Source organism: Pseudomonas sp. A34-9, from assembly GCF_029543085.1.
Taxonomy (GTDB): Bacteria; Pseudomonadota; Gammaproteobacteria; order Pseudomonadales; family Pseudomonadaceae; genus Aquipseudomonas.
In genome coordinates, this window is sequence record NZ_CP119967.1 from 1,743,860 (window position 1) to 1,859,202 (window position 115,343).

The window sequence follows — 115,343 nt, forward strand, 5'->3', positions numbered from 1 at the left end:
CGGCGTGGCAGCCATCAGGTTGGCGGCGAACAGCACAGTACCAGCGGCGAGGGCGAGTTTTTTCAACATGGGTCAGTGATCCTGAGATTGAATATCGGCTGCGGCGAGGAACTCCAGCAGCGTTTGGTTGAAGCGTTCGGGTTGATCCAGCGGGGTGGCGTGGCGCGAGTCGGCGATCACCACCAGCCGCGCATTCGGCAGCAGTTTTACATAGGTTTCTTTCAGTGCCACCGGTGTGTAGTCACGGTCGGCGCTGATGACGAGCGTTGGACAGGACACTCGGGAAAGTCGTTCCTGAACCCCCCAGCCAACAATCGCATCGAAGCTGGCGAGATAAGCACGTTTGTCGTTTTTTGCCCAGCGTTCGGCCATTTTCTGCCGCAGATCGGCCTGTTCCGGCTTGGGAAAAAGTTTGCCGCCAAGGGCTTTGCCGATGGTCGCGAGGCTGAGCACGCGCATCAGGCTCCAGCGTTTGAACCACTGCCAGTAGTCGTCGCGGCTGCGTATTTTAACCTCGGGCGCGCTGTTGACGATGGTCAGGCTCTTGAGCTGGTCAGGATGATCGACGCCAAACTGGAAGCCGATCATGCCGCCCATCGACAGCCCGACGTAGTGCACCGGGCCAAGCTTCAGGTGTTCGATCAACGCCAGCAGATCGGCGCTGAACCCGGCGATGCTGTAGCGCTCGCGGGGTTTGTCCGAACGGCCGTGGCCGCGAATGTCCGGGACGATCACCCGGTAATGCGCGGCCAGTGCCGGGATCTGCATTTCCCAGTCCAGAGTGCTCGAACCGAGCCCGTGAACCAGTAGCAACGGCGTGCCGTGGCCATATTCCTCGTAGTGCAGGTTGCAACCTTCGTGCTCGAAATATGCCATCGGTGAACTCCGTGTCAGGCTTGTTCAGGGGCGGCGAACGGTGCGTCCAGCGGCAAGGTGTCGAAGGTACGCAGCAGTTCGATCAGGATTTGCGTGGCCGGGCCCAGGGGTTTGTCCTTGTTCGAATAAAGATAGAAGCTGGAGTTGCGGTTGCCGCCCCTGTCCAACGGTAGCAGCTTGAGCGAGCCATCTTTCAGTTCGCGCTCGATCATATGCCGGGGCAGCCAGGCAAAACCGAGTCCGCTGCTGACGAACGTAGCCGCCGTGGCAAGGCTGCCAACCGTCCAGCGCTGCTCGGCGCCGAGCCAGCCGACGTCCCGGGGTTGCTGGCGGCCGGAGTCGCGAATCACCACCTGCATCTGGGTTTCCAGATCCTGAAAGCTCAGCTCGCGATTGAGCCGATGCAGCGGGTGATCGGGATGGGCGACGGCGACGAACTCGACATCGCTCAATTCCGCACCGAGGTAACCGGGAATGCTCAGGCCAGTGATGGCCAGATCGGCCACGCCTTCAAGCAGCACTTCCTCGACACCCGACAACACTTCCTCCCGCAGACGCACGCGACAGCCGCGACTCTGCGGCATGAACGCGGTCAGTGCGCGGACGATGCGTGCGCTCGGGTAGGCCGCATCGACCACCAGCCGCACTTCGGCTTCCCACCCTTGCTCCATGTGATGAGCCAGGTCTTCCAGCTGACTGGCCTGTTTCACCAGTTGCCGCGAGCGGCGCAGCAATACGCCGCCGGCTTCGGTGAGCACCGCTTTACGCCCGTCGATGCGCAGCAACGGCACGCCGAGCTGGTCCTGCATACGGGCGACAGTGTAACTGACCGACGATTGCGAACGGTGCAGGGCCTCCGCCGCCTGGGCGAATCCGCCGTGGTCGACCACCGCCTGCAATGTTCGCCATTGATCCAGGGTCACGCGGGGCGCTTTCATCAATAGCTCCTCTTGTCCTAAGCTGGCCGTCCCTCATGGAGACTGCCGAATGAAAAAATTCTGTTGTGTGGTGCTGGCGCTGCTGCCGCTGACTGCTTTTGCGTACCCGATCGATGTGCAGAAAGATCTCAACGGCATGAAGATCGATTACGAGACCTTCGACACCGATAACGACATCGGCTCGATTCGGGTGGCGAACTACGGTGATGTCGATGCATCCTGCAAAGCGGTGTTCAGCAATGGCCCGGAAGCACCGCGCACCCGCACGATCGATGTACCGGCCGGCAAACATAAAAACGCCACAGCCAAGTTCACCCGCGAGATCATCAAGCTGCGGATCAAACTGACTTGCACCCCGAAATAAAACCGTATTTACCTGTGGGAGCGAGCCTGCTCGCGAAGGCGGTGTGTCAGTAAACACATTCCTTGACTGACACACCGCCTTCGCGAGCAGGCTCGCTCCCACAGGGTATGAGGTGCATCTAAACGAATTATTCGATGCTTTGCAGCAATTATTTGCGCTTTTTCATCGATTCAACTCTGTTTAACCTTCACTCCATCGACCTACAACATTCTCGGATGGAGGCTACACACCATGTCCCGCGTTCTGATCATCGAAAGCAGCGCCCGCCAGCAAGACTCGGTTTCCCGTCAACTGACCCAGACCTTTATCAGTCAGTGGAAAGCGGCGCACCCGGCCGATCAGATCACCGTGCGTGACCTCGCCGTGAATCCGGTGCCACACCTGGACAGCAATCTGCTGGGTGGCTGGATGAAGCCTGCCGAGCAGCGCAACGCCAACGAGCAATCGTCGCTGGACCGCTCCAACGAATTGACCGATGAACTGCTCGCCGCCGACGTGCTGGTCATGGCCGCGCCGATGTACAACTTCGCCATTCCGAGCACCCTCAAGGCCTGGCTCGACCACGTGCTGCGTGCCGGCGTGACCTTCAAGTACACCGAAACCGGCCCGCAAGGCCTGCTCAGCGGCAAACGGGCTTACGTACTGACCGCTCGCGGCGGCATCTACGCCGGCGGCCCGGCGGATCATCAGGAACCCTACCTGCGTCAGGTCATGGGCTTCATCGGCATCAACGACGTGACGTTCATTCACGCCGAAGGCATGAACCTCGGTGGCGACTTCCAGGAGAAGGGCCTGAATCAGGCCAACGCCAAGCTGTCCCAGGTCGCTTGATATGTTAATCGCCAGATAATCGCCGATTGTTTAAGTGACCTGGCGCAACCCCTTCAAGGCTCTACGCGCATCGAACCTCCCTTTGCACTTGTTGCTCCTGAGTGCTGTAGCCCGATTGAACGCATTAGCGAGATCGGGCTTTTTTTTGCCCGGAAATTCTGTAGCTCACACATAACCCTTTGTAGGAGCTGCCGCAGGCTGCGATCTTTTGATTGTAAAAAACAAGATCAAAAGATCGCAGCCTGCGGCAGCTCCTACAGGGGATTTGTGTTGGTTGCAGGATGTAAAACCCGCTATCGTCGCCGCCATTCGATTTCGAGGCGAGCATGGGCTATCTACTTTTTGTCACGCTGATCCAGGCGTTTTCCTTCAGTCTGATCGGCGAATACCTGGCCGGTCACGTCGACAGTTACTTCGCGGTGCTGGTGCGTGTGGTGCTGGCCGGGCTGGTGTTCATTCCACTGACCCGCTGGCGCTCGGTGGAACCTTCGTTCATGCGCGGCATGCTGCTGATCGGCGCGTTGCAGTTCGGGGTGACCTACGTCTGCCTGTACCTGAGTTTCCGCGTGCTGACGGTGCCGGAAGTGTTGCTGTTCACCATCCTCACACCGCTGCATGTGACCCTGATCGAAGACGCACTGAACCGGCGCTTCAACCCCTGGGCGCTGATCGCCGCGCTGGTGGCGGTGGGCGGGGCGGCGGTGATTCGTTTCGACAGCATCAACCCGGACTTCTTCATGGGCTTCCTGCTGCTGCAACTGGCCAACTTCACCTACGCCGCCGGCCAGGTGATGTACAAGCATCTGGTGGCGAAACATCCGAGCGATCTGCCGCATTACCGGCGTTTCGGCTTCTTCTATCTCGGCGCGCTGGCGGTGGTGCTGCCAGCATTCCTGATGTTCGGCAAAGCCAACTTCCTTCCGGAAGCGCCGCTGCAGTGGGGCGTGTTGCTGTTCCTTGGCCTGGTCTCGACCGCGCTGGGCATGTATTGGTGGAACAAGGGCGCGTGCATGGTCAACGGCGGCACGCTGGCGGTGATGAACAATCTGCATGTGCCGGTGGGTTTGCTGCTGAATTTGCTGATCTGGAATCAGCATGAGGAACTGGGGCGGTTGTTCCTTGGCGGGAGTGTGATTTTGATGGCGGTGTGGATCAGCCGACTGGGTATCAGACGCACCGTATAACCCTTGTAGGAGCTGCCGCAGGCTGCGATGTTTTGATCTTTAAAGTCAAAAAGATCGCAGCCTGCGGCAGCTCCTGCACGGGATTGTGGGTTACAGGAGATGTTTCTGCGGCTCCGGAATGCTGGCCGCGCCGAGCACCGCCGGCAATAACCCCGAACGCAAATCCCCACCACTCGGCTGCTGATAAAGACTCAGCCCAAACTCCGGCAACACCGCCAGCAGATAATCAAAAATATCCCCCTGAATCCGCTCGTAATCGGCCCACGCCGTAGTGCGGGTGAAGCAGTAAATCTCCAGCGGAATGCCCTGCGCCGTGGTCTGCATCTGGCGGACCATGCAGGTCATGTTCGGCTGAATCTCCGGATGACTCTTCAGATACGCCAGCGCATAGGCGCGGAAGGTGCCGATATTGGTCATGCGCCGGCGGTTGGCTGACATTGCCGCAACATTGCCCTGGGCTTCGTTCCACGCCTTGAGTTCGGCTTTCTTGCGGCTCATGTAGTCGGTCAGCAGGTGCACCTGGGAGAGCTTTTCTTCTTCGTCGTCACGGATGAAGCGCACGCCGCTGGCGTCGATGAACAGGCTGCGCTTGATCCGGCGCCCGCCCGATTGCTGCATGCCGCGCCAGTTCTTGAACGACTCGGACATCAGTCGCCAGGTCGGGATCGAGACGATGGTCTTGTCGAAATTCTGCACCTTGACCGTGTGCAGGGTGATGTCGACCACGTCGCCATCGGCGCCGACTTGCGGCATCTCGATCCAGTCGCCGACCCGCAACATGTCGTTGCTGGTCAACTGCACGCTGGCAACGAATGACAGCAGGGTGTCCTTGTAGACCAACAGAATCACCGCCGACATCGCACCCAGACCGGACAGCAACAACAGCGGCGAGCGGTCGATCAGTGTGGCGACGATGATGATCGCGCCGAACACGTACAAAACCATTTTCGCCAGCTGCACGTAGCCTTTGATCGAACGCGTACGGGCGTGTTCGGTACGTGCATAGATGTCGAGCAGGGCGTTGAGCAGGGCGCTGACCGCCAGCAGCAGGAACAGAATGGTGAACGACAGCGCCACATTGCCAAGGAAGGTCATGGCGGTCTTGCTCAGTTCCGGTACCAGGTGCAGGCCGAACTGAATGACCAGCGACGGCGTCATCTGCGCCAGGCGCTGAAACACCTTGTTGTGGCGAAAGTCATTGATCCAGTGCAGCGCCGGCTGGCGGCCGAGCATGCGGCTGGCGTGCAGGATCAGATAACGTGCCACTCGTCCGAGTATCAGCGCGAACACCAGCAACACCGTCAGGGCGAGGCCGGCTTGCAAAAACGGATGCTGTTCGAGGGTGCCCCAGAGGTCCTGGGCGTTGAGCCAGAGCTGTTTGAAATCCATATGAGCAACGATTCTTCTGTAAGACGCGATGGGCGATTAGAGCATTTAAGCCGCTGTGTATTACCGTAAGAGACAAATCGAGCAACAAAAAAGCCACTGATTACGTCCGTTTGCACAAAGAAACTCGGCCTGAGCGCTCGAAACCGGTAACCTATGCAGCTGTTTTTTTGCATATCTTCGAGGTAGCACCCGTGTTTTCCCAATTCGCCCTGCACGAACGCCTGCTTAAAGCTGTGGCCGAGCTGAAATTTGTCGAGCCAACGCCTGTGCAAGCCGCGGCCATCCCGCTGGCGCTCCAAGGGCGTGATCTGCGGGTGACGGCGCAAACCGGTAGCGGCAAAACCGCCGCTTTCGTTCTGCCAATCCTCAATCGCCTGATCGGCCCGGCCAAGGTTCGCGTCAGCATCAAGACGCTGATTCTGCTGCCGACCCGCGAGCTGGCCCAGCAGACGTTGAAGGAAGTCGAGCGCTTTTCGCAGTTCACTTTCATCAAGTCCGGCCTGATCACCGGCGGTGAAGACTTCAAGGTCCAGGCCGCGATGCTGCGCAAAGTGCCGGACATCCTCATCGGCACCCCGGGCCGGATGATCGAGCAACTCAACGCCGGCAACCTCGACCTCAAAGAAGTCGAAGTACTGGTACTCGACGAAGCCGACCGCATGCTCGACATGGGTTTTGCCGAAGACGTCCAGCGTCTGGTCGACGAATGCCCGAACCGTCAGCAGACCATGCTGTTCTCGGCCACCACCGGTGGTTCCGGCCTGCGCGACATGATCGGCAAGGTGCTGAACAACCCTGAGCACTTGCAGCTCAACGCCGTCAGCCAGCTGAACTCGACCACCCGTCAGCAAATCATCACTGCCGACCACAATCAGCACAAAGAGCAGATTGTGAACTGGCTGCTGGCCAACGAGACCTACCAGAAGGCCATCGTCTTCACCAACACCCGCGCCATGGCCGACCGTATCTACGGCCGCCTTGTGGCTCAGGAATACAAAGCGTTCGTGCTGCACGGTGAGAAAGACCAAAAGGATCGCAAACTGGCGATCGACCGTCTGAAGCAGGGCGGCGTGAAGATTCTGGTCGCGACCGACGTCGCGGCTCGTGGTCTGGACGTAGATGGTCTGGATCTGGTGATCAACTTCGACATGCCACGCAGCGGCGACGAATACGTGCACCGCATCGGTCGTACCGGCCGTGCCGGTAACGACGGTCTGGCGATCTCGCTGATCTGCCACGGCGACTGGAACCTGATGTCGAGCATCGAGCGCTACCTGAAGCAGAGCTTCGAGCGCCGCACCATCAAGGAAGTCAAAGGCACCTACGGCGGACCGAAAAAGGTCAAGGCTTCGGGCAAAGCTGTTGGCGTGAAGAAGAAAAAGACTGACGCCAAAGGCGACAAGAAGAAAACCGCTGCCAAGACGCCGACCAAGCGCAAGAGCGCCAACCGTCCGAAGCCGGACTCGTTGGTCAGCAGCGATGGCATGGCCCCGCTCAAGCGCCGCAAGCCGGCAGAGCCTGCGGCTGAGTAAGCTTTTCAGGCGTGCATAAAAAACCCGGACAGTGTCCGGGTTTTTTTTCGTCCATCAGTTGCCGAGCTGGCCACTGGTGTCGGCGTCAAAGCGCCGCTTGGCCTGATCCGCCGCCGGTTTCAATGCGGCGAGCAGGGCTGCTTCGCTGTACAACCCGGTAACCGCCAATGCCTTGGGCGTCGGCTTGATCGGGATCAGCACATCTTCACCGCCGGCATGCAGCCAGATCGCCACAACGTGCAGTGCCGAGACAAACAGCACGCGCAACTCAAGGGATTTGCCCTGTAGTGACGGTGCTTGCTCTGCCAGCTTCAGCGCAGCGATTGTCGCGGCGGCGTGATCGCCGTGGTTCAACGAGGCGAACTCGACGTGACCGCGTACCTCAGCCAATTGCGCATCGGCAATTGTCACGCCGTCGGCAAACACCAGGTAATGCCAGTCGCCGAGGCGGGCCTCTTTCAGGCCTTTGCCGTGGCTCAGGTCATCCAGACTGAGCGAGTAGCCACGGTAGGCCTCACTGAGGCTGATCTTCGCAGGTGCTGCGTTGGCGAATTGGCTATTAGCGCCAAAGCCTTGGGTTTGCAAAGCGGCTTGCAGCGCCGGACGCAGAGTCTGTACGCCGTTGGAAGGCGCCTTTGGATAAGTCAGTTGCATGATGTCGCCCTCCTAGTTTTTGACGGTGAAGTAGGTATGAGTCCAGTTGCCGCCGCCGTTGTAGGCGCGGGGAAAGGCATTCAGCGCACGGGTCGAATAGCCGTAGATCGAGTCTGCGACCAGCACGTAATCGCCGTTGGTGCCGTAGATCGTCAGGAAGTGCGCACCGCCGCCGTACCAGGCGCAACGCAAGCCGACCGGGCGGCCCATGCTGATCTGGTTCTGAATGGCCGACATCTGTAGCGAACCCTGATTCATGCCGTTGTAGCTGCGGGTGGTTTGCAGCGCCGAATCCAGATAGCCGTAAACGTTGCACGGCCCCGGCTGATTGCAGCAGTTGCGATCGAGTTGGGTGCTGGCCACGCCGCACTGAGTCCAGTTGCCGGTGCCGTAATAATTGCCGACCGAGGCGGAAACGGCCGCCCAGCACCAGTTGGTCTGGGTCTGTTTCTGCATGTTGAAGTTGAGGCTGCCAGCGGCGAAGGCGCTGATCTGTTCAGCGGTTTCGACTTCGGCGAGTTGCGGGTCAAGCAGATGGCCGGCCAGGCACCTTGGCAGTGATTCGCCGGTGAATCGTGTTGCTTCTGTGGTTAACATTTTTTCAATCCTCCATGAATGAAAACAAGCGTCCCGCTTGTGGGGGTGTTGCCGAGCGATCGGCGCTTGAGGGTTGCCATCTCCGATGGCGGTTGCCGATCTCCTTGCTCGATGTAACCGTAGTCACGAATATGCATTTGTGCAAATAAATAAATGCATTTGTGCATTTTTGAGGTCAAAAGATCGCAGCCTGCGGCAGCTCCTACAGGGTTTGGTGTAGGAGCTGCCGCAGGCTGCGATCTTTTGCTTTCAGCTTTCGGTTTTTTTCTCGGCGGTATCCAGTTCTTTCAAGCGCTGATCAATCAACTGGCACTTGTCCGGCAAATCCTTGCTGGCCGTACCCAGATCCATTTTCTGCAACTCGGCATTGATCTCTTTGGCCTTGGCCGGATTCTGCTCGGTGAGCTTGGCGACTTCCTTGGCCAGTTGTTCACGTTTGGCAGTGGCTTCTTCTGGCGTGCAGGCCCAGACGGGCAGGGCGCAGACCAGGGTGGCAGCGAGGGTGAGCTTGATCAGGGTTTTCATCGGGGCAGGCCTCAGTTCCGGTTAAGGCGGGTTAACCGGTTGAGGCCTTGAGCACGGGAAAAGTTCAGTGCTTATCGTTGTTCGTGGCAGCAGCTCGATTTGGCACCCTGCTCATACCGATCATGATGCCGCACCCACTCCATGATTTCGTCTTCATTGCGGCCCTTGGGCGTGAGGTCGAGGTAGTTGTAGGCGCCGACCAGCATGTCGAGACCGCGGGCATAGGTTGAGTACGTGTGGAAAATGTCGCCATTCGCGTTGCGGTAAAACACGCTCAGGCCCGGCATTTCCTCCTCGGCGCTGTCAGTTTTTTCGTAGTTGTAAGTAGCCTTTCCTGCTGCGACATCGTCGGCACGGGCGCATACATCGAAGTCATAGTTGAAGTCGCAGCCTTCTGAAGACACCCAGTCGAACTTCCAGCCCATGCGCTGTTTGAAGGCCTGAAACTCGTTGAATGGCGCGTGAGAAACAGCAACCACAGCGATGTCGTGATGGGCCAGATGCTGGTTGGCGCCATCAATGTGGTCGCTGAGAAACGAGCAACCCTGGCAGCCTTCCTCCCAGCCTTTGGCAAACATGAAGTGGTAAACGATCAACTGGCTGTGTTTGCCGAACAGATCGGCGAGTTTCAGTTCGCCGTTCGGGCCTTGAAAACGGTAATCCTTGTCGACTTTTACCCATGGCAACGCGCGACGTTCGGCGCTGAGGCGGTCGCGTTCCCGGGTGAAGGCTTTTTCGTGGGCGAGGTGCTGTTTGCGGGCGGTGAGCCATTCTTCGCGCGATACCACGGGATGATTCTCAACGTTCATGATGATTTCTCCTGCGGGTTGAAACCGGCTGCCTCAGACTAGTCGTTTAACGCTGGGGCAAATCGACAGACCGCCGGTCGGTCGCCGCGCGAGATGCGGCTGAACGGCTGCGCGCCACTCCGGTCACAACCTATGAACGCGCCATTCATCACGCGCACCGGAGGTTGTATCAGGATGACGACTTATAACTGGGATTTGATTGAACGCTTGCTGCACGAAGTGCAGAACAGCGCCGGCCACAGTTTCGCTCCACGGGCTTATGCCGAAGACTACGCGGCGGCGAAAGCCAGTGCGGGCGAGCCGATCGAGAACCTCGATCACTTGAAGACGCTGGCCTGTGATTATGAGCGTTTGCTGCTCCTGCGCGGCTACATCGCACCGCGTCCGGATGAGGAGGGCAGCACGGGAAACAATTTTGTACTGACGCCGCGCGGGTCCAGCCTGCTGAGCCTGATCGACAGCAGCATTCCCGGTAATGATCATCCGCGCCAGGTGCTGGATGAGCAGGACGATGCGCTAGCCGAGGCGACGTTTGATGAGGTGGCGTCTAAAGCCCAGATCGCCTAAGCCCACGCCCCCCTGTAGGAGTGAGCCTGCTCGCGATAGCGGTTTCCCAGTCAACATTGATATCACTGGAAGTCCGCTATCGCGAGCAGGCTCACTCCTACAATGGGATTCGGGCATGTTCAGGTTTTTTGCGCGGCCTTGAGGCACTTGAGGTCGTTGAAGTCTTTACGCACCCCCTCGATTTTCTTCAACAACCGCTGCCGCTGTTGCGGCGTGCTTTCGGCCATCAGGTCCACCGCCAGAGATCGTGCCTGCGCCTCGGTGTTGGCGTAGGCCTTGCGGTAATCCGCTGTCCATAAGCTCTCGCGATTGACCAGAAGGGTCTCGACTCTCTGTGGGAATTCGGGACTTTTGCGTTGCGCTACAGCCGCACTGAACTGCTTCTGCCAATGGGCGCGGTTGGCGATCCATTGCGTGTACTGATCGCCCAGGGCGGTCGACCACGCCATGACCCGCTGCTCTTGCGTGGCGCTCAAGGGGCCGAGCCAGTCGTTCAGGCGTTTGATCATGCGCGCGCCACGCTCGGCAATCTGTTGATCAAGCGGGGGTTTCAGGTATTCCTGCTGATGCTTGCGCAAATCCTTGGCAAACGCGTCATTCATTTCCGCCACCTGTTTGTCGTCCAGACCTTGCAACAGCTCGACGGCGGACGGGGTGATCTCCCGCGCCGTTTCGGCGATGGCCTGCTTGGCTTCCACCGTGCGGGCCTGCAGCGCGGCATCGGTGACCTGATTGGTTTCGACCATTGTCTGCAGGCGATCAAGCCAGTCCAGGTAGCCCGGCAATTGCGTGGTGCAATGCCAGCTCAGATGGTCCTTGAGGCGTTCGTTGAACCAGTCTTTCTGCTCGCCGTTCATGTCCAGGTAATCGCCGAGCGTCCATGGAATGATCACGTCGAGATTGCGATAGGCCAGGCCGACGCGGCTGCAAGCGCCGAGGGCGAGGGTGAAGATCAGTAGTGCAGCGATGTGCTTGAACCAGCGAGACATGGGCGAATCCTTGCGTGAGCCTGGCTTCGAGGGGCTGATTCCTATGTGAACGCAGAATGAACCCGGCAGTTCAGCCGATCAATAGAACGCGCGCGCAGCCTTGAGGGTGACGAGGCCGTCGCACTGGCTGTTGTGCCCGGAATAGGCTGAACAATCGCTGCCGCTAAGGCTGGAGTTGCTGTAGATCAGGTCGAGATCGACGCCCATGAATGGCCGGGACAGTTTCACCGACCAATCGGTAAAGCTGCCGACATAACCACCGTCCACGGCCACCGGCGTGTTCAGTTGGTGGGTGGTGTATTTCATGCTGACGCCGATGCCGAATGGCTGGTTGCCGCCAAGATCGGCAAACAAGGTGTTGTTCTGTTTATCCGGGTCGTTGCTGAAGGCCACGCCGAAACGGCTGCCGAGCAGGGTCAAACCGCCGAACAGCTCCTGGCTGTCGAGGGTATCTACTTTGGGATAGCTGTAGTGGATCATCCCGACTTCGTAGCCGAGGGTCTGATCGAAAGGCTGTTTAAAGCCGACGTAGGAATCGATCTCGAGGTTCTTGCCCGGCGTGATACCCATGCTCGGTGCGTATTGACCGACATAGAGGCCGCTGTCGTGGCTCAGGTCGAGGCCGCCATGGAACGAGCCGACTGCCGCCGGTTTGACCAGACCCTGGGCCATGCTGCGGGTGGGGGTGGTGCCAAGCTTGAGATCGAAATCGCCCAGTTCACGCTGGAAAATTTGCGCGTGCGCGGTCGTGCAAGCCAGCAGGCCTACAAGTGATAAACAGGAAGATTTGCGCATGCGTCACTCCATGAACAGCGAGGGCAGGGCAGCGGGCCTGCTGAAACGCTTGATCTAGACGCGTGCAAGGATACCGGCGAATACTCGGCATTGATGGCCGTTCGTCGATTTACCAGGATTTTTGTTTAAAGCGGAGGGGGTGTTGCGCGGTGCCAGTCCAGGCGCTTCGAAGCTCAAAGCGCCTCTGGACGGGTGTAAAACCGGGTGTTACTTCTTGCCCAGGCTGATCTGCTTGGATGGACCGAATGTCTGGCCACTGACGCCTTTGGCAATTTGCTGAATCTCGCCGCCAGACTTGAGGAACGCTGCGATCTGATCGTTGATCGATTCGCTGGTTTCAACGGCTGGAGCTGGCTTTGCTTTGCTGGTGGATGCTTTTACACGCATGGCGGCCATTAACCTGTAGAAAAGTAACTCGGCCAGGCATCGTACAGGAATAACTTGACAATTGCTTGTTAAATATCCCCCGGAATAACCCAGCACTGTGCTGCATTAATCTCGATTGAATATTCGAAATATCCGGCTAACCTGCTGTTTTAAATAAGAAGATTAATGTGCGGGCGCATTGAAATGTTCACCCGTCAGCGGTCGAGCCTGCCTGACGAGCGGCACCTCAGCCCAGCCGCAAACAAGGAAAATCAAGGCGTTGCGCCGATTTTCCAGCTGAGCCCATCTGCCCCCCGACGGCCAGGCCAAAAACGGGTAGAATGCCGCCCACGCAATGAGGGTTCTGGAAATGGCTTTAGTCGGGCGTTACAACAGTTTGCAAGTGGTTAAACACACTAACTTCGGTTTATATCTGGACGGCGGTGCTGACGGCGAGATTCTTTTGCCTAATCGTTATATCCCGAAAGATATTCCTACCGAAGATGAAGATTGGCTCAACGTATTTGTTTATCTGGACAGCGAAGACAAACTTCTCGCCACTACGGAAAAACCAAAAGTTCAGGTCGGCGAATTTGCCAGTCTGAAAGTCGTTGAAGTCAACAGCATCGGTGTGTTCCTCGATTGGGGGCTGCCGAAGGATCTGTTGCTGCCGTATTCCGAAGAAAAGCGCCAGATGACCGCCGGCGAATACTGCGTGGTGCACGTCTACCTCGACAAGCACACCCGCCGCATCACCGCCACTGCGCGTCTGGATCGCTACCTCGACAAGACCCCGGCGAACTACAGCCAGGGTCAGGAAGTTGATCTGCTGGTTGCCGAAGCCACCGACATGGGCTTCAAGGCGATCATCAACAACAAACATTGGGGTTTGATTCACAAGAACGAAATCTTCAAGTTCATGCGCGCCGGCATGAGCGAGAAGGGTTACATCAAGGAAGTCCGTGCCGACGGCAAGATCGCCCTGAGCCTGCAACCGGTTGGCCAGGAAGCGGCCAGCAGCCTGAACTCGAAGATCCTCGCAAAGTTGCGCGACAACAGCGGCACATTGCCGGTCAGCGACAAGAGCGATCCGGCGGCGATCAGCAGCCTGTTCGGTGTCAGCAAAGGCAACTTCAAGAAGGCTATCGGTGCGCTGTACAAGGAAGGCAAGATCGTCATCCATGCCGATCGCATTGAACTAACCTGAGACACCGCTGGCCCCATGTAGGAGCTGCCGCAGGCTGCGATCTGTTGATTTTAAAGGTCAACAGATCGCAGCCTGCGGCAGCTCCTACATTGAGGACGGTGTGATGAAAAGAACGCTGATGGCTTATGTTGCCACGCTGGTCACGTTTCTGCTGCTCGACGGCATCTGGCTCGGCCTGTTGATGGCGCCGACCTATCGCGAACTGCTCGGTTCGCTGATGCTGGAAAAACCGCTGCTGATTCCGGCAGCGGTTTTTTATTGCCTGTATGTTTTGGGTTGTGTGGTGCTTGTGGTGATTCCGGCAGCGACCTGGCAGTGGGCGGCGAAGCGGGGCGCGCTGTTGGGGCTGGTGGCGTATGGCACTTACGACCTGACTAACTGGGCGACGTTGCGCGGGTGGTCGGCGCAGGTGTCGTTGATGGATTGGGCGTGGGGGACGTTTGCCACGGCGGTGGCGTGTACTGTTGGTTTCTTGCTGGCGAGTCGGTTTGCCAAGGTCTGATCCGAAATGTGGGTTGGCGGTGCGGACTTCTTCGCGAGCAAGCTCGCTCCCACAGGGAGATGCATACCAATTGTGGGCGCGCGCCTGCTCGCGAATGGCGGCGCAGCCGACAGCCATTCAGCGCTGACGCCACTGAAGAACTAAATGTCTTTTCCAGACGGCTTTTTCCGCCTGACTGATTGATAATCCCCGGCACTGTTTTTTGTCCATTGGATGGCCTGCCATGTTGTGTGTGTTCGAGGTGTTGCGGTGAGTGTCGAGCGGCGCAATGCCGACAGTTTTGCCCTGCAAGTGATGATCGGTTTGTGCCTGATCTGGGGCGTGCAGCAGGTGATGATCAAATGGGCGGCGCCGGACATCGCGCCTGTCATGCAAGCGGCCGCGCGCTCGGGGATCTCTGCGTTGCTGGTGGGGTTGCTGATCTGCTGGAAGGGCGGCTGGAATCAGGTTGGCGTGACCTGGCGTGGCGGGCTGCTGGCCGGTGCGTTGTTCGGTCTGGAGTTCTTCTTCATCGCCGAAGGTTTGCAACTGACTACCGCCGCGCACATGTCGGTGTTCCTCTACACGGCGCCGATTTTTACTGCGCTGGGTGTGCATTTCCTGTTGGCCAGCGAGCGTCTGCGGCCATTGCAATGGTTGGGGATTCTGCTCGCGTTTATCGGCATCGCGATTGCTTTCGCTGGCGGCGTGTCCTGGGACAACCTCGACCGACGCATGTTGCTGGGTGATGCCTTTGGTGTATTGGCCGGTGCCTGCTGGGGCGCGACCACGGTGGTGGTGCGCGCCTCGCGGCTGTCGGAAGCACCGGTGACACTGACGCTGTTCTATCAGCTGATCGTCGGTTTTATCGGCCTGCTGCTGATCGCGCTGTTCAGCGGCCAGATCACCCATGTCAGCCTGACCCCCGTGGCGGTGGCCAGCGTGTTGTTCCAGGGCCTGGTGGTGTCGTTCTTCAGCTACTTGATCTGGTTCTGGCTGTTGCGCCGTTATCTGGCGGCCAACCTGGCGGTGTTCTCGTTCATGACACCGCTGTTTGGCGTGACCTTCGGGGTGATTTTGCTCGGCGAACAGCTCAGCCTGAACTTCATCATCGGCGCGGTGCTGGTGTTGCTCGGTATCACCTTTGTCAGCGCCGAGCAGTGGTTGCGCCGGCGTTTGCGCAAAGCGCTCGGCCAACGTTAGTCGATTGCATCGCCAGACCGCCGGCCATTAGCAAACCGCTGCCGGCGATCACCAATGCGGGCTGCAAACCGCCGCTGAAATGGCTACTCAACGCGGCCAGCAACGGGCCGCTGAGCTGGCCGACCGCAAAGCAGGCAGTGAGCATCCCGGCGTTGCGCTGGGTGGCGTGCGGCGCCAGCTCCCGCGAGCGCTGCATGACCAGTTGCATGCAGGCCAGAAAGGGCATGCCGCACAGGATCACACCCAGCGCCAGGCCAAGTCCGCTGCCCAGCAGACAGGCAAACACCCCGGCCGCTTGCAGCCACAGTGTCGCCATCAACCAGTGACGGGTCGTTGCGGGATCGTGACGACGCAGGCTCACCAGCAACACGCCAATCGCAGCGCCAAGACCGAAGCAGGGCCAGAACAGATCCGCTTGCCATTGCCCATGAAACTGCGCGTTAGCCATTTGCGAGAGAAAAGTCGCCGGGATGATGTAGCCGATGCCGTACAGGGCGTAAATCAGCGCCAGACGGCCAATGCCGCGATTCGATGAACTGGCGGCCTCCACAGCAACCGTTTTCGCCGCGACAGGCTGCGGCAGCAGTCGCCACACGCCCAGCATCATCACCAATGCAGCCGCGGCATAAATCAGCCACAACGTCGCGGACGTCTGCTGCAGCAGATGTGAGACCAGCGCCAACAACCCCGTCAGAAAAATCCCCAGACCCGGTCCGGCAAACACCAGGGCGCCCAATCTCGGACGACCTGCTGCCGCCGCCAACGGTTGACTCAACGAAGTGATCATCACCAAGACCCAGGCGCTCGCCACCCCGGTGCCAAAACGCAGCAGCAAGTGCGACCAGAAACCATTGGCCCAGAACGACGCCAGGGTCAGCAGCACGCACAACCACAAGCCGCCGTGCAGGCGTCGCTGAACCTGTTGCGGACGATGGGCGAACATCGCATCCACCGCGCCGAGCAGATAACCGAGGTAGTTGGCCGCCGCAATCAGACCGGCGGCCGTCAGGTCGATCTGCCCTTCACTGAGCAGGTGTGGCATTTGCGGGGTGAGGGCGAAACGCCCGATGCCCATGGCCATCATCAGGGCCACGAAGCAGGCGGATAAGCGAATCAATGGCGACATGGTCGGGATTCCGTTGCAGGATCAATGACCGTCAGGCTAGGACTGATTGACTTTCTTTAAAATTGAATAATAGTGAGTAACTTGTTCTGTTCTGGAGAAAGGTTGTGGAATTCAGCCAACTGCGGATCTTTCAGGCCGTGGCCGAGGAGGGATCAATTACCCGCGCCGCCGAACGCCTGCACCGGGTGCCGTCGAACCTGTCGACGCGGCTCAAACAGCTCGAAGAGCAACTGGGTGTAGAGCTTTTCGTCCGTGAGCGTCAGCGTCTGCAGCTGTCGCCTGCGGGAAAAGTCCTGCTGGACTACACCGCCAGACTCTTCGCCCTGCGCGATCAGGCCAGTGCGGCCGTCATGGGTGGCAAGCCGGCCGGTGATTTTGCTCTGGGCACCATGTACAGCACGGCGGCGATTCACCTGCCGGCGTTGCTGGCGCGTTATCACAAGCAATATCCAGCGGTGAATCTGCAGGTGCAGTCGGCCCCGAGCGGTGAGTTGTTGGAGGGGTTGCTGACCGGACGCCTTGATGCCGCATTGGTCGATGGCCCGCTGGAGTTGGCTGGCCTGGATGGTGTGCCGTTGTGCGAGGAACGACTGGTGTTGATCACGGAAATGGATCATCCGCCGGTGCGTGACGCCCGGGATGTCGAAGGGCGGTCAGTATTCACCTTTCGTCGCGGGTGTTCATATCGCATGCGTCTGGAGGCGTGGTTTTCGCACTACCACGCGACGATGGGCCGGGCGATGGAGATCGAGTCCTATCAGGGCATGCTCGCCTGTGTGATCGCCGGCAGTGGTGTGGCGCTGATGTCGGAATCGATGCTCGCCAGTCTGCCGGGGCGCGAGAGCGTCGCCGCGCACCCGTTGGCCGAGCCATTTGTGGGTGCGACAACATGGCTCATGTGGCGCAGAGGCATGGTCGGCGCCAACCTCAATGCCTGGATCGAGGTGCAGCAGGCTGTCTATCCCGCGGCTCAGATCGAAACCCGCGAAACCGCCTGAACCAATGCCGGCGAATTCTGTTCAATTCAGTAACAGATCATTGCGGATTTGGCCGAGCATTGCGTAGGACTTCGGACTATTATCAGTGCGAAGCGGCCTCAGAATTCCGGCCGCTCAGCACCACCCTGAAGGGGGCATGACGATGAAAGAGAAAATTCAAAACTGGCTGCATGATTTGGGTGTTGCCCTCGGGTTGATCGAACCGCCTCTGCAACCTGTACCGATTCGCACGGACGACGAACAGCGTCGGCGCCAGCCTCGTCGGCGGTAGTGCATAAATAAAGATCAAAAGATCGCAGCCTGCGGCAGCTCCTACACGGGTCAATGTAGGAGCTGCCGCAGGCTGCGATCTTTTGCTTTCAGTGCCGACCAATCTCAAGCAAGAACCGGCTCAAGTCATTCGCCGTTTTCGCGGTCTTGAGCATGCGGTCTTCCTCGGCGGTGAACGCCGTCAGTCCGAATTCATCTTCCAGGTGGAAGATCAGATCCTCGATATCGGCTTTCTCCAGGCCCAATTGCACCAGGCTGGTGTGGTCGTTGAACTCGCGGGTTTCCAGCAGACGCCGGATATATCGATGCACGGCGGCACGCACGGCAGCTCTTCTCATGGCAGATATTTCTGATTGTTGTTGTGCTTGAGTGAAGCAGGCCTCAGGCGTGCCCGCGCAACCACTCGTCAATCATCGAGCGCAAATGCTCCCCGGAAAAACTGCCGAAATGCCCGCCATGTACCGTGCGGATCGGCAATGCCTGCAAACGTCGCAGGCTGCTGGCGTAATCCTCAAGATTGGAGTGGTAGGCGTCTTCGATCAGCGGCCCGTCGTAAATGATGTCGCCGCTGAACAGGGTTTGCGTCGCCGCCTCATACAGGCTGATCCCGCCCGGCGAATGCCCCGGTGTGTGCAGCACCTGCAGCGTACGATTGCCCAGATCGAGCACATCGCCGTCCTCGACAAACCCGGTGGCCGGCGCGGCTTTGACCCGGTATTCGGCGTAGCACAACGGGCAATCCGGATGCGCCTCGAACATGTCATCGCCGACGAACGCGTGGCTCAGATCATTCTCGCCATCGGGTGCGGCGAGGATGTCGGCTTCGGCGCGATGCACCAGCCGTTCGGCAAATTCATGATGGCCGGCGATATGGTCGAAATGACAATGACTGGCCACCGCCACCAGCGGCCGTTCGGTAATCCACGGCAATTGCTCGCGCAGGCTGACCAGTCCTGAACCGCTATCCAGCAACAGGTCTTTGTCGCGGCCCTGAACGTGCCACAGGTTGCAGCGGTAGAACGGCCGAATGTACGGCTCGTGAATGAGCCGAATGCCATCGCTCAAGCTCTGCACCTCAAACCACTGATCGCGCGAAACGATCTTCATAAGCCATTTTCTCCAGACGAAAAAAAACGAGTGTGGCAACCGACGCCACACCCGTCGAAGAAAGCATCAAGTCGTTACTTAGAGCTTACACCGCACTCGCTACGGTCGCCGGGCGAGGGGAGACCAGGCTCACCACCACAAAGCTCACCAGACCCACCGCCAGGCTGTAGTAGATCGGCGTGTTCGCATCCAGACCGTCCTTGAACATGAACAGCAGTGCGGTAGCGAAACCCAGGCCCATGCTGGCGATGGCGCCGGCGGTGGTCGCGCGTTTCCAGAAGATCGCACCGATCAGCGGGACCAGCATGCCGCCGACCAACAGGTTGTACGCCAGCGTCAGGGCGCTGATCACGTCATTCACCACTAGCGCGATACCCAGCACCACGACACCGGTCAGCAGGGTGAACAGGCGGTTGATGCCCAGGCTCGACGGTTTGCCGCCACGCAGCTTCGGCAGCAGGTCTTCCGTCAGAGTGGTGGCGGCGGCGAGCAGGCCGGCACTGGCGGTGGACATCATGGCCGCGAGTGCCGCAGCGATCACCAGACCACGGATGCCGTCCGGCAGCGACAGTTTGACGATGGCGGCGAAGGCGTTGTTGACGTTGTCCAGATCCGGGATCAGCACGTGCGCAGCCATGCCGATCAGCGCGCAGGCCAGACCGTAGACGATGCAATAGATGCCGGCGATGCTGCCGGCGTACTGTGCGACTTTGGCGGTCTTGACGGTGAACACCCGTTGCCAGATGTCCTGACCGATCAGGATGCCGAAGAAGTAGATCATGAAGTAGGTGATGATCGTGTCCCAGCCAATGGTGGTGAAGCTGAAGGCGGTGGCCGGCAGTTTCAGAACCAGTTCGTCCCAACCGCCGACGCGGTACAGGCAGATCGGCAACAGGATGAACATCAGGCCCACAGTCTTGATGATGAACTGGACGATGTCGGTGAGGGTCAGCGACCACATGCCGCCGATCGCCGAATAAACCACCACCACGCCACCGCCAAGCAGCACCGAGATCCAGAACGGCAGGCCGAACAGCACTTGCAGCACGGTGCCGATGGCGAGGATCGAGGTCACGCCGATCATCAATGCGTAGGCCAACATGATCGCCGCGCTCGCCGAGCGGGCCATCGGGTTGTAGCGTTTTTCCAAAACCTGGGTAACGGTGTAGATCTTCAGTTTCAGCAGCGGCTTGGCGAGGAACAGGTTCAGCGCGACGATGCCGCAACCGAGGGCCGCGCACAGCCAGAAACCGGAGATGCCGTGCACATAGCCCAGACGCACGGTGCCGACGGTGGACGCGCCACCCAAAACGGTCGCGGCCATGGTGCCCATGTACAGGCTTGGGCCGAGGTTACGACCGGCAACGAGAAAGTCCTCGTTGGTCTTGGCCTTGCGCATGCCGAAGTAGCCGAGCAAGAGCATGCCGGCGGCGTAGATGAGGACGACGAATAAATCCAAAGCCATGATGGCGTGTCTCCGATTGTCTTTTTTATGGTGAAACAAATTTGGTTCAGTGGTGCTGCCCTTTGTAGGCCTTCGCCTGCTCGCGATAGCGGTCTGTCAGTCACATCTTTATTGGATGTGCTGCAGTTATCGCGAGCAGGCTCACTCCTACAGGGGATCTGCGTCAGGCGGCCTGGCGCAGTTCAGGTTTTTCCACGATTTGGCTACGCGCATCCGTCGGGCCGAACACTTCGCGCGGTTCCGGAAACAGGCTCAGCAGCGTCAGGTACACCACCGACGCCAGACCGAGGGTCACCGGCAGACTGATGTCGATGCCACCGGCCATTTCGCCCAGCGGGCCAACGAATTGCCCCGGCAAATTGACGAAGCACAAGCCCACCGCCGCGCTCGGAATCCACGCACCCAGACCGCGCCAGTTCCAGCCATGGCTGAACCAGTAGCGGCCGCCCTGTTCGCCGCGAGTGAACACTTGCAGGTCGTCCGGGCAGTAGAAGCCGCGACGCACCAGCAGGCCGATGATCATGATCACCATCCATGGCGTGGTGCAGGTGATGATCAGCACGGCGAAAGTCGACACGCTCTGCACCAGGTTCGCCGCGAAGCGCCCGATGAAGATGAAGGCAATCGACAGCACGCCGATCAGCAGCGTCGCTTTCACGCGCGACAGCACCCGTGGGAACACGCTGGACATGTCCAGCCCGGTGCCATACAGCGACGTGGTGCCGGTGGACATGCCGCCGATCACCGCAATCAGACACACCGGCAGGAAGAACCAGCTCGGCGACACCGCCAGCAGGCCGCCGACATAGTTGTTCGCCGCGATGTAGTCCGGTGCCTTGATCGCGACGATGGTCGCAGTGGTCAGGCCGAACAGGAACGGGATGAACGTGGCGATCTGCGACAGCACAACCGCCGCCATGATCCGCTGCTTGGAGGTGTCACGCGGGATGTAGCGCGACCAGTCACCGAGGAACGCGCCGAAGGAAATCGGGTTGCTCATCGCCACCAGTGCAGCGCCGATGAACGCCGCCCAGAAACCCGGCTGACCGAGGCTCACCGTGCCGGCGTAGTTCACATCGAAAGGACCGGCGAAGGCGAAGATGCCCAGCAGGAACAACAGGCTGGCGCTCCACACCGCGATCTTGTTCACCCACAGCAAAAAGCGGAAGCCGTAGATGCACACGGTCAGCACCAGAATCGCGAACAGACCGTAGGCCAGGCCCAGAGTCAGGTCGGTTTCCGGCAGACCGATCAGGCGTTTCGCACCGCCGATCAACGCATCGCCCGAACTCCACACCGAGAGCGAGAAAAACGCGATAGCGGTCAACAGCGACAGGAACGAACCGACGATGCGCCCGTGCACGCCGAAATGCGCACCGGACGACACGGCGTTGTTGGTGCCGTTGAGCGGGCCGAACAGGCCCATCGGTGCGAGGATCAGCGAGCCGAGCAGCACGCCCAGCACAATCGCCCAGACGCCAGCCTGGAAAGACAGGCCGAACAGCACCGGGAAACTGCCGAGCACGGCGGTGGCGAAGGTATTCGAACCGCCGAAGATCATCCGGAACAAGTCCGTCGGGCCTGCGGTGCGTTCGTGGTCCGGGATCTGTTCGACCCCGTGGGTTTCAATCTGCGTAAGGCTTTGGTCGTTGTTGTTATTCATGATCTGCTCCGATCATAAAGGCGCGCTCATCGTGCGTGAGCGTCACCTGTCTTGGCTAAGGGGATGGCAGCCCTTCCGGCATTGCGGACAAATGTTCGTGGCAGGCCAGCCAATGGCCTTGTTGTTCTAGGCTCGACGCTTGTTTCTTGAAAACAATCGTCTCGCGCTCCTGCTGAAGTGTTGCTCCCCTTGCATGCGCAGCTCGGTGGCCACGTCATGGATGAAAATCGCCACGTCACCTTGCAGGCTGACGAAGGCGTTGCTCGAAGTGCACGACAGCACTTCAAAGCCATCCTCGGCGCGCCAGCTGTCCCACAAGGCCTGATAGGCATCGCGCGACAGCAAAGGCTGTTCGAGGGTGTAAAACACGAAACTCGCATCGGCGCTGAACGCGCCGAAGTAAGTTTCGCGATCATTGCGGGCAAAGGCGGCTACCAGTTCGGCGGCCGCTTGCAGAACCTGATCACGTTCGTTCATGACCCGACCCTCAGCGATGGACCACGCCAGGCAGTACGCAGAGCATTTCGTACAGCAGGTTGGCGGCCAGCAGCGAGGTGTTGCCGGTGGTGTCATAAGCGGGCGAGACTTCTACCAGATCGCAACCGATCAGGTCGAGGCCTTGGCAGCCGCGAACGATTTCAATTGCCTGAATGGTCGTCAGACCACCGATTTCCGGGGTGCCGGTGCCCGGTGCCCAGGCCGGATCGATGCCGTCGATGTCGAAGCTCAGGTACACCGGACCGCCGCCGACTTTCTCGCGAACTTCGGCCATCAGTGGCGCCAGCGACTTGTGCCAGCACTCTTCGGCCTGAACCACGCGGAAACCCTGATCGCGGCTCCAGTTGAAGTCATCAGCGGTGTAGCCCTGCGCGCGCAAACCAATTTGCACCACGCGGTCGCAGTCCAGAAGACCTTCTTCGACGGCGCGACGGAAGGTCGTACCGTGGGCGATCTTCTCGCCGAACATGTGATCGTTGACGTCAGCGTGGGCATCGATGTGCACCAGACCGACCTTGCCGTGCTTTTTATGGATCGCCCGCAGGATCGGCAGGGTGATGGTGTGGTCGCCACCCAGGGTCATCGGGATCACATTGTGCTCGAGGATGTTGTCGTAGGCTTCTTCGATGATGCGCACGGCGTCGAGCAGGTTGAAGGTATTGATTGCCACGTCACCGATGTCGGCGACCGACAGCGAGTCGAACGGGGCGGCGCCGGTGGCCATGTTGTACGGGCGGATCATCACTGATTCGGTGCGGATGTCACGTGGCCCGAAGCGGGTGCCGGGGCGCAGCGAAGTACCGATGTCCAGGGGCACGCCAACAAAGGCAGCGTCCAGGCCGGCAGCGGTCGGTACATGGGGGAGTCGGAGCATGGTGGCGATGCCGCCGAAGCGCGGCATTTCGTTGCCGCCCAGTGGTTGGTGAAGAATCTTGTCCACGGGTAAGGCCTCATCGTCTTTGTTTTATTTATGTCGGCGCACCGTTCAGTACAGGTTCGGACGCCGCTGTGGGGCCGATGATGCGAAATGTAGTGCGGCGGAAGAATCGCTACGGGCAAAAACTTAGTTCAGATTTTTCTAAACTAAAGGCGAGGCTGGGATTAGACTTTGGCGGGTTCAAGATTGTGATCGGCTCAAGATTGTTGCCCTCATCGGAACGCCGCCCGCCCAGCCCTCTCCCCCAGGAGAGGGAGCTGATCTTCATTGCTTTTAAATCCTGAGTTCGACTCGATATCGCAGGTCGGCGTGGATCCTCATAACAACTCGGTAGGCTCCCTCTCCCTCGGGGAGTGTATGTACCGGAGACATGGTGGACAGGTGTTCGGAGACATGGTGGACACTTTTTAATAGACACATTGCTCATCACCAAGGAGATGACCTGTGTCCTGGGAAGAGGTGTCCACCGTGCAGCTTCGTTCAGAGTTCGTGCATTTGGCTCGGCAAGAAGGAGCCAATGTCCGGCAGCTTTGCCGCCGATTCAATATCAGCCCAAGCACTGCCTACAAATGGCTCAACAGGTTTGAAACTTCAGGTGCAGAGGGCTTGATCGATCAGTCTCGACGACCGAAGACGTCACCCAAACGCTGCGCTGAAGAGGTTGAGCAGCAGATTCTGACCGTGAGTGAGGAATACGCGGCTTGGGGCGCTCGCAAGCTCAAACGTGTGCTGGAAGACAGCGGCGTAGTAATGCCTTCGGTCAGTACCGTGCATGCGGTTTTACAGCGTCATTCACGCGTTGATTCAAAGGCCGCTGAGATTAAACCGTTTATCCGCTTCGAGCATGAAGCGCCCAACGATCTTTGGCAGATGGACTTCAAGGGCCATATCAGCCTGGCTCAGGGACGTTGCCATCCGTTGACGATACTGGACGATCATTCGCGGTTTTCGCTGTGTATCGCGGCCTGCCTCGATGAGCGACGTGAAACCGTTCAGGAGCATCTAATCCGGGTCTTTCGGCGTCATGGTCTGCCTTTGCGCATGACGATGGACAACGGTTCACCCTGGGGTGACCAGACTGGCGTTTATACCGCGCTGGAGGTCTGGCTGATGAGTCAGGGCATCAAGGTCGGGCACTCTCGACCTTATCATCCGCAAACCCAAGGAAAGCTGGAACGCTTCCACCGCAGCCTGAAAAATGAAGTCCTGCGAGACCGACATTTTATTGATCTCAACGGTGCACAACGGGCGTTTGATATCTGGCGTGATATCTACAACCAGAAGCGTCCACATCAAGCGTTGGACATGCAGGTGCCTGCTACTCGCTACAGCAGCAGCCCACGGGAATATCAGGAGCAACCCGCGGCGCCGGAGTACGACGATGGGGATGTGGTCAGGAAGGTTCAGGTGAAGGGCGAGATCTACTGGCGGAACCGTGAATACACAGTCGGAAAAGCTTTTTACGGGAGGTCAGTAGCTATCCGGGAAACGACGGAAGATGGCATCCACGATGTCTACTGGAGTAGACATCGTATTGCCCGAATCGACTTGAACTTGCAGATCGTTACGGCAGGTAAGAAGATCTAAAACCGTCCACCATGTCTCCGAACATGTGTCCACCATGTCTCCGGTACATACAGGGAGAGGGCTGGGGTGAGGGGCTTTTCCCACAGACACACCGTTGCAAAGCCCGGAGTAGACATGGCTAACGCTTTACCCGATCTGAAACTGTTGCGCATCTTCGTCAGCGTCGTGCGTCATCAAGGTTTTGCCAACGCGCAGCAGGAACTCAACCTGTCGACCTCGGCGATCAGCACCTACATGAGCCAGCTCGAAGCCGCGCTCGGCCTGGTGCTGTGCCATCGCGGGCGCGGCGGGTTCAGCCTGACCAGCAAAGGTGAGCTGTTCCACCAGGAAACCTTGCGTCTGCTCGCCGAACTCGAAGGTTTCGAGCAATACGCCGCCGCGCTCAAGGGCGAACTGCGCGGCACGCTCAACCTCGGCGTGATCGACTCCACCGTCAGCGACAAGGCCTTGCCGTTCGCCGAAGCCATCGGCGCCTACAGCCAGGAACACCCGGCGGTGCATTTGCACCTGTCGGTGATGAGCCCCTACGAATTGCAACTCGGCGTGCAGGACAACCGTCTCGATCTGGCCATCGGTGCGTTTTCCACACGCATGAGCGGTCTGATCTACATGCCGCTGTACCGCGAACAACACTGGTTGTATTGCAGTAGCCGGCATCCGTTGTTCAACGAGCGGCGCATTCCCGAGCAAGTCATCACCCAGCAACGCATGGTCGGACGCGGGTACTGGAGTCAGGCCGAATTGGCCCGCCACGGCTTCAAACACAGCGCCGCCACTGTGGAAAGTATGGAAGCGCAGCTGATTCTGGTGCTGTCCGGCGCCTACATTGGTTACTTGCCAGAACACTACGCTCAGGCTTGGGCCGACAAGGGTGACTTGCGCGTGCTGCTACCGGCGACCTTCGGTTATCAGGCACCGTTTTCGATGATCATGCGCCGGGGCCGTAGCCGCGAACCGCTGATCCAGACCTTCCGTGATTTGCTCAAAGCCCAGCTCAATCAGGCGTAAGACCGATGTCCAGAATTCAATGCCCGCGCTGCCTGCGCCCCCAAACCCATTGCCTGTGCCCGTTGATCCCGAGCCTCGACAGCCGCACGCGGGTGTTGCTTTTGCAGCATCCGAGCGAGGTCAATCATGCGTTGAATACCGCGCGGTTGGCAGCGTTGGGGCTGAGCAATGCCGAGTTGATTGTTGGCGAAGTGTTCGAGGATTTGCCGGCGCTGCTGAACCGGCCGGGGTATCGGGCGCGGTTGTTGTTTCCTGCGGATGATGCGCAACCGATGCAGGCTTACGGCGTGGCCGATGAACCACTGTTGCTGGTCGTACCGGATGGCACCTGGCGCAAGGCGCGCAAGATGCTGCACCTCAATCCGCTGCTGGCGGCGTTGCCACGGGTGACATTGACCGAGGGCGGGGTGTCGCGTTATCGCTTGCGCAAGGCACCGGGGCCGGGGGCGTTGTCGACGATTGAGGCGATTGTGCAGGCATTGCAGACGCTGGAGGCACCGACGTCATTCGAGCCGTTGCTCAAGCCGTTCGAGGCGCTGATCGAGGGGCAGATTGCGGCGATGGGCGAAGAGACCTTCCAGCGTAACCATGGCGATGCATAATTGCTGAAGCGGCTGGCCTCTTCGCGAGCAGGCTCGCTCCCACATTTGATCGAAGGTGCGCACAAACTCTGTGCACACCTCAAATCCCCTGTGGGAGCGAGCCTGCTCGCGAAAGCGCCGGATCAATCACAGCAATGCTTTGGAAATCGCTAGCGCTCGCGCATCGCCTCAGTCCGGGCTTTCAGCACGGGTTTGAGCAAGTAATCCAGAACACTTTTCTCCCCGGTAATAATGTCCACCGTCGCCACCATCCCCGGAATGATCAGCAACGGTTTCACATCCCCGCCCAGATGGTTTTTATCGGTGCGCACCTGAATCAGGTAGAAACTGTTGCCCTTGTCATCGGTAATCGTGTCGGCGCCGATCAATTCAAGCTTGGCGCTCAGACCGCCGTAAATCGTGTAGTCGTAAGCGCTGAACTTGACCATGGCTTTCTGGCCTGGATGCAAAAACGCGACGTCCTGCGGGCGCACCTTGGCTTCGATCAGCAGGTTGTCTTCCAGCGGTACGATTTCGACCATGTCACTGCCCGGCTGAACCACGCCGCCGATGGTGTTGACCTTCAATTGCTTGATCACCCCATGCACCGGTGACGTCACGGTGGTACGGGTCACGCGGTCGTCGATGGCGATGCTGGTGGCGGTGATTTTCGACAGGTCGGTGCGTTTCTCATTCAGCTCTTTGGCCGCCTCGGAACGGAAGGTCTGTTCCGACTCGTCGATCTTGCTGCGGATCTCGGCAATCGCCGATTCGGCGCGGGGAATCGCCAGGGTCGTGGCATTCAGCGAACCACGGATTTCCACGGCGCTGCGCTTGAGCCGCAGGATTTCCACGGGGGACACCGCGCCGGTCTTCACCAGCGGTTCGGACATGTTCATCTCTTGTTGCAGCAGCGCCAGGCTGGAACTGAACTGGCCTTGCTTGGAGCGAAACTCGGCGAGTTCCTGGGTTTTCTGCCGCAGTTGTTCGCTGAGCGTGCGCTGTTCGCTGGCCAACCGGCGCTGACGTTGTTCGTACAGCGAACGCTCGTCTTCGGCGACTTGCGGCGCCTTGGCGATGACCTCATCAGAGAGCTTGAACGGCCGCCCCTCGGCCTCCGCCGACAGCCGTTCGACCTGCGCGGTCAATGCATAACGATCGGCCTCGCTTTCCCCTTTGTTCGAGCGAAAGCGCGTGTCATCCAGCCGCAGCAGGGTATCGCCCTTGTTCACCATTTGCCCTTCACGGACGAAGATCTCGGTGACGATGCCGCCTTCAAGGTTCTGGATCACCTGAACCTTGCTCGACGGAATCGCCTTGCCTTCACCCATGGTCACTTCTTCGAGTACGGCGAACTTGGCCCAGACCACCGCACTGATCAGCAGTGCTGCCGCCAGCCACACGGTGATGCGTGACCAGCGCGGCGAATCCTGTAACGAAGCGCCGGCGGTTTCCGGCATGAACTCGGCTTCGGCGCTTTTGCCGAAACTGTCGAAGTAGCCGCGATCTTTGCTATCGGAGGAAGCAGACATGGGGCAACTCCTAGACCGCCGCCGAGCCGACACGGCCCTTGCGCAGTGCATCGATGACCGCTTCTTTCGGACCGTCAGCGACGACCCGGCCGTTGTCCAGCACCAGCAACCGGTCCACCAGGCTCAGCATCGAGGTGCGGTGGGTGACCAGCAGCAAGGTTTTGCCTTGCACCCAGCCGTGGAGCTTCTGCCGCAGTTGGTCTTCGCTGCTGTTGTCCATGGCGCTGGTAGGTTCGTCGAGCAGCATGATCGGTGGATCGAGCAACAGCGAGCGCGCCAGCAATACCGCCTGACGCTGGCCGCCGGAGAGCAATTGACCACGCTCGCCCACCGGCCGGTCGAAGCCTTGCGGATGCTGACGGGCAAGTTCGGTAACGCCCGTCAGTTCGGCCACTTCAAGCATTCGCGAATCGCTGATGTAACGTGCGCCGAGCGTCAGGTTGTCGCGCAAACTGCCGGCCAGCAACGGCAGATCGTGGGCGACGTAACCGATCTGCTGGCGCAGGTCGGCGACGTCGAGTTGGCGCAGGTCGAGGCCGTCGAGCAACAGTTGGCCCTCCTCGGGTTCATAGAAGCCCATCACCAATCGCGCCAACGTGCTTTTGCCTGAACCGCTGCGGCCGATGATGCCGACCCGTTCGCCGGGTTTCAGGCTGAAGCTGACATTGCTCAGCGCCGGCGCATTCTGGCCGTTGTAATGAAAGGTCACGCCGCTGACGTCCAGCGCGCCTTGCAATTGCGTGCGCTCCAGCGGCCGCTGTTTGCCGTCACGCTCTTGCGGCAGGGCCATCAGCGCATCGGTGCTTTTCATGGTCAGTTGCGCCTGCTGATAGCGGGTAATCAGCCCGGCGATCTGTCCCAGCGGCGCAAGCACGCGACTGCCGAGCATGTAACTGGCGACCAGCGCACCGACGCTGAGGTTGCCGGCGATGATGCTGTAGACCCCGGCGACAATCGTCGCCATCCCCGAGAATTGTTGAATGAACAGTGTGCCGTTGGTGGCCAGCGCCGAGAGATTGCGCGCATGGCTGTCGAGGCGGGTGAGGGCGCCGTGGGTGCTTTCCCATTTGTGCTGGCGCTCGCTCTCGGCGCTGCAAGCCTTGAGGGTTTCCAGGCCGCCAAGGGTTTCGATCAGCACCGCCTGACGTTCGGCGCCAAGGCTCAGGCTCTTTTGCACGGTGTCGCGCAAACGCACCTGTATCGCCAGGGCAAACATGATCGTGATCGGAAATGCCAGCAGCGGAATCACCACCAGCCAGCCGCCGAGCAGGCCGATCACTGCCAGCATCAGCACCACGAAGGGCAGGTCGATCAGGCTGGTCAGGGTTACTGCCGTGAGGAATTCGCGCAGGCCCTGGAAGTCATGAATGCTCTGGGCAAAACCGCCAATGGTTGCCGGCCGTGCCTTCATCGACATGCCGGTGATGCGTTCGAACAACGTCGCGGAAAGGATCACATCGGTTTTCTTGCCAGCAGTGTCGAGCAGGTGCGCGCGGACCACCCGCAGGACCAATTCAAACCCGGTGCCTATCAGCAATCCGATCGACAGCACCCACAGGGTCGACGTGGCCTGATTCGGCACCACGCGGTCGTAGGTCTGCATGACGAACAGCGGCACCATCAGGCCCAACAGGTTGATCAGGAAACTGGCGAGAATCGCATCGCTGTACAGCCATTTCGACAGCTTCAGGGTATCGCGAAACCACGCGTGCACCCGTGGCACCAGTGGTGAGCGAAGGTCTTCGAGTTCGTGGCGTGGCCGGGCGAACAAGGCCTGGCCGCTGTAGTGTTCGGTGAGTTCTTCGCGGCTGACCCATTGCTCGCCGCCGTCGGCTTCGCTGGGCAGGATCAGCGCTTTGCCGTCGTCGCCGAAGCGCCGCAACACGGCGGTGCGACCGTCATTGAGCAGCAGCAGAATCGGCAGGTTGAGCGGGGAGATGTCTTTCAGCTCGCGGCGCAAAATGCGCGCCTGTAACCCGGCCCGGGCTGCGGCGCGGGGCAGCAGGTCCAGACTCAGGCGCTGTTTGTTGAGGGGCAGCCCGGCACTCAGGCTGGCGCGACTGACCGTCGCGCCATGCAGTTTGCAGAGGATCAACAGACCGTCGAGTAACGGATCATCGAAGCTCAGCCGCGGATCGACCCCGGAATGGCCGGGTTCCATGCTGGTCATATTGATCGCTCCCGTGAAACGGTGGCACTGGCTACAAAAAACTGAACGGAACGCTTGATCGTCTATCACCCCAATCACGTGTAGGAGCTGCCGCAGGCTGCGATCTTTTGATCTTGATCGTAAAAAACAACGTCAAAAGATCGCAGCCTGCGGCAGCTCCTACAGGGAGTTGGTTATTTCAGTTCCGGCAGGCGCGCCTCGTTTTTCACTTCGGTCGCGGCGATTGCATCGGCCGGCAGCACCACCCTTTGTTTGCTCAGCAACTGGCCCATGTTGGCCAGCACGCGGTACATCGAATATTCCTCGGTGTAGCGGATTTCGGTGTAGCGACGATTGGCGTTGTAGAGCTCGTTTTCACTGTCGAGCAAGTCGAGCAGCGTGCGTTGGCCGAGGCCGAACTGATCCTGATACGCGGCGCGTACACGCTTGGTGGTTTCGGCGTATTCGCGGGCGGTCGGGGTCTGTTTCTTCGCGTTGACCATGGCGTTCCAGGCCAGGTGAATGTTCTCGTTGAGCTGACGCAGGGCGTTGTTGCGGATGTCCATCGCCTGGTTGATCTGGTGCGCATCGGAGGCCAGTCGCGCCTTGTCGCTGCCACCGCGAAACAGGTTGTAGTTCATCACCACACCCACACGCCATTCGTTGTCGTGGCCTTCATCGCCCTGCACGTTGTTGTTCGCGCCGACGGCCGCTTCAGCATCGAAGCGTGGATAGAACGGCGACTTGGCGACTTCGTACTGACTCTCGGCCGATTGCACATCCGCCTGCGCGGATTTCAGGTACGGGTTGTTTTCGACCATGCTCTGCTGGGCTTCCGGCAGGGTGGCGGGCAATTCACCACGGGTCGAGGCAGGCGCTTCCAGCTCATCGGGCATGCGCCCGACCACGCTGTAGAAGTTCGACTCGGCGTCGGCCAGATCGACTTCAGCGGTGTCGAGGTTGTTTTGCGCCAGCGCTTTACGCGCAACCGATTGATCGGAGTCGGCGGTGCTGCCGACGCCGCGCTCGGTGCGCAGGCCGATCTGATCGTTGACGCGCAAGTGCGCTTGCAGGTTGTTGCGGGCCAGCGTCACCAGCTCGCGGCGCTTGAGCACTTCGAGGTAGACCTCGATGGTGCGCAGGGCCAGATCCTGAGCAGTGCCTTGCGCATAGTACGCGCGCGAATTGGACACGCCTTTGGTGCGCTCGACTTCGTTGGCAGTGTTGAAACCGTCAAACAGCATCTGCCGCAGACGCAGCTCTGACTGGGTGTAATTGAGGATTTCGGTGTGGTGATTACCGAAGGCCCGGGTGTTGGTGTTGTCGCTGTAGCCACGGCCATACGCGGCGTTCAAATCGACGGACGGATAGAAGCCGCCCTTGGCGACTTTGACTTGTTCATCAGCCGCCAGGCGCGCATCCACGCGCGAAGCCAGTTCCGGGTGAGTGGCGATGGTGCTTTGGATGGCCTCGGTGAGGTTCATGGCCTGGGCTTGAGAAGTGCAAGCCATGGCCAGCAAAACCGCGCTGCAGAGGGGGGTTAGAACGCGCATGGGTGCATCTCCCTGAGTCCTGATGGTGTGTAACTGTCGCCAAATATTTGACGATATTTTTAGGTGTAGGCGTTTCACTCTTGTAACAACAGAGCTAAGAACATCCTGAAGCGTAGCTAAGAAAAAATTTTCATAAGGCTTATGCCGAAAAAAACTTATGCGCTTTGTAAAAAGCGGCACATTGTTCAGCATGAAAGCCTTTGTTTTATGCGCTTTAGGGAGTGCAAGAAGGCTTGAGGAAAGTTCCACTCACTTTGCGACATACGGCGAAGTACTGCTGAAGGGGAGGGACGCGTAGCGGCTGATGAGCGACAGATTTTTGTCACTCGGGTGATTCACCACCGTTACGTAGCGTTAGTGGGTTTGTTGCCTTGATCAGGGTTCGCAAGTGCTTGATCGCACTGAAGTTTCCCTAAGGCGTCACCCGCGAAACGAACTGTCGAAGGTGCGAGCGTCGCCTCCGACAACCCGATTGAGCCATGGGCTGCTTCGCTTACCAGTGCCGACGGTGGTCGGCAGCGGAGGATTTCACATGGCAACGCTCATCGGTACAGTCACTAAAGTCATTGGCCAGGTTTTCGCTCAGTCACCCGATGGCACCAAACGCGCACTGGTTGAGGGGGATCGTCTGTTTGCCGGCGATCAACTGATCACCGGCGCAGAAGGCGCCGTCGCCGTTCATCTGCAAAACGGCCAGGAGCTGACCCTGGGGCGCGACAGCAGCCTGACCATGACCGGCCAGTTGCTGGCCGATCAGGCCGCCCACGTGAATGCACCGGAAGCCTTGACCCCAAGCGAAGCGCAACTGACGGACGTTGAGCAGATCCAGAAAGCCATCGCCGCCGGTGACGACCCGACTAAAAACGCCGAAGCCACTGCCGCCGGCCCGAATGCCCCGGGCGGTGCGCCGGGTGAGCTGGGTGGTGGTCACAGTTTCGTCTTGCTGACGGAAGTCGGCGGCCGGGTCGATCCGATCATCGGTTTTCCTACTGCCGGGTTCGGCGGTATTCCCGAATTCCCCGAAGAGCGCCACAACGCCGTGATTGATAACGGCAATGACACCCCGGCAATCGTGGTGCCGCCACCGGTCAACAATCCGGTAACCCTCACCGGCCTGGCCGTGCCCGGTGGCGAGCTGAATCTCAATGAAGCCAATTTGCCTGACGGCTCGGCCGCCAATCCAGGCGCGCTCACCCAAAGCGGCAGCTTCACCGTGTCGGCACCGGATGGTCTGACCAGCCTGAGCATCGGCGGCATCAACGTTATCGTTGGCGGTGTGCCGATCGGCTTCCCGCAATCGATCACCTCGCAACTGGGCAACACCCTGACCATCACCGGGTACAACCCGGCGACTGGCGTTGTCAGCTACAGCTACACCCTCAATGGCAACGAAAGCCATGCGGCCGGCGACGGTGCCAACAATCTCAGCGAACAGTTCACCGTGATTGCCGGCGACAGCAATGGCGACACGGCGACCGGCACGCTCGACGTCAACATCACCGACGACGTACCGAAAGCGTTTGACGACAGCAATGGCACAGCGTCTGAAACTCAACTGACGCTGACCGGCAACGTCCTGACCAATGACGTGCAAGGCGCCGACCGCGTGCCTGGCGGGCCCGTAACCCCGGGCACGTTCACCGGCACTTACGGCACCTTGGTGCTGAATGCCAATGGCACTTACACCTACACTCTGAACACCAACGATGCCGACTTCAAAAACCTCCACGGCGGCGGCAATGGCACGGAAACCTTTGCCTACACCCTCACCGACTCCGACGGTGATACCAGCACGGCGAATCTGGTTTTGCAGATCCACAACAATGACGATCCGGTGGTCATCAATGGCCTGAACGTCGAAGGCGGAGAGTTGACGGTCTACGAGAAAAATCTCAGTGACGGCAGCACACCGGATGCCGCCGCGCTGACCCAAAACGGCACGTTCACCATCACCGCACTGGATGGCGTCACCACGTTGACCGTGGGCGGCATCGCCGTGGTCACCAACGGCGTGGCTGCAGGCTTCCCGCAATCGGTCACCACCCCGCTGGGCAGCACACTCACCATCACCGGTTTCAACGCCACCACCGGCGTGGTCAGCTACAGCTACACCCTGGTCGACAACGAAGCGCACCCAACCGCCAACGGTGCGAACAATCTGCCTGAGCAGTTCGCCGTCACCGTGGTCGATGACAACGGCACCACTGCCAATGCCACCCTTGACGTGAATATCGTCGACGACCTGCCAAAAGCGGTCGATGACAGCAATCCATCGACGGCCTCTGAAACCTTGCTGACCTTGACCGGCAATGTCCTGACCAACGATGTGCAAGGTGCGGATCGCGTACCCAGCGGTCCCGTTACGCCCGGCACATTCACCGGGACTTACGGCACCTTGGTACTCAATGCCAACGGCACGTACACCTACACGCTGAACACCACTGATGCCGACTTCAAAAACCTCCACGGCGGCGGCAACGGCACGGAAACTTTCGCCTACACCATCACCGATTCCGATGGCGATACCAGCACCGCCAACCTCGTCCTGCAGATCCACAACAATGACGATCCAGTGATCATCAATGGTCTGGATGTGAACGGTGGTGAACTCACTGTTTACGAGAAAAACCTCAGCGATGGCAGTGCACCGGACTCCACCGCGCTTACCCAAAGCGGCACGTTCACCATCACTGCTCTCGACGGCGTGACGACCCTGACCGTCGGCGGCATCGCTGTCGTCACCAACGGCGTGGCCGCCGGTTTCCCGCAGTCGGTCACCACGCCATTGGGCAGCACACTGACCATCACCGGTTTCAACGCCACCACTGGCGTGGTCAGTTACAGCTACACCCTGGTCGACAACGAAGCGCACCCGAACGCCAACGGTGCGAACAATCTGCCTGAGCAATTCGCCGTTACCGTGGTCGATGACAACGGCACCACGGCCAACGCCACCCTCGATGTGAACATCATCGACGACCTGCCAAAAGCGGTGGATGACAGCAACACCGGCACCGCATCGGAAACCTTGCTGACCCTGACCGGCAATGTCCTGACCAACGATGTGCAAGGCGCCGACCGAGTACCCACCGGACCAGTGACCCCGGGCACCTTCACCGGGACTTACGGCACCTTGGTACTCAACGCCAACGGCACGTACACCTACACGCTGAACACCACTGATGCCGACTTCAAAAACCTCCACGGCGGCGGCAACGGCACGGAAACTTTCGCCTACACCATTACCGATTCCGACGGCGATACCAGCACCGCCAACCTCGTCCTGCAGATCCACAACAACGACGATCCAGTGGTCATCAGCGGCCTCGACGTCAATGGCGGCGAACTGACCGTTTACGAGAAAAACCTCACTGACGGCAGCGCACCGGACTCCACTGCGCTGACTCAAAACGGCACGTTCACCATTACCGCTCTGGACGGCGTCACCACCCTGACCATTGGCGGCATCGCCGTCGTCACCAATGGCGTCGCCGCAGGCTTTCCGCAATCCGTGACCACGCCGCTCGGCAGTACGCTGACCATCACCGGTTTCAACGCCGCAACCGGCGTGGTCAGTTACAGCTACACGCTGGTCGACAACGAAGCGCATCCAACCGCCAACGGCGCGAACAATCTGCCAGAGCAGTTCGCCGTGACGGTGGTCGACGACAACGGCACCACGGCCAACGCGACGCTCGATGTGAACATCATCGACGACCTGCCAAAAGCCGTGGACGACAGCAACACCACCACCGCTTCGGAAAGCCAACTGACGCTGACCGGTAACGTGCTGACCAACGACGTGCAAGGCGCCGACCGAGTAACCACCGGCCCGGTCACCGCCGGTACATTCACCGGGACTTACGGCACGCTGGTGCTGAACGCCAACGGCACCTACACCTACACGCTGAACACCAACGATGCCGACTTCAAAAACCTCCACGGCGGCGGCAACGGCACGGAAACCTTCACCTACACCATCACCGATTCCGACGGCGACACCAGCACCGCCAACCTCGTCTTGCAGATCCACAACAACGACGATCCGGTGATCCTCAATGGCCTGGATGTGAACGGGGGCGAACTCACCGTCTACGAGAAAAACCTCAGTGACGGCACCAGCCCTGACACGCCGGCCCTGACCCAAAGCGGCACGTTCACCGTCACCGCTCTGGATGGTCTGCAAACCCTGAGTGTGGGCGGCATCAACGTGGTCACCGGCGGCGTCGCCGCAGGGTTCCCGCAATCGGTGACCACGCCATTGGGCAGCACGTTGACCATTACCGGTTACAACCCTGCCACGGGTGTGGTCAGTTACAGCTACACCCTGGTCGACAACGAGACTCACCCGAACGCCAACGGCGCCAACAGCATCACCGAGAACTTCAACGTCGTCGCCACCGACACTGATGGCAGCACGGCCAGCGGCCAGATCAACGTCAACATCGTCGATGATTTGCCAAGCGCCCATCCTGACGCCGCATCGGTGGCGGAGGGCGGCACCGTCAGTGGCAACGTGCTGGACAACGACATTGGTGGCGCCGATGGCCCGGCCGTAACCGGCGCAGTGGTCGGCGTGCGCGCCGGCGCCGATACATCAACGTCGGCCATTGGCGGCCTCAACAGCAACATCAATGGCACCTACGGTTACCTGACCCTGGACGCCAATGGCAACGCCGTTTACCACAGCAATCCCAACGCCGTGAGCGGTCCGGGCGCGGTGGATGTGTTCACCTATACCGTGCGCGATTCCGACGGTGATGAAAGCACCACCACCATCACCATCGATGTCGCCAACAGCAAACTGAACGCAACCAGCGACACCGACGTCACCGTTTACGAGAAAGCCCTCGACCTGACCAAGGACGGTGCGGATCTGGCGCCCGGTACGGTCACCGGCAGCGACCCGACCAGCACCGGCGAAACTGCGTCTGGCACGCTGGTCGGCTCGGTCACCGGGGCCGTCGGTGCGATCAGTTACGCGCTGGTTGGCAGCGCCACCGGCAACTACGGGCAGATCGTCCTCAACCCCAACGGCACCTACACCTATACGCTGACATCGCCGGCGACCACCACGCCGCATGCCGACGACGGTGCCAACACCCTGACCGAAACCTTCACCTATCAGGCCACCGACTCGCTGGGCAACGTGGTCACCAGCACCATTGTCGTCAGCATCGTCGATGACGTGCCGAAAGCGGTCAATGACAGCAACGCCAACACCGCTTCGGAAACTCAACTGACCCTGACCGGCAACGTGCTGACCAACGACGTGCAAGGTGCCGATGTCGTCGCGACCGGGCCGAATGCCGGCCCGATCACGCCCGCTACCCTTGTCGGTACTTACGGCACGTTGGTGCTCAACGCCAACGGCACTTACACCTACACGCTGAACCCCAACGACGCCGACTTCAAAAACCTGCACGGCGGTGGCAACGGCACCGAGACCTTCAGCTACACCCTGACCGATGCCGACGGCGATACCAGCACCGCCAACCTGGTGCTGAACATCCACAACAATGACGATCCGGTGGTACTCAACGGCCTCGACGTCAACGGCGGCGAACTCACCGTCTACGAGAAAAACCTCAGCGACGGCACCAGCCCCGACACCCCGGCGCTGACCCAGAGCGGCACCTTCACCGTCACCGCCCTCGATGGCCTGCAAACCCTCACCGTCGGTGGCATTGCCGTAGTGACCAATGGCGTGGCCGCAGGCTTCCCGCAGTCGGTCGTCTCGCCGCTGGGCAGCACGTTCACCATCACCGGTTACAACCCGGCGACCGGCGTGGTCAGCTACAGCTACACGTTGGTGGATAACGAAACCCACCCGAACGCCAACGGTGCCAACAGCATCACCGAGAACTTCAACGTGGTGGCCACCGACACCGACGGCAGCACCGCCAGCGGCCAGATCAACGTCAACATCATCGATGACCTGCCCACCGCCAAACCCGACACCGGCTCGGTGGCGGAAGGCGGCACGGTCAATCTCAGCGTGCTCGGCAATGACGTCAGCGGTGCCGATGGCGCGGCCACGGTGGTCGGCGTGCGTGCCGGCAGCAACACCGGCACCTCGGCCATCGGTGGCCTCAACAGCAACATCAACGGCGCCTACGGTTACCTGACCCTGGACGCGGCGGGCAACGCCGTTTACCACAGCAATCCGAACTCGGTGAGCCCACCCGGCGCTACCGACACCTTCACCTACACCATCCGCGACAGCGACGGCGATGAAAGCACTACCACCATCACGGTCAATGTCGCCGACAGCAAACTGGTAGCCTCGGTCGATCAGGACGTGACGGTCTACGAGAAAGCTCTCGACCTGACCAAGGACGGCCAGGATCTGGCCCCCGGCACGGTCACCGGCAGCGATCCGAGCAATACCGGTGAAACTGCCACCGGCACACTGGTCGGCGCGGTCACTGGCGGCACGGGCGCGATCACTTACACCCTGGTTGGCAGCGCCACCGGCACTTACGGGCAGATCCAGCTCAACGCTGACGGCACTTACACCTACACGCTGACCTCAGCGCCGAAAACCACGCCGAACGCCAACGACGGGCCGAACACCCTGAGCGAAAGCTTCACCTACAAAGCCACCGATGCGCTGGGCAACAGCACCACCAGCACCCTCGTGGTCAACATCGTCGATGACGTGCCCAAAGCTGTGGCGTCGGAGCGTTCGGTGACGGCGGTGGAGATCGACTCCAACATCCTGATCGTTCTCGACATCTCCGGCAGTATGGCCGACGCCTCCGGCGTGCCGGGTCTGTCGCGGCTGGCGCTGGCCAAGCAGGCGATCAGTGCCTTGCTCGACAAGTACGACGACCTCGGCGATGTGAAAGTGCAGCTCGTCACCTTCAGCAGCAATGCGACTGACCGGACGACGGTGTGGGTGGATGTGGCGACGGCCAAGACCTTGCTCGCCGGCTTGACTGCCGGCGGCGGCACCAACTACGACGCCGCCGTGGCGACCATGTACAACGCGTTCAACACCTCAGGCAAACTCACCGGGGCACAGAACGTCGGCTACTTCTTCTCCGACGGCAAACCCAACGAGGGCGATATCGGCACTGCCGACGAAGCGACGTTAAAAGCCTTCCTCGATGCCAACAACATCAAGAACTACGCGATTGGCCTGGGCAGTGGCGTCAGCAATGCCAACCTCGATCCACTGGCGTACGACGGCATCACGCATACCAACACCAATGCGGTGGTGGTGACTGATCTCAACCAGCTCAACTCGGTGTTGTCGGGCACTGTCGAAGGCGCGCCGGTCACCGGTTCGCTGCTGGGCGAGGGCGGTACGTTCGGCGCTGATGGCGGCTTCATCAAATCCATCGTGGTCGACGGCACCACCTACACATACGATCCGAAGGCCAACGGCGGCCAGGGTTCGCTGACGCCAAGCGGCGGCGTCAACCACGGCACCTTCAACACCGTGAACAACACGCTGAGCATCGCCACCAACAACAGCGGCACGCTGGTGATCAACCTCGACACCGGCGACTACAGCTACACCTCGCAAAAAACCACTGCGGTGGTGATCACCGAAAACATCGGCTTCACCGTCAGCGACAACGACGGCGACCTTGCCAGCTCGACGCTGACCGTGAAAGTCATCCCCAACGCGCCGCCGGTGGCGGTGGACGACCACATCATCACCAACGTGCTGTCGAGCAATATTGTGGTGCCGGGCGAGCTGCTGCTGGCCAATGACACCGATCCGAATGGCGATACCCTCAACGCCACGCCAACCAGCTTCAATACCGGTTGGGCGGCGAAGGGCGCGGACTTCACCGGCAGCGGCGCGATCACCTTCAACGGCACCGGCAACACGGCGGCCAACCAGAACCTCGCCGATGTGCGCAATGCGTTCGCTGCCAACACTGCAGCCATGACGGCGGTGCTGGTGGTCAGCGGCTACCTCGGTGCGGTGACCAACGCCAATGCCAACGATGAAGACCTGATCACCGTCAAACTGAAACAGGGCGAGACCCTCAATCTCGATCACAACCTGGCGGCCGGGCATGTCACGCTGGAGTATTCACTCAACGGCGGGGCGTTCGTCAGCATCGCCGACGGCGGCACCATCACTGCCAGCGCCGACGGCACCTATCAGATCCACGTGACCAACATCACCAACACCAGCGGCAGCAACACCAACGCTGCGGAAAACTATCAACTGACCATGACGGTCAACTACGCCGGCGCCCATGACGTGACCCCGGACTACCACGGCACCTACACCGCCAACGACAACCATGGCGGCAGCGATACCGCCGCCGTGACCATCACTTATCAGGATGGCCACACCCTCACCGGCACCTCGGGGGATGACGTGTTGGTGGCGGGCACTGGCGACAACATCCTCAACGGTGGCGACGGCAACGATGTGCTCACCGCAGGCTCGGGCAACAACGAACTGCACGGCGGTGCGGGTAATGACTTGCTCTACAGCGGCCCGGGCAATGACCTGCTCGACGGTGGCACTGGCATCGACACCGCGAGCTACGCCCACGCCACGGCCGGGGTCACGGTCAACCTCGGCCTGCTCGGTGCACAAAACACCGTCGGCGCGGGGACGGACACCCTGACCGGCATCGAAAACCTCGTCGGCTCGAACTTCAACGACACCCTGACCGGCGACAACAATAACAACGTGATCAACGGCGGCCTCGGTAACGACATCCTCAACGGTGGCGGCGGCGATGACCTGCTGATCGGCGGTCTGGGCAACAACACGATGACCGGCGGGGCAGGGGCCGACACCTTCCAGTGGCTCAAAGGCAACAGCGGCCACGACCTGATCACCGACTTCACCCCCGGCACCGACAAGCTCGACCTGTCGCAACTGCTGCAAGGTGAAAACGGCACTACCGCGTCGCTGGATGATTACCTGCACTTCACCGTCAGCGGCAGCGGCGCCTCGGTGCTCACCAGCATCGATGTCAGCGCCATGGCCGGCGCCACGCCGAACCAGACCATCGACCTGGCCGGCGTCAACCTGGCCAGTCACTACGGCGTGACGCCGGGAGCGGGCGGGGTGGTGGCTGGCGGGCATGACACCGCGACGATCATCAGCGGCATGCTGAATGATCATTCGTTGAAGGTGGATACGGTGTGATCTGAGGCCGGAAACGACAAAACCCGCCGTCCCGATCATCGGGGCGGCGGGTTTTTTCTGCCTGACGTGATCGTTCCCATGCACTGCGTGGGAATGCAGCCCGGGACGCTCTGCGTCCCTTCCAGAGCCGAACGCAGAGCGACCGAAGAGGCATTCCCAAGCAGAGCGTGGGAACGATCGGTCGTCTGACTTACCCCGGCAGCTGCAGATTATCCAGCACCCGATTCACCGCCAGCTCGCCGAGCATGATCAATTGCGCGATCCCCAACAACGTCCGGCGCTGCGAAGCGGGCATGAGATGGGCGAAGTCATGGGCGATGGTTCTGGCCGAGGCGAGTGTTTCATAAGCATCGGCCAGCAGTTCCTCGTTTTTGAAGTCCGCGGTAACGGCGTACATCCGGCGGGTTTTACGGGGCGGTGGCGTGGAGCCGGGCGGGCAGAGGTAATGGTCGAGGGCGCGGTCGGCGGCTTCGTGGAGTTTTTTTGAATCGAGGGATTCGTAGGGGGAGGTGGGGTCTGTTTCGGGCGGGTTGGGTGTGGGTTTGATCATGGTGAAGCTCCTACATGTGAGGCCACCAAATTTGTCGCTAAACAAAAGAAGGTGGCGGCTGGACGCAGGTTAGCGAACCGGGTGTAGGCGCCCGGCAGACCCGAAGGTCTCCCACGCACAGCCGCCATGACATCAATCGCAGACAAATCGTTTGCGATGAGCTTTGGAGCACTAGTGCGCCTACACAGATTCGGGTCGCTAAACCCGATCGCTGAATGAGTCAGCGACCGACCAACAATAGATCCCGTCCCCTAGGCGCACAAGCCGGCGGATTCTGGCGTAGCTGTAGGCAATTACGCAAGGTTACGTGGCTTTTCGGTCATAAAATTCAACATGCTTCAACAAGGGTTTCCGCAAGCGCGGAAACGACAAAACCCGCGCTCCCGGTTGACCGGGAGCGCGGGTCTGTAGAGTCGGGAGTGGAAAATAAATAGGTGCCCTTTTCCCACTTCTTCGGTTTCTCAGCATGAGCGCTTTATGTTCTCAGCAGACACCAGGCTCCAGAATAGGCCGCAGCCGCATCCGCGCAGTAAATGCCGCGATACTCATGGTGAAAGAATGCGAAGCCCGCCGATATGTTCTGACACGCCCCCTTCTCACATAACCAGTAATGTTTATAAATCGGCATTCGTCCATAAACCCTTTGCAAGTCATTAATCGCTGCACTCGAGACAGGGAATCCTCCCAGCGAATACATCCAGTTCACAGCTTGCTGGTAGTTCATGCTGTTTTCATTGATTGCCAAGCGAAACACATTGCTGACGTAAACTGGGAATGACAGTGAGCTTTTGTTTTGATCCGTTACGGTGATGGTGGCAGTGCCATTGGCATTCCCGGTGACGACGCCAGCTGAAGTCACAGAGGCGACTGCAGGTTTGTCGGAGGTAAAGATGTAGGGAGCGGTGCCGCCTACTGGGTACCTTATGTCGGTATTTCCGATAGAGGCATTTCCAGTCACGTGCCATGGGTATTTAACGGATAACCCCGACAGCGTCATCGGTGCTGTGTTCATCGACAGTGGAAGTATCGATTTAATAAGGTATTTTCGGGTGGGGAACCTGACTTTTGACTTCTCTTCGTGCTGGCCTGAAAAACTTACCCAGCACGAGATAATCGCCTCGGATAGGTGTTTGAGCGATTGAAACCGTTCAAGCGGGATCAACTTTTCATAGCCGTCGATTGAAATAACGCGCTCACCGACAACCACATCCAATACGACTTTGTTCCCGGAGGCATCAACACCTTCCAGCGTCACCCAGATCAATTGCCCTATTGCCTGTAGGGGCCATGCCGGCACTTTAAGCATGTCGCTGGCTTCAAGGCTTTTCACATCCAGTTCAGACGCTGTGACACCTGCCACGGTTATTGTCGGAAAACGAGGGTCTTCTGGTTGCACAGCAGCAATCACTACCTTCGTCGGCGAAGAGGACGCGATTCTTTCTCCGTTACTCCACAAGTTCCAGAACAGATTGACTTCCTCTCCTTGATGGCGAATGCGAAACGCGGGTTCAAGCGGCCAATTGATACGTTTGTTTTTGTTGAATGGCAGTCGTGGGAAGGGAGAGGCACCGGCTGGGGCATTCTCCTGCCTCAGTCGGCCCATCTGACCGTCCTGAGCTTCGAGGTATTCGGCCCGCATAAGCCAATCACCGTCCAGCGGATCAATTGTTCCTCTGGGCACTTGTATCGGTGGATTGATCGTGATGACTTTCTTCGCACTGATCTGCAATTGCAGCAGATCGGAAGACACTGTGGCCTCCCCGGGATTTTTGATTTCGCACTTCACCGACAGAGGACCGCCAGCATAAGGTGCGACGAATTTGCTCTCTACGTGGAAAATGATCGGCAGTTTTTCATCAGTGATGATCTGTTGAAAAATGTAGAGAATAGCCGTGCCTGTTTCACTGAGGGCCTGCCAGTAACACAGTGCTGTTGCACCCTTTCTCAAAGGCCAGTATTTGGCAAACTCTACCGCCACTGTGGGGGCATCTTCCGGTACTTCGCCTGCAGCAGTCAGTGGCGTGACAGCTGGCAGTCCCAAGGGTTGGGATGTGCCAGTGATGATGGCGTTGGCGGGTTTTGATTGCTGGGTGACATTACCGCTGGTGACGGTAAAGGATGCCCACATTTCCCCGCCGATTGCGTTTCGTATGAGTTCATTCGCAATGTCGAAGATCTGCGTCTTGCCAGCGGTCGTCCGCGTCCGGCTGTCGGTGTAGAAGAGAGCTTCGCCGTTTTTTGTATGACCCTGTAGTGTCAGGTTAATAATGTCTCCTGCGGCAAACGAAGCGCTGGTCGTCACCGATGTATCCAAACCCTTTAGCAAGTCGTGATTCAGCACGTTTTGAGTGTCTGCTAAATCCCAGAACGGAGCCGCAAGCAAGAAAATGCCAGGTATTACCTTGATGGGGGTCGGAAGCGACCATTTGCTGAAATTCTCCACAGTGTCGTGTACCGACCAGCTTACCGGCAGATTGTCGGTCGGCTTGAGGGTGGCCAGCTTTGCGGCCGTGATTTCAATCGAGACATCCCCGAGGGCGGTCACTGTAACGCTGACGAGTTCAGGTCCAAAGGCGACTGTGACCACGTCGCCAATGCATTGATTGGGGTATTGCAGGATCCTCACCCAGGTGCCGTCGTTGATAATGGTCTGGTCGATCACCAGATCCGCGACGATTGGTTTGGTCATCGCCTCGTTTTTTGCGGTACTGCTGTCGGGATCCTGTGGACCGGGTGGCGGATATTTATAAAGCACTCCAATAGGTGTTGATTCTTCAAGGTTGCCACTAATACGTTCAACAACAATCTTCCCCTCCAGACTGGTCAAGGAATTTGGCGCAAAGCTGAACTCCAGATCATCTAAAGAGATGTAGAAGGAAATCAGCTGCGCCACTCCCTTATCGTTGAAGTGTTCGGGGCCGACCGTGATTTCAGCGACTGGAAGTGGATGAGGGGCAAGGTGAACGTGAATCTTGTCGCTGATGCTCATATTCGAGTAAGGAAAAATCCAGGCCAGTACCCCGCTTAGGTCGCTGTTAGCCATGGCTACGTTGACGCCCATGGCCCCGTCAGGCTGTGGTTTGTGGTTTGTGATGTAAAACGGCGAAAGAGCCAGAACCCCAATGCCGCCGGAGGGTGGAGGGAATATCTGGATTTGTTGACTCGATGCGGAACCTGAGGGCGCAACTGGACTGTTCATGAGTGCTCACCTTTGCAAGGGGTGCCCGAATGTCTGGGTGACGGCACCATTGACGAAGGATTAGAGCGCTGACGCGTGGGTCTGCCTACTGTCAGATCTGACAGGGGTATGACGGTTTCCGACGAGCGGACATCGGGACGGGGGGCAGGATTTACGTAACGTCTTCTGCCGCAAAATATAAACCGTCACCAACACCGCACTCGTCAACATGAACCCTCGCGCCCACGGCAGTGGTACCAGATAACACGAGAACAGAATGCTCGCCCACATCAGCCCGATCGCGTAGACCTTGCCTTTGAGCGGAATGCCGTTGCCATCGAGGTAATCGCGAATCCATGGCCCGAGCCGTGGATGCTCGACCAGCCAGCGATAGAAACGTGGAGAACTGCGCGCGAAGCAGGCCGCGGCGAGCAGAAGGAAAGGGGTGGTGGGCAGGACGGGCAGGAAAATCCCGATCACCCCCAATGCCACGCTGAGCCAGCCGATGGCCAGCAGAATGTAGCGCAACATCAGGGAGCGGTTGCCTATGGGATTGTCCATAGGCCGGATCTTAGTGGTGACGTGGCTTGAGGATCGCCGGTTTTTCGTCGGGTGCCTGGCACAGCAGGTACAGCGCGGTCAGGGCTTCCGGGATCTGCACGATCATGTCGTCCATCAGGTTGGCATCTTTGGCGATGTCTTCGAACTCTGGCTGTTCGTCGAACAGGCCCGAACCGACCATGATCGGCAGGAGCATTTCGCTGACTTCTTCTTCGGCGGTTTCGAACCAGGCCGCTTCACGCAGGAACACGCCTTCCATGAAGCCGATGCACCAGCCGCGCAGTTCCGAATCGTCCGGCTCGTCGCCCAGATCCAGTTCGCATGGCAGCTCGAACTCTTCATCGGAGGCCAGTTGACGGGCGATGTGGGCCTTGAGGCCGATCAGGGTGGCTTCGATCTCTTCGCGCTGGGCGTCGCTGCTGTAATGCGGCTCTTCGGCGAACAGGGCGTCGATCCACTCACGCTCCGGTACTTCTTCGGCGCAGATCGACAGCGCGGTCAGGTAGCCGTGAGCGGCCACGTAATCCAGCGCCTCGTCATGCAGCTCGTCGGCGTCGAGGAAAACTTGCAGGCGGGTCAGTTGCTCAGCGAAGGACATTACGGGGCTACCTTGGGGAATAAACAATGCGGGAATTCTAGGCCTTCTTGCGCGCTCAAGCCAGCCGCATGGCTGATTTGCTCCGTCGCGACCCCATATCAGCGATTGTATCGACGGGTGTCGCCCTGTGCAGGGGAGGGCTCGGGTATACTGCCGCGTTTTGCGATCCCTGCCCGTCTTGCGGCTGTCATGCAATGCGCTCTTACGTTTTGTTTAAGCAGCCCCGGCTGTTCTGAACCAGCCTGAGCAGGGATGTATCGGTAGATTTTTGGAGTTTTTATGCTCGAACAGGCTCAGCGCGTCCTCAAGGACATCTTCGGCTACGACAGTTTCCGTGGCCGTCAGGGTGCAATCATTGAGCGCGTGGCCAGTGGCGGTGATGCGCTGGTGCTGATGCCTACCGGTGGCGGCAAGTCCCTGTGCTTCCAGGTGCCGGCGTTGTTGCGCGATGGCCTGGCCGTGGTGGTGTCGCCATTGATCGCTTTGATGGACGATCAGGTCGCCACCCTCGAAGAACTCGGTGTGGCCGCCGCCGCGCTGAACTCCACGTTGAGCGCCGAGCAGCAGCGTGACCTGGCGGCGCGGATCAAGCGCGGTGAAGTGAAAATGTTGTATCTGGCGCCCGAGCGTCTGGTGCAGCCGCGCATGCTGTCGTTCCTGCAAGGGCTGAACATCGCCCTGTTCGCCATCGACGAAGCCCACTGTGTGTCGCAATGGGGTCACGATTTTCGTCCGGAATACCTGCAACTGGGCCAATTGGCCGAGATGTTTCCCGACGTCCCGCGCATCGCCCTGACCGCCACCGCCGACAAGCGTACCCGCGAAGAAATCGTCACGCGTCTGCATTTGCAGAATGCCGAGCGCTTCCTGTCGAGCTTTGACCGGCCGAACATCTTCTACCGCATCGTGCCCAAGGAGCAGCCGCGCAAGCAGTTGCTGGCGTTCCTTGCCGAGCGGCGCAGCGATGCCGGCATCGTCTATTGCCTGTCGCGCAAGAAAGTCGAAGAAGTCGCAACGTTTTTGAGCGAGCAGGGCTTCCCGGCGCTGCCGTATCACGCCGGTTTGCCCAATGAACTACGTGCCTTCAACCAGAAGCGCTTCCTCAACGAGGAAGGCCTGATCATGGTCGCTACCGTGGCGTTCGGCATGGGCATCGACAAGCCTAACGTGCGCTTCGTCGCGCACCTCGACCTGCCGAAATCCCTCGAAGCGTATTACCAGGAAACCGGTCGCGGCGGCCGTGACGGCCTGCCGGCGGATGCCTGGATGGCCTACGGTCTGCAAGACGTGGTGATGCTCAAGCAGATGCTGCAGAACTCCGAAGGCGACGAGCGGCACAAGCGTCTCGAGCAGCACAAGCTCGACGCCATGCTGTCGCTGTGCGAAGAAACCCGCTGCCGTCGTCAGACCCTGCTGGCGTACTTTGATGAAGACATGCCCGAGCCGTGCGGCCATTGCGACAACTGCGTCGACGGCGTGCAGACCTGGGACGCCACCGAGCCCGCGCGTCAGGCGCTGTCGGCGATTTTTCGCACCGGCCAGCGTTATGGTGTCGGTCATCTGGTCGACGTATTGCTGGGCAAGGAAAACGAAAAAGTCCGCAGTTTCGGCCATCAGCATCTGTCGGTATACGGCGTCGGCAAGGCGTTGAGCGAAAGCGAGTGGCGCTCGCTGTTCCGCCAATTGGTGGCGCGCGGTCTGGCCGATGTCGATCACGAAGGTTATGGCGGATTGCGTTTGAATGACAGTTGTCGGCCATTGCTCAAGGGCGAAGTCACGCTGGAGCTGCGCCGCGATCTCAAACCGCAGGTTACGGCCAAAACCGCCAGCAAGAGCCCGGCCAGCCAACTGGTACGCGGCGAAGAGCGCGAACAGTGGGAAGCCTTGCGCGCCCTGCGGCGCAAACTGGCAGAAGAACATGGCGTGCCACCGTACGTCATCTTCCCCGACTCGACCTTGCTGGAAATGCTCCGTAGCCAGCCGACCTCGCTGGCGGAAATGGCCCGGGTCAGCGGTGTCGGTGCACGCAAGCTGGAGCGCTACGGCGATGCCTTCCTCGAAGTGCTTGGCGGCGAAGTCGAGGCGCCGAAAGTGGTGGCCGATGTGCGCCATGAACTGATCACCCTGGCTCGCGCGGGCATGACCCCGCTGCAGATCGCCGGTCAGTTGCAGTGCTCGGAAAAGAACGTTTACACCATGCTCGCTGAGGCGATCGGCAAGCAGCAGTTGTCGCTGGAGCAGGCGCTGGATTTGCCTGAAGAGTTGATGGGCGAAGTGCAGGACGCCTTCCTCGATGGCGAAGGCGAGTTGCCGTCGGTCACCGAGGTGGCCGAGCTGTTTGCCGGCCGGGTGCCGGAAGGCGTGCTGTATTGCGTGCGGGCTGCGTTGCAGTCGGAATTCGAGATGTAATCTGGCCCCGCCCTCATCGGAACGCCGCCCGCCCAGCCCTCTCCCCGAGGGAGAGGGGGCCGACCGAGCTGTCTTGCGCCATACATCGACCTGAAAACCCGAGTCGATTATGGATTCAGCGCAGAGCTGTCACGTCGGCGTAATTCCCGAATATCCCCCAATCAGTCCCCTCTCCCTCTGGGAGAGGGCCAGGGTGAGGGGGCTTCAAGATGTAACGATTCAGTACAGACCACCACTTGCCTATAACTGCAGCTCATGCTTAGCTGGCTAATAATTAGAAATTCTTTATTTTCAGTCTAACCGTGAGTGTTTTATGCCGTTAACCGATCAACACCGCTTTGGCATGCAACTGGCCCAGATGTCCCGTGGCTGGCGTGCCGAACTGGATCGACGCCTCGCCGGGCTGGGGTTGTCCCAGGCGCGCTGGCTGGTGCTGCTGCATCTGGCGCGTTTTGAAGAAGCGCCGACCCAGCGTGAGCTGGCGCAGAGCGTCGGCGTCGAAGGGCCGACCCTCGCGCGCTTGCTCGATAGTCTGGAAAGCCAGGGCCTGGTGCAACGCCAGTCCGTAATGGAAGACCGCCGGGCGAAAAAAATCGTCCTCTGCGCACCGGCCCTGCCGCTGATCGAACAAATCGAAACCATTGCCACACAGTTGCGTCATGAGTTGTTCGAAGGCGTCGACGAGGCGGATTTGAAGGTGTGCATGCGGGTTCACGGGCACATTCTGGCCAACCTGGAAAAATCTTGAGGCACATCCACGTGCCGGATCTTTGAGAGATCGTGCTGAGCCGACTATAAGAACTACTGGGCAATATCGTGTTCGTACCGGATGTGCGAACGCATAGAAGTCGGTTTTGCTTATTTAAGGGATGCTCATGCTCGCAAGTCGGCACGTGGTACTGCGCGGTGGCGCCAAATGGCTGCTGGTCGCTGGTGTATTCAGCTATTCGGCCTGGTCGATGGCCTTGGGGCTGGGTGATATCACCGTCCATTCAGGCCTTAATCAGCCGCTCAAGGCCGACATTGCTTTGGTCGATGTCGGCGGGCTGACGCCAAACGATTTGGTCGCGCGCCTGGCCACGGCGGATGAGTTCGCCGAGGCCGGGGTCGAGCGGGTGTTCTTCCTCAACGACCTCAGGTTCGTGCCGATCCTGCATGGCAATCGCCAGATGATCCGGGTGACCTCAAGCAAACCGGTCAACGAACCCTTTCTGAATTTCCTCGTGCAGCTCAATCAACCCAACGGCCGCTTGCTGCGTGAGTACACCGTGTTGATCGATCCACCGGGTTCGCCGGGTATCGTGCCGGCCACCGATGAACCGGATCCACGTGCACAATCCTCCGCGTTTCCGACGGTCGAGCCTGTCGTGGCCGCGCCGCAGGCACCTCAGGCCAAACGCGACGCCGTGCCCGCGCCAATGCCTGCAAATCCGCCGGCCAACGATGCACTGACCGAGCAACTGGCTGCCAGTGTCTTGCTGAATCAGCAATTACAAAAGACCGTCGATGAACTGAACGCCAAACTGCAGACGCAGGATGTGCAGATTGCCGATGGCAAAAAGCAGGTCACTGAGCTGCAAACGCAATTGGTCGAACTCAAGCAAGCACCGCCACCGACCGAGGTAACCCCGGCACCTGCTCCGGTTGTGGCACCTGTGGAGTCCACTGATGACGGTTTGAACTGGCCAATGCTTGGCGGCCTGTTGCTGTTATTGGGGGCATTGACCGGGCTGTTTGTGCACCGCCGACGGCAACAGTCGCCACAGGCTGATCAACCGCTGCCACTGTTGCCGCAGGGCGATGAACCTGATGTCGCTGAAGTCGAAAACGCCGAGTCTGTCAGGGCTCACACCTCAGCCCAACACCGTGAAGAACCGGCGGCGGGCGATGTGCTGGAGGCGGTGGGGATCTATCTGGCCTATGGTCGCTTGGGCGAAGCTGCGGGGTTGCTGCGCGATGCCTTGCATAAGGAACCGGAGCGTACGGACATCGGTTTGCAGTTGCTTGAAGTCCTGGGGCGTCAGGGTGACAGCGCCGCGTATGAGCAGCAGGAAAGTCATTTGCGTGAACAGGGCGTGGATGCCCAGACGTTACAGGACGTTCGTGTTCGACATCCGAAACTGGCGGGTGCCGCACTATCGGCCGCCGTGCAGCCCGTCATTGCGGCGGCGCCCCATGTCGAGGCCCAACCGGCACTTGAGGATGATTTCGAGTTGAACCTGGGCGAGTTGTCGATGGATTCCAGTTGGGATCTGGAAGACAGTCGCTCAGCCACCGCAGAGCCAGTTGCAGACACCTCGGCGCTGGGTTCCGGCCTGCAAGTATTGCCTCAGGACTTTGAATTGCCGGAAGCGGTCAGCGAAGACGCCGAGCTTGAGTGGATCCCTGAATCGGACGCCGGGCCGCTGGATGAAGATTTTCTCAATGAGTTTGCTGATGCCGAGCCGTCGCTGGCGTTGCAACCGCTGGATTTGGAAGCCGCGGAGCCGGTGCACGGCGAAAATTCCGGGAAACTCGAACAGGCGCAAACGTGCATTGATGACGGTGACATCGACAGCGCGATTGCGTTGCTCAATGAATTGCTCAAGGAAGGCGATGAGCCGTTGAAGCAAACGGCGCGGACGTTGCTGGCGGGGATTCGTTGACCCCCAATCAATTTGCGGTGGATCTGATATCGCTTTCGCGAGCAGGCTCGCTCCCACATTTGAACGGTCTTCGCAGAACCATTGTGGGAGCGAGCCTGCTCGCGAAGACTGACGCTCAGTCAACATCAATTGCGAATCTGATCAGAAGGTCTGCCCAAGATTCAGATAAACCGCCTGCTCATTCGCATCATTCAACCCATAACTGAAATTCAACGGCCCCAGCGGCGTGTCAAAACCGATGAACACGCTGGCCGCGTTGATATAGCCGCTGTCGAACTCATTGTCGTTGTTCCACGCCCGTCCACGCTCCAGCGAGGCGCCGGCATACAGCGGGAAGTCCAGCGGCAGATACGAGCGCGGCGTCAGCCGGCGATAGTACACCGCGCGCATCAGGCTGACGTTCTGCCCGGAAATCGCGTCTTCCCTGAACCCCGACAACTGCCGCGCACCGCCAAGCAGGAAGCTTGACGTCACCACGTTGGCATCGTCCAGGGTACGCCCGTAACGACCACCGAGAATCAGCGTATCCGGGCCACGGCTCATGGCTTTGTCGAGTTTGAATTCCCACTGTCGGTAGCGCGTATCCGAACCCAGGCCCGGTTCGAACTGCATCAGCGTCAGGCTGACGTCCTTGCCTTCATGAGGGAAGTAAACGTTATCCAGCGAATCGTAGGAATACTTCAGCGCGTAGAAGCCTTCGTTGAAGTTTTCACTCGGCAGATCCTGATCGCCAATCCGCACATCGGCCTTGCCCCAGGCCTCGCCGACACCGAAACGCACTTCGCCGTTGTTTCCGATCTGGCGACCGAAGTTGAGGCCAAAACCGTAGCGCTCGACGCGATACTGCGCGATCGGATCGTTGTCGAGCACCGAGTCGACGTTCTGTGCTTCGAACGAGGCGTACGGCGCGACGAAGTAGCGCGAGCCAACGTCCAGCGGTTGATAGAACTCGGTGTACAACTCTTGTTTATCGCCAATCTGCGCGCGGGTCAGCCATTCCGCGCCGAGGCGGTTGATGCCGTTGATGCGGTAGCTGGCACCGAGGTTGAAAGCGCTGTCGCCGCGCATGTCGTCCGAGAGATTGAGGCCGACCCGCAAGTAATCGGTGCCGCTGCGTTTGCCCCGGGCGCTGATCACCAGCGTGTGATCCTGACCTTTATGCACCACGCGGTATTGCACCTGCTCGAAGTAGTCGAGGCCGTACAAGGTGCCCATGTCCGAGTGCAATCGCGCCAGATCCAGCGGTTCGCCAATGTGTTGGCGGATGTAGTAGCGGATCACATCGTCGTCGACTTTTGAGTCGTTCTCGACGCGGATCGCGGTGATGATCGGCGTGCGCTGACCTGGCGAACGCGCGGCGTTGAGTTCGGCGTCCTGGGATTCTTTGGGTTTGAGGACGGCGAGGCGCGCATCGAGGATGCGGGTAGCGCGGTAACCGGCGTCGATCATCTCCTGAGCCTTGCCGAAATCTGTGACACCGAACGCTGCGAGCGCGGGCTGAATCAGCACATCGGAGGATTTCAGCGCGGCCAGCTGTTCTTCGGAGTTACTGCGGGTCATCAGGGTGATCGACTGGTTCAACACATCGACCACGGTGGTCAGTTGCTTGCGGTTGCGCAGCGGTGTGCCGATATCGACCACGATGGCCACGTCGACGCCCATTTCCCGCGCCACATCGAGGGGGATGTTGTCGGTCATGCCGCCGTCCACCAGCAGCCGGCCATCGAGTTCGACGGGGGCGAACACCGCCGGAATTGACATGCTCGCGCGGATCACCTGGGGCAGGTGGCCTTTGCGGAACACCACTTTTTCGCCGTTGGAAATGTCGGTGGCGACAGCGCGGAACGGGATCGGCAATTTGTCGAAATCCCGGGTGTCGCTGGTGTGGGCCAGCAGGCTTTCCAGCAGCAACGAGAGGTTCTGGCCCTGAATCACACCCAGTGGCAAGCCGAGACTGCCGTCGTCACGAAAGCTGAGTTTCTGTTTGACCAGGAAGTCGCGGTCATCCTGTTTGCGCCGAAACGGTACGTCTTCACGTGGCGGGGCGTCGGACAGCGCGGCTTGCCAGTCGATGTTCAGCGCGAGTTTTTCCAGCTCATCGATCTTGTAACCCGAGGCGTACAGGCCACCGACCACCGCGCCCATGCTGGTGCCGGCGATCGCATCGATCTTGATGCCTTGCTCTTCCAGTGCTTTGAGCACGCCGATGTGCGCCAGGCCGCGCGCAGCACCGCCGGACAGCACCAGGCCGACTTTCGGTCGCGGCGCTTCACTGGCGTGGACAAGCAATGGAAGGAAACCAAGCAGCAGGCAGAACAGCAGACGGCGCATTGTGAGTCTCGGGGCAAGCGATAAAGCCGGCTATTATAGCGGCGCCCTCTGTCTCAGGAGTTCCAGCGAACATGACTGTCGCAAAAGCAGAAGTTGTCATCACCTATTGCACCCAATGCCAGTGGCTGCTGCGCGCCGCGTGGCTGGCGCAGGAACTGCTCAGCACTTTTGCCGACGATCTCGGCAAAGTCTCCCTGGTGCCCGGCACCGGCGGGGTGTTTCACATCACCTGCGACGGCGTGCAGATCTGGGAGCGCAAGGTTGACGGCGGCTTTCCCGAGGCCAAGGTGCTGAAACAGCGGGTTCGCGATCAGATCGATCCTGACCGCGACCTCGGTCACAACGACCGCACTCAGTGAGATGCGGCTTCGGCGGCAACGGTTTTCTTGTCGGCGCTGCCGGACATTCGCGCGGACACGACGATGGCGATGATGATCAGTGCGCCGCCCATCAACATCCGTAGCGTCGGGTTTTCGTTGAACAGCAGCCAGGCGAGGGTGATGCCGTAAACCGGCTCCATGGCAAATACCACCGCGGCCGTGCGTGCCTTGATCACCGCCAGACTGGCGACGAACAGACTGTGAGCCACACCGGTGCAGAACACCCCGAGCAAGCCGATCCACAGCCAGTCCAGCGCACGAACCTCGCTGAGCTGCGGCGCCGCGACTGGCAGCAGACACAACGCCACCACCACGTTTTGACACAACGCTGCCTGCACCGCCGGAATCCGTCCGGAGCTGGCGCGGTTGGTCAGCGACAGCAACGAAAACAGCAGGCCCGACAGCACTGCCCAGAGCAGGCCGGTGGTGGCGCCACTGGCCAGATCGAACGCTGGCGTCACCAGCACCAGGCCGACAGTGACCAAGACGACGAGGATGATCTCATTGGTGCGGATGCGCTCGCGAAAGATCATCCCTTCAAGAATCACCGTAAACGCCGGGAAACTGGCAAAGCCCAATGTTGCGATCGCCACGCCGGCAATCTTCACCGAAACGAAGAAACTCACCCAATGCCCGGCCAGCAACACGCCGCTCAGGGCTAGGCGTCGCCAATCCACAGCCTGGAGTTTTTGCCAGCCGCTCTGGCTGGCGAAACGGGCAAAAAACGCCAGAGCGAGCACGGCGAAGGTGGCACGACCGAAAACGATCACGGCCGGCGACGCAGCGGCGAGTTTGCCGAAGACGCCAGTCAGGCCAAACATCAGAGCACCGATATGCAGGGCGCCGAGGGCGGTACGCGGGGTCATTGCAATCCTTTTATCTCAAACGCGATTTCAACTGTAGGAGCTGCCGCAGGCTGCGATCTTTTGATCTTGCTTGTGAAAAACAACATCAAAAGATCGCAGCCTGCGGCAGCTCCTACATATTGAACCAGGGAAGACTGTGAGTCTGTCGGCAGACTATCGTTTTTTGTCGTAGGAATCGCGCCGAAGCTGGCCGGGTGATGAGCCGAACTCACGTAGGACCGCGGCTGAGAAGGCACTCTGCGAGCTGTAACCGACGCGACTGGCGATTTCGCCTATTGGCAATGCGCTGTCGCGCAGCAGTTGCACCGCCAGATGCAGGCGCCGGCTGCGAATGTAATCCATCGGTGTCTGCCCGCACTCGGCCATGAACCGCGCATGCAGACGCGCGCTGGATAAACCGGCGACTCGCGCCAGATCGGCGACTTGCAAAGGGTAAGCAGCGTATTGCTCGATGTGCGCATCCAGCGCGGCATAAGGCAGGCGTCGCGCGGCGAGTTCGGCAGGTTGCGCCAGATTGAGGCTGGCCAGCAGCAACACCGCGCCTTGCTGAGCGATCAACGGATCGCTGACCGGACTGTTCGCCAGCCAACTGACCAATTGGCTTTGCCCCGCGTCCATTGAGTGCCGCGCCGGCTGGTCGAGCAGGCGGCGACTGGCCTCGGCATGTTCGCCGAGTGAATCGGTCACCCATGGCCCTTCGGGGATATCGAGCACCAGACAGCGGCTGCCATCGGGGCTGCCGCAGGCATGATGCGCACCGGACGGAATCACCACGAAACTCTGCTGGCGCACCTGACTGCCACAGCCTTCGACCTCGAAATCCAGCGCACCGGACAAGCCGAACACCAATTGCGCGTGCTCATGGCTGTGCACGATCAAATCGCGAGTGTACTGACGCAGGGTGAGGATCGGACGCATGGCAGGGTCTCCGGGCAAGTCGCCAGTCTACACCGGCGCACGCGCAATGCGTTGTCACAGGACTGACTCACGCTTGTCATGGTCGATTAACCGGGCAGGCGCAGAGTGGCGAAAACATCGCAGAGGGTTGCCCATGACCAGCGCCGAGCTCGCCAGACCCAGTCGCAAACAACGCGTGCGAACCCTGTGGATCTCCGACGTGCACCTGGGCACGCGGGACTGCCAGGCCGAGCACTTGTCGCAATTTCTCAAGGGCTATCACGCTGACAAAATTTACCTCGTCGGCGACATCATTGACGGCTGGAAACTGCGCGGCGGCATGTACTGGCCGCAGGCGCATACCAACGTGATCCGCCGCTTGCTGACCATGAGCAAGCGCGGCACCGAGGTGATCTACGTCACCGGCAATCACGACGAATTCCTGCGCCGCTATTCGAAGCTGATTCTGGGCAATATCCAACTGGTCGACGAGGCGGTGCATGTCACCGCAGACGGGCGGCATCTGTTGGTGATTCACGGCGATCAGTTCGATGTGATCACCCGTTATCACCGCTGGCTGGCCTTCCTCGGCGACTCCGCCTACGAATTCACCCTGACCCTCAATCGCTGGCTCAACCACTGGCGGGCGCGTTATGGCTACGGCTACTGGTCGCTGTCGGCTTATTTGAAGCACAAAGTGAAAACCGCGGTGAGTTTCATCAGCGACTTTGAAGAAGCCATCGCCCATGAATGCGTGAAGCGCGAGTTGCATGGCGTGGTGTGCGGACACATTCACCATGCCGAAATCCGCAAGGTCGGGGAGGTGGATTACCTCAATTGCGGCGATTGGGTGGAATCGTGCACGGCGCTGATCGAGCACTGGGATGGCACGATCGAGTTGTATCGGCTGGCGGATGCGCAGGCGCGTGAGGCGGAGCTCAAGGCTGCCAAAGTCGCCGAACTCGCTTAACAGCAAAAGATCGCAGCCTTCGGCAGCTCCTACAGAGGTACACCTTCCAATGTAGGAGCTGCCGAAGGCTGCGATCCTTTGATCTTAGGCCGTGCTGTGTTCTTCCATCGCCGCCTTGTAAATCGAGTTCTTCGGCTGCGCAAACAACCGTTCCATCATCGGCTCAAAGAAACTCAACGGCAGTGTGTCGTACTCCGGATCAAACGCCGCCGCATCGTATTTGGCACAAAATTCGGCCGTCGCCTGAAACTGCGGATGCTCCTTGAACTGCTCGCGCAGGTGCCGATCCATGCCCAGGTGATGAAAGAAGTAGTAACCCTGAAACACCCCGTGCTTCTCGACCATCCACAGATTCTCGGCACTGACGAACGGCTTGAGAATCGCTGCGGCAATGTCCGGATGGTTATAGGAGCCGAGCGTGTCACCGATGTCATGCAACAACGCGCAAACCACATACTCCTCGTCGCGCCCGTCCCGAAAGGCGCGGGTCGCGGTTTGCAGTGAGTGGGTCAGGCGATCCACCGGGAAACCACCGAAGTCGCCTTCAAGCAGTTTCAGGTGCGTCAGGATTCGCGACGGCAACTGTTTGGCGTAGGCACTGAAGTCGGCGGCGATGATCGCCCAGTCTTCCTGGGTACCGTCTTTCATATGGGTGAAACGGGCATTGGCATTCATTGGCTGACCCTCATTCAGAACGCCACGCGACCCAGAATCATGTCGCGGTACATGACGAAGTCGCCGAGCAGGCTGTAGAGCGGATGCTGGAAAGTCGCCGGTCGGTTCTTTTCAAAGAAGAAGTGCCCGACCCAGGCGAAGCTGTAACCGGCCAGCGGCACGGCCAATAGCAGCAGCCACGCGCCGTTGGCGATGGTCATTGCGAGAATGAAAATCACCAGTGTCGTGCCGATGAAATGCAGGCGCCGGCAGGTGCTGTTGTTGTGTTCGCTCAGGTAATACGGGTAGAACTCAGCGAAACTGTTGAAATGCTTGATGTTTTCCACGACCGCGTTCTCTGTGGTTATTGTTCTGGCGACGAGTTGTTCTGCGGGTAGCTTATTTGAGTCTAGAGTGATCATTGGCGTGGGCCAGTGACAATCGGCGCCACTTTAGTATCCTTCGCAAATCAGGCCGTAACATGCGGCCCCTCATGTAAAAGAAAAACGCCATGAGCGAACGAACGACTTCCGCAAGCTGGGCGATGGGGATTGTCAAAGCACTGGAGATGGACGGCCTGGATTGCCGGGTTCTGTTCAAGCAACTGGGGCTCGATTACACGGCTCTGGATGATCCGGATGCGCGCTTCCCGCAAGATTCCATGACTCGCCTCTGGCAACGGGCAGTCGATCTGTCCGGTAATCCGGCGATCGGCCTGAACATGGGCAAAGTCGTGCGCCCGGCGTCGTTTCATGTCGCCGGTTATGCACTGATGTCGAGCAATACGCTGGCCGAAGGCTTTCAACGATTGGTGCGCTATCAGCGCATCATCGCCGAAAGTGCCGACCTGAGTTTTCGTCTGCTGGAAGAAGGTTATGCGCTGATTCTGACGGTGCATGGCGATCACCTGCCGCCGACCCGGCAAAGCGCCGAAGCCTCGCTGGCCTGTGCACTGGGCTTGTGTGGCTGGTTGACCGGGCGCACGCTGCATCCGGTCAAAGTCCTGGTGCAGGGCGCCGAACCGGATGACCTGGAACCCTATAAACAGGCTTTCCACGCACCGCTGATGTTCAACGCGCCGTACGATGCGCTGATCTTCGAGCGTGCGGATATGGAGGCGCCGCTGCCCACCGCCAACGAGGCGATGGCGCTGCTGCATGACCGGTTTGCCGGGGAATACCTGGCGCGTTTTTCCGAAAGCCGCGTGACCCACAAGGCGCGGCAGGTGCTGTGCCGGTTGTTGCCACAGGGCGAGCCGAAGCGCGATACCGTCGCGCAGACCCTGCACCTGTCGCAGCGCACCTTGCAACGGCGGTTGCAGGAGGAGGGTACGAGTTTTCAGCAACTGCTCGACGACACCCGCCGTGAACTGGCCGAACAGTATCTGGCGCAACCGAGCATGACCTTGCTGGAAATCGCTTACCTGTTGGGGTTTGCCGACCCGAGCAACTTCTTTCGCGCGTTCCGCCGCTGGTTCGACACTACGCCCGGCGATTACCGGACGCGGTTGTTGCAGGCGCCCAGTGTGATCAGTGACGCCAAAAGGCCGGAATACACAGCACAAACACCGTAATGATCTCCAGTCGGCCGAGCAGCATGCCGAACGACAGGATCCACTTGGCCGCGTCCGGCAAGGTGGCGAAGTTGCCCGCCGGGCCGATGGTTTCGCCCAGGCCCGGGCCGACACCGGACACGGTACTGGCGGCACCGGTCAGTGCGGTCATCCAGTCGACGCCGAGCAGCGACAGCAGCAGCGCGATCACGCAGATGGTGATGGCGAAGAAGAACGAGAAGGTCAGAATCGAACGCACGATTTCTTCGTCGAGACGGTGACCGTTGTACTTCTGTTTGATCACCGCGCGTGGGTGAATCAGCTGATTAAGGTTGGCCTTGAGCAGGATGTAGGCGACCTGAAAGCGGAAGATCTTGATCCCGCCCGCCGTCGAACCGGAACAGCCACCGACAAATCCCAGATAGAAAAACAGCATCAGCGAGAAGTTGCCCCACAGGCTGTAATCGCCGAGGGCAAAGCCGGTGGTGGTGACCACCGAGGTCACGTTCAGCGCCACGTGGCGCAGGGCGTCCAGCCAATGCAGGTTGGTCGTCCACCAGTACCAGGTGCCGAGCACCAGCCAGGTCACCAGCAACATGCCGAGCAAGCCCTGCACTTGCTGATCCTTGATCAACGCTTTGCGGTTGCCGCGCAACGTCGCCACGTACAGGGTGAACGGCAGGCTGCCGAGGATCATGATGACCACCGCCACCCAGTGCACCGCCGGTTGTGTCCACTTGGCCAGGGATTGGTCTGAGGTCGAGAAGCCGCCGGTGGAAATCGCCGACATCGCATGGTTGATTGCATCGAACGGACTCATCCCGGCCCACCAGAACGCCAGGCTGCCGAGGATGGTAATGCCGACATACGCGGCGACGATCAGCCGCGCCACCATGTGCGAGCGCGGCATGACCTTTTCCGAACGGTCCGAGGATTCGGTCTGGAACAGGCGCATGCCACCGATCCGTAGCAACGGCAGAATCGCCACCGCCATACCGATAAAGCCAATGCCGCCGATCCAGTGCAACAGCGAGCGCCACATCAGGATGCCGGGGGACATGGTGTCGAGGCCGTTGAGCACGGTTGAACCGGTGGCGGTGATGCCGGACATGCTTTCGAAAAACGAGTCGGTGTAGCTGATGTGCTGGGTCAGCAGGAACGGCAGCGCGGCAAAAATGCACACCACCAGCCAACTGCTCACGGTCAGCAGGTACATGTCACGCGGACGCAGGTGAATGTGCTCGGGCCGGCCGGGAATCACCAGCGCGAGGCCGGCGACGAAGGTGATCATGCTCGCCCAGAGGAACGATGGCAGGTCGCTGGTGCGCTCGAAAATCACCAGGGTGGCCATGGGCACGACCATGGCGACGGCCAGGGTGATCAGGAAGATGCCGATGATGAAACCAATGATCCGTAAGGTCGGCAACGCCATGAAGTCCGCTCGGGCTGATGTAAGAAGGGCGCCATTCTACCCGTGGGGCAGGGCATGTAAACCGGCATCCTGTTGGCAGATAAAGCTAGAATAGCCGCACATATTTTTCAGGAGGTGGCCGATGCAGGCTCTCGAGGCGTTGCTCAACCGTGTTTCCGTTCCACGACTGGTCGAACCGGCCCCCACTGCCGAGCAGCGCGAAGCTCTGTTTGGCGCCGCGTTGCGCGCGCCGGACCACGGGCATTTGCAACCGTATCGCTTTCTGACCATCGAAGGCGTGGCGCGCGAGCAAATGGGCGAGTTGCTGGCCGAGGCTGCACAGCAGCAGGAAGGCGAAGTCACCGAAGCGATGATCGACAAGGCCCGCAACGGCCCGCTGCGTGCACCGCTGGTGGTTGTGGTGATCGCCAGATTGCAGGAACACGTCAAGTATCCGAAGGCCGAGCAGTTGCTCGCTGCCGGGTGCGCGGCGCACGGGATTTTGCTGGCGGCGTATGCGCAGGGGATTGGTGCGGTGTGGCGTACGGGGGATTTGGCTTATTCCAGGCATGTGGCCAAAGGTTTGGGCTTGACCGAGGGTGAAGAGGTGATTGCTTTCCTTTACCTCGGCACTCCGCAGAAAGAACCGCGTGTGGCGGAGAAGGTTGATCTGAACGAGTTCGTCAGCGCCTGGCCCGGTAAGGCCTGAAGATCAAAAGCCCCTCACCCTAACCCTCTCCCGGAGGGAGAGGGGACTGATTGGGGGATGCTCAAGAGGTACGCCGACCTGAGCGATCTTTGCCGAATCCAGATCGACGCGGATTACCGCTCTGGTGAAACCATAAACGACGCGGATTACCGCTCTGGTGAAACCATAAACGACTCGGATTACGGGTCTGTCGAATCCATAATCAACTCGGTTTTTCAGGTCGATGTCTGACGCCAGACACCTCGGTCGGCTCCCTCTCCCTCCGGGAGAGGGCTGGGGTGAGGGCGGCTCTTAGGGTTGCACCACCGCTCCGGGTACAAGCGGCAACTCAAGGCTGGCAATAAACCCGCCCTGCGGATGATTGGCCAGCGTCAAACTCCCGCCATGCCGTTCCGCCGCCCGCCGCGCAATCGCCAGCCCCAAGCCATGTCCCGCCGCCGTCTGCCCCGGCGCCCGGTAAAACGGCTCGCCCAACTGACTCAAATGTTCGGCCTGCACCCCCGGCCCATGGTCGCGCACGCTGACGATGATTTTTTCACCCTGACGTGATGCCTGCATTTCAATCGTCTGACCTTCTGGATTGAAGCGCTGGGCGTTGCGCAGCAGGTTATCGACGGCGCGCTCGATCATGGTCGGCCAGCCCTTCAGATTCAGCTGCGGCTCGGCATCGAGGCGCACAATCTGCTCGGGTGATCCAAGTTTCGCATCCTTCTGCAACGTGCCGAGCAAGGCATTCAAATCCACCTCTTCAGCACTGGCGTTGTCGGCATCGACCCGCGCCAGCACCAGAATTTCACTGATCAACGCTTCCAGTCGATCGCACTCGCGCGTCAGCCGTGGCCAGAGTTTCTCGCGTTCTTCAGGGTTGGCGCGTTCGGCCAGCGCCAAGGCGATACGCAGCCGCGCCAGCGGTGAGCGCAATTCGTGGGAAACGTCGCGCAGCAACTGACGCTGGCTGCCGATCAGGCTTTGCAGGCGCGCGCCCATACGGTTGAAATCGGTGGCCAGTACGCCGAACTCATCGCGACGGTTGGCCAGTTTCGCCAGGCTATTTTGCTGATAAGTCGTCTGCCCCAGATCATGCACCGCGCCGCGCAACCGGCTGAGCGGGCGGGTGATGGAAAAGGTCACCAGCAGACTGAACAGGGTCAGCACCACCAACGCGATGCCCAGCGCACTCAAGGGCCAGAGCAGGCTTTCGCGGTGCCAGGCGTCGAGTTCCGGGTGCGGGATGCGGTAGATGAACAGGTAGGTGTCGCCGGTTTTTTCGCTGGTGAATTCGTCGGTGAGGCGGCGCCATGGCAGGCGTCGGTCATCGTTGTTCTGGCGTGCTTCGAAGGCGGCGGCGCGACGCGGGAAGGTGCCGCGGACCACCGGGTCGCCGCTTTCGTTGAGCACTTGAACGTCGATGTGATATTGGCGTTTGCGTTGCTCGAGGATGTCCTGAGCCGCTTCTTCGCCCTGGGCTTCGTAGGTTTGCGTCCATTCGCCGGCGAGGGTGTTGAGGCCCGGATGACGGCTGAGGATCCACGCGTCCTGATTGAGCATGTGCCCGAGCAGAATCGACAGCCCGGCCACCAGAGCGATGGCCAGCCAGAAACTCGCGAGAATACGCCAGAACAGTGAACGCACAGAAAATCCTCAATCAAACACAAATCCCCCTGTAGGAGCTGCGGCACGCTGCAATCTTTTGATCTTGTTGTTAAAACCAAAATCAAAAGATTGCAGCGTGCCGCAGCTCCTACAGGCACAAATGCAAACAGGCCCATCGGGTTCAACCGATGGGCCATGGGTCAGAACATTATTGCGCCTTTTGCGCCTGTTGCGCTTTCCAAGCCTTGAACTCGGCCCATTCGGCGCGACGCTCGGCCTGTTTCTTCTGGATCTCGTCGAATTTCTTCTGTTGATCCGGTTTCAGCACCGCACGAACATCGGTCTCGGCTTTCTTGTGGTTGGCGGCCATCTCGTCCTTCATGGCTTTCTGGTCAGCCGGCGAGAGTTTTTCCAGGTACTTGTCGACCACTTGCTTACGCTCGTGCATCTGCTCGCCCATGATCTTGCGAATCTGCTCGCGCTGTTCGCGGGACAGGTCGAGTTGGCTGTACGGGCCTTTGCCGTGCATGCCGTGCATCTGACCGCCGTGGCGAGCGCCGTCCATCGGGCCACCCATCGGGCCGCCATCTTGCGGCATGGCCATGGCGACGGTTGGCAGAGCGGCAGCGAACATCAGAGCGATAAGGGTCTTGCGCATGGTGTATCTCCTTGTCTCGTTCCCGGTACGTTCCGGATGAGTTCAGATTACGGAGATCAAGGTCAGCGGCGGTCAGCACTGCGTAAAGCTTGAGTAAAGACGCTTTGTTGTAAGCCTTACACATCTCCCGTGTAGGAGCTGCCGAAGGCTGCGATCTTTTGATCTTCAAAAGCAAAGATCGCAGCCTTCGGCAGCTCCTACAGGGAGCGAGGTGTCTTCAGAGGCTATAGAAGTAACCACGGCTGCGCAGGGCGACGATACGCGGGCGGCCATCAGGGTGCGGGCCGATCTTTCTGCGCAGGTTGCTGACGTGCATGTCGAGGCTGCGGTCGTACAGAGTCAGCTTGCGGCCGAGGGCGATCTGCGCCAGTTCCTGTTTGTCCAGCGGCTCGCCCGGCTGTTTGAGCAGGGCTTCGAGCAGACGGCTTTCGGAAACGGTCAGGGTCAGTTCTTTCTCGTCGATGCTGACCACGCCGCGCACCGGACTGAAACTCAGATCGCCCAGCTCAAGCTGAGTCGACACCGCTGCCGGATGGCTGCGGCGCAACACCGCGCGCAGGCGGGCGGTCAGTTCGCGCGGGTCGCACGGTTTGGCCAGGTAATCGTCGGCGCCCAGTTCCAGGCCGAGGATACGATCCAGCGGCTCGCCACGGGCCGAGAGCATCAGCACCGGCAGATCAGCGTGATCGTTGCGCAATTGCTTGAGCAGTTCCAGACCGCTACCGTCGGGCAGCATCACGTCCAGCACCACCGCCGCCGGGGCGGTTTCGGCCAGCGCTTTACGCGCGCTCTGGCCATCGTGGCAGGCGCGCACCTGAAAGCCTTCCTGGCTCAGCCAACTACTCAGGAGTTCGCATAACTCCTGGTCATCATCAATCAGTAACAGCTCGCTCATGACTCACTCAATTTAGCCATTGCCGACGTTTTCGGCTTGCTCCACTGGCAAAGATACCGCAGAGCAGCGCCAATAGCGCTACTCCGGCACCCGTGACGAACCACTGCTGTTGATCGGTCAGCAGACGCGGCAGCGGACTGGCCTGGGCTTCCTTGAGTTGCAGCTTGAGGCGCTGGTTCTCTTGGCGCAACCGGGTGAGCTGGGCGCTTTCGCGGGTATTGTCGGCATTTTGCAGTTGTTTGCTCAGTTCTTCCCGCTGCTGCTCGCTGGCTTTGAGGCGCTGCTGCAACTCGGTGATCTGGCTGCCGGCGCTTAACGACAATGGCGTGGAGCTGCCGCCTTCGGTGGTTTCCTCACCATGGGCGGGCGCCATGATCGACAACGTGACCAACATCAGACACAACGGACCCTTGCGCATCGCGACACCTGCTTCCAAATGGATATTGGGCAGGTTGTCGGCAGGCAAACGAGAATAATGAGCGATTGAGAGCAGCAAGAACCAGGAAGGTTCATTGCCAGAGGCAATGTCGCAAGCGGTGAGGGGATAAATCCCCTCACGCAGGACTTTTAAGGCAGGACTTGCTTGAACGGCTTGACGACAACATTGGCATACACGCCAGCGGCAATGTACGGATCGGCGTCAGCCCAGGCTTGCGCGGCGCTCAGCGAGTCGAACTCGGCGACGATCAGGCTGCCAGTGAAACCCGCTGCGCCCGGATCATTGCTGTCGACGGCGGGGTGCGGGCCAGCCAGTACAATGCGGCCTTCGCCCTTGAGCGCTTGCAGGCGTTCCAGATGCGCGGGGCGCGCGGCCAGGCGCGCTTGCAGCGAGTTGGCGACGTCGGTGGCAATGATTGCGTAGAGCATGTCAGTCCTCGGTTTTTGGTGTTGTGGTATCGGCGTCGTGCAAGTGACGCGACAGGTAAATGCCCTGTGCGACCAGGAACAATACGGTCATGGCCAGGCTGCCGAACACCTTGAAGTCGACCCAGATGCTCTGGAAGGTGAAGGCAACGAACAGGTTGGCGGCCCCGCAGAACAGGAAAAAGCCGATCCAGGCGATGTTCAGACGGGTCCAGACCGGGTCCGGCAGGGTCAGCGCGTGGCCCATGATGCGTTTGATCAGCAGACGGTCACCGATGAAGTGACTGCCGATGAAAGCCACTGCGAACAGCCAGTTGACCACCGGGGCTTTCCATTTCAGGAAGGTCTCGCTGTGGAAGGCCAGTGTGAGGCTACCGAACACCAGACAGGCGATCAGCGTCAGCCATTGGCTCTTTTCCAGCTTGCGCTGTTTGATGAACAACGCGCCGTAGACCACCAGCGAACTGATGATCAGCATCGCCGTGGCGCTGTAAATACCGCCTACAGTCACTTCATGGCCAGCGATGTCGACGACCCGTGGATCAAGTTTGTAAACGATGAAGAACAGCAGAAGCGGGATGAAATCGATGAATTGTTTCACAGTGAGAGCCAGAAGCTGGATGTGGCGGCATAATAACAAACATATGGGCGCGCGATAGCGCCAGCTGATTTGAGGTTACAACTCCCCGTGAATGTTGATTTGCACTGCCATAGCACGGCCTCCGATGGCGCCCTGGCGCCTGCGGTTCTGGTTGCGCGTGCGTTCGAGAACGGCGTGCGAGTCCTGGCGTTGACCGACCACGACACCCTCGAAGGCCTCGCCGAAGCGCGCGCGGCCGCCAACGAATTGGGCATGCAACTGGTCAACGGCGTCGAATTGTCCTGTACCTGGGGCGGCGCAACCATTCATGTGTTGGGCTATGGTTTCGACGTCAACGCCGCGCCGTTGGTCGAGGCGATTGCCAAATTGCACGATGGCCGCTGGCTGCGGTCGGAAGAAATAAGCCGCAAGCTCGCCCTCAAGGGCATGCCCGGTGCCCTCGATGGCGCCCGGCAGATCCAGCAGGAGCTGGGCGACAGCGGCAACGCCCCGGCCCGTCCGCATTTCGCCGACTGGATGGTGCGTGAAGGTTTTGTAAAGGATCGCGCCGAAGCCTTCCGCAAATGGCTCGGCGCCGGCAAGCTCGGTGACGTCAAATTGCACTGGCCGACGCTGGAAGACACCGTCGCCACGCTGCGCGCCGCCAATGCCTGGGTCAGCCTGGCGCATCCGTGGCACTACGATTTCACCCGCAGCAAGCGCCGAAAGCTGATTGCCGACTATATTCAAGCAGGCGGGCATGCAATCGAGGTGGTCAATGGCCATCAGCCTGCGGAACAGGTGGGCAGCCTGGCAATCCTTGCCCGTGAGTTCGGTCTGCTGGTCAGCGCCGGCAGTGACTTCCATGGCCCTGGCGGCTGGTCCGAGATCGGCCAGTACCGGCCGGTTCCCGAGGACCTTCCACCCCTGTGGGGTCGGTTCAAACATGACACAGATATTGCCGCCGTCTGAACAGGTAGAGAATGTGAGTCAATTTTTCCAGATACATCCGGAAAACCCACAAGCGCGCCTGATAAAACAGGCGGTCGAAATCATCCGCAAGGGCGGGGTGGTGGTTTATCCCACGGACTCTTCCTACGCCATCGGCTGCCAGATCGGCGACAAGACAGCGATTGAGCGCGTGCGCCGCCTGCGTCAGCTCGATGAAAAGCATAACTTCGCGTTGATCTGCAGTGACCTGTCGCAACTGGGCAACTACGCCAAGATCGACACCGGCACTTTCCGCATTCTCAAGGCGCATCTGCCGGGGCCTTACACCTTTATTCTCAACGCCACCCGCGAAGTGCCGCGTCTGCTGCTGCATCCGAAGAAGCGCACCATCGGCCTGCGCGTGCCGAGCCATCCGATCGCGCTGGCGCTGTTGGCCGAACTCGGCGAGCCGCTGATGAGTGTGACCCTGATCATGCCCGGCGATGAAGACCCGCTGAGCGATCCGTACGAAATGCGGCAATTGCTCGAACATCAGGTGGACCTGATCATTGATGGCGGTTTTGGCGGCATCAAAGCTTCCACCGTGATCGATTTGACCGGCGACGACCCGGAAGTCGTCCGCGTCGGTTGCGGCGATCCAACGCCGTTCATGGTCGAGGCCTGAATGTCCGCAGTGGAAACCGTGGTCGATCCTCAGGCCGGCGCTCAGCAGGAGCTGCCGTTTGCCATGGTCTATGGCCAGGCGGTCATGGAAATGCCGCTGGACCTGTACATCCCGCCGGATGCGCTGGAAGTCTTCCTTGAAGCGTTTGAAGGCCCGCTCGACCTGCTGCTGTACCTGATCCGCAAACAGAACATCAACATTCTCGACATCCCGGTGGCGGAAATCACCCGTCAGTACATGGGCTATGTCGAGTTGATGCAGTCGGTGCGCCTGGAACTGGCGGCCGAGTATCTGGTAATGGCCGCGATGCTCGCCGAGATCAAGTCGCGCATGCTGCTGCCACGGGCCGAAACCGTCGAAGACGAAGAAGACGACCCGCGCGCCGAACTGATCCGCCGCTTGCAGGAATACGAACGCTTCAAGGCTGCCGCCGAAGGCATCGACGGCTTGAGCCGGGTCGGCCGCGATGTCATCGTGCCCAAGCTCGACGCCCCGGAAGCCCGCGCGCGCAAGCTGTTGCCGGATGTCGCGCTGGAAGAGATTTTGATGTGCATGGCCGAAGTGCTGCGCCGTGGCGACATGTTTGAAAGCCACCAGGTCAGCCGCGAGGCATTGTCCACCCGTGAGCGCATGAGCGATGTGCTGGAACGGCTCAAGGGCGGCGGTTTTGTGCCGTTCGTCGAGCTGTTCACTGCCGAAGAGGGCAGGCTGGGTGTGGTGGTGACCTTTATGGCGATCCTTGAACTGGTCAAGGAATCCTTGGTCGAGCTGGTGCAGAATGAGCCGTTCGCCGCGATCCACGTGCGAGCCCGAGCCGAATAACGAGTCGATACATGAACCTGACTGAACCCCGCGAGCTGGCGCCCCTGCTTGAAGCCTTTCTGTTGGCCTCGGGAAAGCCGCAATCCCTTGAACGCCTTTTCGAACTGTTCGAAGAAGGTGAACGTCCCGAGCCTGCGGTTTTCAAGAAAGCACTGACACTGCTGGGTAAATCCTGCGAAGGCCGTGCCTTCGAGCTCAAGGAAGTTTCGTCCGGCTATCGCTTGCAGATCCGCGAAAAGTTTTCGCCATGGGTCGGCCGCCTCTGGGAAGAACGCCCGCAGCGCTATTCCCGTGCCTTGCTGGAAACCATCGCGCTGATCGCCTACCGCCAGCCGATCACCCGTGGCGAGATCGAAGACGTGCGCGGTGTGGCAGTGAACAGCAATATCGTCAAAACCTTGCTGGAACGAGAGTGGATCCGCGTCGTCGGCTACCGCGACGTGCCGGGCAAACCGGCGATGTTTGCCACCACCAAGGGGTTTCTCGATCACTTCAACCTGAAGAACCTCGAAGATCTGCCGCCGCTGGCCGAACTGCGCGAGATGGAAACCGACCCGGTACTCGATTTCGACGACGCGCCAGTGCCGCAGAGCTTGCAGGAACTGGCCGACGCCAGCGCCGAGCCCGAGGAAGAGAAGGAAGAAACCAGCTTCCACACCTTGCTGTTGGAGCTGGACAGCATGGAAGAGGGGATCAAGACCGATTTCGACGACTTGCTGCGGGATGCGGCGGATGGTGAACCACCGACGGTTGAAGCCGAGATCGAGGTTCAAGAGGTCGAGGTTGAGCGTGAAATCGCCGAACCGGTCATTGAAGTTGAACTCGAAGCGGAGCCGGAAGCCGAACCGGAAGAAGACATTCTTGGTGTCGCCGAAGCTCGCGAGAAGCTTTTGGCTGCCGTTGCTGCCCTCGAACAACCTGCGCCCGAACCCGAGCTAAGCGAAGAAGAAGCCGAAGCCCGCGCATTGGCCGAAGCCATCGAAGCCGAACGCCGCGAGTTCGAAGACTGATCCGACCTCAAAACCAGCGCTATTCCCTGTAGGCGAAGGCCTACAAGGGATTTGTGTTTTTCCGGAGACCTCGATGAGTTCCACCAAAGACCCCTGCATCAGCCTCTGCAAATTCACTGACGACATCTGCCTCGGCTGCGGTCGCAGCAAGCGCGAAATCAAAGCCTGGAAGAAACTCGACAAGGACGACAAGCGCACCGTGCTGGCCGAAGCCGCGCTGCGCCTGATCAAACTCGGTGGCGCCGGTCGGCGGAAAAAGAAATAACTGTCGATCGATCAGCTAGTCTCTGATGCGCGACGGCGCACATCCGCGTATGATTCGCGACCCTTCGCCGATCCCTTCGGCCGAGAACCCAGATTTCAATGCTTCAGGCGTCCAATTCAGTGCGCCTGAACAGACCACACCGGGAGGTGCCCAGATGAGTGACATCAATCAGAAAGACGACCAGGAAATCGGCCCAGCAGGCGAAAAGCTGCAGAAAGTCCTCGCCCGTATCGGCGTCGGCTCGCGCCGTGACGTGGAGTCGTGGATCAGCCAGGGCCGGATCAAGGTCAATGGCAAAGACGCCACCCTCGGTCTGCGCGTCGACATGCACGACGCCATCACCATTGATGGCAAGGTGATCAAGCGCGAAGAGGCGGCCGAATCGGTCCGCCGCGTGATCATGTACAACAAGCCCGATGGCGAGATCTGCACCCGTGACGACCCGGAAGGCCGTCCGACCGTGTTCGACAAGCTGCCGCGTCCGAAAGAAGGCCGCTGGATCAACATCGGTCGTCTCGACATCAACACCACCGGTTTGCTGATGTTCACCACCGACGGTGAACTGGCCAACCGCCTGATGCACCCGTCCTACGAGATGGACCGTGAGTACGCCGTGCGTGTACGCGGTGAAGTCGACGACGAAATGATCGAGCGTCTGAAGGCTGGCGTGGTGCTGGAAGACGGCCCGGCCAAGTTCACCGACATCAAGCAGGCGCCCGGTGGCGAAGGCTTCAACCACTGGTACCACTGCGTGGTGATGGAAGGTCGTAACCGTGAGGTTCGTCGTCTGTGGGAATCGCAAGGTCTGGTGGTCAGCCGCCTGAAGCGCGTGCGTTTCGGTCCGGTGTTCCTCAACTCCGACCTGCCGATGGGTCGCTGGCGCGAAATGAGCCAGTACGAAGTCGACATTCTCAGTGCTGAAGTCGGCCTGACGCCGGTGGCGATGCCGCAACTGAACGCCAAGAGCAAAGACAAGCTTGAGCGTATGCAGCGTAAATCGTCGCGTCCGATGGGCAAGACCGAGCGCGTACGCACCCTGCGTCCAGCCGCTGGCGCACCGACCGGTCCGCGCCCAAGCCGTGAGCCGCAGATCGAAGGTGAGCGTCCAGGTCGCAAGCCGGTTGCCCGTGACGGCGAGCGCGCTCCGCGTCCGGCCAATGGTCGCACTGAGCGTGGCGAGCGTGGCGCGCCTGCCGGTCGTGGTACGCCAGTGGCAGATCGCCCGGCGGACACCACCAACAAGCGCCCGGCCAAGTCTGCGCCGAAGCGTCCGGGGATCAAGCTGGTTGATGGCGACAAGCCGTCGGGCAAGCGTCGTGGTGCACCGGCGGGTTCCGGTCAGCGTCCGGGGTTTGGTCGCAAGAAGCCTGAATAAGGCAGCTGTGAGCTTCTAGCGGCAAGCTTCAAGCCAAAGCAAAAACGCCAACCGCAGGGTTGGCGTTTTTTTTCGTCTGACAGAAGTTATATAGCGACTGATTGGGCCTCTTCGCGAGCAGGCTCGCTCCCACATTGGAATTGCGTGGAACATAAATCCCCTGTGGGAGCGAGCCTGCTCGCGAAGGCGTCAGCCGCCTAAAAGACAAAGCGCCCGTCAAACACCGGCTTGTCATCCAACGCCAACACTCCACCCGAAAAGATCAGATCGAGGTGATGACTGCCTTTTGCGCCACCGCCCAACCCAAGGTGCAAGCCACAATGCCGCTCTTCAAATCCGGCATTACGCGCATACAAGTCCTTCACGCCTTCATTGGTGCCAATCCCCAACTCTTCAATCCGCCGGTTCGACGGATTGGCGTCCAGGTACTTGTTGAAATCATGCTCCAGCCCCGGCACGTCGGTGGCGATGCGACTGATGGTCGAGTTCTCGATCCACAGTTCCAGCGGCGATTCCAGCACGCCGTATTTGCGCGCAAACGGGATGGTACTGAGGAACGTGCCCTTGAATTTCACATGGCCGTTGATGGCCTCGCTGTGCGTGGCGATTTCGCCGGGGGCCAGGTCGAAGTTGCCGACACCGTTGATGTCGGTCCACTTCTTGATGCTGCTCAGCGGCGTTTCAAACCATGAGCCGTCATCGTCCTTGAAACTCAGCGTGGTCGCCTGGGACATGCGCTGGATCAAATGGCTGTTCAGGCCAGCAATGCGCTGCGGGCTGACGCTGAAGGTGTCGTAGAAATAATCGCCGTAATCCTTGAACAGCAGCGACTTCTTCCAGTTTTCCGCCATCACGCCCTGCAGTGCGCGGACGAACTCCGGGCCGTCGGGGCGCGGGTTGGGCAGGGTGGAAGAGTCGTAGAAGAAAATGTACAGATCGCTGTCGGTGATTGCCGAGGTCAGCGCTGCGGTGCTTTCCAGGTCCAGGCGTCGAGCGCTGAAGTGGAAGCGAGGATGATCGCCGGCCTGTTCGGCGATGGCGCCGGTCAGCGCTTCATAATCAGCCGTGTGGCCGAGCAATACCTTTGCCGAGTCGAGGCCGGCAAGGGCAGGGTGATGTTCGAGGTAGTAAAGGAAATGCGAGATCGCGCGGGGCTTATCCATGAATCCTCCCTGACTGACCGTGAAGAAAGCGGCAGGCACGACCGGCCGGATCGTGCCTGCCCGGGATGTCTTACAGAGGCCACATCGCCGTGCCGAACGGAACTACCGCGTCGGCTTGCATCATTTCCACTGCTGCCTCATGGGTCGGTGCCTCAAACCATTCGTCCAGTTGCAGTTCGGTATCCAAGTCTTTTTCCAGTGCTTGCATGGTCGATCTCCTAGATGACTTTCACGGTTGTGACTGGCCGGTCGAGGTGGCCGGCAAGACGTGAAGAACCTAGTTCAGGGTTTTTTGTAATGCAAAAAATTATTCATTTAATTTTTAAATAGACTTTTTATTCTGTTTTTCAGCGGCAGTTTTCTTATTTGAAAACAGAAAACTAAACAGCGCGTTTCATTAGCAAGCTAGCTACCGTCAATTTGCAGACGTCTGACAGAAAATTCTGAATTGGAAACTCTGCGTTACGCAGCGTAAAGAAATATTTACAAAAAAGCCGATAAAGCCGAGTGAAACCAACCTTCGGCGAAGGCTGTAAGGAAAACCTGCCGAAGCCTGCCCCGCCGTGGGCTGCGCAAGGCTCTGGCGCGCTTGTTTCAGCCGCGTTTGCAGGGTGATATGCGCCCCATGCCTGTCGTGCAGGTGCATAACAAGAAGGAGGCGCAATGAACGCCGTGACTGATCTCCACCTCTCTCCGTGGGACGGTTTTTTCCTCGTCCACGTCGATGGCCTGCAAAGGCCTGACTCAATTTTTGCAGCCGCCCGAGCGTCTCGAGGCGGACACGCGCAATCCCGGCAACCGACACGCTGATCCAGCGGGGTCTGGCAGCAGGGGGTTAGCGGTGTACAATGCGCCGCGTTTTAACTGTGACCCTCTGCGTAATCGCGCAAATCTCAAGGCTGTCCGCCTTGTTCACTCCGTGGCGCCACAAGCGTTTCGGGTTCGATTTCGTCACAGATAAAAACAAACAGGTGACGCATGACCGTTGTAAATAAGCTGAACTCCTGGTGCCTGCGCTGGGGTTTGATCGGGGCTGCTTGAAATCGCAACCTTGCAGCAACGTCTACTGAACATCATCAAACCTTGCGTGAGACCTTTTTCATGAGTGGACAACCCTCGCAATCAGGCGAGCTGAAACGCGGCCTGAAAAATCGCCACATTCAACTGATCGCCCTCGGTGGCGCGATCGGTACCGGATTGTTCCTCGGCTCGGCCGGGGTACTGAAATCCGCTGGCCCGTCGATGATCCTCGGCTACGCCATCTGCGGCTTCATCGCCTTCATGATCATGCGCCAGCTCGGCGAGATGATCGTCGAAGAGCCGGTGGCCGGTTCCTTCAGCCATTTCGCGCACAAGTACTGGGGCGGCTTTGCCGGTTTCCTGTCGGGCTGGAACTGCTGGATTCTGTACATTCTGGTGGGCATGTCGGAGCTGACCGCAGTCGGCAAATACATCCACTACTGGGCGCCGGACATCCCGACCTGGGTGTCTGCCGCGGCTTTCTTCGTGCTGATCAACGCGATCAACCTGGCCAACGTCAAAGTCTTCGGTGAGGCGGAATTCTGGTTCGCGATCATCAAGGTCGTGGCGATCGTCGGCATGATTGCGCTCGGCAGCTACCTGCTGGTCAGCGGCCACGGCGGCCCGCAAGCCTCGGTGAGCAACCTGTGGTCGCACGGTGGTTTCTTCCCGAATGGCGTGAGCGGTCTGGTGATGGCCATGGCGATCATCATGTTCTCCTTCGGCGGTCTGGAAATGCTCGGTTTCACCGCGGCTGAAGCCGACAAGCCGAAGACCGTGATCCCGAAAGCGATCAACCAGGTGATCTACCGGATCCTGATTTTCTACATCGGTGCGCTGGTGATTCTGCTGTCGCTGACCCCATGGGACAGCCTGCTGGAAACCCTCAACGCATCTGGCGATTCGTACAGCGGCAGCCCGTTCGTGCAAGTGTTCTCGATGCTCGGCAGCAACACCGCCGCGCACATCCTCAACTTTGTGGTCCTGACCGCGGCGTTGTCGGTGTACAACAGCGGCACTTACTGCAACAGCCGCATGCTGCTGGGCATGGCCGAGCAGGGTGATGCGCCGAAAGGTCTGGCGAAAATCGACAAGCGTGGCGTGCCGGTGCGTTCGATTCTGGCTTCCGCTGCGGTGACGCTGGTCGCTGTGTTGCTCAACTACCTGATGCCGCAACACGCGCTGGAACTGCTGATGTCCCTCGTCGTGGCGACGCTGGTGATCAACTGGGCGATGATCAGCTTCTCGCACTTCAAGTTCCGCCAGCACATGAACAAGACGCAGCAGACGCCGCTGTTCAAGGCCCTGTGGTACCCGTACGGCAACTACATCTGCCTGGCGTTCGTCGCGTTCATCCTTGGCGTGATGCTGCTGATCCCGGGCATTCAGATCTCGGTGTATGCGATTCCGGTGTGGGTCGTATTCATGTGGGTCTGCTACCTGATCAAGAACAAGCGCGGTGCGCAGCAGGCCGTGCACGCGGCAGGTGCTGCCAAGTAAGCGCTGACGCAGAAACACAAAACCCGGCCTGATAGTGCCGGGTTTTTTATGGCTGCAAATGTTGGGACGCTATTGATAGTCGGCGAGAGGATAGTCTCTGCACAGGGTTTCGACCTCTGAGCGAAACTGCGCAAGGAGCAGGGGTTCCAGGGTGTAATCCTGTTCGCCGAGCGGCGCCACCGTATTGAGAATCCGCACGATCAAATCGACGATCTGGCGGCTGCCGTGGACATCGACCCGGCGTTGCGCCAGAGCGCCCGTGCCGATACGCAGTCCGCTGGTGACAAGTGCCGAGCGGGGATCGTCGGGTACGCGATATTTGCTGACGATGATCCCGCAATGCCCCAGCGCCGCCTCCGCGATGGCACCGGTAATGCCGCCACGCAAGCGAACCAGCACCGTATGGTTTTCACTGCAGCCGCCGACCACCTCATAATCCTTGGCCTGAAACGCATTGGCCATTTCATCCGCCGTACTGCGGAGCTGCGCCATGCAGGCATCGAATGCTGCGGACATTGCGTAACCCAGCGCGGCAGCCTTCGCTGCGATCATATTGGCGGCGGGCGCACCCTGCATTCGCGGATAAACGGCTTGCTCAAGCAGGCGGCTGAAGGTGGTCCGCAAACCGGGAATCTTGGTATTCGCATCAGCACCGCTGAGGATCAGGCCGCCGCGAGGACCGGCCAGTTGCTTGTGCGTGCAAGTGACGGTGACGTGGGCGGCATCGATCGGACTTGGGTGGCGCCCGGTGGCGACCAGCCCGGCGATATGCGAAATATCGGCGAGCAGGATAGCGCCGGCTTCATCGGCAATTGCGCGAAAGCGCTTGAAGTCCACCACGCGCGAATAGGCGGTAGCGCCGCAGAGGATGACGCGTGGGCGATGGGCGAGTGCGAGCAGCCGTACCTTGTCGTAATCGATGAGGCCGTCTGCTGTCGTGCCGTACTGGATCGCCTTGTAGTAGGCGCCCGAAAACGCAGCGAGGCTGCCGTGCGTGAGGTGACCACCGTGTTCCACCGCCATACCCAGCAAGGTGTCGCCAGGCTCAAGCAACGCTGTGAGCACCTGGTAAACGGCGTTCGACGCTGAATGTGGCTGCACGTTGGCATATTGCGCGCCGAACAGTTCCCGCGCCCGGCGGATGGCCAGCGATTCGACCCGTTCGACGTTCTCGCACCCCGTGCTGTGGCGCTTGCCGGGCATGCCTTCGGCTGTCACGTTGACCAGCACTGAAGCGGATGCCACCAAGGTTCGTGGTTGCGCGGCGCAGGACGATGAGATCAACGAAAGCGTGTGCTGTTGACGGGTGACTTCAGCGTCGAGAATCGCCGCCAGTTCGGCATCTTCTGCACGGAGATCCGCCAGGCCACGACGCAACACGTCAGCCTGGTTCTTGAGCGGTTCAGTAATGACTGCCATTGCTTGATTCCTTCCCTGGTTTTGCGTGATTTGCACATGTCCTTGCTTGCCAGATCTGTACAGGCGAATCCGTGTTTTGACCGCTGTGCGCGCAAAACTAAACCCTGTACAGGCCCCCCGTTTTTTCGTCCCTTCACTCTCGAGAAGGGGACGCCGGATTGACGCATCATAAATTTTTCAGTGGGGAACGCCACAGAATTAATCAAAAAAATGAACATTCTTCAAAAAAAATGATTCTTTTTGCAGTCGCTGCGGGTGTAAAACAGCCACTGTCCGGTGCCGATTTTCAAGCGCCGAGTGCAAGGCATCAGGAACTAACGCGTCAGTGCAGAGGCTGAAATGATCCTGCAAGAGGGCGGAAGGCAGCTGTGAAGGCTGACTTTTTATACCGGACCCAAGGAGGGAGAGTGCTATGATCTTGCGCGGCACTGACAGGGATACAACTGCAATTTCCTACCTCACTTGTGCATGTCCGGAATGATCATTCAGGGCGTGACAATGATTGCAGTTAACAATGGACGATAAGCATGTGATGCACAGAAGAGAAAGATCGGAGAATCTGAAGAACAATATCAAGTACCTGATCAAGAGTCGCGGGGAGACGCAGCTGTCCTTGTGCAACTCCAGTGGTTTGACCCGAACGACCATCTATAACATTCTTGAAGGCAAGGTGGTCAATGTCCAACAGTCTACTGTCCGCAAGATTTCTGATTTCTTCGGCGTATCTTACGAAGAAATAGAGACGATTGATTTTGAAGAAAAAGAAATAATCGAGAGCAGTATTTCGCCTCAGGGAAACATGAATCCGGCAGCCGTTCCGGTGATTAAAGAAAGTATGCTGCTGCAAAGTCTGGATAAAAGAATTGGTGAGTTGGCCACGATTTATCCACTGACTTATTATTTTGGCGCTTCCTTTAACCTGATTGGCGTGCTGCTGGAAAACGAAATCAGCGGCATGAATGAACCCGGCGATCTATTGATCGTGCAGAAAGGAGCATCGACCAGCGACAGGGAAAAGCTGGTGTATGACAAAATCACAGCGAAGTTATCTATAAGCCATGAAGGCAGCTTTGATACGGATCGAGTATGCGTGATCGGAGATGTAATCGAGGAACGATTTAATGGATTGCAGTGTTGAAATGGAAAACAGCAAGTACAAATTGCTGGGGTTCGAAAATGGAAAAAGCCTGGCCGTCATCATGGTCATCGCGACAGGCAAAATAATTAAAATAAAGCTGAGTGAAGTGTTGAATAGTGAGATTATGGACAATCTGAATAAAATCGAAGTGAAAAACCTCTACAAGAAGTTTTACTCCCAGGGCGGAGCGCTCACCGCTTACGAAATAAATGACCGGCATGAGAGTTCCTGGATGATCTACATCATCCTGAACCTGATGCTGTTCACGCTTTACATTTTCACCAGCATTGCTGCGACAAAACCGATCTATCTGGAGTATTTCGATATTGTCGTAACGCCGGGTACTTTTCTCTATCCGCTGACGTTTCTGATCGTCGACTTGCTCAACGAAACCTTCGGCCTGAGACTCGCGCGAAAAGCGATCCTGTTCGCGTTCATCAGCAATGCCGCGATTATCATTCTGCTGGCCATCACTACCCATCTTCCGGGGTTGCCGGGTTGGAAACTCGATGGGGCTTACAATGACGTTATCAGTCAGTTGTCCGCGGTCCTTGTAGCGTCTTCTGTATCGTTTCTGGTTTCCGAGAATATAAACTCGTACCTGTTGTGCAAGATTAAAGAACTCACAAACTCCAGGTTCTTGTTTTTGCGGGTGTTTTTAAGCACATTGTTTGCCGTGATCATCGACAGTTTTCTGTTCTGCTACATCGCCTTTTACGGGACGATGGAAAACAGCGCGATACTGGGCATGATCTACGTTCAGATCGCAATCAAGGTAGGCTTTGCCTTCTTCAATATCTTGCCGGCCTACGGGGCACGGTCTTTGTTCAAGAAATACCTGACGGGTGCGCAGACGCAATAAAGAGAGGAGGGCGCTCACTCGGCATGCTTGAGTGAGCGCTTTTTTTGTTGCGGTTTTACTTTAAGCCAAGTTTCTCTTTCAAGCTTTGAGTTACCTGCACTTTATTGTTCAGGAACTCATTCAAGCCTTTGGCACGAAGATTACAGGCATCGCAATCGGAACATCCAGTGCCTTTGATGCCGTTATAACAAGTCAGGGTTTCTTCACGAACCAGCTCCAGTTGATGGTGGTAATCCGCCAAGGCCCAGGTCTCTGCCTTGTTCAGCCACATCAATGGCGTATCCAGTTGCAGCTTATAATCCATGCCTAATTCAAGGGCTTTATTCAAGGCCTTGACGAATTCATCCCGGCAATCGGGATAGCCCGAGAAGTCGGTTTCACAGACCCCGGTAATGACCGTTTTGGCCTGGACTTGATAAGCATAGATAGAGGCCAGCGTCAGAAACAGAATGTTCCGCCCCGGAACGAAGGTGCTTGGCAGGCTCTCGCCAGAGCTGTTCACGGTCGGCACCGGAATGTTATCGCGGGTCAGGCTGCTGATGGCCAGCTCATTGAGCAAGGACACATCCAGCGTTTTATGCACGGTGACGCCGAGCTTTTTCGACAGCTGCTGCGCCACTTCAATTTCCGCATGATGACGCTGACCATAGTCGAACGTGATGCAGTGGACTTCATCGTAATGAGTCAGGGCGTGGATCAAACACGTGGTGGAGTCCTGCCCGCCGCTGAATACGATAACTGCTTTATTGGTCATGGTTATGCTTCCTGCATTGAGGTCTTAAAGGCAAGGGGTGGGGATGATACTCGAAATAGGGCTGGAACTCGGTGCAGAGTCCAGATGCGCTCGTGCGTCCGCGAGCGGCTATCTTGAGGTGTAGTAAGGCTTTATTCACTCAGAGACCGACTGATTTCAACCCGCGACGAAGGCCTTCATCGGCGCCTTTGCACCAGGCTTCAACGCCTTGGGGAGCAGTCTCCACGCCTGGATCAACGAATTCACCACGCGCTTTCCTGACGCATCAGAAACAGCGTCGGGCGCAGGGGCATGCGCGCTGCGGCCATTGCCGGCGGCAACGGCAAAATGCCGATCAGGTTGATGCCAAGGCTGGCCCACGCGAGCAAGTCGCGTTGCTTGGCGTTCGACAAGGTGACGATGTCACCCAGCGCATCGACCAGAGCCATGATGTTGCCCACCACCGGCAAGGCGCCGGCGACGTTCTTGATCCGGTCGAGGGTGACCACGCCGTCAGTGGCCGATTGCAGCCAGGCATCGAAGGTTGCCGCACTGCTGGCGACGTCCTGAATGTCGATGGCATTGAGTGGAACGATGGCAACTTGGGGCTCACGTTTTGCGACAGCAGTTTCAGTGGTCATTACGGCATCTCACCCGGCAACAAGGCCCGGGCTTTGAGGGCAAAAGTTGAAGACCTCAACGAGCGGGCAAGAAAAAGCCGCCTCTCAGAGGTACGCATCAAAGTGAAAAAAACGGGATTAGCTGACGACAGCGCCTTTCGGGCCACTGGCGATCAGCGCGGCGCCGCAGGCGGTTTTCATGCCGTCCAGTGCGATGGGTGTGCCATCGACGGTGTAGGTGCTGCTGCCCTCGGCAATCGGGAAAACCCCTTTGCACAGCGGGCAGCTGGCCTTGTGACCAACCCCGGCAATCGGCTTGCCGTTGAGGTCGGTGCGGGAGAAAGCTTCGAGGACCTTGCCACCGTGAGTGGTGGAGTCTCCCAAGCGAATTGCGTCTTTCATTGCGTCATTCCTTTGACCGAGGGTTGCTGGCTCAGCGAGCGCCCCTGAATTTCCTGTCTGCGTTCAGCGGGCGTTAGTGCCGATTTGATATCAAAATCCGTGCCAGCCACTATATGGCCATTACGCAGCAGGGGTTTGCGCCGGATGCCTGCGGGATAAATCGCTTTTTACTGTGGAAACAGCCGCAAAGTGCGCAAGAAGTTGCGCACTTGGGCGGTTAATCGATTTCTGACAAGTCGATGTATTTCATCGCGAACAGGCGAAGGCCTACTGTGGATCTTCAGCAGGTTCGAGGCCTGTTTCGGGGTATCCTGCGCGTTCTGATTACGGACGCTTTTTCAATGCTGGTGATTTCCAACAACGTGCATCTGCCGGATGCCGAGATCGAACTGACTGCCATCCGCGCTCAAGGCGCCGGTGGGCAGAACGTCAACAAGGTCTCCAGCGCCGTGCACCTGCGCTTCGACATTCCGGCCTCGTCGTTGCCCGAGTTCTACAAGGAGCGGCTGCTGGCGCTGCGCGACAGTCGCATCACCAGCGACGGCGTGTTGATCCTCAAGGCCCAGCAATATCGCACGCGGGAAGCCAACCGCGCCGATGCGCTGGAGCGCCTGGTCGAGCTGATCCTCAGCGCCACCAAAGTCGAAAAGAAACGCCGCCCGACCAAGCCGACCCTCGGCTCGAAGAAGCGCCGGCTCGAATCGAAAACCAAGCGCGGCAGCATCAAGGCCGGGCGCGGCAAAGTGGATTTCTAGTCTTCGCGGTACTTGGCGGTGTGCTTGTACAGATACACGCTCAAGGCCAATCCGCTCAGCGCGGCGAGGGCGGCGAACAGGAAGATCGAAGCAAAACCAAAGCCTGCCGCAATCGCCCCGGCCAAAGGCCCGGTGATCCCCAGCGACAAATCAATGAACAGCGAATAAGCACCGACTGCTGCGCCACGGCTTGAAGCAGGCACCAGGTTTACCGCTTCCACCCCCAGCGCCGGGAACACCAGCGAGAAACCAAACCCGCTCAGCGCCGCACCGGCCAGCGCCCAATGTGCGTCTGGTGCGAGCCACAACAGCAGCAGGCCCAGGGTTTCCACCGACAGGCAGGCAATCGCCACGCGAAAGCCGCCGAGGCGGTTGATCAGGTTGCCGAACAGCAGTCGCGCGCCGATGAAGCTGGCGCCGAACAGGCTCAGGCACAACACGGCGTTGTCCCAATGCCGGGTCGCGTAATACAGGGTGATGAAGGTGGCGATGGTGCCGAAGCCGATCGAGCCCAGCGCCAGACCGCAACCGTGGGGAAACACTTTGCCGAGCACATGCATGAACGGCAGGCGTTCGCCGACGACAATCGGCGCCGGCGTTTTTGGCCAGGCGAGCAACAGGCCCAGGGCGGCGAGCAGGATGATGCTGACGCCCATGCTCCACAGACCCAGCTGGCCGACCAGCCACACGCCGAACGGTGCGCCGACCGCGAGTGCGCCATAACTGGCGATGCCGTTCCAGGAAATCACCTTGGCGGTGTTTGCTGCGCCGACCCGGCCGATGCCCCAGCCGATCGAGCCGGAGCCGACGAGGCTTTCCGCGCTGCCCAGCACCAGACGGCCGATCAACAGACTGATCAAGCTGAACATCGGCAGGTTCGGTGTCCACGCCGAAATCAGCATGAACACACCGCTCAAACCACACCCGGCGAGGCCAATCATCACGGCGCGCTTGCTGCCCTGGTTGTCGATGATCTTGCCGGCGTACGGGCGGCTGAGTAGGGTCGCGAGGTATTGCACGCTGATCACCAGGCCGGCGATCACCGCGCCAAAGCCCAGGTCACTGTGGACATAGCCCGGCAACACCGCGAGCGGAATGCCGATGTTCAGGTAACCGATAAAGGTGAAAAGGACGATGGAAACGACTTGCAGCGTGACCGCCAGGGGGCGCTGGGGTTCTGGCATAGAGGGCGACATGGGTAACGGTCCACGGGAACGGCAGATTAGATAGGCTGCTTATGATACCGGCGCGCGCGGATCTGGGGCGGGAAAAGTAAAACTATTTGCTCGGCGGCGGATTCAAGGTTTGTCCGGGGCAACCAATCGTGTGGTGACCAGGGCGGCGAGGGCGTTTTCTTCGCTGCCGAAACGGGCGAGCAGGGCGGCGCGTTTTTCCGGGGAGAGGCGGTTCCAGATCTCGATCATCTTCTCGGTGGCGCCGATCAGTACGGCAGCTTGGCTTTCAGAGAATTCGTCGGTCATGGCGGGCTCGGGGTTCAGGCAGTGTGGAAAGCGCATGTTAGCGCTTTCCACACGGTCTGTACGACGGGGTCTTACTCTTCGTTGTCGGCCGGGCGGCTCTCAACGGCTTCTTTCGGCTCGGCCTGTTGGGCACCGGCTTGTTGCGTGGTCGTCTGCTCAGGTACGTGCAGGCTTGGGAAGGGGAGATTAGGAATCTCGTGCATGGTTGCGCTCCTCGCTAAGTCTGTTGATAGATCTGGTAGATCCGCGCTTTTAGAAAGCCTGCGAAGGATACAGCAGGAAAAATGACAATCAGACTTTTAATTCAAATTAATGCGACAGATGGCCGCAGGGGAGGCCCAGACGAGAGATTGATCATTCCCATGCTCTGCGTGGGAATGCCTCTATAGACGCTCTACGTCCGCTGTTGGGACGCAGAGCGTCCCGAGCTGCATTCCCACGCGGAGCGTGGGAACGATCAAACCTGAGGTCAGCGCAAAACAAATGTAGGAGCTGCCGAAGGCTGCGATCTTTTGATTTTGCTTGTAAAAAACAAGATCAAAAGATCGCAGCCTTCGGCAGCTCCTACAGGGGTATTGCGGTGTTTTGACTATTTGCAGACGTTGGCGATGGCGTCGGCCAGCAGCGCGAGGCGGGTGGCGTCGATGCCGGCGACGTTCGCCCGGCCCGAGCTGACCATGTACACGCTGTGATGCTCGCGCAGTTGCTTCACTTGCTCCGGCGACAGGCCGGTGTAAGAGAACATCCCGCGTTGCACGCCAATGTGCGCAAAACGCTCGCGCAGGCCGTGTGGCTCCAGCGCTTCGACCAGGCCGCTGCGCAACTGCGCAATACGCAGACGCATGGCTTCCACTTCATCGGCCCAACGGGCTTTCAGCTCGGGATCGGCGAGGATGGTCGCGACCACGGCCGCGCCGTGATCCGGCGGCGTCGACCACAGGTTGCGGGCGATGTTGGCCAATTGGCTGCGGATGTCGATGAGCTTGTCGGCGGTTTTTGCGCAGACGATCAGCGCACCGGTGCGATCGCGGTACAAGCCAAAGTTCTTCGAGCAGGAACTGGTGATCAGCAACTCAGGCACTTGCGCCGCGAACAGCCGGGTCGACCACGCATCCTGCTCAAGACCGTCGCCAAAACCCTGGTAGGCAAAGTCGATCAGCGGCAGCAGATTGCGTCTGCGCACCACGTCGAGCACGCGCTGCCAGTCGTCATGATTCAAGTCGAAACCGGTCGGGTTGTGGCAGCACGCGTGCAGCAGCACCACATCACCGTGCGGCACTTCGTTGAGCACGGCGAGCATGGCGTCGACGTCGAGACGGTTGTCACCGCCCACGTAGGGGTAGTGGCTGACCTTGACCCCGGCCGCCGCGAAAATGGTTTCGTGGATCGGCCAGGTCGGGTTGCTCAACCACACGCCTTTGCCCGGCAGGCACTGAGCGATGAAGTCAGCGGCCAGACGCAGGGCACCAGTACCGCCCGGGGTCTGGGTGGCGCCGGCACGTTGTTCGGCGATCAGCTTCGAATCGGCGCCGAGCACCAACTCATTGATGACTTTGCCGAACAGCGGATTGCCGTGACCACCGATGTAGGTCTTGGTGTCCTGGCTTTCGACCAGCCGCGCTTCGGCGATTTTCACCGCTTCCGGGACCGGCGTCAGGCCTTGGGCGTCTTTGTAGACGCCAACGCCCAAGTCGAATTTGCGCGGGTTGGTGTCCTGCGCATACGCCTCCATCAAGCCGAGGATCGGGTCGCCGGGTACCCGGCCGATGGCGTCGAAGTGCATTACTTGCGTCCTTCTGCAGTCTTGGCCACTTCGTCAGTGCGCGCGGCCATGATGAAGTCGTTGCGGTGCAGGCCTTTGATCGAGTGGCTCCACCAGGTCACGGTGACTTTGCCCCACTCGGTCAGCAGGCCCGGGTGGTGACCTTCGGCCTCAGAGATCTCGCCGACAGCGTTGGTGAAGGCCAGTGCGTGTTTGAAGTTCTTGAACAGGAAGACCTTCTCCAGCTGCATGATGCTGTCGCGCACTTCGATGTTCCAGTCAGGGATCTGCTTGATCAGGATCGGCAGTTCTTCGTCGCTGACTTGTGGCGCATCGGCGCGGCAGGCTTCGCAGTGGGCTTGGTTCAAAGTGGACATGGTGTATTCCTGAAATCGAGTGTGTTTTTTTTATTAAAGCGTTTGAGCCGGCAATGCCGTCACGCTAAATCAAAGTGGCGGCGACTGACAGGCTCAATTGTCAGTAAAAGTCGCGGTTCACGCGGCTTTGGGTTTCGGCGGAAATTTCGGCGCGTGCAGACCCAACTGCATGCCTTGGCGAACCATGGCCATGATGTCTTCATGGGCCACGTCGAACAGACGCTTGAGGTTCGGCAAGACAAAGTACAGCGGTTGCAGGATGTCGATGCGGTACGGCGTGCGCATGGCTTCGAGCGGGTCGAATGCCTGATGCTCGGGTTCGTCCGACAGCGAGTAAACGGTTTCTTTTGGCGAAGACAGGATACCGCCGCCGTAGATGCGTTTGCCTTGCGGGGTCTCGACCAGGCCGAACTCGATGGTCATCCAGTACAGGCGCGCCAGATACACGCGTTCTTCTTTGCTCGCTTGCAGTCCGAGTTTGCCGTAGGTGTGGGTGAATTCGGCGAAGTACGGATTGGTCAGCAATGGGCAGTGACCAAAGATCTCGTGGAAAATATCCGGTTCTTGCAGGTAGTCCAGCTCTTCGCGGGTGCGGATAAAAGTTGCGACTGGAAACTGCTTGCTCGCGAGCAATTCAAAAAAGGTCTGGAAGGGAATCAGTGCCGGCACACGGGCGACCTGCCAACCGGTGGTCTCGCCGAGCACCTTATTGATCTCGCCCAGTTGCGGAATGCGGTCGTGGGGCAGACCGAGTTTTTCGATACCGTCCAGGTACTCCTGGCACGCACGACCCTCGATCACTTTCAGCTGGCGAGTGATCAGCGTGTTCCACACCGCGTGTTCTTCGGCGGGGTAGTCGATAAAACCTTGCGCATCGGGCTCGCGGGCCACGTATAGCGTCTGCTTCATACTGCTCTCCTGCTAGGGGAATTCGTTCTTGTTATGTCCAGCGATGGACTCAGAATTACCTGAGAGCGTGTTGATGTGCAGCAGGTTGAAGGGCCTGCGCGTAGGAAATTTCTCTTTAATTCGTAAACTTATCGTTACGGTTTCGCGGATATCTCGCGTTTGCGGTGATTCACGGGTTTGAAAAGGCCTGCGGCTGTCACATAATCTTGACAACTATCTGCGTGCCTCGACAGAAAAGTCCGGCGCCGTTCCCTTGTGGGAGTGAGCCTGCTCGCGATAACGGTGTATCAGTCAGCATCAATATTAATTGACCCACCGCTATCGCGAGCAGGCTCACTCCTACAGGTATTACTGTCTTCACAGGTCATTTATATGCGCATCAAAGTCCACTGCCAGAACCGCATCGGCATCCTGCGCGACATTCTCAACCTGCTTGTCGCTTACGGGATCAACGTGGCGCGCGGCGAGGTCGGTGGCGAGCACGGTAATGCGATCTACCTGCACTGCCCGAACCTGATCAATATCCAGTTCCAGGCGCTTCGTCCAAAGTTCGAGGCGATCGCCGGGGTGTTCGGCGTCAAGCGGGTAGGGCTGATGCCCAGCGAGCGACGGCACATGGAGTTGAACGCGTTGCTCGGCGCTCTGGAGTTTCCGGTGTTGTCGATCGACATGGGCGGCTCGATCGTCGCCGCCAACCGAGCGGCGGCGCAGTTGCTCGGGGTGCGGGTCGATGAAGTGCCGGGCATTCCGCTGTCGCGTTACGCCGAGGATTTCGACTTGCCGGAACTGGTGCGCGCCAATAAATCGCGAATCAACGGCATGCGGGTCAAGGTCAAGGGCGACATCTTTCTGGCTGACATCGCGCCACTGCAGTCGGAGCACGACGACAGCGAGGCCATGGCCGGCGCGGTGCTGACCTTGCATCGCGCCGACCGTGTTGGCGAGCGCATCTACAACGTGCGCAAGCAGGAGCTGCGTGGCTTCGACAGCATCTTTCAAAGTTCGAAAGTCATGGCTGCCGTCGTGCGTGAAGCGCGGCGTATGGCCCCGCTGGATGCACCGTTATTAATTGAAGGCGAAACCGGTACTGGCAAGGAATTGCTCGCGCGCGCTTGCCACCTCGCCAGCCCGCGCGGACAGTCGCCGCTGATGGCGCTCAACTGCGCAGGCTTGCCGGAGTCGATGGCCGAGACCGAGCTGTTCGGTTATGGCCCCGGTGCCTTCGAAGGGGCGCGGGCCGAAGGCAAGCTCGGGCTGCTGGAGTTGACGGCGGGCGGTACGCTGTTTCTTGACGGTGTCGGTGAAATGAGCCCGCGCTTGCAAGTGAAGTTGCTGCGTTTTCTGCAGGATGGTTGCTTCCGTCGCGTCGGCAGCGATGAAGAGGTTTATCTGGATGTGCGGGTGATCTGCGCCACTCAGGTGGACTTGTCGGAGCTGTGCGCGCGGGGCGAGTTTCGTCAGGATTTGTACCACCGATTGAACGTGCTCTCCCTACACATTCCGCCGCTGCGCGAATGCCTCGACGGGTTGACCCCACTGGTCGAGCATTTCCTTGATCAGGCCAGTCGGCAGATCGGCTGTTCGCTGCCGAAACTGGCGCCGGCGGCGATGGACCGGCTCAGTCATTACCATTGGCCGGGCAACGTGCGACAACTGGAGAACGTGCTCTTCCAGGCGGTTTCACTGTGCGATGGCGGTACGGTGAAAGCTGAACATATTCGTCTGCCGGATTATGGTGTGCGTCAGCCGCTTGGCGATTTCTCGCTGGAAGGTGGGCTGGATGAAATTGTCGGGCGCTTCGAGAAAGCCGTGCTGGAGCGCCTGTATTCCGAGCATCCGAGCAGTCGGCAACTGGGCAAGCGGTTGGGCGTTTCGCATACGACGATTGCCAATAAGCTCCGCGAATACGAAGTGGGCAAAGAGCCTGAAGCCTAAGATCAAAAGATCGCAGCCTTCGGCAGCTCCTACAGTTGGAATGCGGATTCCTGTAGGAGCTGCGGCACGCTGCGATCTTTTGATCTATTGCCGCGAAGCGGCATAACACCGCCGGTTTTTCGACTTCGATACATTTCCACAATCCCCGCAAAACCTTCCAAGTCCTTTGTTTACCGGGCCTTTGGCCGTCAGGAAAAAGTTGGTCTGCAAATTGCTTATGGCTCAGCAGTACAGCGGTGGGCGGCAAACGTCCGGCATGCAGAGGAAAGAGTGTGGACAAGTACCTTTATGTGGCAATGACCGGCGCCAGCCAGAACGCACTGGCGCAGAAGGCTCATGCCAACAACCTGGCGAACATCTCCACCAACGGTTTTCAGCGCGACCTGGAGCAGGCGCGTTCGATGCCGGTGTTCGGTGACAGCTTTCCGGCGCGTGCGTTTGCCCTGAGCGAACGGCCCGCCACCGATTTCACCCCGGGCTCGCTGGTGCAGACCGGTCGTGACCTCGACGTCGCGGTCACCGGTAACGGTTTCATTGCCGTGCAGAACCCTAACGGCGGCGAAAGCTACGTGCGCACCGGCAGCCTCAACGTTGACGCCCTCGGCGTTCTGCGTGCCGGCAACGGCATGCCGGTGATGGGCAATGGCGGTCCGATCGCCGTGCCGCCCGAGCAGCAGATCGAAGTCGGTGAAGACGGCACCATCAGCATTCGTGCGATGGGCGAAGGCCCGCGCGTCATGGCGGAAGTCGACCGCATCAAGCTGGTCAACCCGGACATCAAGAACATGAACAAGGGCCTTGACGGCTCGATCTACACCAAGGACGGCCAGCCTGCGCCGGCCGACGCCAACGTCAAACTGGTGTCGGGTTTCCTGGAGTCGAGCAACGTCAACGCCGTTGAAGAGATGACCTCGGTGCTGGCATTGGCCAAGCAGTTCGAGTTGCACGTCAAGATGATGAACACCGCCAAAGACGACGACCAGGCCATGGCTCGGGTCTTGCAGATCAGCTAATTATCAGAACGTCGCGCCGAAAAACAGGCGCACGAGGAGAATCGAATGCTTCCGGCTCTATGGGTTGCCAAAACCGGTCTGTCCGCCCAGGACACCAACCTGACCACCATTTCCAACAACCTGGCGAACGTGTCGACCACGGGTTTCAAACGTGACCGCGCCGAGTTCCAGGACCTGCTGTATCAGATCAAGCGTCAGCCAGGCGCCCAGTCGACTCAGGACAGCGAACTGCCGTCGGGTCTGCAAGTGGGTACCGGTGTGCGCATCGTCGGCACCCAGAAAAACTTCACCGCCGGCAGCCTGCAAACCACCGAGCAGCCGCTGGACATGGCCATCGACGGTCGCGGTTTCTTCCAGATTCTGCAGCCGGACGGCACCACGTCCTACACCCGTGACGGTACTTTCCACCTCGACTCCAACGGCCAGATCGTCAACGCCAGCGGTTTCGCCCTGGAACCGGCCATCGTCATTCCGAACGATGCTCAGACCTTTACCGTTGGCCGTGACGGCACCGTTTCCGTTTCCATCGCCGGTAACCCGGCTGCTCAGGTGATCGGCAACCTGCAAACCGCCGACTTCATCAACCCGGCCGGTCTGCAAGCCGTGGGCAACAACCTGTTCCTGGAAACCGCCGCTTCCGGCGCGCCGCAAGTCGGCACCCCGGGCCTGAACGGTTTCGGCACCACGCTGCAGAACACCCTGGAAACCTCCAACGTCAGCACCGTTGAAGAGATGGTCAACATGATCACCACTCAGCGCGCTTACGAGATGAACTCCAAGGTGATCTCCACCGCCGACCAGATGCTCTCGTTCGTAACGCAGAATCTGTAATCAAGTCTATGAGGCGGCCATGAGGTCGCCTGCAACACCGTGAGGTAGGGTCATGAATCGCTTCGTATCTGTTCTGGCATTGAGTGGAGTCGTCTCGCTCGCGGGCTGCGTCGCCCCGACGCCCAAGCCCAATGACCCTTACTACGCCCCGGTGTTGCCGCGCACGCCGCTGCCGGCTGCGGCCAATAACGGCTCGATCTATCAGGCCGGTTTCGAACAGAACCTGTACAGCGACCGCAAGGCGTTCCGGGTCGGTGACATCATCACCATCACCCTGAACGAGAAGACCCAGGCGAGCAAAAACGCCAACTCGCAAGTGGCCAAGAACAGCAAGACCGGCATCGGCCTGACCTCGCTGTTCGGCGGCAGCGGTACCACCAACAATCCGTTGGGCGGTAACGATTTGAGCCTGGACGTCGGCTACAGCGGCGACCGCGCGACCAAGGGCGACAGCAAGGCGGCGCAGGGCAACACCCTGACCGGCTCGATCACCGTGACCGTGGCCGACGTTTTGCCTAACGGCATCATTGCCGTACGCGGCGAGAAGTGGATGACCCTCAACACCGGCGATGAGCTGGTGAGGATTGCCGGTCTGGTGCGTGCCGATGACATCGCCACTGACAACACCGTGTCGTCGACCCGTGTCGCCGATGCACGCATCACCTACTCGGGCACCGGTTCGTTTGCCGATGCGAGTCAGCCAGGCTGGTTCGACCGTTTCTTCCTCAGCCCGCTGTTCCCTTTCTAGGTGGCTACGTTGAATTTCAAGAGCCTCATGCTGGCCGCTGTTATGTTGTCGGCGGCCTTCAATGCACAAGCCGAGCGGCTGAAAGATATCGCCAGCATTTCCGGCGTGCGTTCCAACCAGTTGATCGGTTACGGCCTGGTGGTCGGGCTTAACGGCACCGGTGACCAGACGACGCAAACCCCGTTCACCCTGCAGACCTTCAACAACATGCTCTCGCAGTTCGGCATCAAGGTGCCGCCGGGATCGGGTAACGTGCAGTTGAAAAACGTTGCGGCGGTGTCGGTGAGTGCCGATCTGCCGGCGTTCGCCAAGCCGGGTCAGCAAGTCGATATCACCGTGTCTTCCATCGGTAACTCCAAGAGCCTGCGCGGCGGCACCCTGTTGCTGACTCCGCTCAAGGGTATCGACGGCAACGTCTATGCCATCGCTCAGGGCAACCTGGTGGTTGGCGGTTTTGATGCCGAAGGTCGCGACGGTTCGAAGATCACCGTCAACGTTCCGTCGGCCGGTCGCATTCCGGGCGGTGCCTCGGTGGAGCGTTCGGTACCGAGCGGTTTCAATCAAGGCAATAGCCTGACGCTGAACCTCAACCGTTCCGACTTCACCACGGCCAAACGTATCGTCGACAAGATCAACGACATGCTCGGCCCTGGCGTTGCGCAAGCCATTGACGGCGGTTCGATCCGTGTCACTGCGCCGCTCGATCCGAGCCAGCGCGTCGACTACTTGTCGATCCTGGAAAACCTCGAAGTCGATCCGGGTCAGGCGGTGGCGAAAGTCATCATCAACTCGCGGACCGGCACCATCGTCATCGGCCAGAACGTGAAGGTCTCGCCAGCCGCCGTGACCCACGGCAGCCTGACCGTGACCATCACCGAAGACCCGATCGTCAGCCAGCCCGGCCCTCTGTCCAATGGTCAGACTGCGGTCGTGCCGCGCTCGCGGGTGAATGCCGAGCAGGAAGCCAAACCGATGTTCAAGTTCGGCCCGGGCACCACCCTCGACGAAATCGTCCGTGCGGTGAACCAGGTCGGCGCGGCGCCGGGTGACTTGATGGCCATTCTCGAAGCCTTGAAGCAGGCCGGCGCGTTGCAAGCCGACCTGATCGTGATCTGAGGCCGACACTTATGGATATGCGCAAAAGCGGTCTGGTCAATAGCAGCGATTCGGGCTCCTACTCGGACCTCAACCGCCTGAACCAGCTCAAGGTCGGCGACAAGAACAGCGATGCGAACATGCGCAAGGTGGCGCAGGAATTCGAATCGCTGTTCCTCGGCGAAATGCTCAAGTCGATGCGTTCAGCCACCGAAGCGCTAGGCCAGGACAACCCGCTCAACACGCCGGCGGCCAAGCAGTATCAGGAAATGTACGACCAGCAACTGGCCGTTTCCATGTCCCGCGAGGGCGGTGGTATCGGTCTGGCCGACGTGCTGATGCGCCAGATGTCGAAGAACAAACCGATGGCGCCGGGCGAGGCCGCTGCCGCGTCCGCCGCCAAGCAGGAAGAAGCCAAGGCGAAAGCTGCAGCCGTGGTCACACCGGTTGCCGCTGGTACCGTTGCCACCAATGGCCCGTTGTCGCGGCTCAATGGCGAGCGTCCGTTGTGGGCGTCGCGTTCGGTGAATGCACCGAATACGCAACTGGCCCATCGCAACGACATGGAGCTGATCAATCAGCGTCGTCTGGCTTTGCCGCCGAAACTGGCTGATCGTCTGCTCGCCGGCCTGGTGCCGTCGGCTACGCCGGCAGCCACCACGCAATTGCCGCAGCGCGCGAACAGCACCGCCACAACCGGCGCCGGTCCGCTGTACAACGGCGACTGGCTGGCCCGCGCCGAGAGCGAAAAAGCCTCTGGCGGGCAGATGCAGATTTACGGTCGCGCCGTGGCACAGATTCCGTTGGCGCCAGCGAAGAAAGCCTTCAGTTCCGCCGACGAGTTCGTCAACACCATGCTGCCGATGGCCAAGGAAGCGGCCGACCGCATCGGCGTCGATCCACGTTATCTGGTGGCGCAAGCGGCGCTGGAAACCGGTTGGGGCAAGTCGGTCATGCGTGCTCAGGATGGCAGCAGCAGCCACAACCTGTTCGGCATCAAGGCGAGCAGTAACTGGAAGGGCGATTCGGCCCGGGCGATCACCAGCGAGTTCCGCAATGGCGAGATGGTCAAGGAGACGGCCGAGTTCCGTTCCTACGCCTCGTACAAGGACAGCTTCCACGATCTGGTGACTTTGCTGCAGAGCAATAATCGCTATCAAGATGTCGTGAAGTCTGCCGATAACCCAGAACAGTTTGTACGCGAGTTGCAAAAGGCCGGTTACGCCACCGACCCGAACTACGCAAGCAAGATTTCGCAGATAGCCAAGCAGATGAACAGTTTCCAAAACTACGCTGCGGCGGGTGTATCCACCACGCCTTTTTAAGGCACAAGGTATAAGGTCTGAACCATGAGTTTGCTCAATATCGGGATGTCGGGACTGTCGGCCAGCCAGTCCTCTTTGGCTACGACAGGCAACAACATTGCCAACGTCGACACCGCCGGTTATTCACGTCAGCAAACCGTGCAGGGCACCAAATCCTCGCAGCAGTTCGGCACCGTGTTCATCGGTACCGGCACCACCCTGGCTGACGTGCGCCGGGTGTACAACTCGTACCTGGAAAGCCAACTGCACACGGCCACCTCGCTCGACAGCGAATCGGCCGCGTTTCTGGCGCAAGCCACGCCGCTGGACTCCATGTTGTCGGACACCAACACCGGCCTGACCGGTGTGCTGCAAAAATTCTTCACCACGATGCAGGGCGTTTCGACCTCGGCGACTGATGACACCTCCCGTCAATCGGTGCTGACCGGTGCGCAGGCGCTGACCAGTCGTTTCAACACCATCGCCAAACAGCTCAACGACCAGAACACCACCATCAATGGCAGCCTGGGCGACATGACGTCCCAGGTGAACAAGCTGGCCACCTCGATTGCCAACCTGAACCAGAAGATCGGTGAGATCTCCACCAGCGGTGGTGCGCCGAACGATCTGCTCGACAGCCGCAACGAAGCCGTACGCCAGCTCTCCGAGCTGACCGGTGCACAGGTCGTCGAGCGCGGCACCAGTTTCGACGTCTACATCGGCAGCGGTCAGCCGCTGGTGATCGGCAACACCACCAACACGCTGAGCATGGTCGCGAGCAAAGACGATCCGTCGCGCATGGCCATCCAGATGGATCGCGGTTCGAGCACCATCGACATCACCTCGGCGATGAGCGGTGGCGAAATCGGCGGCCTGCTGACTTACCGCAAAGAGGTCCTTGACCCGTCGCTCAACGAGCTGGGCCGAGTGGCGCTGGTAATCGCTGATCAGGTCAACAGCCAGCAAGCGCAGGGCATCGACAAGAACGGTGACTTCGGCGCGGCGATTTTCAACAACATCAACAGTGCCGCACTGGTCAGTTCGCGCAGCATCGCGCAGTCGGGCAACAGCACCGGTTCCGGTAACCTCGATGTCACCATCAAGGACACCGGCAAGCTGACCACCAGCGATTATCAAGTGACCTTCACCAGCGCCACTGACTACACCGTCAAGCGCTCCGACGGCACCGACCTGGGCGCCTTCAGCACCACAACCAATCCGCCGCCAGTGATCGACGGTTTCACCCTCGCCCTCAAGGGTGGTGCGTTGAGCGCCGGTGACAGCTTCAAAATCACCCCGACCCGCAATGCGGCCGCGAGCATCCAGACGGTGCTCACTGATCCGAAGAAAATCGCTGCAGCCGGTCCGTTGACCGGTGTGGCCAGCGCCAACGGTCTGGGCACTTACACTCAGCCGACGCTCAGCAGCAAGATCGATATCTACAACCCGACTGCCCAGGCTGACATGCAGGCGGCGCTGAAGAACTCGACGCCGGTCAAGCTGGTGTTCGGTGCGGTCTCCGGGGGCAGCCAGTCTTACTCTTTTGTGGATGCCAAGGGCGGCCTCATCAGCAGCGGCACTATCGTTCCCGGTCAGGCGAACACGCTGGACCTGAAGGTCGGCATCGTCGATGCCAGCGGCAACCCGGTGATGGACACCAGCGTTACGCCGAACGTACAGAAAACCTTCTCCGTGCAGACCACTGTGGGCGGCACGCCGAAGTCCGGCGAAACCTTCACCCTGAACCTGACCGGTGCGGCGTCTTCGGACAACCGCAACGCGCAATCGCTGGTCGCCCTGCAAACGGCGCAGACCGTCGATACCGGTTCGGCGAGCAAGGGCATCAGCCTGACCGACGCCTACAACAAGCTGGTGACCAACGTCGGTACCAAGACTGCCCAAGGCAAGTCCGACAGCGCCGCGACCACGGCGATTCTGGATAACGCCAAAGGCGCGCGCGATTCGCTGTCCGGGGTCAACCTGGATGAAGAAACCGGCAACCTGGTCAAATATCAGCAGTACTACACAGCGTCTTCGCAGATCATCAAAGCTGCGCAGGAAACTTTCGCCACGCTGATCAACAGCCTTTAAGGAGTCGTAATTCATGCGCATTTCCACCGCCCAGTATTACGGCACGCAAGCGTCGGACTATCAGCGTAACTTCAACAAGGCTGTCGCCACCGCCAGCGAGGCGAGCAGCCTGCAGCGCATCACCAATGCGTCCGATGATCCGATCGGTGCCGGGCGTTTGCTGCAACTGGGTCAGCAAGCCGCGATGCTGGATCAGTACGGTACCAACATCAACAGCGCCAAGAGTGCGTTGAACGTGCAGGAATCCACGCTGGATGCCATCACCACGGCTTTGGGGCGTGCCAAAGAGCTGGCCCTGGCCGCGAACAACGGCACCGCGACTGACAAGGACCGCCAGGCTTACGCCTCGGAACTGGGCGAGATCCAGCAACAAGTGCTGGGTCTGATGAACGCCAAGGATGCCAACGGCAATTACCTGTTCTCCGGCTCGAAAACCGATACCGCACCGTATTCGAAAAATGCCGACGGCACGTTCTCTTACAACGGCGACCAGACCACCATCAATCTGGGCATCGGCGATGGCATGACCGTCGGCACCAACACCACCGGTTGGGATGCGTTTCAGCAAACCATCAACACCGGTCGCACCAACACCCAGATGACCGCTCCGGCGGTGGATGACGGTCGTGTGGTGCTGTCCAACGGTACTGTTGGCACCGCTGCAACCTACGACGCCAAGTTTACTGCCGGCCAGCCTTACACCGTTGCTTTCGTCAGCAGCACCCAGCTGAAAATCACCGATGCCCTGGGCAACGACGTGACCGCCGAGGCAAGCCAGAATGGCCTGGTCAGCAACAGCAGCGGCGCCAACCAGACGGTCAGCTTCCGTGGCGTCGACATGAAGCTGAACATCAACCTGAAGGCCGGTGACACCAACCCGGATGCCGTCATTACCGGGCACAGCTTCCAGCTGTCGGCTTCGCCAGACTCGTTCACCACCACGCGCAATCCGGGCAACCCGTCGACGACCGTCATCACCGGCTCCACTATCACCGACCAGGCCGCCTACACCGCGGCATTTCCGCAGGGTGGCGCCGTTCTCAAGTTCACCAGTGCCACCGCTTTCGATTTGTACGCGGCGCCGGTCACGGCCGACAGCAAGCCGGTATCGTCGGGCACAGTGGCCGGTAGTAACGCGACAGCCGCGGGTGTGACTTTCGCCTTGGGCGGCACGCCGGCGGCGGGCGATCAGTTCTCGATCCAGCCAAACAATCACCAGACCCAGAACGTGCTCGACACCCTGGGCCAGATGATCACGGCGCTGAACACGCCGGTCGATGGCGATCCGGTCGCCAAGCAGAAACTGCAGGGCGCCATGGAGGCAGGCCTCGGCAACATCGACGCCGCTGCCAACCAGATTGGTACCTCCGTCACCACCATTGGTGCGCGCGGCCAGTCGCTGGACATGCAGACCACCACCAACTCGAGTTTGAGCACAGCGAACTCCACGACCCAAGGCTCGATCCGTGATTCGGATCCGGCCGAAGTCATGACCCGCCTGACCTTGCAGCAAACCATGCTGCAAGCTGCGCAACTGGCGTTCAGCAAGATCAGTCAGTTGGGTCTGTTCAACAAGATCTGACGGTGGGCGGGCGCGTGAGCGCCCGTTTGCCCTGTCCCTCAGTTAATGTTTTTTAGCGGTATCAGGGCTCGCTTTTTCGAGCAGGCTCGTACCGCCTGTGAGCCCGCCGTGAATTCACTCCCCCTCGTCAGCATTGCCATTCCCGCCTTCAATCCGCGCTTTTTCGAACGGACGCTGAACAGTGCCGTCAGCCAGAACTACGGCAATCTCGACATCGTTGTGTGCGATGACAGTCGTGGCAACGAGATCGAAGACATCGTCACATCGGTGATGGCGCAGACAGGCGCGGTGGTGCGATACGTGCGCAACCCACGTACGTTGGGACTGGTCGGTAACCTGAAGGTCTGCCTTGAGCAGTCCCGGGGCGAGTTCATCAAGTTCCTGTGTGACGATGATCTGCTCTATTCGGCGTGTATCGAACAGCAGGCCCATGAGCTGCGCCGCGAGGAAGTCAGTCTGGTGGTGGCGCAGCGGCTGCTGTGGGATGCCAACGACATCATCCTGCCGGCACGTCTGGAAAACAGCTCGTTGTCGCCGGCCAGTGGCTTGCTCAAGGGCGACGATGTACTGAGCATCTTTGAAAAATTTCCGGTCAACGTGCTCGGCGGTTTCAGCAGCGCAATGTTCCGGCGCGCGGATGTCGCCGAATTGTTGCCGGCCCTGACCGAAGACGCTGCCTGCTTCGTCGCGACCCTGGATTTTGCCTTGTATGTCTGCCTGCTGCGGCGCGGCAACCTGGTGGTCTCCAACAATGTGCTGAGTGCCGAGCGACTTTACCCCGAGCGTCTGAGCGCGCAGCAACCGATGAAAGACGCGGCGGAGATCGAGCGCGAGTGGATCTCGCAAATGCTCAAGGTCCGCAGTGGCGAGTCGGCGCCGGCGCCGGGCTGGGTTCGTTATGTGCAGTTGACCAAGGCGGACGAGTCGCCTCGGGTCTGGGAAGAGCTGCCGCTGAGCCGTACCCTCGGCACCAAGCAGAGCCGTCAGGAACTGGGCGTCGGTGTCGACAGCTTCAGTTTCGGTGAACTCTACGCGCAATGGCTGGCCGTTCGGGTGCTGACCGAGGCGCAGCGCCAATGGCTGCCGGAAACCCTCGCGAACTGGTCGCATCAGCCGCGCATCGTGCCGATCATCATTGATGCCCAAGGCAGTCGCGATGGCCTGGAGCGCACCCTTGAGGCACTCGCCGCTCAGGATTACCCGCCGGAGCTGGTGCTGGTGTTGTCCTCGGTGTGTAGCGAAGCGCAACTGGACGGTCGGGTGTTCCGCATGCCGTTGCAGGATGACGGTCTGGAGCAGATCAACGCCCTGTTGCCGCAACTGGAAGGCGCCGACTGGTTTTATCTGCTGCAGCCGGGTGATTGCCCGGTAGCGCCGGCGCTGTTGGTCATGGCCGATCGCATTGTCCACTCGCGAGCACTGACGTGTCTGTACAGCGACGAAGGCAGCCTGCGTGGTGGCGAGTCCGCTGAGCCTGCGTTCAAGCCGGATTTCAACCTCGACCTCATGCGCAGTTACCCTTACGTCGGGCGGGCCCTGGCGTTCCAGCGCGAACGGTTTCTGGCGCTCGGCGGTTTTACCTGGACGTTCGCCGAACTGGCGCCCCACGATGTGCTGTGGCGTATGGTTGAAAGCGATGGCCTGCAAGTGGTCGGGCACATTGCTGAAGTGTTGCTGGAGTCGAAGTTCGATCTCTCGCAATGGCTCACTGATCCTGGCGTTGTGCAGCAAAGTCCGCGAATCCTCGAAGCGCATCTGCAACGTCTCGGCATCGCTCACGAAATTCGCGACGCTAACAGCGGGCTGCTCAATCGTGTCGACTATCACCACGCCCGACGCCCGCTGGTGACGGTGCTCATTGTCACGCAGGACCAGACCGCCGCCTTGCAGCGCTGCGTCGAGACACTGCTGGAAAAGACCGCCTACACCGAGTACGAATTGCTCCTGGTCGACAACGGTAGCGAAAGCGCCGAAGCGCTGGCGTGGCTGGAGGGTATGGCGCAAATGGGCAGCGAGCGGATGCGTGTGCTGAGGTATCCGCAAAAGGGCAATGCGGCAGCGGTGCACAACTTTGCCGTCAGCCAGGCGCGCGGTGAGTATGTGCTGATGCTCAATGCCTTTGCGGTGATTACCCAGAGCGACTGGCTCGACGAACTGCTCAATCATGCGCAACGCCCGGAGGTCGGGGTAGTCGGCGCCAAGCTGTTCAGCCCGGACGGTGGCGTGCTGCACGCGGGTCTGATTCTTGGCTTGAACGGGCCGGTCGGGTTGCCGTTCTATGGTCAGCCGATGCAGTCGGAAGGGTACATGCACCGCCTGCAAGCGGTGCATGACCTGAGTGCCGTCGGCGGTGATTGCCTGATGATTCGCAAGTCGGTGTTCGAAGCCGCCGGCGGGCTGGACGAACAGGACCTCAAGCAAACGCTCAATGTCGTTGACCTGTGTCTGCGCGTTGGCCGTGACGGTTATCTGGTGGTGTTGAACCCTCATGCGGTGCTCGCCGTGGGGGCACGGCCAAGTGCGGTGGCGACGCCCGAGGAGGAAGCGCAGCACATCGAGGAGAGGGATACGTTTTACCAGCGCTGGCTGCCGCTGGTGGCGCGCGATCCGGCCTACAACGTCAACCTGACGTTGCAGGGCGTGGGCGCCACCAACTTCAGTCTGGAGCCGGGCCTGCGCACCGGTTGGAGTGCGTTCTCCAAGGCACAGTTGCCCAATCTGCTGGTGGTACCGATCAACGCTTCCGCCATCGGCCATTACCGCATGAGCCAGCCGATGATCGAACTGGAAGCGGCCAATCGGGCAGAAGGGCGCATTTGCTACGGCTTGCCGTCGATCATCGATATCGAACGTCAGTCGCCTGATGTGATCGTCCTGCAAGGGCGCTACTCGGAGCACGCCATCGATGAAATTCCCCCGCTGAAGAAGTACTTCAACGCTCGACGGATCTTCGAACTCGACGACTATGTCATCGACGTCCCCCACCGCAATGCGCACATCCGTAACATGCCGAGCAAGCAGGACATGGAGCGTATGGTGCGGCGTGCCATCGGGCTGTGTGATCGCGCGGTGGTATCCACCGCGCCGCTGGCCAACGCGCTGGCGGACATGCATCACGACATTCGTGTCGTCCCTAACATGTTGGCCAAGGACTTGTGGGGCCACCTGCGCAGCCAGCGTCGGACCTCGAAGAAACCGCGGGTCGGCTGGGGCGGCGGCACCAGTCACCACGGTGATCTGGCGGTGATCGCCGAGGTCGTTCGTGAACTGGCCAATGAAGTCGACTGGGTGTTTTTCGGCATGTGCCCGGATGACCTGCGTCCCTACATGCATGAGTTCCATGGCGTCATCGGCCTTGACGTGTACCCGGCGAAACTGGCCAGCCTCAACCTCGATCTCGCGTTGGCGCCGCTGGAATTCCATATCTTCAACGACTGCAAGAGCAACTTGCGGCTGCTGGAATACGGCGCCTGCGGATACCCGGTGATCTGTACCGACACCGAGGCCTATCGCGGTTACTTGCCGTGCACCCGGATCAAGACCAACAGCACGGATGAATGGCTGCAAGCGATCCGCATGCACCTGGCGGATCCGGATGCCAGTTATCGCATGGGTGATGAATTGCGTGAGGTGGTGCTGCGCGATTACGTGTTGCGCGGCGATAACCTGCGGTATTGGGAATACGGCTGGCTGGCCGATTGATCGAGGCAGGCGTGATCAACAGAAAGCAGGCGACTTTGATAGTCGCCTGTTTTTTTTTGCTTTTGAGAATCGTCCTTGCATCCGTTTCGATACAAATTTTTGCCGAGGCTCAAGCTTCTCGTATTGGCAGTCGATAGCTTTTTATTCGTTTATTCATCAGGCAGGGATCGCAGGCTGGAATGGTCTCTCTCCGCCGACAGCACCGTTTTCAACAACAGCGCAAGGAAGACGTAAATGTCAGTAGTAAATGGAACGAGTGAAGCGGACGTCCTGTTGGGCACCGAGGGCAATGACGAACTCTATGGACTGGAGTCGGATGATGTACTGATCGGCAATGCAGGCGCTGATGTGCTGGATGGCGGTGCCGGTAACGACTGGCTGTGGGGCGGCGATGGCGCCGATCGTTTCGTCGGTGGCGAGGGTTACGATACCGTCAGCTACAGCGACAGCCTTGAGGGCGTCAGAGTCGAAGACTTCACCAACTACGACGGCCTGACCATTGCCTACGGTGACACCTTCACCGGCATTGAAGCGCTGCAGGGTTCGGGCTTCGATGATGTGATTTATCGTCACAAAGACTTTATGAGCATCGATGGTGCTGACGGCCATGACACCGTGAGTTATCGCTACGCTTTCGATCCGGTCAACCTTTTGATCGGTGGCGGCGTCAATGCGGCGGGCGACACCCTGATCAACGTAGAAGAGGTCATTGGTTCCAGCTGTGCCGACCACTTCACCGTGAACGCCAGTGGCGTGACCGTTGCCGGCGGCGGTGGTGATGATGTCTACACGATCAACAGCGCTGACGTGGCCATCGAGGAAGTCGAAGGCTACATGGGCGGTACCGATCACGTGTTCACCAGCCTGTCCGAGTTGAGACTGGGCGCGTTCGTAGAAAACCTGACCTATGTCGGAAGCGCGGACTTCATCGGCTACGGCAATGACGAGAACAACACCATTGTCTCGGGCGCCGGTAACGATGTGCTGTTGGGGGGTGCAGGCGCCGACAATTTTGACGGTGGCGCCGGTATCGACATCGTCAGCTACGACGACAGTACCGAGGGCTTGAGCGCTTCGTTGAAGTGGGGTGCGCAGAGCGGTATTGCATTCCACGACGTCTACATCGATATCGAAGGCCTGCGCGGCAGCCAGTTCAATGACGTGCTGGAAGGCGACTGGGGCGATAACATTCTTGAGGGTGGGGCGGGCGACGACCAGATTCAGGGTGGCGACGGCGACGATCACCTCTATGGTGGCCTGGCGTCCGGTCTTGATGTCGCCGGTCAGTCCGATAGCCTGTCGGGGGGCGCCGGTGATGACGTTATCGTTGGTGCGGCCAATGATCTGTTCACCTGGGCCAGCGGTGACGATGGCAATGACAGCATCACGCTGGGGCGAGGGTTGGCTTTCGGCGGCGAGGGTAATGACGTGCTGACCGGCACTGGCAGTGACTACAGCCTGCAGGGTGATGGGGGGAATGATGTGTTGATTCTTAACCTTGCCGGTCAGTCGAATGCCGGCGGCAGTGCGTATGGCGGGCAGGGCGATGACACTTACGTGGTGAACACCACCGGGCTGGTGACGATCAAGGATGAGGGGCTGGATATCAACGACACGCTGATCCTGAATACGATCGCCAATGCCAGTCAGTTGAGTGTGACCCGTATTGGCAACGATGCTTATCTGCACAGTGCCAATGACGGTAGCAGCGGGGTGCCGGACAACGGTGTGAAACTGGCGGATTGGTATGCCGGGTTCAACACCATCGAGCATCTTCAGACTGCGGATGGTCAGGCCTTTGAGCTGCCGGTGAGCGGTGATGCGTTTGCGATGTTTGGGTAGTCGTTCAGTCTGGTGATCTGGCTTGTCTGGGGCTTGGCGGCCTTTGGGCCGACCATGCTCTTGGTGTTTTGGGTGTATATCCGTTGCTGCGGGGGGTGCTGATTAGGGTTCCGCCCTTACGGCGGGTCACTTTTTCCAGACGCCGAAAAAGTAACCAAAAAGGCTTGCTCCTACGTGCGGCCCGCTCGCTGGGGCTCGGGGTTCCTTCGCTCCGGGATCCATCCGGGGGGCATCGCCTACGGTTTGCTTCGCTGCACCTCCTCTCGATGTGTTTGGCTGCGCCAAACGGTCGCTGCGCTCCCACCCCCGGATGAATCCCTCCGCTCAGCCTTCCGATGTCGCCTTACAGATCAAAAGCTGCAGCCGAGCTAACGCTCATCCTGTTGAGTGGTGAGGAGCACAGCGTGCTCGGCTTTGGATTTGTGGTGGATTTGCCCCTCATCGGAACGCCGCCCGCCCAGCCCTCTCCCGGAGGGAGAGGGGGCCGATTTGTGTGCTTTTCAAAGCCTGAGTTCAACGCGGTATCGCACGTCGGCGTACTTCTGCCAAACACCTCGGTCAGTCCCCTCTCCCTCTGGGAGTGTATGTACCGGAGACATGGTGGACACATGTTCGGAGACATGGTGGACGGTTTTAGATCTTCTTACCTGCCGTAACGATCTGCAAGTTCAAGTCGATTCGGGCAATACGATGTCTACTCCAGTAGACATCGTGGATGCCATCTTCCGTCGTTTCCCGGATAGCTACTGACCTCCCGTAAAAAGCTTTTCCGACTGTGTATTCACGGTTCCGCCAGTAGATCTCGCCCTTCACCTGAACCTTCCTGACCACATCCCCATCGTCGTACTCCGGCGCCGCGGGTTGCTCCTGATATTCCCGTGGGCTGCTGCTGTAGCGAGTAGCAGGCACCTGCATGTCCAACGCTTGATGTGGACGCTTCTGGTTGTAGATATCACGCCAGATATCAAACGCCCGTTGTGCACCGTTGAGATCAATAAAATGTCGGTCTCGCAGGACTTCATTTTTCAGGCTGCGGTGGAAGCGTTCCAGCTTTCCTTGGGTTTGCGGATGATAAGGTCGAGAGTGCCCGACCTTGATGCCCTGACTCATCAGCCAGACCTCCAGCGCGGTATAAACGCCAGTCTGGTCACCCCAGGGTGAACCGTTGTCCATCGTCATGCGCAAAGGCAGACCATGACGCCGAAAGACCCGGATTAGATGCTCCTGAACGGTTTCACGTCGCTCATCGAGGCAGGCCGCGATACACAGCGAAAACCGCGAATGATCGTCCAGTATCGTCAACGGATGGCAACGTCCCTGAGCCAGGCTGATATGGCCCTTGAAGTCCATCTGCCAAAGATCGTTGGGCGCTTCATGCTCGAAGCGGATAAACGGTTTAATCTCAGCGGCCTTTGAATCAACGCGTGAATGACGCTGTAAAACCGCATGCACGGTACTGACCGAAGGCATTACTACGCCGCTGTCTTCCAGCACACGTTTGAGCTTGCGAGCGCCCCAAGCCGCGTATTCCTCACTCACGGTCAGAATCTGCTGCTCAACCTCTTCAGCGCAGCGTTTGGGTGACGTCTTCGGTCGTCGAGACTGATCGATCAAGCCCTCTGCACCTGAAGTTTCAAACCTGTTGAGCCATTTGTAGGCAGTGCTTGGGCTGATATTGAATCGGCGGCAAAGCTGCCGGACATTGGCTCCTTCTTGCCGAGCCAAATGCACGAACTCTGAACGAAGCTGCACGGTGGACACCTCTTCCCAGGACACAGGTCATCTCCTTGGTGATGAGCAATGTGTCTATTAAAAAGTGTCCACCATGTCTCCGAACACCTGTCCACCATGTCTCCGGTACATACAGGGAGAGGGTTAGGGTGAGGGGCTTTTGATCTGTTTCAGAATCTGAGTTCGGCCCGGTATTTCACGTCGGCGTAATTCTTCCAAACGCTTCGGTCAGTCCCCTCTCCCTGTGGGAGAGGGTTAGGGTGAGGGGCTTGTGGAGCTGGCGCGTTTCCTGCAAGTCCCCTGTAAATCGCCATAAAACGAGCGCTCGCGGTCACTGCATCAGCGCCCGGAACGGCAAAAGGTTTAGCCAGAAGGTCCGCGCCGCTCAAGCAAGCCGTGCGCAGCCCGGTGTAGAACAAGAGGGGAGACGATGAAGGCAGTTATTTTGGCGGGTGGCCTCGGCACGCGCATCAGTGAAGAGTCGCACCTCAAGCCCAAGCCAATGATCGAGATCGGTGGCAAGCCAATTCTCTGGCACATCATGAAGCAGTATTCCGCCCACGGAATTCACGACTTCGTGATCTGCCTCGGCTACAAGGGCTATGCGATCAAGGACTTCTTCGCCAACTATTTTCTGCACACCTCTGACGTCACCTTCAACATGCGCGAAAACCGCATGGACGTGCATCAGAATTACAGCGAGCCGTGGAGTGTCACCCTCATCGACACCGGTGAAGAAACCATGACCGGTGGCCGTCTGCTGCGCGCTGGCCGTTATCTGAAGGATGAAGAGGCGTTCTGCTTCACCTACGGCGACGGCGTTTCCGATATCAACATTGCGCAGCTCGTGGATTTCCACAAAGGCCACGGCCGTCTCGCGACCGTCACTGCCGTGCAACCGCCGGGTCGTTACGGCGCCCTTGAGCGTCAGGGCGATCAGGTGCTGGGCTTTACCGAAAAACCTCGTGGTGACGGTGGCTGGATCAACGGCGGCTTCTTCGTGCTTTCGCCGAAAGTGCTGCCGTACATCGCCGATGACGCGACCACCTGGGAGGCCGAACCGTTGGCGCGTCTGGCCGCGGACGAACAACTGAAAGCCTTCGAACACGAAGGTTTCTGGCATCCGATGGACACCTTGCGCGACAAGAACCATCTCGAAGCGCTGTGGCAGAGCGGGGAGGCCCCATGGAAGCAATGGGCCTGAGTGCGGATTTCTGGCGCGGCAAACGCGTTCTCGTCACCGGACACACCGGTTTCAAAGGCAGCTGGCTGACCCTGTGGCTGCAAAGCCTCGGCGCGCAAGTCAGCGGTTTCTCTCTCGATCCGTCGACTGAACCGAGTCTGTTTGAACTGGCGCGGGTGCACGAAGGCATCAACGATCAACGCGGTGATCTGCGGGATCTTGGCGCTTTGCTGGAAATCATCGCCGACACCGAGCCTGAGATCGTTCTGCACCTGGCCGCGCAGCCGTTGGTGCGCGAAGGCTATCGCGATCCGCTCGGCACTTACTCCAGCAACGTTATGGGCACGCTGAACCTGCTTGAAGCGATTCGGCAGGTCGGTTGCGTGCGCGCTTGCGTGCTGGTCACCACCGACAAGGTCTACGCCAACAAGGAATGGCTGTGGCCGTACCGCGAAGACGAAGCCCTCGGTGGCCACGATCCTTACAGCAGCAGCAAGGCTTGCTGTGAGTTGCTCGCACAATCTTATGCCGCGTCGTTCTTCCCGGCGGACAAGTACGCCGAACACGGTCTGGCCCTGGCCACCGCGCGCGCTGGCAACGTCTTGGGCGGCGGCGATTTTGCCCCAGAGCGCCTGATTCCCGACGTGCTCAAAGCGTGGACCGCCGACGAGCCGGTGACCTTGCGCTACCCGCAAGCCGTACGCCCGTGGCAGCACGCGCTGGAGCCGCTGGCCGGCTACCTGCAACTGGCCGCCGGCCTCTACGAGCAGGGCCCGGAATACGCCGGTGCGTGGAACTTCGGCCCGGGCGAGGCGGACATGTGCAGCGTTGGCGAAGTGGTCGAACTGCTCGCCAGCCGCTGGCCGCAGGCGCGTGGTCTGCGCATTGAGAAAAGCGAATTGCACGAGGCGGGGCTGTTGCGTCTGGACAGCAGCCGCGCGCGCCAACTGCTCGGCTGGCAACCGCGCTGGACCTTGCAGGCATGCCTGACCCAGACCCTCGACTGGCACTTGGCGTGGCAGAACGGCGATGACATGCGCAACGTCACCCTCGGTCAACTGAACCTGTACCGAGGCGCGCTGTGAGCGAGTTTTCCCTGAAAGCGTTGCCGCTGGCCGGGTTGTTCAGCGTCCAGCACAAACGTTTCGAAGATCAGCGCGGGCACTTCGCCCGGCTGTTCTGCGAAGGCAGCCTGAGTGCGTTCGGCAGCGAATTTCATATCCGCCAGATCAACCATTCCTGCACTCGCGAGAAGGGCAGTGTGCGGGGTCTGCATTATCAGAATGGCAACGCCCCGGAAGCCAAACTGATCACCTGTCTGCGCGGTGAAGTGTGGGACGTGGCGGTGGATCTGCGTCCTGACTCCGCGACTTTTCTGCATTGGCACGCCGAGCACCTGCGGGCCGGCGACGGTCGCAGCCTGTTGATCCCGGCCGGGTTCGCCCACGGTTTCCAGACCCTGACCGAGGACGCCGAACTGCTTTACCTGCACAGCGCCGATTACGCGCCGGAGCACGAAGGCGGTCTGTCGGTGAATGATCCACGGCTGGCGATTGCCTGGCCGTTGCCTGTCAATAATTTGTCAGCGCGTGATTCCAGCCATCCCGCGCTCGATCAACACTTTGCTGGAGTGCGTCTATGAACTGCCGTGGGTGCGCCGCACCGCTGAGCCTGCCGCTGATCGATCTCGGCACCTCGCCGCCGTCCAACGCCTACGTCCACGCTGATCGCCTGGAGCAGGCCGAGCAGTGGGTGCCGCTGAAAGTCGCGGTGTGCCAGCAATGCTGGCTGGTACAGACCGAGGATTACACCAGCGCCGACAGCTTGTTCGATGCTGAGTACGCCTATTTCAGTTCGTTCTCCAGCACCTGGCTGGCCCATGCCGAGCGCTACGTCGCCGAGATGGTCGAGCGCTTCGGTCTGAACGCCAACAGCCGCGTGGTGGAAGTCGCCGCCAACGATGGTTATCTGCTGCAATACGTGGCCGGTCGCGGCATTCCTTGCCTGGGTGTTGAGCCGACCCGCAGCACCGCACAAGCGGCGCGGGAAAAGGGCCTGGAGATTCGCGAGCTGTTCTTTGGTCGCGACACGGCCAGGCAGTTGCACAGCGAAGGCTGGGGCGCTGACCTGATGGCGGCCAACAACGTGCTCGCCCATGTGCCGGACATCAACGATTTCCTCGGTGGGTTCGCCGCGCTGCTCAAGCCGACCGGCGTGGCCACCTTCGAATTTCCGCAACTGCTGACGCTGATGGCTGGCGCGCAGTTCGACACGCTGTATCACGAGCACTATTCCTATCTGTCGCTGACCGCCGTGCAGGCCCTGTGCGAGCGCAATGGCCTGGAAGTCTTCGACGTCAGCCAACTGACCACCCATGGCGGTTCGTTGCGCGTGTTTGTCCAGCGCAAGGACGGTGAACGCCGCGCGGTGCAAGCGGCGGTGCAACAACAGCTGCAGGCCGAGCTTGAGGCCGGAGTGAAAACCACCGAGTACTACGCCAGCCTCGCGCCCGCCGCTGAACGCATCAAGCATGACTTGCTGCGCTTTCTGTTGCAGGCCAAGGCTGACGGTAAACGTGTGGTCGGTTACGGCGCGGCGGCCAAGGGCAACACCTTGCTCAACTACGCCGGGGTCAAACCCGACCTGCTGGCCTGGGTCGCCGATGCCAACCCGCACAAGCAGGGCAAGTTCATGCCGGGGAGCCGCATTCCGATTGTGGCGCCGGCGCAGATTGATATCGATAAACCGGATTACGTGCTGGTGCTGCCATGGAACCTGCTGCACGAAGTCAGCCAGCAACTGGCGCAAGTGCGTCAGTGGGACGGCCGCTTCGTGATCGCCGTGCCTGAGTTGAAAGTGCTGTGAAGGTTCTGGTCACGGGCGCCACAGGCTTCGTCGGTCGGCATCTGGTCGCGGCGTTGCTGGCGCGTGGCTGCGCTGTTCGTGCGGTAGCGCGTAACGCGCAAACTGCGCAGGGCATGCCGTGGATCAACGACGTCGAATTCGTGAGCGCGGATATTCACGCCGCCGATCTCGATATCCACGCGTTGACCGATGGCATCGACGCGTTGGCGCATCTGGCCTGGCCGGGCTTGCCGAATTACCGGGCGCTGTTCCATTTCGAACACAACCTGATGGCCGATTACCGCTTTATCAAAAGTACGGTCGAGGCAGGCGTGAAGCAGGTTCTGGTGACCGGCACCTGTTTCGAATACGGCATGCAAAGTGGGCCACTCAGCGAGAACACCGAGCCACAGCCGAGCAATCCTTACGGTCTGGCCAAGCACACGCTGCACCTGTTTTTGCAAAATCTGCAGCAAGAGCACCCGTTTACTTTGCAGTGGGCGCGCCTGTTCTATTTGCACGGCGAAGGGCAGAACCCCAACAGTCTGTTGGCGGCGCTGGATCGGGCGATCGATGCCGGCGAGCCATCGTTCAACATGTCGGCGGGTGAGCAGTTACGCGATTTTCTGCCGATTGAAAACGCGGCCGGTTACCTCGCCGCGATCCTGCAAAAAACCGACTTCAACGGCGTGATCAATTGCGCCAGCGGCCAACCGGTCTCCGTGCGTGCGTTGGTCGAACAACGCCTGCGCGAACGCGACGTGTCGCTGCATCTGAACCTCGGCCACTACCCATACCCAACCCACGAACCGCTGGCGTTCTGGGCGGTGACCGAGCGTTTGCAACAGTTACTGGGAGAGCCGCAATGAAGCACGAGTTGTACCGGGTCACCGACCTGCCGGTGCTGCAGAACCGCACCTTTGCCGATGCCGCGTCGGCACAGGCCTCGGCCAGTGCCGACATGCTGTTGGTGCAGGACGAGCGCAGCGGTCTGATCTTCAACGCAGCGTTCGACGCCGACAAGCTCAGCTACGATGCCGATTACCAGAATGAGCAGGCGCATTCCGGGCAGTTCCAGAAGCACTTGAGTGACGTTGAAGGCATCATTGCCAAGCACTTCAAGGGGCAGGAGCTGATCGAAGTCGGCTGCGGCAAAGGCTATTTCCTTGAGTTGCTCAAGGGCCTCGGTTATTCGATCACCGGCATCGACCCGGCGTATGAAGGCGAAAGCGCCGACGTGATCAAGGCGCCGTTCACCCGTGGTCTCGGGCTCGCGGCAGACGCCATCGTCCTGCGCCATGTGCTGGAGCACATTCAGGATCCAGTGAGCTTCCTCGCCGAAATCGCCAACGCCAATCAGGGTGGGCAAATCTACATTGAAGTGCCTTGCTTCGACTGGATTCTCGAGCACAAAGCCTGGTTCGACCTGTTTTACGAACACGTCAATTATTTCCGCCTCGATGACCTGCGCCGGATGTTCGGCACCGTGCATGAGGCCGGTCACCTGTTCGGTGGCCAATACCTGTACATCGTCGCTGACCTGTCGACGTTGCGTCTGACCCCGGAACAACCGGTGCCGCGCCTTGCACTGCCTGACGGGTTCACTGCCAGCCTCGACCGTGCGGTGCAGATCATTCAGTCCGCCCCCGAGCAGGGTTCGGCGATCTGGGGCGCCTCGTCCAAAGGCGTGATCTATTCGCTGTTCCTGCAACGCGCAGGTGTGGCAGTGGATCGTGTGGTGGATATCAACCCGGCCAAGCAGGGGCGTTATCTGCCATTGAGCGGCGCACGGGTGTCCTCGCCACAAGAGGCGATGGACGCGCTGCCGCAAGGCGCCCACCTGTTTGTGATGAATTCCAATTACCTCGAAGAGATCAAGCGGATGACCGGTGGACGCTACGTCTATCACGCCGTCGACAGCGCTTCGTTTCAGTGACCCTTGAGATTATTAAAATGACCGACAACAGCATCAACCAAGCCTTCGAAGCCGAGTGCCGGGAACAGATTGCCCAGCAGGGTGACGACCAGAAACTGACCGGCCTGGCCCGTGATTTCTTCAACGAATCGGCCAAGCATAAATACAGCTACCACTTCTCGTGGATGGGCCGTCCGATCATCCAGTTGCCACAAGACATGATGGCCATGCAGGAGATCATCTGGCAGGTCAAACCGGATCTGGTCATCGAGTGCGGCATCGCCCACGGCGGTTCGATCATCTACTACGCCTCGTTGCTGGAGCTGCAAGGGCACGGCGAAGTGCTGGGCATCGACCTCGACATTCGTCCGCACAACCGCGAAGCGATCGAAAGCCACCCGATGGCCAAGCGCATCAAGATGATCGAAGGCTCGAGCATCGACGCCGGCATTGCCGCCCAGGTGCAGGCAGCGGCCAAAGGCAAGAAAGTCATTCTGGTTCTGGACTCCAACCACACCCACGATCACGTGCTGGAAGAGCTGCGTCTTTACGCACCGCTGGTGTCGGTCGACAGTTACTGCGTGGTCATGGACACCGTGGTTGAAGACATGCCGGCCGATTTCTTCCCGGATCGTCCATGGGGCCCGGGCGACAACCCGAAAACCGCCGTGTGGAAATACCTGGAAGAGAACCAGGATTTCGAGATCGACCAGCAGTTGCAGAACAAGCTGCTGATCACCGTGGCGCCGGACGGCTATCTGCGTCGCGTCCGTTAATTCGCAACATCACCAAGCGTTGTTTCGGCGAGTCGCCGGTTGTGGAGAGAAGTTATGCAAGGCAAGTACAGTTCTGAACTGGCGCTACCGCTCGATGAGCTATTGACCGTAGTCCTGATTACTCATAATCGGCCGGCGTTTTTGCGCCGGGCGGTGAAGTATTACAGCAGCTTGCCCTGCAGAATCATGGTGCTAGATTCGACACTCGAACGACCTGAAGGCGACTTCTCTGCCGTCGATTATCACCATGTGCCGCAGTTCGCGTACTGGGGCATGCAGGCCAAACTGGCCTATGGTGTCGAGCATCTGACCACGCCGTACATGGTGCTGGCGGCCGACGACGACTTCATCCTGCACGATTCGCTGGCAGAATCCGTTGGCTTCCTGCATGCCAACCCTGATTACGGTATGTGCCACGGCTATTGCCTGATGTACCTGTCACTGGCCCATGGCGTGAACTACTACCGCCGCGACAAGAAAGTCCAGGAAGACTATGCGTCAGAGCGGGCGCAGGATCGTGTCCTCGATTACATGAGCCAGTACATCCCGCCGTTCTACGCGGTGACCCGTACTGACCTGATGAAAAACTGGCATGCGGCGTTGCCGCCGGGGACCAATTTCCAGTGGCAGGAAATTGGCCACGTCTACTACCTGCTGGCCAGTGCCAAGGCGCGCATCCTGCCAATCCCGTACGTGGTGCGCGAGATCAACTACGGTGTCTCCGAGCACAATACCGATGTGTATCACTCGCTGACCTACGTCGACGCCAAATCGATCGCCGAACGCGAGGCCTTTGCCGAATTCCTCGTCTCGCTGCCTACCGCTATCGAAGGGCTGGATGCCGGCCAGGCCAAGGCCTTTGCCCTGGAGAGTTTCGAGGCAATGGCCGACAGTCTCAAGTCCGGTCGGGCGCTGACTGCCGAGCTGATTATCGAGTCGACCTGGAACCAGGAACTGAAGGCGCCGGATCGTCGTTTTGGTCCGTTGCAGTACGTCGAAATGCCGTTTTACAACCAGGCATTCTTCGATCGTCTGGAACAGTTCGAATTCATCTTGCACACGCTGCCGGCCGGTCGCATGCAACTGGAAGGGCTGGAAGGCGTGTGGACCCGTCAGGCGCACCTGTTGCAGGCGCGCAACAACGATACAGCGGAAAGTGTGCTGGACCGCTTGTGGCAGGCCCATGATCTCAATGCGTTCAACCAGACTGTGGTCAAACGTCTGGCGGCGCAACTGGACATCGTCGCAGACGAGACCGCCGCGCACTCGATGCACGAGTGGATCGCTCGCCTAGAAGCGCTGACGGTCGAAGATAATCAGCTGGCCTTCAATAAAATGAAATCCGGTCGTCTGTTGCAGTGGCTGGCGGCTCGCACACCGGCAATCAAACAACTCGAGTCGATTGGCCAACATCTGGCGACTGAAGGCGGTGGCCCGCAGTTCGGCATTTTCCTGCTCGACCTGGACAACGACATCGACAAGTTGCAGGTGTCGCTCGACAGCCTGCTCGAAGGTCACTGCAAAGCGTTCAGGATTGTCGTGTTCACCACCGGTGAAGCGCCGGCGGCGACGACCGCGCAAAACACTCTGCATTTTGTGCGTGTCACCCAAAGCAACGTTGTCGACAAGCTCAACCTCAGCGCTCAGCAGTCGCCAAGCGATTGGTTGCTGCTGGCTGAGGCGGGTGATCAGTTCACCGCCAGCGGCCTGTTGCGCGCCAGCCTGGAACTGATGTCTGCCGACGGTGTGCGTGCCGTCGCCACCGATGAAATCCAGCGCAAGGATAATGGCGCGCTGGTTGACGTATTCCGCCCGGGTTTCAATCTGGATCTGCTGCAAAGCGTACCGTCACTGATGGCGCGCCACTGGTTGATCCGCCGCGAAGTGTTGCTCGACGCCGGTGGTTATCAGGCTGACTTCAGCAAGGCGCTGGAGTTTGACTTGCTGCTGCGCATCATTGAGCAGGGCGGCCTCGACGGTCTCGCGCACCTCGACGAGCCGTTGCTGATCACTCAGGCGGCGGAACTGGAAGAAAACGCCCACGAACGCCAGGCGTTGCTGCGCCACTTGGGCAATCGCGGCTACAAAGCCAAGGTCACGTCGACGGTTCCGGGCACCTGGCAGATCGATTACCGCCACAGCGAACAGCCACTGGTGTCGATTATTCTGCCGGTCATCGACGATCTGCCGGTACTGCGCCGCTGCCTGGAAGGCGTGTTGCTCAGAACCCGTTACAGCCGTTATGAAGTGTTGCTGGCGGCAAACGCCCATCAATCGGCAGCGGTCAACGACTGGCTGGGCACACTGCGCCACGCCAAGGTCAATGTGTTGCGTGCCGATCAGTCGTTGAGCGAAGTCGCGTTGTACAACGCCGCCAGCGAGCAGGCTCAGGGTGAGTATCTGGTGCTGCTGGCCGCTGACAGTGAAGTCGTCAATCCGAACTGGATCGATTCGCTGCTCAACCACGCCCAGCGTCCGGAAGTGGGGATCGTCGGTGCCAAACTGGTCGACCGCGACGGCAACATTGCTCAGGCCGGTCTGATTCTTGGCCTGAACGATGGCGTGGGTTCGCCCTTCATCGGCGAAAAACACAGCGCAGACGGCTACATGCAGCGTTTGACTGTCGAGCAGAACTACTCGGCCGTGTCGAAGGTGTGTCTGATGGTGCGCAAAGAGCTGTTCAACGTTCTGGGCGGACTGGATGAGGTGACGTTCGCCGAAGGTTATGCCGATGTCGATCTGTGCCTCAAGGCCGGTCAGTCCGGTTACCTCACCGTGTGGACGCCGTTGGTGCAGGTGCTGCATACCGGCGAGCTGCCGCAGGCGCCGCAAGCACTGGCGGCATTGCGTGAGAAATGGAGCGGCGTCTTCGCCCAGGATCCGGCTTACAACGCCAACCTGGCTCTGACCGGCAAAGGTTTTACCTTGGGCGAAAACAGCTCGATCAATTGGGCTCAGTTGCTCGCTTAAGCGTGCCGGACAGGAATCAGCATATGTTCAACGGTAAATCGATTTTCATCTCCGGCGGCACCGGTTCGTTCGGGCGCAAATTCATCGCCCGCCTGCTTGAGCAATACCAGCCCAAGCGCGTGGTGGTGTTCTCCCGTGACGAGCTGAAGCAATACGAGATGCAGCAGACGTTCAACGCGCCCTGCATGCGTTACTTCATTGGTGATGTGCGTGACGCAGACCGTCTGCGTCAGGCCATGCGCGGCATCGACTACGTGGTGCATGCCGCCGCGTTGAAGCAGGTGCCGGCGGCGGAATACAACCCCACCGAATGCATTCGCACCAACGTCAATGGCGCGGAGAACATCATTGCTGCTGCCATCGACAACGGCGTGAAAAAAGTCGTGGCGCTGTCCACCGACAAGGCGGCCAGCCCGATCAATCTGTACGGCGCAACCAAATTGCTCTCGGACAAATTGTTCGTCGCCGCCAACAACATTGCCGGCGAGCAGGAAACCCGTTTTGCCGTGGTGCGCTACGGCAATGTCGCGGGCTCGCGTGGCTCGGTGGTGCCGTTCTTCAGCAAGTTGATTGCCGACGGCGCAGAGGAGTTGCCGATCACTGACGAACGCATGACGCGGTTCTGGATCACCCTCGACCACGGCGTGCAGTTTGTCCTCGACAGCTTTGCGCGCATGCACGGTGGCGAAGTGTTCGTGCCGAAGATTCCGTCGATCCGCATCGTCGATCTGGCGCGCGGCATGGCCGAACATCTGCCGCACAAGCACGTCGGCATCCGTCCCGGTGAAAAGCTCCATGAGTTGATGGTGCCGCTGGACGATGCACGGATGACTCTTGAGTTCGAGGATCACTACACCATCCAGCCGTCGATTCGCTTCACCAGCGTCGATGTCGATTTTGCCGTCGACAAACTCGGTGAGCAGGGGCGTGCCGTGAGCGAAGATTTCGAGTACCGCTCCGACACCAACCCGCATTTCCTTTCGGTCGGGCAGATCGCCGACCTGCACGCGAAGCTCTCGGCATGATTCCCTACGGTCGGCAGAGCCTCGATCAGGCAGACATCGATGCGGTCGTCGAGGTGCTGCAATCGGACTGGCTGACCCAGGGGCCGACCATCGAGCGCTTCGAGCAGGCGCTGGCCGAGCGTTGCCAGGCGGATTACGCCGTGGCGGTGTGCAACGCCACAGCGGCGCTGCACATTGCTTGCCTGGCCGCAGGCCTGGGGCCGGGCGATCGTTTGTGGACGACGCCTAACACCTTTCTCGCCTCGGCCAATTGCGGGCGTTATTGCGGCGCCGACGTTGATTTCGTCGACATTGATCCGCTGACCTGGAACCTTGATGCCTTCGCCCTCGAAGCGAAACTCGATCAGGCCGAGCAGGACGGCACTGTGCCGAAAGTGCTGGTCGCCGTGGCGTTCTCGGGGCAGAGCTGCGACATGCGCAAGATTGCCGCGCTGGCCGAACGCTACAACTTCACCGTGATCGAGGATGCCTCGCATGCCGTGGGCGCCAGTTATGCCGGGCGTCCGGTGGGCTGTGGTGAGTTCGCGGCAATGACCGTGTTCAGTTTTCATCCGGTGAAAATCATCACCAGTGCCGAAGGCGGCATGGTGTTGACCAACCGCCCGCACCTGGCCGAGCGCCTGCAACGCCTGCGCAGCCACGGCATGACCCGTGATCCGCAGCAAATGACCGAAGCCAGTCATGGCCCGTGGTACTACCAACAGGTCGAGCTGGGTTTCAATTACCGCATCACCGATATGCAGGCCGCGCTCGGGTTGTCGCAACTGAGCAAGCTGGACGATTTCATCGCCCGGCGTCGCGAGCTGGCGGCGCGTTACGATCGTCTGCTGGCGTACTTGCCGGTGACGCTGCCCAGCCCTCAGCCGGAGGCGGAGTCGGCGTGGCATCTGTACGTGATTCGCTTGCAGACCGAGCGCATCGGCCTCAGCCACCGTCAGGTGTTCGAAGGCTTGCGCACAGCCGGGATCGGCGTAAACCTGCACTATATTCCCGTGCATCTGCAGCCCTACTATCGTGATCTGGGTTTTGCCGAGGGCGATTTTCCCGAGGCCGAACGCTATTACGCCGAGGCCATCAGCTTGCCGCTGTACCCGTTGCTGAGTGATCAGCAGCAGGATTATGTAGTCGAGCAATTGCGTCGACTGACCGAATGAATACCGCCGTGGCGGTGGGTGAGACTGAGTCATGCGTGATCTGAGCGAGCAGGAAAAATTCTGGCAGGGTGAGTTCGGCAACCAGTACGTCGAGCGCAATATCGGCCAACCGCTGGTGGCCGCCAATCTCGCCTTGTTTGCCAAAGCGCTGAGTCGCGCCGGGCGCATTGAAAGTCTGGTCGAGTTGGGCACCAACGCCGGCAATAATTTGCAGGCGCTGCATCAGTTGCTGCCGCGTTGCGATCTGTTCGGCGTCGAGATCAATGACAGTGCCTGTGCGCAGGCACGGGCGTTGAACATCGCGCAGATCTGGCATGGCTCGCTGTTCGATTTCCCGCGCGAGCGCCGATATGACCTGACGCTGAGCAAGGGCGTGCTGATTCACTTGGCTCCGGAACTGCTGCCGACCGCATACGCGCAGTTGTATGAGTTGAGTCAGCGCTACATTCTGATCGCCGAGTATTACAACCCGGCACCGGTGGAAGTGTCCTATCGCGGTAACAGCGGCAAGCTGTTCAAGCGCGATTTCGCCGGTGAAATGCTTGATCGCTACCCTGATCTGCAGCTGCTGGATTACGGCTTTGTTTACCATCGTGACCCGCAGTTCCCGGCGGATGACGTCACCTGGTTCCTGTTGGAAAAACGTCCTTGAGCAACGTTGCAATCATCCCGGCACGCGGGGGCAGCAAACGCATCCCGCGCAAGAATCTGTTGCCGTTCGACGGCGTGCCGATGATTGTCCGTTCGATCCGCACTGCGCTGGAGTCGGGGGTGTTCGATCAGGTCGTGGTCAGCACCGACGATGTCGAGATTGCCGATGTCGCACGCGCGCAGGGCGCGCAGGTGCCATTCCTGCGCCCGGCGGAACTGGCCGATGATTTCACCGGTACGGCGGCAGTGATCGTGCATGCATTGCAGCAACTGCCAGCCTTCGATTACGCCTGCTGTGTGTACGCCACTGCGCCGCTGTTGCAGGCGCGCTATTTGCGTCAGGGACTGGAATTGCTGGAACAGCATCCCGACCGCTCCTTTGCGTTTTCCGTGTGCAGTTTCGGGTTTCCGGTGCAGCGTGCGCTGACGCTGGACGGGCAGGGCGCGCTGACTGCGCTGTATCCCGAATTTCGTCATACCCGCTCGCAGGATCTGCCCGAAGCGTTTC

General features: G+C 59.6%; 99 protein-coding genes and 4 pseudogenes (2 of these 103 running past the window's edge). 53 read left to right on the top strand and 50 right to left on the bottom strand.

Annotated elements, in window-relative coordinates:
* The 3 genes in view from P3G59_RS07770 to P3G59_RS07780 are tightly spaced (at most 14 nt apart) and all read right to left on the bottom strand, a layout consistent with a single transcriptional unit that may run on beyond the window.
* Nucleotides 1-69, bottom strand: partial view of a peptidylprolyl isomerase gene (locus P3G59_RS07770; RefSeq protein WP_122608913.1) — the beginning only. It extends 495 nt beyond the left edge of the window; 69 of the gene's 564 nt are visible here — the first part of the coding sequence; it begins with the start codon at nucleotides 67-69; its stop codon lies off the left edge, out of view.
* Between the two features lie 3 nt (nucleotides 70-72).
* A complete protein-coding gene (locus P3G59_RS07775; RefSeq protein ID WP_277761108.1) occupies nucleotides 73-876 on the bottom strand; it encodes an alpha/beta hydrolase in 804 nt (267 codons plus the stop codon).
* Nucleotides 877-890: 14 nt separating this feature from the next.
* On the bottom strand, nucleotides 891-1,814 hold the full coding sequence (locus P3G59_RS07780; RefSeq protein WP_007914443.1) for a LysR family transcriptional regulator: 924 nt from the start codon (nucleotides 1,812-1,814) through the stop codon (nucleotides 891-893).
* A 49-nt stretch (nucleotides 1,815-1,863) separates the two neighbouring features.
* On the opposite strand from P3G59_RS07780, the gene P3G59_RS07785 reads away from it, so the two are divergent.
* The 3 genes from P3G59_RS07785 to P3G59_RS07795 all read left to right on the top strand — a co-directional run bounded on the left by P3G59_RS07785 (nucleotide 1,864) and on the right by P3G59_RS07795 (nucleotide 4,193).
* A complete protein-coding gene (locus P3G59_RS07785; protein ID WP_277761109.1) occupies nucleotides 1,864-2,178 on the top strand; it encodes a 3-phosphoglycerate kinase in 315 nt (104 codons plus the stop codon).
* Nucleotides 2,179-2,409: 231 nt separating this feature from the next.
* The gene (locus tag P3G59_RS07790; protein ID WP_242204455.1) at nucleotides 2,410-3,009 is read left to right on the top strand and encodes an FMN-dependent NADH-azoreductase; all 600 of its coding nucleotides are present in this window, start codon (nucleotides 2,410-2,412) and stop codon (nucleotides 3,007-3,009) included.
* A gap of 326 nt (nucleotides 3,010-3,335) precedes the next feature.
* Entirely contained in the window at nucleotides 3,336-4,193 is an 858-nt protein-coding gene (locus P3G59_RS07795) for a carboxylate/amino acid/amine transporter (protein ID WP_277761110.1), read from the top strand.
* Between the two features lie 90 nt (nucleotides 4,194-4,283).
* On the opposite strand, the gene P3G59_RS07800 is transcribed toward P3G59_RS07795, so the two are convergent.
* The gene (locus P3G59_RS07800; protein WP_277761111.1) at nucleotides 4,284-5,582 is read right to left on the bottom strand and encodes a mechanosensitive ion channel family protein; all 1,299 of its coding nucleotides are present in this window, start codon (nucleotides 5,580-5,582) and stop codon (nucleotides 4,284-4,286) included.
* Between the two features lie 191 nt (nucleotides 5,583-5,773).
* Between P3G59_RS07800 and P3G59_RS07805 the strand changes: the two genes are divergently transcribed.
* Entirely contained in the window at nucleotides 5,774-7,114 is a 1,341-nt protein-coding gene (locus tag P3G59_RS07805; RefSeq protein ID WP_007914470.1) for a DEAD/DEAH box helicase, read from the top strand.
* Between the two features lie 54 nt (nucleotides 7,115-7,168).
* On the opposite strand, the gene P3G59_RS07810 is transcribed toward P3G59_RS07805, so the two are convergent.
* The 4 genes from P3G59_RS07810 to P3G59_RS07825 all read right to left on the bottom strand — a co-directional run bounded on the left by P3G59_RS07810 (nucleotide 7,169) and on the right by P3G59_RS07825 (nucleotide 9,699).
* Entirely contained in the window at nucleotides 7,169-7,768 is a 600-nt protein-coding gene (locus tag P3G59_RS07810; protein ID WP_277761112.1) for a hypothetical protein, read from the bottom strand.
* A gap of 12 nt (nucleotides 7,769-7,780) precedes the next feature.
* Nucleotides 7,781-8,365, bottom strand: coding sequence for a papain-like cysteine protease family protein (locus tag P3G59_RS07815; RefSeq protein ID WP_277761113.1), 585 nt, complete (start codon nucleotides 8,363-8,365; stop codon nucleotides 7,781-7,783).
* A gap of 249 nt (nucleotides 8,366-8,614) precedes the next feature.
* A complete protein-coding gene (locus tag P3G59_RS07820) occupies nucleotides 8,615-8,890 on the bottom strand; it encodes a hypothetical protein (protein ID WP_277761114.1) in 276 nt (91 codons plus the stop codon).
* A gap of 71 nt (nucleotides 8,891-8,961) precedes the next feature.
* A complete protein-coding gene (locus P3G59_RS07825; protein WP_277761115.1) occupies nucleotides 8,962-9,699 on the bottom strand; it encodes a thioredoxin family protein in 738 nt (245 codons plus the stop codon).
* A 174-nt stretch (nucleotides 9,700-9,873) separates the two neighbouring features.
* Here P3G59_RS07825 and P3G59_RS07830 point away from each other — a divergent pair, with 174 nt between their 5' ends.
* Nucleotides 9,874-10,266: a transcriptional regulator gene (locus P3G59_RS07830; protein ID WP_122600178.1), complete on the top strand. Its 393-nt coding sequence runs from the start codon at nucleotides 9,874-9,876 to the stop codon at nucleotides 10,264-10,266.
* Between the two features lie 119 nt (nucleotides 10,267-10,385).
* Here P3G59_RS07830 and P3G59_RS07835 read toward each other — a convergent pair whose 3' ends face one another.
* From P3G59_RS07835 to P3G59_RS07845, 3 genes are all read right to left on the bottom strand, one after another.
* Entirely contained in the window at nucleotides 10,386-11,255 is an 870-nt protein-coding gene (locus P3G59_RS07835; RefSeq protein WP_277761116.1) for a DUF6279 family lipoprotein, read from the bottom strand.
* A gap of 78 nt (nucleotides 11,256-11,333) precedes the next feature.
* Nucleotides 11,334-12,050 carry a TorF family putative porin gene (locus P3G59_RS07840; RefSeq protein WP_277761117.1) on the bottom strand — a complete coding sequence of 239 codons (717 nt, stop codon included), beginning with the start codon at nucleotides 12,048-12,050 and terminating at the stop codon, nucleotides 11,334-11,336.
* A 207-nt stretch (nucleotides 12,051-12,257) separates the two neighbouring features.
* On the bottom strand, nucleotides 12,258-12,446 hold the full coding sequence (locus P3G59_RS07845) for a hypothetical protein (RefSeq protein ID WP_016985943.1): 189 nt from the start codon (nucleotides 12,444-12,446) through the stop codon (nucleotides 12,258-12,260).
* A gap of 340 nt (nucleotides 12,447-12,786) precedes the next feature.
* On the opposite strand from P3G59_RS07845, the gene P3G59_RS07850 reads away from it, so the two are divergent.
* The 3 genes from P3G59_RS07850 to P3G59_RS07860 all read left to right on the top strand — a co-directional run bounded on the left by P3G59_RS07850 (nucleotide 12,787) and on the right by P3G59_RS07860 (nucleotide 15,307).
* Nucleotides 12,787-13,623, top strand: coding sequence for a S1-like domain-containing RNA-binding protein (locus P3G59_RS07850; protein ID WP_277761118.1), 837 nt, complete (start codon nucleotides 12,787-12,789; stop codon nucleotides 13,621-13,623).
* 103 nt (nucleotides 13,624-13,726) lie between these two features.
* A complete protein-coding gene (locus tag P3G59_RS07855) occupies nucleotides 13,727-14,125 on the top strand; it encodes a DUF2177 family protein (RefSeq protein WP_277761119.1) in 399 nt (132 codons plus the stop codon).
* 249 nt (nucleotides 14,126-14,374) lie between these two features.
* Nucleotides 14,375-15,307 carry a DMT family transporter gene (locus tag P3G59_RS07860; RefSeq protein WP_277761120.1) on the top strand — a complete coding sequence of 311 codons (933 nt, stop codon included), beginning with the start codon at nucleotides 14,375-14,377 and terminating at the stop codon, nucleotides 15,305-15,307.
* Here P3G59_RS07860 and P3G59_RS07865 read toward each other — a convergent pair.
* A complete protein-coding gene (locus tag P3G59_RS07865; protein WP_277761121.1) occupies nucleotides 15,252-16,433 on the bottom strand; it encodes an MFS transporter in 1,182 nt (393 codons plus the stop codon). The two genes, P3G59_RS07860 and P3G59_RS07865, sit on opposite strands and share 56 nt — an antisense overlap.
* A gap of 104 nt (nucleotides 16,434-16,537) precedes the next feature.
* Here P3G59_RS07865 and P3G59_RS07870 point away from each other — a divergent pair, with 104 nt between their 5' ends.
* Both P3G59_RS07870 and P3G59_RS29455 read left to right on the top strand, forming a co-directional pair.
* Nucleotides 16,538-17,431, top strand: a complete 894-nt coding sequence (locus tag P3G59_RS07870) for a LysR family transcriptional regulator (protein WP_277761122.1) — start codon at nucleotides 16,538-16,540, stop codon at nucleotides 17,429-17,431.
* A gap of 142 nt (nucleotides 17,432-17,573) precedes the next feature.
* Complete coding sequence (locus tag P3G59_RS29455; RefSeq protein WP_003184145.1) at nucleotides 17,574-17,702, top strand: PA1414 family protein; 129 nt, start codon at nucleotides 17,574-17,576, stop codon at nucleotides 17,700-17,702.
* An 88-nt stretch (nucleotides 17,703-17,790) separates the two neighbouring features.
* Here the strand turns inward: P3G59_RS29455 and P3G59_RS07875 are convergent, their stop codons facing one another.
* The 6 genes and pseudogenes from P3G59_RS07875 to speB all read right to left on the bottom strand — a co-directional run bounded on the left by P3G59_RS07875 (nucleotide 17,791) and on the right by speB (nucleotide 23,374).
* Nucleotides 17,791-18,039, bottom strand: coding sequence for an acyl carrier protein (locus tag P3G59_RS07875; protein WP_277761123.1), 249 nt, complete (start codon nucleotides 18,037-18,039; stop codon nucleotides 17,791-17,793).
* Between the two features lie 43 nt (nucleotides 18,040-18,082).
* Nucleotides 18,083-18,808: an MBL fold metallo-hydrolase gene (locus tag P3G59_RS07880; RefSeq protein WP_277761124.1), complete on the bottom strand. Its 726-nt coding sequence runs from the start codon at nucleotides 18,806-18,808 to the stop codon at nucleotides 18,083-18,085.
* Between the two features lie 85 nt (nucleotides 18,809-18,893).
* A complete protein-coding gene (locus P3G59_RS07885; protein ID WP_277761125.1) occupies nucleotides 18,894-20,273 on the bottom strand; it encodes a sodium:solute symporter in 1,380 nt (459 codons plus the stop codon).
* A gap of 163 nt (nucleotides 20,274-20,436) precedes the next feature.
* Nucleotides 20,437-21,939 (bottom strand): cytosine permease, encoded by a 1,503-nt coding sequence (locus P3G59_RS07890; protein WP_277762121.1) that lies wholly within the window; start codon nucleotides 21,937-21,939, stop codon nucleotides 20,437-20,439.
* A gap of 52 nt (nucleotides 21,940-21,991) precedes the next feature.
* Nucleotides 21,992-22,413, bottom strand: a pseudogene (locus P3G59_RS07895) (nuclear transport factor 2 family protein).
* Between the two features lie 10 nt (nucleotides 22,414-22,423).
* The gene (speB, locus tag P3G59_RS07900; RefSeq protein WP_003222717.1) at nucleotides 22,424-23,374 is read right to left on the bottom strand and encodes an agmatinase; all 951 of its coding nucleotides are present in this window, start codon (nucleotides 23,372-23,374) and stop codon (nucleotides 22,424-22,426) included.
* A 441-nt stretch (nucleotides 23,375-23,815) separates the two neighbouring features.
* On the opposite strand from speB, the pseudogene P3G59_RS07905 reads away from it, so the two are divergent.
* The 3 genes and pseudogenes from P3G59_RS07905 to P3G59_RS07915 all read left to right on the top strand — a co-directional run bounded on the left by P3G59_RS07905 (nucleotide 23,816) and on the right by P3G59_RS07915 (nucleotide 26,568).
* Nucleotides 23,816-25,028: pseudogene (locus tag P3G59_RS07905) on the top strand (IS481 family transposase).
* A 44-nt stretch (nucleotides 25,029-25,072) separates the two neighbouring features.
* The gene (locus P3G59_RS07910; protein WP_007914510.1) at nucleotides 25,073-25,966 is read left to right on the top strand and encodes a LysR family transcriptional regulator; all 894 of its coding nucleotides are present in this window, start codon (nucleotides 25,073-25,075) and stop codon (nucleotides 25,964-25,966) included.
* 5 nt (nucleotides 25,967-25,971) lie between these two features.
* The gene (locus P3G59_RS07915; RefSeq protein ID WP_277761126.1) at nucleotides 25,972-26,568 is read left to right on the top strand and encodes a DTW domain-containing protein; all 597 of its coding nucleotides are present in this window, start codon (nucleotides 25,972-25,974) and stop codon (nucleotides 26,566-26,568) included.
* Between the two features lie 149 nt (nucleotides 26,569-26,717).
* Here P3G59_RS07915 and P3G59_RS07920 read toward each other — a convergent pair whose 3' ends face one another.
* The 3 genes from P3G59_RS07920 to P3G59_RS07930 all read right to left on the bottom strand — a co-directional run bounded on the left by P3G59_RS07920 (nucleotide 26,718) and on the right by P3G59_RS07930 (nucleotide 31,781).
* Complete coding sequence (locus P3G59_RS07920) at nucleotides 26,718-28,079, bottom strand: HlyD family type I secretion periplasmic adaptor subunit (protein WP_016985930.1); 1,362 nt, start codon at nucleotides 28,077-28,079, stop codon at nucleotides 26,718-26,720.
* Between the two features lie 10 nt (nucleotides 28,080-28,089).
* Entirely contained in the window at nucleotides 28,090-30,249 is a 2,160-nt protein-coding gene (locus P3G59_RS07925) for a type I secretion system permease/ATPase (RefSeq protein ID WP_277761127.1), read from the bottom strand.
* 173 nt (nucleotides 30,250-30,422) lie between these two features.
* Nucleotides 30,423-31,781, bottom strand: a complete 1,359-nt coding sequence (locus P3G59_RS07930) for a TolC family outer membrane protein (RefSeq protein WP_277761128.1) — start codon at nucleotides 31,779-31,781, stop codon at nucleotides 30,423-30,425.
* A 532-nt stretch (nucleotides 31,782-32,313) separates the two neighbouring features.
* On the opposite strand from P3G59_RS07930, the gene P3G59_RS07935 reads away from it, so the two are divergent.
* Complete coding sequence (locus tag P3G59_RS07935) at nucleotides 32,314-40,914, top strand: retention module-containing protein (RefSeq protein ID WP_277761129.1); 8,601 nt, start codon at nucleotides 32,314-32,316, stop codon at nucleotides 40,912-40,914.
* 190 nt (nucleotides 40,915-41,104) lie between these two features.
* On the opposite strand, the gene P3G59_RS07940 is transcribed toward P3G59_RS07935, so the two are convergent.
* The 4 genes and pseudogenes from P3G59_RS07940 to P3G59_RS07955 all read right to left on the bottom strand — a co-directional run bounded on the left by P3G59_RS07940 (nucleotide 41,105) and on the right by P3G59_RS07955 (nucleotide 45,801).
* Entirely contained in the window at nucleotides 41,105-41,464 is a 360-nt protein-coding gene (locus P3G59_RS07940; RefSeq protein ID WP_277761130.1) for a DUF6124 family protein, read from the bottom strand.
* Nucleotides 41,465-41,939: 475 nt separating this feature from the next.
* Nucleotides 41,940-44,663: an Ig-like domain-containing protein gene (locus tag P3G59_RS07945; RefSeq protein WP_277761131.1), complete on the bottom strand. Its 2,724-nt coding sequence runs from the start codon at nucleotides 44,661-44,663 to the stop codon at nucleotides 41,940-41,942.
* A gap of 159 nt (nucleotides 44,664-44,822) precedes the next feature.
* Nucleotides 44,823-45,203: pseudogene (locus tag P3G59_RS07950) on the bottom strand (YbaN family protein); the annotation flags it as partial.
* A 10-nt stretch (nucleotides 45,204-45,213) separates the two neighbouring features.
* The gene (locus P3G59_RS07955; RefSeq protein ID WP_123465629.1) at nucleotides 45,214-45,801 is read right to left on the bottom strand and encodes a YecA family protein; all 588 of its coding nucleotides are present in this window, start codon (nucleotides 45,799-45,801) and stop codon (nucleotides 45,214-45,216) included.
* A gap of 279 nt (nucleotides 45,802-46,080) precedes the next feature.
* Here P3G59_RS07955 and recQ point away from each other — a divergent pair, with 279 nt between their 5' ends.
* From recQ to P3G59_RS07970, 3 genes are all read left to right on the top strand, one after another.
* Complete coding sequence (recQ, locus tag P3G59_RS07960; protein ID WP_277761132.1) at nucleotides 46,081-48,210, top strand: DNA helicase RecQ; 2,130 nt, start codon at nucleotides 46,081-46,083, stop codon at nucleotides 48,208-48,210.
* Nucleotides 48,211-48,523: 313 nt separating this feature from the next.
* Nucleotides 48,524-48,958, top strand: a complete 435-nt coding sequence (locus P3G59_RS07965; protein WP_007919713.1) for a MarR family transcriptional regulator — start codon at nucleotides 48,524-48,526, stop codon at nucleotides 48,956-48,958.
* Nucleotides 48,959-49,085: 127 nt separating this feature from the next.
* The gene (locus tag P3G59_RS07970; protein WP_277761133.1) at nucleotides 49,086-50,855 is read left to right on the top strand and encodes a FimV/HubP family polar landmark protein; all 1,770 of its coding nucleotides are present in this window, start codon (nucleotides 49,086-49,088) and stop codon (nucleotides 50,853-50,855) included.
* Between the two features lie 141 nt (nucleotides 50,856-50,996).
* Here the strand turns inward: P3G59_RS07970 and P3G59_RS07975 are convergent, their stop codons facing one another.
* Complete coding sequence (locus tag P3G59_RS07975; protein ID WP_277761134.1) at nucleotides 50,997-53,186, bottom strand: patatin-like phospholipase family protein; 2,190 nt, start codon at nucleotides 53,184-53,186, stop codon at nucleotides 50,997-50,999.
* A gap of 71 nt (nucleotides 53,187-53,257) precedes the next feature.
* Between P3G59_RS07975 and P3G59_RS07980 the strand changes: the two genes are divergently transcribed.
* The gene (locus P3G59_RS07980) at nucleotides 53,258-53,545 is read left to right on the top strand and encodes a SelT/SelW/SelH family protein (RefSeq protein ID WP_277761135.1); all 288 of its coding nucleotides are present in this window, start codon (nucleotides 53,258-53,260) and stop codon (nucleotides 53,543-53,545) included.
* Here P3G59_RS07980 and P3G59_RS07985 read toward each other — a convergent pair.
* Together P3G59_RS07985 and P3G59_RS07990 are read right to left on the bottom strand one after the other, a co-directional pair.
* A complete protein-coding gene (locus tag P3G59_RS07985; RefSeq protein WP_277761136.1) occupies nucleotides 53,539-54,432 on the bottom strand; it encodes a DMT family transporter in 894 nt (297 codons plus the stop codon). The genes P3G59_RS07980 and P3G59_RS07985 overlap by 7 nt on opposite strands.
* Nucleotides 54,433-54,585: 153 nt before the next feature.
* Complete coding sequence (locus tag P3G59_RS07990) at nucleotides 54,586-55,350, bottom strand: AraC family transcriptional regulator (RefSeq protein ID WP_277761137.1); 765 nt, start codon at nucleotides 55,348-55,350, stop codon at nucleotides 54,586-54,588.
* 133 nt (nucleotides 55,351-55,483) lie between these two features.
* Between P3G59_RS07990 and P3G59_RS07995 the strand changes: the two genes are divergently transcribed.
* On the top strand, nucleotides 55,484-56,299 hold the full coding sequence (locus P3G59_RS07995) for a UDP-2,3-diacylglucosamine diphosphatase (protein WP_007919701.1): 816 nt from the start codon (nucleotides 55,484-55,486) through the stop codon (nucleotides 56,297-56,299).
* Between the two features lie 84 nt (nucleotides 56,300-56,383).
* Here P3G59_RS07995 and P3G59_RS08000 read toward each other — a convergent pair whose 3' ends face one another.
* Entirely contained in the window at nucleotides 56,384-56,974 is a 591-nt protein-coding gene (locus P3G59_RS08000) for an HD domain-containing protein (RefSeq protein WP_277761138.1), read from the bottom strand.
* Nucleotides 56,975-56,988: 14 nt separating this feature from the next.
* Nucleotides 56,989-57,300 (bottom strand): DUF962 domain-containing protein, encoded by a 312-nt coding sequence (locus P3G59_RS08005; RefSeq protein ID WP_277761139.1) that lies wholly within the window; start codon nucleotides 57,298-57,300, stop codon nucleotides 56,989-56,991.
* A 164-nt stretch (nucleotides 57,301-57,464) separates the two neighbouring features.
* Here P3G59_RS08005 and P3G59_RS08010 point away from each other — a divergent pair, with 164 nt between their 5' ends.
* A complete protein-coding gene (locus P3G59_RS08010; protein ID WP_277761140.1) occupies nucleotides 57,465-58,526 on the top strand; it encodes an AraC family transcriptional regulator in 1,062 nt (353 codons plus the stop codon).
* Here P3G59_RS08010 and P3G59_RS08015 read toward each other — a convergent pair.
* Complete coding sequence (locus tag P3G59_RS08015) at nucleotides 58,483-59,937, bottom strand: TrkH family potassium uptake protein (RefSeq protein ID WP_277761141.1); 1,455 nt, start codon at nucleotides 59,935-59,937, stop codon at nucleotides 58,483-58,485. The genes P3G59_RS08010 and P3G59_RS08015 overlap by 44 nt on opposite strands.
* Nucleotides 59,938-60,058: 121 nt before the next feature.
* On the opposite strand from P3G59_RS08015, the gene P3G59_RS08020 reads away from it, so the two are divergent.
* A complete protein-coding gene (locus tag P3G59_RS08020; RefSeq protein WP_277761142.1) occupies nucleotides 60,059-60,625 on the top strand; it encodes a nitroreductase family protein in 567 nt (188 codons plus the stop codon).
* A gap of 291 nt (nucleotides 60,626-60,916) precedes the next feature.
* Here P3G59_RS08020 and P3G59_RS08025 read toward each other — a convergent pair whose 3' ends face one another.
* The 6 genes from P3G59_RS08025 to P3G59_RS08050 form a co-directional block, all read right to left on the bottom strand.
* Nucleotides 60,917-62,257, bottom strand: coding sequence for a HAMP domain-containing sensor histidine kinase (locus P3G59_RS08025; protein ID WP_277761143.1), 1,341 nt, complete (start codon nucleotides 62,255-62,257; stop codon nucleotides 60,917-60,919).
* A 169-nt stretch (nucleotides 62,258-62,426) separates the two neighbouring features.
* Nucleotides 62,427-62,876, bottom strand: a complete 450-nt coding sequence (locus tag P3G59_RS08030; protein ID WP_242204379.1) for an LTXXQ domain protein — start codon at nucleotides 62,874-62,876, stop codon at nucleotides 62,427-62,429.
* 217 nt (nucleotides 62,877-63,093) lie between these two features.
* Nucleotides 63,094-63,771: a response regulator transcription factor gene (locus P3G59_RS08035; protein WP_277761144.1), complete on the bottom strand. Its 678-nt coding sequence runs from the start codon at nucleotides 63,769-63,771 to the stop codon at nucleotides 63,094-63,096.
* 7 nt (nucleotides 63,772-63,778) lie between these two features.
* Nucleotides 63,779-64,189, bottom strand: a complete 411-nt coding sequence (locus P3G59_RS08040; RefSeq protein WP_123452628.1) for a translation initiation factor 2 — start codon at nucleotides 64,187-64,189, stop codon at nucleotides 63,779-63,781.
* A 149-nt stretch (nucleotides 64,190-64,338) separates the two neighbouring features.
* A complete protein-coding gene (locus P3G59_RS08045; protein ID WP_201227487.1) occupies nucleotides 64,339-64,638 on the bottom strand; it encodes a YciI family protein in 300 nt (99 codons plus the stop codon).
* A 1-nt stretch (nucleotide 64,639) separates the two neighbouring features.
* Complete coding sequence (locus tag P3G59_RS08050) at nucleotides 64,640-65,236, bottom strand: septation protein A (protein WP_277761145.1); 597 nt, start codon at nucleotides 65,234-65,236, stop codon at nucleotides 64,640-64,642.
* 87 nt (nucleotides 65,237-65,323) lie between these two features.
* On the opposite strand from P3G59_RS08050, the gene P3G59_RS08055 reads away from it, so the two are divergent.
* From P3G59_RS08055 to rluB, 6 genes are all read left to right on the top strand, one after another.
* A complete protein-coding gene (locus tag P3G59_RS08055; protein WP_277761146.1) occupies nucleotides 65,324-66,187 on the top strand; it encodes a PHP domain-containing protein in 864 nt (287 codons plus the stop codon).
* Between the two features lie 13 nt (nucleotides 66,188-66,200).
* On the top strand, nucleotides 66,201-66,830 hold the full coding sequence (locus P3G59_RS08060) for an L-threonylcarbamoyladenylate synthase (RefSeq protein WP_095114461.1): 630 nt from the start codon (nucleotides 66,201-66,203) through the stop codon (nucleotides 66,828-66,830).
* A gap of 123 nt (nucleotides 66,831-66,953) precedes the next feature.
* A complete protein-coding gene (locus tag P3G59_RS08065; protein WP_172828192.1) occupies nucleotides 66,954-67,652 on the top strand; it encodes a ScpA family protein in 699 nt (232 codons plus the stop codon).
* 11 nt (nucleotides 67,653-67,663) lie between these two features.
* The gene (gene scpB / locus P3G59_RS08070) at nucleotides 67,664-68,662 is read left to right on the top strand and encodes an SMC-Scp complex subunit ScpB (protein WP_277761147.1); all 999 of its coding nucleotides are present in this window, start codon (nucleotides 67,664-67,666) and stop codon (nucleotides 68,660-68,662) included.
* Between the two features lie 73 nt (nucleotides 68,663-68,735).
* Complete coding sequence (locus P3G59_RS08075; protein ID WP_007919669.1) at nucleotides 68,736-68,927, top strand: DUF1289 domain-containing protein; 192 nt, start codon at nucleotides 68,736-68,738, stop codon at nucleotides 68,925-68,927.
* 154 nt (nucleotides 68,928-69,081) lie between these two features.
* Nucleotides 69,082-70,302 carry a 23S rRNA pseudouridine(2605) synthase RluB gene (rluB, locus tag P3G59_RS08080; protein WP_277761148.1) on the top strand — a complete coding sequence of 407 codons (1,221 nt, stop codon included), beginning with the start codon at nucleotides 69,082-69,084 and terminating at the stop codon, nucleotides 70,300-70,302.
* A 197-nt stretch (nucleotides 70,303-70,499) separates the two neighbouring features.
* Here rluB and P3G59_RS08085 read toward each other — a convergent pair whose 3' ends face one another.
* Together P3G59_RS08085 and P3G59_RS08090 are read right to left on the bottom strand one after the other, a co-directional pair.
* Nucleotides 70,500-71,465 (bottom strand): leucyl aminopeptidase, encoded by a 966-nt coding sequence (locus tag P3G59_RS08085; protein WP_277761149.1) that lies wholly within the window; start codon nucleotides 71,463-71,465, stop codon nucleotides 70,500-70,502.
* 70 nt (nucleotides 71,466-71,535) lie between these two features.
* A complete protein-coding gene (locus P3G59_RS08090) occupies nucleotides 71,536-71,673 on the bottom strand; it encodes a hypothetical protein (RefSeq protein ID WP_003222780.1) in 138 nt (45 codons plus the stop codon).
* Nucleotides 71,674-72,566: 893 nt separating this feature from the next.
* On the opposite strand from P3G59_RS08090, the gene P3G59_RS08095 reads away from it, so the two are divergent.
* The gene (locus P3G59_RS08095) at nucleotides 72,567-73,985 is read left to right on the top strand and encodes an amino acid permease (RefSeq protein WP_277761150.1); all 1,419 of its coding nucleotides are present in this window, start codon (nucleotides 72,567-72,569) and stop codon (nucleotides 73,983-73,985) included.
* Between the two features lie 69 nt (nucleotides 73,986-74,054).
* On the opposite strand, the gene P3G59_RS08100 is transcribed toward P3G59_RS08095, so the two are convergent.
* Nucleotides 74,055-75,404, bottom strand: coding sequence for a serine hydroxymethyltransferase (locus P3G59_RS08100; protein WP_277761151.1), 1,350 nt, complete (start codon nucleotides 75,402-75,404; stop codon nucleotides 74,055-74,057).
* A 532-nt stretch (nucleotides 75,405-75,936) separates the two neighbouring features.
* Between P3G59_RS08100 and P3G59_RS08105 the strand changes: the two genes are divergently transcribed.
* Nucleotides 75,937-76,542, top strand: a complete 606-nt coding sequence (locus tag P3G59_RS08105) for a helix-turn-helix transcriptional regulator (RefSeq protein WP_141127205.1) — start codon at nucleotides 75,937-75,939, stop codon at nucleotides 76,540-76,542.
* Complete coding sequence (locus P3G59_RS08110; RefSeq protein WP_277761152.1) at nucleotides 76,526-77,404, top strand: queuosine precursor transporter; 879 nt, start codon at nucleotides 76,526-76,528, stop codon at nucleotides 77,402-77,404. Before P3G59_RS08105 ends, P3G59_RS08110 begins: the two co-directional genes overlap by 17 nt.
* Nucleotides 77,405-77,459: 55 nt before the next feature.
* On the opposite strand, the gene queC is transcribed toward P3G59_RS08110, so the two are convergent.
* From queC to P3G59_RS08125, 3 genes are all read right to left on the bottom strand, one after another.
* Entirely contained in the window at nucleotides 77,460-78,158 is a 699-nt protein-coding gene (gene queC, locus P3G59_RS08115) for a 7-cyano-7-deazaguanine synthase QueC (RefSeq protein WP_277761153.1), read from the bottom strand.
* Nucleotides 78,159-78,400: 242 nt separating this feature from the next.
* Nucleotides 78,401-78,778 carry a hypothetical protein gene (locus tag P3G59_RS08120; RefSeq protein WP_347276971.1) on the bottom strand — a complete coding sequence of 126 codons (378 nt, stop codon included), beginning with the start codon at nucleotides 78,776-78,778 and terminating at the stop codon, nucleotides 78,401-78,403.
* Nucleotides 78,779-78,895: 117 nt separating this feature from the next.
* Nucleotides 78,896-79,159 (bottom strand): PAAR domain-containing protein, encoded by a 264-nt coding sequence (locus tag P3G59_RS08125; RefSeq protein ID WP_277761154.1) that lies wholly within the window; start codon nucleotides 79,157-79,159, stop codon nucleotides 78,896-78,898.
* A 341-nt stretch (nucleotides 79,160-79,500) separates the two neighbouring features.
* On the opposite strand from P3G59_RS08125, the gene arfB reads away from it, so the two are divergent.
* A complete protein-coding gene (gene arfB / locus P3G59_RS08130; RefSeq protein ID WP_277761155.1) occupies nucleotides 79,501-79,914 on the top strand; it encodes an alternative ribosome rescue aminoacyl-tRNA hydrolase ArfB in 414 nt (137 codons plus the stop codon).
* Here arfB and P3G59_RS08135 read toward each other — a convergent pair.
* The 6 genes from P3G59_RS08135 to phhA all read right to left on the bottom strand — a co-directional run bounded on the left by P3G59_RS08135 (nucleotide 79,911) and on the right by phhA (nucleotide 84,443).
* Nucleotides 79,911-81,098 carry an MFS transporter gene (locus tag P3G59_RS08135; protein WP_277761156.1) on the bottom strand — a complete coding sequence of 396 codons (1,188 nt, stop codon included), beginning with the start codon at nucleotides 81,096-81,098 and terminating at the stop codon, nucleotides 79,911-79,913. The genes arfB and P3G59_RS08135 overlap by 4 nt on opposite strands.
* 114 nt (nucleotides 81,099-81,212) lie before the next feature.
* The gene (locus tag P3G59_RS08140; RefSeq protein ID WP_277761157.1) at nucleotides 81,213-81,431 is read right to left on the bottom strand and encodes a hypothetical protein; all 219 of its coding nucleotides are present in this window, start codon (nucleotides 81,429-81,431) and stop codon (nucleotides 81,213-81,215) included.
* A 35-nt stretch (nucleotides 81,432-81,466) separates the two neighbouring features.
* Nucleotides 81,467-81,598, bottom strand: a complete 132-nt coding sequence (locus P3G59_RS08145; RefSeq protein ID WP_263597615.1) for a hypothetical protein — start codon at nucleotides 81,596-81,598, stop codon at nucleotides 81,467-81,469.
* 386 nt (nucleotides 81,599-81,984) lie between these two features.
* Nucleotides 81,985-83,178 carry an amino acid aminotransferase gene (locus P3G59_RS08150; RefSeq protein ID WP_277761158.1) on the bottom strand — a complete coding sequence of 398 codons (1,194 nt, stop codon included), beginning with the start codon at nucleotides 83,176-83,178 and terminating at the stop codon, nucleotides 81,985-81,987.
* Nucleotides 83,178-83,534 (bottom strand): 4a-hydroxytetrahydrobiopterin dehydratase, encoded by a 357-nt coding sequence (locus P3G59_RS08155; protein ID WP_003222798.1) that lies wholly within the window; start codon nucleotides 83,532-83,534, stop codon nucleotides 83,178-83,180. The genes P3G59_RS08150 and P3G59_RS08155 overlap by 1 nt, the downstream gene beginning before the upstream one ends.
* Before the next feature lie 117 nt (nucleotides 83,535-83,651).
* A complete protein-coding gene (gene phhA, locus P3G59_RS08160) occupies nucleotides 83,652-84,443 on the bottom strand; it encodes a phenylalanine 4-monooxygenase (RefSeq protein ID WP_277761159.1) in 792 nt (263 codons plus the stop codon).
* Nucleotides 84,444-84,815: 372 nt separating this feature from the next.
* Here phhA and P3G59_RS08165 point away from each other — a divergent pair, with 372 nt between their 5' ends.
* The 10 genes from P3G59_RS08165 (at nucleotide 84,816) to P3G59_RS08210 (ending at nucleotide 100,586) form a co-directional block, all read left to right on the top strand.
* A complete protein-coding gene (locus P3G59_RS08165) occupies nucleotides 84,816-86,378 on the top strand; it encodes a sigma-54-dependent transcriptional regulator (protein ID WP_277761160.1) in 1,563 nt (520 codons plus the stop codon).
* 272 nt (nucleotides 86,379-86,650) lie between these two features.
* Nucleotides 86,651-87,391 carry a flagellar basal body rod protein FlgF gene (locus tag P3G59_RS08170; protein ID WP_277761161.1) on the top strand — a complete coding sequence of 247 codons (741 nt, stop codon included), beginning with the start codon at nucleotides 86,651-86,653 and terminating at the stop codon, nucleotides 87,389-87,391.
* Nucleotides 87,392-87,436: 45 nt separating this feature from the next.
* Entirely contained in the window at nucleotides 87,437-88,222 is a 786-nt protein-coding gene (gene flgG, locus P3G59_RS08175; RefSeq protein ID WP_277761162.1) for a flagellar basal-body rod protein FlgG, read from the top strand.
* A gap of 52 nt (nucleotides 88,223-88,274) precedes the next feature.
* On the top strand, nucleotides 88,275-88,970 hold the full coding sequence (gene flgH / locus P3G59_RS08180) for a flagellar basal body L-ring protein FlgH (RefSeq protein WP_277761163.1): 696 nt from the start codon (nucleotides 88,275-88,277) through the stop codon (nucleotides 88,968-88,970).
* Between the two features lie 27 nt (nucleotides 88,971-88,997).
* Nucleotides 88,998-90,086 (top strand): flagellar basal body P-ring protein FlgI, encoded by a 1,089-nt coding sequence (locus tag P3G59_RS08185; protein WP_103305340.1) that lies wholly within the window; start codon nucleotides 88,998-89,000, stop codon nucleotides 90,084-90,086.
* 11 nt (nucleotides 90,087-90,097) lie between these two features.
* Nucleotides 90,098-91,390: a flagellar assembly peptidoglycan hydrolase FlgJ gene (gene flgJ, locus P3G59_RS08190; RefSeq protein WP_277761164.1), complete on the top strand. Its 1,293-nt coding sequence runs from the start codon at nucleotides 90,098-90,100 to the stop codon at nucleotides 91,388-91,390.
* Between the two features lie 24 nt (nucleotides 91,391-91,414).
* A complete protein-coding gene (gene flgK / locus P3G59_RS08195) occupies nucleotides 91,415-93,460 on the top strand; it encodes a flagellar hook-associated protein FlgK (protein WP_277761165.1) in 2,046 nt (681 codons plus the stop codon).
* Nucleotides 93,461-93,473: 13 nt separating this feature from the next.
* Complete coding sequence (locus P3G59_RS08200; protein WP_277761166.1) at nucleotides 93,474-95,042, top strand: flagellar hook-associated protein 3; 1,569 nt, start codon at nucleotides 93,474-93,476, stop codon at nucleotides 95,040-95,042.
* 108 nt (nucleotides 95,043-95,150) lie between these two features.
* Complete coding sequence (locus P3G59_RS08205; protein WP_277761167.1) at nucleotides 95,151-98,744, top strand: glycosyltransferase; 3,594 nt, start codon at nucleotides 95,151-95,153, stop codon at nucleotides 98,742-98,744.
* Nucleotides 98,745-98,978: 234 nt separating this feature from the next.
* Nucleotides 98,979-100,586 (top strand): calcium-binding protein, encoded by a 1,608-nt coding sequence (locus tag P3G59_RS08210; protein ID WP_277761168.1) that lies wholly within the window; start codon nucleotides 98,979-98,981, stop codon nucleotides 100,584-100,586.
* 654 nt (nucleotides 100,587-101,240) lie between these two features.
* Here the strand turns inward: P3G59_RS08210 and P3G59_RS08215 are convergent.
* Nucleotides 101,241-102,362, bottom strand: a pseudogene (locus P3G59_RS08215) (IS481 family transposase); the annotation flags it as partial.
* A gap of 385 nt (nucleotides 102,363-102,747) precedes the next feature.
* On the opposite strand from P3G59_RS08215, the gene rfbF reads away from it, so the two are divergent.
* The 12 genes in view from rfbF to pseF are tightly spaced (at most 54 nt apart) and all read left to right on the top strand, a layout consistent with a single transcriptional unit that may run on beyond the window.
* Nucleotides 102,748-103,521 (top strand): glucose-1-phosphate cytidylyltransferase, encoded by a 774-nt coding sequence (rfbF, locus tag P3G59_RS08220; RefSeq protein ID WP_093439605.1) that lies wholly within the window; start codon nucleotides 102,748-102,750, stop codon nucleotides 103,519-103,521.
* A complete protein-coding gene (gene rfbG, locus P3G59_RS08225) occupies nucleotides 103,503-104,585 on the top strand; it encodes a CDP-glucose 4,6-dehydratase (RefSeq protein ID WP_122844916.1) in 1,083 nt (360 codons plus the stop codon). The genes rfbF and rfbG overlap by 19 nt, the downstream gene beginning before the upstream one ends.
* On the top strand, nucleotides 104,582-105,142 hold the full coding sequence (gene rfbC, locus P3G59_RS08230) for a dTDP-4-dehydrorhamnose 3,5-epimerase (RefSeq protein WP_277761169.1): 561 nt from the start codon (nucleotides 104,582-104,584) through the stop codon (nucleotides 105,140-105,142). The genes rfbG and rfbC overlap by 4 nt, the downstream gene beginning before the upstream one ends.
* Nucleotides 105,139-106,365: a class I SAM-dependent methyltransferase gene (locus P3G59_RS08235; RefSeq protein ID WP_277761170.1), complete on the top strand. Its 1,227-nt coding sequence runs from the start codon at nucleotides 105,139-105,141 to the stop codon at nucleotides 106,363-106,365. The genes rfbC and P3G59_RS08235 overlap by 4 nt, the downstream gene beginning before the upstream one ends.
* Nucleotides 106,362-107,213, top strand: coding sequence for an NAD(P)-dependent oxidoreductase (locus tag P3G59_RS08240; RefSeq protein WP_277761171.1), 852 nt, complete (start codon nucleotides 106,362-106,364; stop codon nucleotides 107,211-107,213). The genes P3G59_RS08235 and P3G59_RS08240 overlap by 4 nt, the downstream gene beginning before the upstream one ends.
* Nucleotides 107,210-108,280, top strand: coding sequence for a class I SAM-dependent methyltransferase (locus tag P3G59_RS08245; protein WP_277761172.1), 1,071 nt, complete (start codon nucleotides 107,210-107,212; stop codon nucleotides 108,278-108,280). The genes P3G59_RS08240 and P3G59_RS08245 overlap by 4 nt, the downstream gene beginning before the upstream one ends.
* Nucleotides 108,281-108,297: 17 nt before the next feature.
* Nucleotides 108,298-109,035 (top strand): cephalosporin hydroxylase family protein, encoded by a 738-nt coding sequence (locus P3G59_RS08250; RefSeq protein ID WP_093439633.1) that lies wholly within the window; start codon nucleotides 108,298-108,300, stop codon nucleotides 109,033-109,035.
* A gap of 54 nt (nucleotides 109,036-109,089) precedes the next feature.
* Nucleotides 109,090-112,005: a TIGR00180 family glycosyltransferase gene (locus P3G59_RS08255; RefSeq protein ID WP_277761173.1), complete on the top strand. Its 2,916-nt coding sequence runs from the start codon at nucleotides 109,090-109,092 to the stop codon at nucleotides 112,003-112,005.
* Nucleotides 112,006-112,028: 23 nt separating this feature from the next.
* Nucleotides 112,029-113,030, top strand: coding sequence for a UDP-N-acetylglucosamine 4,6-dehydratase (inverting) (pseB, locus tag P3G59_RS08260; protein WP_277761174.1), 1,002 nt, complete (start codon nucleotides 112,029-112,031; stop codon nucleotides 113,028-113,030).
* Nucleotides 113,027-114,184, top strand: a complete 1,158-nt coding sequence (gene pseC, locus P3G59_RS08265) for a UDP-4-amino-4,6-dideoxy-N-acetyl-beta-L-altrosamine transaminase (RefSeq protein WP_277761175.1) — start codon at nucleotides 113,027-113,029, stop codon at nucleotides 114,182-114,184. The genes pseB and pseC overlap by 4 nt, the downstream gene beginning before the upstream one ends.
* 31 nt (nucleotides 114,185-114,215) lie before the next feature.
* Nucleotides 114,216-114,836 carry a pseudaminic acid biosynthesis-associated methylase gene (locus tag P3G59_RS08270; RefSeq protein WP_277761176.1) on the top strand — a complete coding sequence of 207 codons (621 nt, stop codon included), beginning with the start codon at nucleotides 114,216-114,218 and terminating at the stop codon, nucleotides 114,834-114,836.
* Nucleotides 114,833-115,343, top strand: partial view of a pseudaminic acid cytidylyltransferase gene (pseF, locus tag P3G59_RS08275; protein WP_277761177.1) — the 5' portion only. It continues 185 nt past the right edge of the window; the window shows 511 of its 696 coding nt (coding positions 1-511); it begins with the start codon at nucleotides 114,833-114,835; the stop codon falls past the right edge of the window. The genes P3G59_RS08270 and pseF overlap by 4 nt, the downstream gene beginning before the upstream one ends.

Coding starts and splice junctions, on each gene's coding strand:
- rfbG (WP_122844916.1), top strand. CDS start 103,503: ATGGAAGCAATGGGCCTGAGTGCGGATTTCTGGCGCGGCAAACGCGTT.
- P3G59_RS08125 (WP_277761154.1), bottom strand. CDS start 79,159: ATGAAAGACGCAATTCGCTTGGGAGACTCCACCACTCACGGTGGCAAG.
- P3G59_RS07920 (WP_016985930.1), bottom strand. CDS start 28,079: ATGTCTGCTTCCTCCGATAGCAAAGATCGCGGCTACTTCGACAGTTTC.
- P3G59_RS07965 (WP_007919713.1), top strand. CDS start 48,524: ATGCCGTTAACCGATCAACACCGCTTTGGCATGCAACTGGCCCAGATG.
- P3G59_RS07840 (WP_277761117.1), bottom strand. CDS start 12,050: ATGCGCAAATCTTCCTGTTTATCACTTGTAGGCCTGCTGGCTTGCACG.
- P3G59_RS07975 (WP_277761134.1), bottom strand. CDS start 53,186: ATGCGCCGTCTGCTGTTCTGCCTGCTGCTTGGTTTCCTTCCATTGCTT.
- P3G59_RS08210 (WP_277761168.1), top strand. CDS start 98,979: ATGTCAGTAGTAAATGGAACGAGTGAAGCGGACGTCCTGTTGGGCACC.
- flgH (WP_277761163.1), top strand. CDS start 88,275: ATGAATCGCTTCGTATCTGTTCTGGCATTGAGTGGAGTCGTCTCGCTC.
- P3G59_RS07875 (WP_277761123.1), bottom strand. CDS start 18,039: ATGAGAAGAGCTGCCGTGCGTGCCGCCGTGCATCGATATATCCGGCGT.
- flgJ (WP_277761164.1), top strand. CDS start 90,098: ATGGATATGCGCAAAAGCGGTCTGGTCAATAGCAGCGATTCGGGCTCC.
- P3G59_RS08135 (WP_277761156.1), bottom strand. CDS start 81,098: ATGCCAGAACCCCAGCGCCCCCTGGCGGTCACGCTGCAAGTCGTTTCC.
- P3G59_RS07915 (WP_277761126.1), top strand. CDS start 25,972: ATGTCCAGAATTCAATGCCCGCGCTGCCTGCGCCCCCAAACCCATTGC.
- arfB (WP_277761155.1), top strand. CDS start 79,501: ATGCTGGTGATTTCCAACAACGTGCATCTGCCGGATGCCGAGATCGAA.
- rluB (WP_277761148.1), top strand. CDS start 69,082: ATGAGTGACATCAATCAGAAAGACGACCAGGAAATCGGCCCAGCAGGC.
- P3G59_RS07940 (WP_277761130.1), bottom strand. CDS start 41,464: ATGATCAAACCCACACCCAACCCGCCCGAAACAGACCCCACCTCCCCC.
- P3G59_RS08150 (WP_277761158.1), bottom strand. CDS start 83,178: ATGCACTTCGACGCCATCGGCCGGGTACCCGGCGACCCGATCCTCGGC.
- P3G59_RS08235 (WP_277761170.1), top strand. CDS start 105,139: ATGAACTGCCGTGGGTGCGCCGCACCGCTGAGCCTGCCGCTGATCGAT.
- P3G59_RS07830 (WP_122600178.1), top strand. CDS start 9,874: ATGACGACTTATAACTGGGATTTGATTGAACGCTTGCTGCACGAAGTG.
- P3G59_RS07980 (WP_277761135.1), top strand. CDS start 53,258: ATGACTGTCGCAAAAGCAGAAGTTGTCATCACCTATTGCACCCAATGC.
- P3G59_RS07990 (WP_277761137.1), bottom strand. CDS start 55,350: ATGCGTCCGATCCTCACCCTGCGTCAGTACACTCGCGATTTGATCGTG.
- P3G59_RS08255 (WP_277761173.1), top strand. CDS start 109,090: ATGCAAGGCAAGTACAGTTCTGAACTGGCGCTACCGCTCGATGAGCTA.
- P3G59_RS08000 (WP_277761138.1), bottom strand. CDS start 56,974: ATGAATGCCAATGCCCGTTTCACCCATATGAAAGACGGTACCCAGGAA.
- P3G59_RS07945 (WP_277761131.1), bottom strand. CDS start 44,663: ATGAACAGTCCAGTTGCGCCCTCAGGTTCCGCATCGAGTCAACAAATC.
- P3G59_RS07780 (WP_007914443.1), bottom strand. CDS start 1,814: ATGAAAGCGCCCCGCGTGACCCTGGATCAATGGCGAACATTGCAGGCG.
- P3G59_RS07925 (WP_277761127.1), bottom strand. CDS start 30,249: ATGACCAGCATGGAACCCGGCCATTCCGGGGTCGATCCGCGGCTGAGC.
- P3G59_RS07835 (WP_277761116.1), bottom strand. CDS start 11,255: ATGTCTCGCTGGTTCAAGCACATCGCTGCACTACTGATCTTCACCCTC.
- P3G59_RS29455 (WP_003184145.1), top strand. CDS start 17,574: ATGAAAGAGAAAATTCAAAACTGGCTGCATGATTTGGGTGTTGCCCTC.
- P3G59_RS08140 (WP_277761157.1), bottom strand. CDS start 81,431: ATGCGCTTTCCACACTGCCTGAACCCCGAGCCCGCCATGACCGACGAA.
- P3G59_RS07855 (WP_277761119.1), top strand. CDS start 13,727: ATGAAAAGAACGCTGATGGCTTATGTTGCCACGCTGGTCACGTTTCTG.
- P3G59_RS08075 (WP_007919669.1), top strand. CDS start 68,736: ATGAGTTCCACCAAAGACCCCTGCATCAGCCTCTGCAAATTCACTGAC.
- P3G59_RS08145 (WP_263597615.1), bottom strand. CDS start 81,598: ATGCACGAGATTCCTAATCTCCCCTTCCCAAGCCTGCACGTACCTGAG.
- P3G59_RS08110 (WP_277761152.1), top strand. CDS start 76,526: ATGGATTGCAGTGTTGAAATGGAAAACAGCAAGTACAAATTGCTGGGG.
- P3G59_RS07790 (WP_242204455.1), top strand. CDS start 2,410: ATGTCCCGCGTTCTGATCATCGAAAGCAGCGCCCGCCAGCAAGACTCG.
- P3G59_RS07775 (WP_277761108.1), bottom strand. CDS start 876: ATGGCATATTTCGAGCACGAAGGTTGCAACCTGCACTACGAGGAATAT.
- P3G59_RS07810 (WP_277761112.1), bottom strand. CDS start 7,768: ATGCAACTGACTTATCCAAAGGCGCCTTCCAACGGCGTACAGACTCTG.
- rfbF (WP_093439605.1), top strand. CDS start 102,748: ATGAAGGCAGTTATTTTGGCGGGTGGCCTCGGCACGCGCATCAGTGAA.
- P3G59_RS07865 (WP_277761121.1), bottom strand. CDS start 16,433: ATGTCGCCATTGATTCGCTTATCCGCCTGCTTCGTGGCCCTGATGATG.
- P3G59_RS08165 (WP_277761160.1), top strand. CDS start 84,816: ATGCGCATCAAAGTCCACTGCCAGAACCGCATCGGCATCCTGCGCGAC.
- recQ (WP_277761132.1), top strand. CDS start 46,081: ATGCTCGAACAGGCTCAGCGCGTCCTCAAGGACATCTTCGGCTACGAC.
- flgK (WP_277761165.1), top strand. CDS start 91,415: ATGAGTTTGCTCAATATCGGGATGTCGGGACTGTCGGCCAGCCAGTCC.
- P3G59_RS08010 (WP_277761140.1), top strand. CDS start 57,465: ATGAGCGAACGAACGACTTCCGCAAGCTGGGCGATGGGGATTGTCAAA.
- P3G59_RS07815 (WP_277761113.1), bottom strand. CDS start 8,365: ATGTTAACCACAGAAGCAACACGATTCACCGGCGAATCACTGCCAAGG.
- P3G59_RS07910 (WP_007914510.1), top strand. CDS start 25,073: ATGGCTAACGCTTTACCCGATCTGAAACTGTTGCGCATCTTCGTCAGC.
- P3G59_RS07880 (WP_277761124.1), bottom strand. CDS start 18,808: ATGAAGATCGTTTCGCGCGATCAGTGGTTTGAGGTGCAGAGCTTGAGC.
- P3G59_RS08270 (WP_277761176.1), top strand. CDS start 114,216: ATGCGTGATCTGAGCGAGCAGGAAAAATTCTGGCAGGGTGAGTTCGGC.
- flgG (WP_277761162.1), top strand. CDS start 87,437: ATGCTTCCGGCTCTATGGGTTGCCAAAACCGGTCTGTCCGCCCAGGAC.
- P3G59_RS08015 (WP_277761141.1), bottom strand. CDS start 59,937: ATGGCGTTGCCGACCTTACGGATCATTGGTTTCATCATCGGCATCTTC.
- P3G59_RS07845 (WP_016985943.1), bottom strand. CDS start 12,446: ATGGCCGCCATGCGTGTAAAAGCATCCACCAGCAAAGCAAAGCCAGCT.
- P3G59_RS08105 (WP_141127205.1), top strand. CDS start 75,937: ATGCACAGAAGAGAAAGATCGGAGAATCTGAAGAACAATATCAAGTAC.
- P3G59_RS08100 (WP_277761151.1), bottom strand. CDS start 75,404: ATGGCAGTCATTACTGAACCGCTCAAGAACCAGGCTGACGTGTTGCGT.
- P3G59_RS08185 (WP_103305340.1), top strand. CDS start 88,998: ATGCTGGCCGCTGTTATGTTGTCGGCGGCCTTCAATGCACAAGCCGAG.
- pseC (WP_277761175.1), top strand. CDS start 113,027: ATGATTCCCTACGGTCGGCAGAGCCTCGATCAGGCAGACATCGATGCG.
- P3G59_RS08245 (WP_277761172.1), top strand. CDS start 107,210: ATGAAGCACGAGTTGTACCGGGTCACCGACCTGCCGGTGCTGCAGAAC.
- P3G59_RS07885 (WP_277761125.1), bottom strand. CDS start 20,273: ATGGCTTTGGATTTATTCGTCGTCCTCATCTACGCCGCCGGCATGCTC.
- P3G59_RS07850 (WP_277761118.1), top strand. CDS start 12,787: ATGGCTTTAGTCGGGCGTTACAACAGTTTGCAAGTGGTTAAACACACT.
- P3G59_RS07955 (WP_123465629.1), bottom strand. CDS start 45,801: ATGTCCTTCGCTGAGCAACTGACCCGCCTGCAAGTTTTCCTCGACGCC.
- P3G59_RS08035 (WP_277761144.1), bottom strand. CDS start 63,771: ATGAGCGAGCTGTTACTGATTGATGATGACCAGGAGTTATGCGAACTC.
- P3G59_RS07930 (WP_277761128.1), bottom strand. CDS start 31,781: ATGCGCGTTCTAACCCCCCTCTGCAGCGCGGTTTTGCTGGCCATGGCT.
- P3G59_RS08040 (WP_123452628.1), bottom strand. CDS start 64,189: ATGCGCAAGGGTCCGTTGTGTCTGATGTTGGTCACGTTGTCGATCATG.
- queC (WP_277761153.1), bottom strand. CDS start 78,158: ATGACCAATAAAGCAGTTATCGTATTCAGCGGCGGGCAGGACTCCACC.
- P3G59_RS08120 (WP_347276971.1), bottom strand. CDS start 78,778: ATGACCACTGAAACTGCTGTCGCAAAACGTGAGCCCCAAGTTGCCATC.
- P3G59_RS08200 (WP_277761166.1), top strand. CDS start 93,474: ATGCGCATTTCCACCGCCCAGTATTACGGCACGCAAGCGTCGGACTAT.
- P3G59_RS08045 (WP_201227487.1), bottom strand. CDS start 64,638: ATGCTCTACGCAATCATTGCCACCGACGTCGCCAACTCGCTGCAAGCG.
- P3G59_RS08155 (WP_003222798.1), bottom strand. CDS start 83,534: ATGTCCACTTTGAACCAAGCCCACTGCGAAGCCTGCCGCGCCGATGCG.
- P3G59_RS08095 (WP_277761150.1), top strand. CDS start 72,567: ATGAGTGGACAACCCTCGCAATCAGGCGAGCTGAAACGCGGCCTGAAA.
- P3G59_RS07935 (WP_277761129.1), top strand. CDS start 32,314: ATGGCAACGCTCATCGGTACAGTCACTAAAGTCATTGGCCAGGTTTTC.
- P3G59_RS08250 (WP_093439633.1), top strand. CDS start 108,298: ATGACCGACAACAGCATCAACCAAGCCTTCGAAGCCGAGTGCCGGGAA.
- pseB (WP_277761174.1), top strand. CDS start 112,029: ATGTTCAACGGTAAATCGATTTTCATCTCCGGCGGCACCGGTTCGTTC.
- P3G59_RS07825 (WP_277761115.1), bottom strand. CDS start 9,699: ATGAACGTTGAGAATCATCCCGTGGTATCGCGCGAAGAATGGCTCACC.
- P3G59_RS08020 (WP_277761142.1), top strand. CDS start 60,059: ATGCAGGCTCTCGAGGCGTTGCTCAACCGTGTTTCCGTTCCACGACTG.
- P3G59_RS07995 (WP_007919701.1), top strand. CDS start 55,484: ATGACCAGCGCCGAGCTCGCCAGACCCAGTCGCAAACAACGCGTGCGA.
- P3G59_RS07785 (WP_277761109.1), top strand. CDS start 1,864: ATGAAAAAATTCTGTTGTGTGGTGCTGGCGCTGCTGCCGCTGACTGCT.
- P3G59_RS08090 (WP_003222780.1), bottom strand. CDS start 71,673: ATGCAAGCACTGGAAAAAGACTTGGATACCGAACTGCAACTGGACGAA.
- P3G59_RS08085 (WP_277761149.1), bottom strand. CDS start 71,465: ATGGATAAGCCCCGCGCGATCTCGCATTTCCTTTACTACCTCGAACAT.
- P3G59_RS07800 (WP_277761111.1), bottom strand. CDS start 5,582: ATGGATTTCAAACAGCTCTGGCTCAACGCCCAGGACCTCTGGGGCACC.
- P3G59_RS07985 (WP_277761136.1), bottom strand. CDS start 54,432: ATGACCCCGCGTACCGCCCTCGGCGCCCTGCATATCGGTGCTCTGATG.
- phhA (WP_277761159.1), bottom strand. CDS start 84,443: ATGAAGCAGACGCTATACGTGGCCCGCGAGCCCGATGCGCAAGGTTTT.
- P3G59_RS07795 (WP_277761110.1), top strand. CDS start 3,336: ATGGGCTATCTACTTTTTGTCACGCTGATCCAGGCGTTTTCCTTCAGT.
- P3G59_RS07970 (WP_277761133.1), top strand. CDS start 49,086: ATGCTCGCAAGTCGGCACGTGGTACTGCGCGGTGGCGCCAAATGGCTG.
- P3G59_RS07820 (WP_277761114.1), bottom strand. CDS start 8,890: ATGAAAACCCTGATCAAGCTCACCCTCGCTGCCACCCTGGTCTGCGCC.
- P3G59_RS08030 (WP_242204379.1), bottom strand. CDS start 62,876: ATGCGCAAGACCCTTATCGCTCTGATGTTCGCTGCCGCTCTGCCAACC.
- scpB (WP_277761147.1), top strand. CDS start 67,664: ATGAACCTGACTGAACCCCGCGAGCTGGCGCCCCTGCTTGAAGCCTTT.